Origin of the sequence: Streptomyces sp. NPDC015220, assembly GCF_043079345.1 — a bacterium.
GTDB lineage: Bacteria > Actinomycetota > Actinomycetes > Streptomycetales > Streptomycetaceae > Streptomyces.
Genome location: NZ_JBIBUK010000002.1, coordinates 1 through 115,343 on the forward strand (window position 1 = coordinate 1; position 115,343 = coordinate 115,343).

Sequence of the window (115,343 nt, forward strand, 5' to 3'; positions counted from 1 at the left end):
AACACCCCGCTCAGAGAGGGCGGCGAGGAATACCTGGACTCGGAGAAGTACCAGCTCAAACCCCGCGACTGGGCCGCCGCCGAACGCGAGGGCCGGACCATCGCCCCGCTGATCACCCGCCTCAACGCCATCCGCCGCCGCAGTCCGGCCCTCCGGCAGCTGCGCGACATCCACTTCCACCACGCCGACAAGGACCAGGTGATCGCCTACTCGAAGCGGAGCGGATCGAACACGGTCCTGGTGGTGGCCAACCTCGACCCGCACCACACCCAGGAGGCCACGGTCTCGTTGGACATGCCGCAACTCGGCCTGGACTGGCACGAGTCGGTGCCGGTGCGCGACGAGCTCACCGGTGAGACCTACCACTGGGGCAGGGCCAACTATGTGCGTCTCGAACCGGGTCACCGGCCGGCGCACGTCCTCACCGTCCTGCGACCGTCCACCCCGCAGATCGGAGGGTCACCCACAACATGATCGTCAATGAGCCCGTTCCGGACACCTTCGAGGACACCCCCGCCAAGGACCGCGACCCGGAGTGGTTCAAACGCGCCGTCTTCTACGAGGTCCTCGTCCGCTCCTTCCAGGACAGCAACGGCGACGGCGTCGGCGACCTGAAGGGCCTGACCGCCAAACTCGACTATCTGCAATGGCTCGGCGTGGACTGCCTGTGGCTGCCGCCGTTCTTCAAGTCCCCTCTGCGGGACGGCGGTTACGACGTGTCCGACTACACCGCCGTACTCCCCGAATTCGGCGACCTCGCCGACTTCGTGGAATTCGTCGACGCCGCCCACCAGCGCGGCATGCGGGTCATCATCGACTTCGTCATGAACCACACCAGCGACCAGCACCCGTGGTTCCAGGAATCCCGCAAGGACCCCGACGGCCCCTACGGCGACTACTACGTGTGGGCAGACGACGACAAGCAGTACCAGGACGCGCGGATCATCTTCGTCGACACCGAGGCGTCCAACTGGACGTACGACCCGGTCCGCAAGCAGTACTACTGGCACCGGTTCTTCTCCCACCAGCCGGACCTGAACTACGAGAACCCGGCCGTGCAGGAGGAGATGATCTCCGCGCTGAAGTTCTGGCTGGATCTCGGCATCGACGGCTTCCGGCTGGACGCGGTGCCCTACCTGTACCAGCAGGAGGGCACCAACTGCGAGAACCTGCCCGCCACCCACGCCTTCCTCAAGCGGGTGCGCAAGGAACTCGACGCCCAGTACCCCGACACGGTGCTGCTGGCGGAGGCGAACCAGTGGCCGGAGGACGTCGTCGACTACTTCGGCGACTACGCCGCCGGCGGCGACGAGTGCCACATGGCGTTCCACTTCCCGGTGATGCCGCGGATCTTCATGGCCGTGCGGCGCGAGTCGCGTTACCCGGTCTCCGAGATCCTCGCCAAGACCCCGGCGATCCCCTCGAACTGCCAGTGGGGCATCTTCCTGCGCAACCACGACGAGCTGACCCTGGAGATGGTCACCGACGAGGAGCGCGACTACATGTGGGCCGAGTACGCCAAGGACCCGCGGATGCGCGCCAACATCGGCATCCGCCGCCGCCTGGCGCCCCTGCTGGACAACGACCGCAACCAGATCGAGCTGTTCACCGCGCTGCTGCTGTCGCTGCCCGGAAGCCCGATCCTGTACTACGGCGACGAGATCGGCATGGGCGACAACATCTGGCTCGGCGACCGCGACGCCGTGCGCACCCCCATGCAGTGGACGCCGGACCGCAACGCCGGCTTCTCCTCCAGCGACCCCGGGCGCCTCTACCTGCCCACGATCATGGACCCGGTCTACGGCTACCAGGTCACCAACGTCGAGGCGTCGATGTCCTCGCCCTCCTCGCTGCTGCACTGGACCCGCCGCATGATCGAGATCCGCAAGCAGAACCCCGCCTTCGGACTCGGCTCCTACACCGAACTGCAGTCCTCCAACCCGGCCGTCATCGCCTTCCTCCGCGAGTACGAGGACGACCTCGTGCTGTGCGTGCACAACTTCTCCCGCTTCGCACAGCCCACCGAACTGGATCTGAGCGCCTTCCGCGGCCGGAACCCGGTCGAGCTGTTCGGCGGGGTGCGCTTTCCGGCCATCGGGGAGCTGCCGTACCTGCTGACCCTGGCGGGACACGGTTTCTACTGGTTCCGGCTCCGCGGGGACGCCGTGGTCTAGCCGCTCCGCGGTGGGGCGGTTTCCGCCGCCCCACCTGTGGGCACGCGTGAGTCACACCCGACCAGCGATTGGACGCGACGCCATGTCGGAAGCCATGTCGCAAGCCGTCACCCGCTCCGCCACGCCCAGCGGCCCAGGTCTCCTGGCCTCGCTGGACCCGCTGCTGCGCGAGTGGCTGCCCCGGCAGCGCTGGTTCGCGGGCAAGGGACGCCCGGTCACCGGTTTCTCGCTGGTCGCGGCCACCGAGCTGCTGCCGTCCGACGGGAAGCTCGGCCTGTACCACCTGCTGCTCCGCGCCCACCAGCCGCTGGCGCCGGTGCAGGGGCAGGTCCCGCACCCCGGGGACTGCTACCAGCTGCTCATAGGCGTGCGCGAGGCGCTGCCGCCGAGGCTGGCGCCCGCGCTGATCGGCCATGTGCACGACGGCCCGCTCGCCGGACGCACGGTGTACGAGGCCCTTTACGACCCCCGGCCCGCCGAGGTGCTTCTGGAGGCGCTGCGCACCCAGGCCCGGATCGGCGGGCTGCGTTTCGAACGGCGCGACGAGATACGCACCGACCTGGTGCCGCGGGTGGTGACCGCCGAGCAGTCCAACTCGTCGGTCGTCTACGGCGACACCTTCATCCTGAAACTGCTCCGCCGGGTCCTGCCCGGGGTCAACCCCGATCTGGAGCTGCCGCTCGCGCTGGCCCGCGAGGGCTGCCCGCGGGTGCCCCCGCCGACGGCCTGGATGACCGCCGAGGTGGCCGAGGAGTCGTACGTCCTCGGGGTGCTCCAGCCCTTCGTGCAGGGCGCCGCGGACGGCTGGGAGCTGGCCCTGCGCCAGCTCGCCAAGGGCGAGGACTTCAGCTCGCAGGCACGGGCGCTGGGCCGGGCCACCGCCGAGGTGCACACCGCGCTGGCCCGGGCACTGCCCACGGTCACCCTGGCCCACCTCCAGCTCCAGTCCCTGGTCGACGGCATGACCGAGCGCCTGGCGGCGGCGGCGCAGGCGGTGCCCGCGCTGGGCCCGTACGTGCCCGGCCTGCGCTCCGCCTTCGAGGCCCTGGCCGACCTGTCCGCGGAGGGTCACACCTGGACCGCCCAGCGCATCCACGGCGACCTCCACCTCGGTCAGTGCCTGCGCTCGCCCTCGGGCCGGTGGTCGTTGATCGACTTCGAGGGGGAGCCCGCGAAACCGCTGGCCGAGCGGCGGATGGCGCAGCCGGTGGTGCGGGACGTCGCCGGGATGCTGCGCTCCTTCGACTACGCGGCGCACTCGGCCGGCGGCCCGCCCGCGCCGGGCTGGGCGGCGGCCTGCCGGGCCGCTTACTGCTCCGGATACGCCGAGGTCAGCGGGAGCGATCCACGCACCGACCCGGTCCTGCTGCGGGCCTACGAGACGGACAAGGCGGTCTACGAGGTCCTCTACGAGGCCCGGAACCGCCCCGACTGGCTGCCGGTGCCGCTCTCGGCGGTGCGCCGGCTGGCCGCCGGCGCCGAGGCCGAGGCCCGCTGACCCCCCGCACCACCCCATTCGCCCTGCACCGCCCTGTGCCGAGGAGGCTTTGCCCGTGACTGCCCGCTCTTCGTCCAGCGGTTCGGACCCGAAGCAGACGGCCGAGACGGCCGGCCCGGAACAGCCGGCGGTCGCGAGGAAGGCCCCCGCTAAGAAGGCCCCCGCTAAGAAGGCGGCGGCGAAGAAGACGGCCGCCAAGAAGGCCACCGCGGAGAAGGCGGTGGCCAGGAGGGCGGCCACGAGGACCGCCGACGCGACGAAGGCGGTCGGGGCCCCCGGCACCGCGAAGGCGGCCATGGCCAGGAAGGCGGCCGCCGCGAAGACCGCCGCCGAGCAGGCCCCGGCGGCGAAGAGGACCGCGAAGGCCCCGGCGGCGAAGAAGACCGCCGCGGAAAAGGCGGTCACGGAGAAGTCGGTGGCCAAGAAGGCAGCGGCCGAGAAGACGGCGGCGAAGAAGACGGCCGCGGAGAAGGCGGTCGCCAAGAAGACCTCGGCCGAGAAGGCGGCCGCCAAGAAGACGGCGGCGAAGAAGACGGCGGCGGCGGCGGCGAAGGCTCCCGCCGGGAAGGCGGCCGGGAAGAAGGCTGCGGCGCCCCGGGTCGCGGCCCCGCCCGTCTCCGCGGCGCCCGCCGTCTCCGCGGCCGTCGACGCGCTGGACCGGGAGCGGCTGCTCAGCGGCACGCACCACGACCCGCACTCGGTACTCGGTGCGCATCCCGTGGCCGGCGGGGTGGCCGTGCGGGCCTTCAGGCCGTACGCGCTGGGCGTCGCCGTCGTCGCCGGGGACCTCCAGGTGGAACTGAGGCACGACGGCGACGGGTTCTTCTCCGGGCTGCTGCCGCTGGAGGACGTACCGGAGTACCGGCTCGAGGTGGCGTACGCGGGGACGGTGCAGGACACCGAGGACGCGTACCGGTTCCTGCCCACGCTGGGCGAGCTGGACCTGTACCTGATCGGCGAGGGGCGGCACGAGCAGCTGTGGCAGGCGCTCGGGGCGCACCCGACGACCCACCAGGGGGTGGCCGGGACCCGGTTCGCGGTGTGGGCGCCCAACGCCCGGGGCGTACGGATCGCCGGCACCTTCAACTACTGGGACGGCACCGCGTACCCGATGCGCTCGCTGGGCGCGACGGGCGTGTGGGAGCTGTTCGTGCCCGGGATCGGCGAGGGCGAGCTGTACAAGTTCGAGATCACCCGGCCGGACGGTTCGAAGACGCTGCGCGCCGACCCGATGGCCCGCCGTACCGAGGTGCCCCCGGCCACGTCGTCGGTCGTCACCGCCTCGCACCACGAGTGGCGGGACGAGGAGTGGATCGCCCGCCGCGCCGAACGGCCCGCGCACGAGGCGCCGTTCTCGGTGTACGAGGTCCACCTGCCCTCCTGGCGGCCGGGTCTGACCTACCGCGAGCTCGCCGACCAGCTGCCCGCCTATGTGCGCGACCTCGGCTTCACCCACGTGGAGCTGATGCCGGTCGCCGAGCACCCCTTCGGCGGCTCCTGGGGCTACCAGGTCACCGGCTTCTACGCGCCCACCGCCCGCCTGGGCACCCCGGACGACTTCAAGTACCTGGTGGACGCCCTGCACCGGGCCGGTATCGGCGTGCTGATGGACTGGGTGCCGGCGCACTTCCCGCGCGACGAGTGGGCGCTGGCCGAGTTCGACGGGCGCCCGCTCTACGAACACTCCGACCCGCTGCGCGCCGCGCACCCCGACTGGGGCACCCTGGAGTTCGACTTCGGCCGCCGCGAGGTACGCAACTTCCTGGTCGCCAACGCCCTGTACTGGTGCGAGGAGTTCCACATCGACGGGCTGCGGGTCGACGCGGTCGCCTCCATGCTCTACCTGGACTACTCGCGCGAGCCGGGGCAGTGGCGGCCGAACGAGTACGGCGGCCGGGAGAACCTGGACGCGGTGGCGTTCCTCCAGGAGATGAACGCCACCGTGTACCGCAGGGTGCCGGGCGTGGTGACCGTGGCGGAGGAGTCGACGGCCTGGGACGGGGTCACCCGCGCCACCCACCACCGGGGTCCGAGCGGCTTCGGCGGTCTCGGTTTCGGCCTCAAGTGGAACATGGGCTGGATGCACGACTCGCTCGCCTACATGAGCAACGATCCGGTGCACCGCAGGTACCACCACGGCGAGATGACCTTCTCGATGGTGTACGCCTACAGCGAGAACTACGTGCTGCCGATCTCCCACGACGAGGTGGTGCACGGCAAGGGCTCGCTGGTGTCGAAGATGCCCGGCGACTGGTGGCAGCAGCGTGCCAACCTGCGTGCCTACCTGGCCTTCATGTGGTCGCACCCCGGCAAGCAACTCCTCTTCATGGGGCAGGAGTTCGCCCAGGGCGCCGAGTGGTCCGAGGAGCGCGGACCGGACTGGTGGCTGATCGATCCGGCCTACGGCGCGGCGGCCGACCACCGCGGCGTTCTGGACCTGGTGCGCGACCTCAACTCCGTCTACCGCGCCACCCCCGCCCTGTGGGCGCGCGACGTCCACCCCGACGGCTTCCGGTGGGTCGTCGGCGACGCGGCGGACGACAACGTGTTCGCCTTCCTGCGCTGCGCCGCCGACGGCTCCCCGCTGCTGGCGGTGTCGAACCTCGCCCCGGTCGTCCGCCCCGACTACCGCCTCGGCGTCCCCGACGACGTGCCCGCCTGGCTGGAGGTGCTCAACACGGACGCGGCCCGCTACGGCGGCAGCGACGTCGTCCGGCCGGACCCGGTCAAGCCGGAGCCGCAGGGCTGGCACGGGTTCCCCGCGAGCATCCGGCTGACCCTGCCGCCGCTGGCGACGGTGTGGCTGCGCCCGGCCTGAGGTCCGGGCGCGGGCGCTACCGCGCGAACGCCTCCGCCAGAGCGGGGGGCAGGGCCCCGGTGTGCAGCACGCCGAGCCGCTGGGTGGCCCGGGTCAGGGCCACGTACAGATCGCTGGTGCCGTAGCGGCCGGGTTCGACCACGAGCACGGAGTCGAACTCCAGGCCCTTGGCCTGGCGCGGGTCCAGCAGGACCACCGCGTGCGTCAGGTCGGGCTCGGCGCCGGCCGTCACCCCGTCCAGCTGGGCGGCCAGGCGGCGGTGCAGGTCGCGCGGGGCGATCACGGCGAGCCGGCCCTCCGCCGGGGTGAGTTCGGCGACGGCCTTCTCCACCGCGCCGGGCAGGTCGTCGGTGGCCCGGGCCCAGGGCCGTACACCCGTGGAGCGGACCGAGCTCGGCGGCCGGAAGGCCGGGTTCTCGGCGCGGACCACGGCCGCCGCCACGTCCATGATCTCGGCGGGGGTGCGGTAGTTGACGCCGAGGCGGGTGTGCTCCCAGCGGTCCTCGACGTACGGCTGGAGGATGTCCGCCCAGGCGCCGACGCCGGCCGCCTCCGCGGTCTGGGCGGGGTCGCCGACCAGGGTCATCGAGCGGGTCGGGCTGCGCCGCATCAGCAACCGCCACGCCATCGGCGACAGCTCCTGCGCCTCGTCGACGATGATGTGCCCGAAGGCCCAGGTCCGGTCGGCCGCGGCTCGCTCCGCGGCGCTGCGGTGGTCGTCCTCCTCGTGCCGCTCGGCGAACCGCTCGGCGTCGATGACGTCGTGCGCGGACAGGACCTCCGAGGCGTCCGGGTCGCCGTCCTCCTTGTCCTCGAACTCATACGTCCGCGAGGCGTACGACACGTCGAGGACGCCCTGGGCGTAGGCGATCTGTTCCGCGCGCTCGCGTTCGGCGCGGGCCCGGGCCGTCCGGTCGTCCTCGCCGAGCAGTTCGGCGGCCTCGTCGAGGAGCGGGACGTCCGCCACGGTCCAGGCACGGGTCACCGGGCGGCGGATCGCGGCCGCGTCCTCGTCGCGGACGTACCCCTCCGGCTCCGCCAGGAAGTCCGCGACCAGCCGCCGCGGGGTCAGCCGCGGCCACAGCCGGTCGACGGCCGCCCAGACCTCGGGGTTCTCGGCGAGCTCGTCGCGGATCTGGGTGATGTCGCTGGGATCGAGGAGGTTGGATCCGTCGTAGGGGTCGGTGCCGATGCGCTCGGCGACCATGTCGGTGAGCGTGTTCAGGATGTGGCCCTCGAAGTGTTCGCGGGCCACGTTGTGGGGCAGCCCCGCGGCACGGGTGCGTTCGCGGGCGACGTTCACCAGACCGTCGTCGAGCATCAGGACCTCGCGGTCGTGCTCGATGGCGATCACCGGGTCGGGCAGCGCCTGCCGGTCCCGAACGACGGCGGCGAGCACGTCGGCCATGTCGGCGCGCCCCTTCACGGCGGCCGCCTCCGGGGTGTCGGCGGCCGTCGCCCGCACGCCGGGGAACAGCTCGCCGACGGTCGCGAGGAGCACGCCGGTCTCGCCGAGCGAGGGCAGCACCTCGCCGATGTAGCCGAGGAACGCCGGGTTGGGGCCGACGATCAGCACGGCCCGGCGGGCGAGCAGCTCGCGGTGCTCGTACAGCAGGTAGGCGGCCCGGTGCAGGGCGACGGCGGTCTTGCCGGTGCCCGGACCGCCCTCGACCACCAGCACCCCGCGGTGCGGTGCGCGGATGATGCGGTCCTGGTCGGCCTGGATGGTGCGCACGATGTCGCCCATCCGGCCGGTGCGGGCCGAGTCGAGCGCGGCGAGCAGCACCGCGTCGCCGGTCGGGTCCTCGTGGCCGGTGCGGGTGGCGTCGCCGAGGTCGAGGATCTCGTCGTGCAGGGCGGTGACCCGGCGCCCGTCGGTGGTGATGTGCCGGCGGCGGCGCAGCCCCATCGGGGTGTGGCCGGTGGCCAGGTAGAAGGGGCGGGCGACGGCGGCCCGCCAGTCGATCAGGATCGGGGTGTGCTCGGCGTCGTCGGCGCGCAGGCCGATGCGGCCGATGTGGTGGCGGGCGCCGTCGACGAGGTCGATCCGGCCGAAGCAGAGCGAGCCGTCCACGGCGTTCAGCGCGGCGAGCAGCCCGGAGCGTTCCGCGACGAGGATGTCCCGCTCCAGCCTGGCCTGCATGGGCTTGTCGCCCTGTGCGAGGGCGTCCGCGACGGCGGTCTCGGTGTCACCGCGCAGGGCGTCCACACGCGTGTACAACCCGTCGATGAATTCCTGTTCCTGTCGCAATTCATCGTCTGGAAAATCGGTGTTTGACAATTCCGCTCCCGCCCGGATATACTGTGCTCAGTGAACTTCTTCGCGACCCCGCATCCATAAGTCGCGAACTACCGAATATACGCAAAGAAATCCCCCGGGCGCAATTGCCCGGGGGATTTCTTCGTTCACGGCCCGACCGTCACAGCACGTCGGACAGCTCCTCCAGCAGCCGCCGCTTGGGCCGTGCTCCCACCATGGACTTCACGGGCTCGCCGTCCCGGAACACCATGAGGGTGGGCGTGCCCAGCACGCCGTACGCGATCGTGGTCCGCGGGTTGTGGTCCACGTCCAGCTGGACGATCTTCAACCGGTCGCCCTCCTCGTGGGCGATGGCGCCGAGCACCGGCGCCAGCTGCCGGCACGGCCCGCACCACTCGGCCGTGAACTGCACCAGCACCGGCAGCTCCGCTTCGAGCACCTCCGTCTCGAAGTCCGCGTCCGTCACTTCGCCCACACCGGCCATCTGCCTGATCACCGCTGTCGCCCTCCCAGTTCGCACACGGGTTCCGGGCCCCCCGGAACCAGCGCGTCGGCGGCCAGCTCGTCCCGCGCCTGCTCGGCCCGCTCGAGCTGCGCGCCGACCTTCGCCCGCACCGCCCGCAACTCGCCGATCAGCGCGTCCAGCTCGTCGAGCTTGCGCCGGTAGACCGCGAGCGACGCCGGGCAGGAGTCGCCCTCCGGGTGCCCGGCCCGCAGACACTCCACGAACGGCCGGGTCTCCTCCAGGTCGAACCCGAAGTCCCGCAGCGTCCTGATCTGCCGGAGCAGCCTCAGGTCGCGCTCGTCGTACGTGCGGTGCCCGTGGACGTCCCGCCGCGCGGGCAGCAGCCCACGCGACTCGTAGTACCGCAGCGCCCGCGTCGTGGTCCCGGCCCGTTCGGCCAGCTCGCCGATTCGCATGTCCCCGACCGTACGGCTTGACGTCGGCGTCAAGGCAACAGCGCACGTCCCGGCCGCCGGACCGGCCGGTCCGGCGCGACGCGTTCCGCGAAAGGGTCCGGCCTCGGCCGCTCAGACCATCAGACCGGCCGACTCCTCCACCTCCAGCAGCGAGGCGCTGCGGCGTTCCTCGTCGAACGCGCGGCGGCCGCCGCGGAGGCCGAAGAGGCGTTTGGTGACGGCGATGTAGAGGACGGCGATGATGTTGAGGGTCAGGGTGGCGATCTTCAGGGCGCTGATGTGCTCGGTGAGTTCGTAGATCTCCAGCGGCAGGAAGGCGGCGGTGGCGACCACCGTCAGGTACTCCGCCCAGCGTTCGGCGTACCACAGGCCGACCGCCTCGACGATCTCGACCAGCGCGTACGCCAGCAGCAGCCCGGCCACCAGCAGCAGCGTGGAGTGCTTGTAGCCGAAGGTCTTCTGGATGGTGCCGACGACCGGCGAGTGGTCCAGGTCGTAGTGGAAGTGCCGGAAGACCGGACGGAAGACGTCCAGGTACTCCTCGAACAGCCGGCGCACCGCGTCCTGGCTGTTGCTGAACTTCCAGACGGCCACGGCGACCAGCACGATGAAGACTCCGCGCACGGCCCGTTCGACGGCGAGGAAGCGCAGGACGAACAGGTCCCGCAGCACCTTGCCGCGCGGCACCAGCGGGGCGTTGGCGGCCGGACCGGAGCCGTGCGGCTCGCCGAGCGCGAAGTCGCCGCAGCGCAGGCAGCGCCACACCTCCCCGAGGGCGGTCTCGGCGTGCAGCCGGATCCGCAGCCGCGGGTCGTCCGGCGCGTAGGTCACATGACCCTTGCGCGCGCAGGTGCGCCGGTCCCAGTCGATCGCCATCCCCCGTGCCTCCACATGCGTGCTGTCGCGGCCGTGCCGCGCCGGTCGATCCGGCACGGCACGGTAGTGCATCGCGAGGGGAGACGTCGGCCGGGGTGCTTCAGTTCACCCGGCTGTCCACCAGCTCCTCCGCGCCCCGCGCGGGTTCCGGCTCGGGGGCGGTGCCGCGCGGCAGCAGCAGGGCCACGACGAGGGTGCCCACGCCCAGGATCACGGCGCCGGTCAGGCTGGTGTGGGCCACCGCGTCCGAGAAGGCCGAGCCGACCGCGTCCTTCATCTGCCGGGCGCCCCCGGCGAGCCGGCCGGCCTCTTCCTTGAGCTGGGCGGCCTGCTGGGGATCGGTCGTGCGGGCGGCCTGCGCTGCGAGCTGCCGGGCCTTGTCCCCGATGCCCTGGGCCACGGCGTAGCCGGCGCCGACCGAGTCCTGCGCGGTGGACAGGGCGCCGGCCGGGAGCCCGCGGCCGGCGGTGGCGTCGGACAGGTGGCCGGAGTAGGAGGTCGACAGCAGGGAGCCGAGGAGCGCGATGCCGAGCGAGCCGCCCAGCTCCAGCGAGGTGTCGTTGACGGCGCCGCCGACGCCCAGTTCGGCCTCGGGGAAGGCGCCCATGATCGCGTCGGTGCAGGGCGAGAGGGCGAGGCCGATCGCCAGGCCCAGGACGACCAGCGGGGCGACGAGGTCGGCGTACGTGGACGCGCCGTCGACCCCGGTCAGCAGCGCCAGCGCCGCGGTGCCGCCGACCATGCCCGCGGTGACCGTCCACTTCATGCCGACGCGCGGGGTGAGGTAGCCGGTCAGGGCCGAGCCGACGAAGACCGCGCCGGCCAGCGGCAGCATGCGCAGACCGGTGGCCAGTGCGTCGTAGCCGAGGACGAACTGCAGGTGCTGGGTGAGGTAGTAGAAGGCGCCGAAGACGGCGAGGAAGAACAGGGCGACGGCGAGGTTGGAGCCGGCGAAGCGGCGGTCGCCGAAGCGGCGCACGTCCAGGATGGGACGCGGGTGGCGCAGCTCCCACAGGACGAAGGCCGCCAGGCCGGCGCCCGCGACCACCGCGGCGGTGATCGCCTTGGCGTCCCAGCCGAAGTGCGGGCCCTCGATGATCATGTAGACCAGCGAGCCGGTCCAGACGACCGAGAGCAGGCCGCCGACGTAGTCGATCCGGTCGTGGTGGCCGGCCCTGGACGGCGGGACCAGGACGAAGGCGGCGACCAGCGCCACGGCCGCGATCGGCACGTTGATCAGGAAGGTCGAGGACCAGCCGTGGTCCTTGAGCAGCGCGCCGGCGACGACCGGGCCGGCCGCGATGGCGAGCCCGGCGGTGGCGGTCCACAGGGTGATCGCCTTGGCGCGTTCGGCGCGCGGGAAGGTCGCGGCGAGCAGGGAGAGCGTGGCCGGCATGATCAGCGCGGCGCCCACGCCCATCACCGCGCGGGCCGCGATGACGGTCGCGGCGCTGTCGGCGAGGTAGCCGAAGACGGCGCCGCCGCCGAACACGACCAGACCGAGGACGAGGGCTCCGCGCCGGCTGTACTTGTCGCCGATCGCCCCGAGCAGCAGCATCAGCGCCGCGTAGGGGACGGTGTAGCCGTCGATGACCCATTGCAGGTCGGCGCTGGACAGACCGAGGTCCCGGGTCATGTCGGGGGCGGCGACCGTGAGGGCGGTGTTGGCCATCACGATGATCAGCAGGCTCAGGCAGAGGACCAGGAGCGCCCACCAGCGCCGGGCGTAGGGGCGGTCCGTCCGCTCGACCGGTTCGTTCACGACGAGTCGCATGGCAGGGGTTGCCCTCCTCGGACGCACGACAGGACTTGCACAATGTTGTGCAGTTGCACAACCATGTGCAATGTACGTCCCTGCACACCACTGTGCAACTCGAGGTGAGGGCAGAATGGCAGCCATGACCACGGGTAACACCACTCGCGCCGACGCGAACCGGCGCCGCATCCTCGACGTCGCCCTCGCCGAGCTGCTGCGCGATCCCGACGCGTCCATGGACCAGATCGCGCGCGCCGCGGGGGTCGTACGGCGCACGGTGTACGGCCACTTCCCCAGCCGCGAGGCGCTGATCAGCACGCTCGTCGACGACGCCGTGCGGGTGCTCGCCGACGCGCACGCGGCGGGCCGCGCGGGTGTCGAGGACCCGGCGGAGGCGCTGGCGCGCTCGGTGCTGGCGATCTGGCCGATCGCCGACCGCTACCGGCTGCTGGTGGCGCTCGCCCAGCGGACGGTCACCACCCAGGGCATCCGCGAGCGGCTGGCGCCGGTCCGCGACGCCTGCGCGGAACTGCTCCGGTACGGCCTGGACGAGGGCGTCTTCAGCTCGCCGCTGCCCGCGCCGGCTCTCGCCCATGTGCACGAGCAGATCCTGTTCGCCGTGATGGAGGCGGTGAACGAGGACCTGCTGGCGGCGCACGAGGCGGGCCGTTCGGCGGCCGTGACCGTACTGACGGCGGCCGGCGTGCCGGCCGCTCCGGCGAGCGCGCTGGTGGGCAGCCTCAGCGACCGGCCTCTGTGACCCGCTTCGATGACCGGCCTCCGTGCCCCACCTATATGACCAGCCCCGCTCGATGACCAGCCCCGCTCGATGACCAGTCCCAGTGACCGGCCCCGGTGACCCGCCTCGGTGGGTGACTCCGGGAACCGGTCGTCCGGGCGCGGGAGAGGAGGGGCGGGGCGGGACACGGCGAAGGCCGAGCGGCCGGGCCCACGGGGGAAGGGCTCCGGCCGCTCGGCGGCTTGAGGGGTGTCCGGACGCCCGGCCCGGGTTCAGGCGGGGCTGGGCGTCCGGAGCGAAGGGGCGCGGGTCAGGCCTTGGCCAGCTCCTTCTCGTCGCCGGCGCGCGGCGCGGGCAGGCCGACGGGGACGTCGTCGCCCTCGCCGTCGTCGAGCAGCGTCCGCTCGTCGAAGGGCAGCTCCCCGGCGAGCACCCGGCGCACCCGGTCCTTGTCGACCTCGCCCGTCCAGGTGCCGATCAGCAGGGTGGCGACCGCGTTGCCCGCGAAGTTGGTCAGGGCGCGGGCCTCGCTCATGAAGCGGTCGATGCCGACGATCAGTCCGACGCCGTCCACCAGGGCGGGCTTGTGGGACTGGAGGGCTCCGGCGAGGGTGGCGAGCCCCGCGCCGGTGACGCCGGCGGCGCCCTTGGAGGCGATCATCATGAACAGCAGCAGGGTGATCTGCTGGCCGATGGAGAGCGGCTGGTCCATGGCGTCGGCGATGAAGAGCGAGGCCATGGTCAGGTAGATCATGGTGCCGTCGAGGTTGAAGGAGTAGCCGGTCGGCACGGTGATGCCGACGACCGGACGGCTCACGCCCAGGTGCTCCATCTTGGCGATCAGCCGGGGCAGCGCGGACTCGGACGACGAGGTGGACAGGATCAGCAGGAACTCGCGGCCCAGGTACTTCAGCAGCTGGAAGATGTTGACGCCGGCCACCAGCCGGGTCATGGCCCCGAGCACCACGATCACGAACAGCAGACAGGTGGCGTAGAAGCCGAACATGATCGTGGCGAGCGCCTTCAGGGCGTCCACGCCCGTCTCGCCGACGACGGCGGCCATGGCGCCGAAGGCGCCGATCGGCGCGGCCCACATGATCATGGCGAGGACCCGGAAGACCAGCCGCTGGATGTGCTCCACCCCGCGCAGGACCGGCTCGCCCTTGCGGCCCATGGCCTGCAGCGCGAATCCGACGAGCAGCGCGACGAGCAGGGTCTGCAGCACCTGCCCCTCGGTGAAGGACGACACGAGCGTGGTCGGGATGATCCCCAGCACGAAGTCGACCGGGCCCTCCTTGGCCGCGTCCGCTTGGGCGTGGCCGACACCCTTGACGGCCTCGGTCAGGTGCATCCCGCTGCCCGGGTGCACGAGATTGCCGATCACCAGGCCGATGGCCAGCGCGACGAACGACATGACGATGAAGTAGCCGAGGGCGAGCCCGCCCACCTTGCCGACCTTGGCGGCCTTGCGCACCGAACCGACGCCGAGCACGATCGTGCAGAAGATGATCGGGGAGATCATCATCTTGATCAGGTTCACGAAGCCCGTGCCGAGCGGCTTGAGCTCCTTGGCGAAGTCCGGCGCGGCGAACCCGACGACCACGCCGAGGACCACCGCGGCGATCACCGCCATGTAGAGGAAGTGGGTGCGGTCCCGCTTGGCTGCGGGTCCGGGTCCTGCGGCGGGGGCGGCAGGAGCCGTATCGGCTGCGCTGGTCACGGCGGCCCTCCTTGACGACGTCGTCGGCATCACCGGCGTGCGGCTCACGTCCGGGGGTTAAAGGGGAATGCCGTGACTATCTCCCGCCGTGTGGGAGCGGTCACCCTTCCGTTCATTTAGTTCACGCCGGAACGGGGAGGCAGACTGACGGCATGCGCATACCCGCCCTCCCGAGACCGCGCAGCCTGGCGGGCCAGCTCTTCGCCATGCAGGCCGTGCTGCTGGCGCTCGTGGTGGCCGGATACGCGCTGTTCACCTTCGTCAGCGACCGCGGCCAGGCCGAGGACGCGGCGCGCCGGCAGGCCACGGCGGTGGCCCGCTCGATCGCCGACTCCCCCTCGGTGCGGTCGGCGATCCGCTCCGCGCACCCCACGGCGGAACTCCAGCCGTACGCGCTGAGGGTCCAGCGGGACACCGGGGTCGACTTCGTCACGATCATGACACCCGAGGGCATCCGCTGGACCCATCCCGAACAGCGGCAGATCGGCAGGCGCTTCATCGGCACCATCACGCCCGCCCAGCACGGCGGGACCTTCACCGAGACCTACACCGGCACCCTCGGCCCGTCGGTCCGCGCGGTCACGCCCGTCGAGGAGAACGGCCGCGTCGTCGGGCTGGTCAGCGCCGGCATCAAGGTGGAGGCCATCAGCCGGCGGGTCCGGGAGCAGGTCACGGCGCTGTTCGCAGTGGCGGGCGGCATCCTCGCGCTCGGCGCGCTCGGCACCTATGTCATCAACGCCCGACTGCGCCGGCACACCCATGGGATGAACGCCGAGGAGCTCAGCCGCATGCACGACTACCACGAGGCGGCGCTGCACGCCGTGCGCGAGGGACTGCTGATGCTGGACGCGCGCTACCGGGTGGCGCTGATCAACGACGGCGGCCGGGAGCTGCTGGGCGTGGGGAGCGAGGCCGAGGTGGTGGGGACGTCGGTGGCGGACCTGGGCCTGCCCGCGCCGCTGACCGGAGCGCTGCTGGCCTCCGGGCCCCGGCTGGACGAGGTCCACCTGACGGCGTCGCGGGTGCTGGTGGTGAACACCTCGCCGGTGTCCGGCGGCGAGCACCGGGGCACGGTGGTCACCCTGCGCGATGTGACCGAGCTCCAGTCGCTGATGGGCGAGCTGGACTCCGAGCGCGGCTTCACACAGGCGCTGCGTTCCCAGGCGCACGAGGCCGCGAACCGGCTGCACACGGTGGTGTCGCTGATCGAGCTGGGCCGCGCCGAGGAGGCGGTCGGCTTCGCCACGGCGGAGCTGGAGCTGGCCCAGGCCCTGACCGACCAGGTGGTCTCGGCGGTGAGCGAGCCGGTGCTGGCCGCGCTGCTGCTCGGCAAGACGGCGCAGGCCAACGAGCGGGGCGTGGAGCTGGTGGTGTCCGAGGACGGCGGCCTGGACGACGGCCTGCTGCCCGAGACGCTGCCGTCCCGGGACCTGGTGACGATCCTCGGCAACCTCGTCGACAACGCGGTGGACGCGGCCCAGGGCAGCGCACGCTCCCGGGTGACGGTGACGGTGACCGCGTGCGCGCGGGAGGCCGAGCTGGTGCTGCGGGTGGCGGACACCGGGCCCGGTGTGGACCCGTCCCACTCGGAGCTGCTGTTCCAGCGCGGCTTCACGACCAAGCCGACGGGCCCCGGCGGGCGCGGGCTGGGCCTGGCCCTGGTACGGCAGGCGGTGCAGCGGCACGAGGGGACGCTGACGGTGACCGAGGCCGAGGAGGGCGGCGCGGTGTTCGAGGCGAGGCTGCCGCTGGGGGACCGGCCGGAGGCCGGACCGCCGTCCCGCGCGGCCCAGGCGGAGCCGTCCCCCGGTACGGTGCGGCACCCGTCGCCCGGTGCGGAGGCCGAGGCCGCCGGAACCGCCGGCGGCCGGTCCGGAGGCGCGGCATGACGAACGGCGGGACGAACGGCGGGACCAACGCCGCGCCGGACGGCACGGCGGGCGGCGGGACCCACGGCACGGCGGACCGGACGCCCATCCGGGTCCTGGTGGTGGAGGACGACCCGGTCGCGGCGGACGCCCATGTGATGTACGTGGGCCGGGTGCCGGGCTTCGTCGCGGTCGGGAAGGCGCACACGGGCGCCGAGGCCCGGCGGGTGCTGGAGCGCACCCCGGTGGACCTGCTCCTCCTCGACCTCCACCTGCCGGACGTGCACGGCCTGAAGCTGGCCAGGTCGCTGCGGGCCGCCGGCCACCACGCGGACGTGATCGCGGTGACCTCCGCTCGGGATCTGGCCGTGGTGCGCGAAGGGGTCTCGCTGGGCGTGGTCCAGTACGTGCTGAAGCCGTTCACGTTCGCGACGCTGCGGGACCGTCTGGTCCGGTACGCCGAGTTCCGTGCGACGGTCGGGGAGGCCAGCGGCCAGGACGAGGTCGACCGGGCGCTCGCGACACTGCGCGCCCCTGGTCCGGCCGCGCTGCCGAAGGGCCTGAGCGCGCCGACCCTGGAGCGGGTGACGGGCGCGCTGCGGGAGGCGGCCGAGGGCCTGACGGCGGCCCAGCTCGCCGAGTCGGCCGGGATATCCCGGATCACCGCCCGCCGCTACCTGGAACACCTGGTGGAGGCCGGCCGGGCCGTCCGCAAACCGCTGTACGGCCAGGTGGGCAGGCCGGAACTGGTGTACCGCTGGGTCAGCGGGGCGGGCAGGACGCGGTAGGACACGGGCCCCGGCGACCGCCCGGGCGCGGCGGGTGACACGTCCCCGACCTTCACGCACCGCGGAACCCGGGGAACCGTATGTTCCCACAACCCGTGATCCTGGTGGAACGGACCGTGGTCACCGGCGGCCCGGGCCCCTACCTTGTGCCCGTGCGCCGACCCTCAGCTCCACCGAACCAGCCCAGCCCGTCCGCTGCCTCCACTCCCCCGTTCAACGCCCCCGCCGCCCGCCGGATCCGTGCCGCCCTCGGCATGGGACCCGAGCACGTGGCCCACACCATGCAGGTCTCCTACAGGCTGCCGTACGTCACCCCGGACCTCGTCACCGCGTGGGAGCGCGGGATCGCCGCCCCGTCGAGCCCGGAACTGACCGCGCTCGCCGGTGTGCTGTGGTGCACCCCGGGCGAACTGATCGGCAGGCCGCGCACCCTGCGCGAGCACCGGGTCGCGCGGGGACTGCCGGCGGAGGACGTGGCCCGTGCCGTCGGGCTGGACCCCGAGCGTTATCTCCGGATGGAGGACGGCGAGGACTGGCGGGGCACCGAGCGGCAGTCCGCCGCGCTCGCCGACGTGCTCGACCTGGCCCTGCCCGACTTCGTGGCCGTCACCGGCCGCGAGGGGAAACTCGCCGAGCTGCTGCGCAGCGCCGTCGGCACCCGGTGGCAGGCGTATGTGCGTCCGGTCGGCAAGGTGGTGCCGCTGGAGCGGGGGCAGCTGGAGAACTCCCTGCAACGACTGCACCAGGACTACCAGGGGCAGATGGTCGCCTCGCTGAGCTGGGGCGGCAACAGCGCCGCCAGGCAGGCGGGCGACGCCGGCCGCGACTTCCTCGACCGGATCGTGGAACACTTCTGGACCAGGGTCCAGGGCGCCGGGCGCCCTGGACCCTGAGCGGTCCGGGAGGTCGTCCGGGAGCGTCTAGAAGACGGACTCCGCCTCGTCCATGCGGTCCTTGGGCACCGTCTTCAGCTCGGTCACCGCCTCCGCCAGCGGCACCATCACGATGTCGGTGCCGCGCAGCGCGGTCATGCGGCCGAACTCGCCGCGGTGCGCCGCCTCGACCGCGTGCCAGCCGAAGCGGGTGGCGAGGACGCGGTCGTAGGCGGTGGGCACGCCGCCGCGCTGGACGTGGCCGAGGATGACCGGCTTGGCCTCCTTGCCGAGCCGCTTCTCCAGTTCGTACGCGAGTGCCGTGCCGATGCCCTGGAAGCGCTCGTGGCCGTACTGGTCGATCGCCCCCTTGCCGTAGTCCATGGTGCCCTCGGCGGGGTGGGCGCCCTCGGCGACGCAGATCACGGCGAACTTCTTGCCCCGGTCGAAGCGCTCCTCGACCATCTTGACCAGGTCGGCGGGGTCGAACGGGCGCTCGGGCAGGCAGATGCCGTGGGCTCCGGCCGCCATCCCGGACTCCAGGGCGATCCAGCCCGCGTGCCGGCCCATGACCTCCACGACCATGACCCGCTGGTGCGACTCGGCGGTGGTCTTCAGACGGTCCATGGCCTCGGTGGCCACGCCGACGGCGGTGTCGAAGCCGAAGGTGCGGTCGGTGGAGGAGATGTCGTTGTCGATCGTCTTCGGCACGCCGACCACCGGCAGCCCGGCGTCCGACAGCATGCGGGCCGCGGTCAGCGTGCCCTCGCCGCCGATCGGGATGAGCGCGTCGATGCCGAACCGGTGGATCATGTCGGAGGCGTTCTCGCACGCCTCGCGCAGCCGGTCGCGCTCCAGCCGGGAGGAGCCGAGGATGGTGCCGCCGCGGGCGAGGATGCCGCCGACCGCGTTGAGGTCCAGCTCGCGGTAGCGGCCGTCGAGCAGGCCCGCGTAGCCGTCCTCGAAGCCGATGACCTCGTCGCCGTACGTGCTGACCGCTCGGTGCACGACCGACCGGATCACCGCGTTCAGCCCCGGACAGTCGCCGCCTGCCGTGAGAACTCCGATACGCATCGCGCTGTGTCTCCTGCTCACTGTTGATACCGGTGATCCTGTCCGATTGTTTCATGCTCGCCGGGCGGTTACGTCTTGACGGGCGCCTTATCTATCGGCGGGGGTATTGTCAAGAGGGTTCCGCTCGTCCTGACGGGCGTTTTTTTGCACAGGCGAGTGGCAGACCCGCAGACAGCCGCCGACATCCCCGACGGAACGGAGAGCCCGCGTGACGCGCAGCGTGTACGTGACCGGCATCGAGCGCGGTGACGGCCGCCAGGTCGTCGAGCTGGGAGTCGTGGAGCTGCTGACCCGGCAGATCGACCGGGTGGGAGTCTTCCGTCCGCTCGTGCACGACGGTCCGGACCGGCTCTTCGAACTGCTGCGCGCCCGCTACCGGCTGTCCCAGGACCCGACGACCGTCTACGGCATGGACTACCACGAGGCGTCCGCGCTCCAGGCCGAGCAGGGCACCGACGAACTGGTGTCCGCCCTGGTCGACCGCTTCCACCTGGTGGCCCGGGACTACGACGTGGTCCTCGTCCTCGGCACCGACTTCGCCGACACCCAGCTCCCGGACGAGCTGTCCCTCAACGCCCGGCTCGCCAACGAGTTCGGCGCCTCCGTGCTCCCGGTCGTGGGCGGCCGCGGGCAGGGCGTGGACTCGGTGCTCGCCGAGACGCGCAACGCCTACCGCGCCTACGACGGCCTGGGCTGCGACGTCCTCGCCATGGTCACCAACCGGGTGGCGCGCGAGGACCGGGACGAGATCGCCGGGCTGCTGGCCGGCCGGCTGCCCGTCCCCTGCTACGTGGTGCCCGACGAGCCCGCCCTGTCCGCGCCGACCGTCGCCCAGATCACCCAGGTCCTCGACGGCAAGGTGCTGCTGGGCGACGACTCGGGGCTCGCCCGCGACGCGCTCGACTTCGTCTTCGGCGGCGCCATGCTGCCCAACCTGCTCAAGGCGCTGACCCCGGGCTGCCTGGTCGTCACCCCCGGCGACCGCGCCGACCTGGTCGTCGGCTCGCTCGCCGCGCACAGCGCCGGCACCCCGCCGATCGCCGGCGTGCTGCTCACCCTGGACGAGGAGCCGGGCGAGGAGATCCTGACCCTGGCCGCCCGGCTCGCCCCGGGCACCCCGGTCGTCTCGGTGACCGGCAACAGCTTCCCCACCGCGGAACGGCTGTTCTCCCTGGAGGGCAAGCTGAACGCGGCCACCCCGCGCAAGGCCGAGACCGCGCTCGGCCTGTTCGAGCGGTACGTCGACACCGCCGACCTCAACAAGCGCGTCTCCGCGCCGAGCAGCGACCGCCTCACCCCGATGATGTTCGAGCACAAGCTGCTCGAACAGGCCCGCTCCGACAAGCGCCGGGTCGTCCTGCCGGAGGGCACCGAGGAGCGCGTGCTGCACGCGGCGGAGGTGCTGCTGCGCCGGGGCGTGTGCGACCTGACGCTGCTCGGGCCGACGGACACGATCCGCAAGAAGGCCGCGGACCTCGGCATCGACCTCGGCGACGCGCGGCTGATCGACCCGGCCGTCTCCGAGCTGCGCGACTCCTTCGCCGAGCAGTACGCCCGGCTGCGCGCCCACAAGGGGGTCACGGTCGAGCTGGCGTACGACGTGGTCTCGGACGTGAACTACTTCGGCACGCTGATGGTGCAGGAGGGCCTGGCCGACGGCATGGTGTCCGGCTCCGTGCACTCCACGGCCGCCACCATCCGTCCGGCCTTCGAGATCATCAAGACCGAGCCGGGCTCCTCGATCGTGTCGTCGGTGTTCTTCATGTGCCTGGCCGACAAGGTGCTCGTCTACGGCGACTGCGCGGTCAACCCGGACCCGGGCGCCGAGCAGCTCGCCGACATCGCCGTGCAGTCGGCGGCCACCGCCGCCCAGTTCGGCGTCGAGCCGCGGATCGCGATGCTGTCGTACTCCACCGGCACCTCCGGCACGGGCGCCGACGTGGACAAGGTGCGCCAGGCGACCGAGCTGGTGCGGCTGCGCCGCCCGGACCTGATGATCGAGGGACCGATCCAGTACGACGCGGCCGTGGAGCCCTCGGTCGCGGCCACCAAGCTGCCGGACTCCGAGGTCGCCGGGCAGGCCAGCGTGCTGATCTTCCCCGACTTGAACACCGGCAACAACACCTACAAGGCGGTGCAGCGCTCGGCCGGCGCGATCGCGGTCGGACCGGTGCTCCAGGGGCTGCGCAAGCCGGTCAACGACCTCTCCCGCGGCGCCCTCGTCCAGGACATCGTCAACACCGTCGCCATCACGGCGATCCAGGCCCAGGGCCAGTCGCCCGCCGGCTGACCTCTCGGAAGAAGGCTTCGTACACAGTGACCGCGACCCGCGTCCTCGTCCTCAACTCCGGCTCGTCGTCGGTGAAGTACCAGCTGCTCGACATGCGCGACGCGACCCGGCTCGCCGTCGGCCTGGTCGAACGGATCGGCGAACAGACCTCACGGCTCAAGCACACCTGCGTCTCCACCGGCGGCACCCGGGAGCAGAACGGCCCGATCGCCGACCACGACGCGGCCCTGAAGGCCGTCGCCGGGGAGCTCGCCAGGGACGGGGTCGGCCTGGACTCCCCGGAGCTGGCCGCGATCGGCCACCGGGTGGTGCACGGCGGCATGTTCTTCACCGAGCCGACCGTGATCGACGACGCGGTGCTCACCGAGATCGAGCGGCTGATCCCCGTCGCGCCGCTGCACAACCCGGCCAACCTCACCGGCATCCGCACCGCCATGGCGCTCCGCCCCGACCTGCCGCAGGTCGCCGTGTTCGACACGGCGTTCCACACCACCATGCCGGAGTCGGCGGCCCGGTACGCGATCGACACCAAGCTCGCCGACCGGTACCGGGTGCGGCGCTACGGCTTCCACGGCACCTCGCACGCCTACGTCTCACGGGCGACCGCCGAGCTGCTGGGCAGGGCCCCGGAGGACGTCAACGTGATCGTGCTGCACCTGGGCAACGGGGCGTCCGCCAGCGCGGTGCGGGGCGGGAGGTGCGTGGACACCTCCATGGGACTCACCCCGCTGGAGGGTCTCGTGATGGGGACGCGTTCCGGCGATGTCGACCCGGCCGTCATCTTCCATTTGCAGCGGGTCGGCGGAATGTCCATGGACGAGACCGACACTCTTCTCAACAAGAGGAGCGGTCTCTTCGGTCTGTGCGGCGACAACGACATGCGGGAGATCCGGCGCCGGATGGACGACGGAGACGAGCAGGCGCGGCTCGCCTTCGAGATCTACATACACCGGTTGAAGAAGTACATCGGCGCCTATTACGCGGTACTCGGCACGGTGGACGCGGTCGCCTTCACGGCCGGGGTCGGCGAGAACGCGGACTTCGTGCGCGAGGCCGCCCTCGCCGGCCTGGACGGGCTGGGCCTCGCGGTGGACGGCGCGCGGAACGCCGTCCGCGGCCAGGAGGCGCGGCTGATCTCGCCCGAGGGCGCGCGGGTGGCCGTGGCCGTGGTTCCGACGGACGAGGAAATGGAGATCGCCAGCCAGACCTACGCACTGGTCGGAAAGGACGACTGAGGGCGCGCGGGATCGATGCCGGGAAGCCCGGGAGAACCGGCGGAGAAAACCGCCGAGTAACTTCCGTGGAATTCGCCCGGCACTCGCCTGAGCGGGAACGCGCCCATTTGTATCTTCCGCCAGACGGAATATTCCGCAGCGAAACAAACCGATAGGATCGCCCCATGCGCCGTTCGAAAATCGTCTGTACTCTCGGCCCCGCGGTCGACTCCCACGAGCAGCTCGTAGCGTTGATCGAGGCCGGCATGAACGTGGCCCGCTTCAACTTCAGCCACGGCACGCACGCCGAGCACCAGGGGCGGTACGACCGCGTCCGCGCCGCGTCCAAGGAGACCGGCCGGGCCATCGCCGTCCTCGCCGACCTCCAGGGCCCGAAGATCCGCCTGGAGACCTTCGCCGAGGGCCCGGTCGAGCTGGAGCGGGGTGACGAGTTCGTCATCACCACCGAGGACGTTCCCGGCGACAAGCAGATCTGCGGCACGACGTACAAGGGTCTGCCCGGCGACGTCTCGCGCGGCGACCAGATCCTGATCAACGACGGCAACGTCGAGCTGAAGGTCCTGGACGTCGAGGGCCCGCGGGTGAAGACGATCGTCATCGAGGGCGGTGTGGTCTCCGACCACAAGGGCATCAACCTGCCCGGCGCGGCGGTGAACGTGCCCGCGCTGTCCGAGAAGGACATCGAGGACCTTCGCTTCGCGCTGCGGATGGGCTGCGACATCGTCGCGCTGTCCTTCGTCCGGGACGCCAAGGACGTCTCCGACGTCCACCGCGTCATGGACGAGGAGGGCCGTCGCGTCCCGGTCGTCGCCAAGGTGGAGAAGCCGCAGGCGGTCGAGAACATGCAGGACGTCGTGATGGCGTTCGACGGCGTGATGGTGGCCCGCGGCGACCTGGCGGTCGAGTACCCGCTCGAGAAGGTCCCGATGGTGCAGAAGCGCCTGATCGAGCTGTGCCGGCGCAACGCCAAGCCGGTGATCGTGGCGACCCAGATGATGGAGTCGATGATCACCAACTCGCGGCCTACCCGCGCCGAGGCCTCCGACGTGGCCAACGCGATCCTGGACGGCGCCGACGCGGTGATGCTCTCGGCGGAGTCCAGCGTGGGCGCGTACCCGATCGAGACGGTCAAGACGATGTCGAAGATCGTCACCGCGGCCGAGGAGGAGCTGCTCGCCAAGGGCCTCCAGCCGCTGGTGCAGGGCAAGAAGCCCCGCACGCAGGGTGGTTCGGTGGCCCGTGCGGCCGCCGAGATCGCCGACTTCCTGGGCGGCAAGGGCCTGGTGGCCTTCACCCAGTCCGGTGACACGGCCCGCCGGCTGTCCCGCTACCGCGCGGCCCAGCCGATCCTGGCGTTCACCACCGACGAGTCCACCCGCAACCAGCTCGCGCTGAGCTGGGGCGTGGAGTCGCACGTCGTGCCGTTCGTCAACAGCACCGACGAGATGGTCGAGCTGGTCGACCAGGAGCTCGTCAAGCTCAAGCGGTTCAACGAGGGCGACGTCGTCGTGATCACCGCCGGCTCCCCGCCCGGCGTCCCCGGCACCACCAACATGGTCCGCGTCCACCACCTGGGCGGCGGCGGCCGCGACTGACGGCCCCGCCCGGGGTCCGTCCCGTACGGCGCTGAGGGCGCCCCCGCCTCGTGAGGCGGGGGCGCCCTCAGCTGTCGCGGCTCCCGGTGGGGCTCAGGCCGACCGCTCACACCCCGTCGGTCGTGTACAGGTGCATGCCGGGGATGTTCAGGTTGCCGCCGAACTGGCCGGCCTGGACCACCTTGACCTTCGTGAAGATGATCAGGGGGATGTCCAGCGGGGGCGGGTTGTCCGGGCTGAAGGTGATCGGGATCAGTCCGAGCAGGTTGCCGGAGATGGACTCGGTGTACATCACCGTGTCGCCACCGGTGATCTTGGACGTCGAGCCCTTGGCCGCCTGCACGTGGTACGTCCTGCCGGCCTGCTTGTCCTGCACCGTCTGGTGCAGGTCGACGATGTCGGTGCCGCCCGAGATGACGTACTTCAGCACCTTCTTGACGGTGCCGTTGGCGGTCTTGACCTCGACGATGCCCTTGTAGCTGGCGCCCTTGAGCGTCAGCGAGCTGGCGTTCAGGTACCAGGGGTCGTCCGCCAGGGGCATCGTGTTGTCGACGCCGCCCTCGGCGTCGGTGGCGGCGGGGCAGTCCTCGGCGTCGGTGGACGCGCTCGCGGACGGGCTGGGACTGGGCGAGGCGGTGGCCGTGCCGGTGGCGTCCCCGGCCTTGTCGGTGGCGTCCCCGGACGCCTTGTCGGTCGCGTCCTGGGCCTTGTCGGTCGCGTCCTGGGCCTTGTCGGTCGCGTCCTTCACGGTGTCCTCGACCGTGTCGGCGACCTTCCCGGTGGAGTCCCCGGCCGTGTCGACGACCTTCCCGGTGGTGTCCTTGACGGTGTCGGACGCGGTCTTGCCGACGGAGTCCAGGGAGCCGCCGGAGCCGTTCCCGGCGGCGCTCGCCGAGGGCGAGGCGGAGGCGGACGGCGTGGGAGCCGCGCCGGCCGGCGCATCGGCGCCCAGACCGGACTTGCCGCCGGTCAAGATGTTCCCGATGTCCCCGATCGTGTCGCCGATCGTGTCCAGCAGGCCGCCGCTCTTCGTCTCGCTCGCCGACGGGGCCGGTGACGCGCCGCCGTCGCCGTCGCCCGGCCCGGACTTCGAACCGGTGGCGGACGCCGAGGGCTGGGCCTTGTCGTCGGAACCTGAATCCGACGAAGAGGAGGCGCCCGGGGCGGCCTTGACCGGGGAGTCCGTGCCGGTGTCCGCGGAGGACCCGTCCGTCTTCCCCGTGGAGGAGGTGGCCGACGGGGACGGAGTGCCGTCCTCTGCGGTGTCGGTGGCGCTCGCGGAGGCGGACGGCGTGGGCGAGGACGTGTCCTTGTCGCCCTTGAGCGCCTCCACACAGGCCTTGTAGTCGTCGGCGTTCATGGTCTCGGAGGACGACGCCGAGATCTTGTTGTTGTCGGCCACCGCGAGCGAGGCCGTGAAGCCCATGCCCATGAGGACCGCCGTCGGCATCGCGGCCATGGCCATCGCCTTGCCGGCCGGCATGTGGAACCTGGTGAACAGCGGCTTCTTCGGCGCCGCGTGGCGCGGCCCGGTTCTCGCACGGGACTCGTCCACATCAATCCCGTGGGTCACCTCGTCAGCCGGCACTGTGCCTCCCGTTCGCCCCGTTGGCCGGGTTCGTTCCTGACAGGTCGTTCTCCCCCGGCGCCTCGACGGCCCCGGAGGTGCCCCCGCCGAACATCCCGTCCACCGCCGGCGCGGTCGCGGCCCCGGGAGCGCCGCCCGCCACCGGGACGGTTTCCTCGGCCTCCTCCTGGGCGGGCGGTACGCCCGGCGCCCACGACACGGCCATCGCCCCGCCGACGAGGGCGAGCAGGAAGCCCATGAGGAAGCCGCCGAAGTTGGAGACAGGGAGGGACACCAGCCCCAGCAGGATCGACGCGACGCCCGCGAAGACCCGGATGTGCTTCTGGAACCAGAGGCTGATGCCCAGGACGACCAGCAGCACGCCGATGATCAGGGAACCCGCGCCCGCGGTGGTGGACATGGCCAACGTCAGGTGACCGAGCTGAAGATGCGCGTACGGGAAATACATGATCGGAAAGCCGCTGATCAAGACGAACAGGCCGGCCCAGAACGGCCGGGTGCCCCGCCAGGCGCGGAACTGCAGCCTCCGGCGGGTGAACTGGCCGGTTACGGCAGGAGTCTCGGCGCTCATGGAAACAGCTCCCTGGTGCAGCGTTGCTGTGGGTTGTGGTGCGGTGGTGATGTGGAGGGTGGGAAGGCGCGGCTAGGGAGTGGACGGGCGGGGGGTCTTCGACCTCCCCCCGCCCGTCACCGTGTGCTCAGTAGCACTCGACGCCCTTGCCGCTGCCCCTCTCCAGCGACATGTGCAGCTTGGGGAGCGTGAAGGTGCCGGCGGTGGTCGCCCACGCCGTCTGCTGCACTCCGACGAGCTTGGCCGTGTCGGCCTGCTGGGCGAAGCCGTACGGGTTGGCCTGCTTCTTCTGGACCTCGCCACTGTTCATGCCGATGCCCTTGCCGCCCTTGTCGGCGTTGCCGGTGTCACCGGCGGCCACACCGATGTCGATGTTGCCGAACTGGGCGTAGCCCGTCGTGTTCAGGTCGGAGACATCGATGAAGAGCGTCTTGGCCGAGACCTGCTGCTTCTCGTCCGAGCTGTTACCCGCCTTCAGCTTCAGGGTGATGGTCCCGACGAACGGGATGTCGGGCGTGACGACCGACTGGCACAGGTTCTTGATCGTCGCGGTGTCGAACGAGGACACCGCCACGGCGTGAGCGGTCTTCTCACCCGAGAGCGTGTAGCCGGGGTCGACCGCTCCGTACTGCGTGAACTTGGTGCCGTTCAGTTCGTCGGCCGTGACCTTGAACTCCTGCCCCGACACGCTGAACGAAGCAGCGAGCGCGCCCTGGGCCAGGGCCACGCCTATGGCTGCCGTCGCGGCGACGCTGGGCACCATGACCACAGCGAACCGCTTCCATCTGGTCCCGCCACGCACCTGGGACTCCATATATTTCCTCCTTCTCGGACGTACATCTCCTGGCCCCGGCTCGCCCCCGGTTCGGCGGCTCGGCCGGGCAGGGATGGGAGAAGTGCTACGTCCTCGGGAAGGAGAGCGCCCGCGCTCGGTGGCGCGAACAAGCGCCCGAATCACCGGCGATCACCCCCGAGCGACAACCACTGGTCGCGCCTGACACGCATCACGCACAACCTGCTGGACAGGCTTCGCCGGACGGCGAAGACCCCCCTGCCCAAGAGCCGGCGCCACTGCCGCCGGCTCTGCTCGGTGGGGACCCAGACACCCCGTGACCCGGCCGGCTGCCGGGTGATGCGGGAATGGACCGAGCGTCGCCGATCGTGGTGCATTCTCGCCGCCCGCACAAGGGGGTTCGTTACTCGCTAGTAACGGCCGCATAACCGCCACGCGACTCGCCGATCTCGAACGGCGACACTGGGTGGCAACCAAGGGCAGAACAAAACTGTTGATCCCTGGACGGAAGCGGGCAGATCCACGCCCCCGACTTACTCGCAGTAACAGCGGCCGCGATTACCAAGTTTTGGTAAAGCGCGGCCGCTGTGACGGAGCGTCAGCGAATCTTTCACCCGGGCATCACATGCCCGGGTGTTTAGCGACTGGTCGTCGCGGGGCCCCTCGCCGGGGTCAGAACAGCGCCCTCGCCAGCGCCCGGCGGGCCGCCGCCACCCGGGGGTCCTCGGCCCCGACGACCTCGAAGAGCTCCAGCAGCCTGAGCCGGGCCGCGTCCCGGTCCTCACCGGCGGTGCGCTGCACGGTCTCGATGAGCCGCCCGAAGGCGTCCTCCACATGACCGCCCACCAGGTCCAGGTCGGCGGCGGCGATCTGGGCCGGGACGTCGGCCGGCTTCTCGGCCGCCTCCTGACGGACCTTCTGCGGGTCCAGGTCCTGCACCCGCAGGAGCAGTTCGGCCTGGGCGAGACCCAGTTTGGCCTCGGGGTGGGCCGGGTCGTCGGCCAGCACGTTCTTGTACGCCTGGACGGCGCCGGCCATGTCGCCGGCGTCCAGCGCCTGCGCGGCCGCGTTCAGCAGCGCGTCGTACGGGCCCACCTGGGGCTGCGCGGGGGTCTGGCCGCCCGGCTGGGCGTCCGGGTCGACGGTCAGGCCGGTCAGCCCGAACCGCTCCTCGGCGACCTGTACCAGCTGGTCCAGCGTCTGCCGGATCTGCGCCTCGCCCGCGGCCCCCTGGAACAGGGGCAGGGCCTGGCCGGCGACCACCGCGAAGACCGCGGGGATCCCCTGGACCCCGAACTGCTGCATCAGCAGCTGGTTGGCGTCCACGTCGATCTTGGCGAGGAGGAAGCGTCCGGCGTACTCGACGGCCAGCCGCTCCAGGACGGGGCTGAGCTGCTTGCAGGGCTGGCACCACTCGGCCCAGAAGTCGATGACGACCGGCACCTCGGCGGAGCGCTGCAGGACATCGCGTTCGAAGCCGGCCTCGTCGACGTCGATGACGAGATCGGCCGGGGAGACCGCGCCGGTCCCGCCCTCCCGGGCCGCTTGGGCGCGCGCCTGCTCCGCCTTCGCCTTGGCCTCCTGGGCCGCCTTCACCGCGGCGAGGTCGACGACTCCGCTCATGGACATGTTCCGTGGCTGCATGCGTCTATCCTCCCCGTTTCACGTGTCGAAGTGAAAACCGTCCGAAAGCCGGTGCCGTGCCGGGCGTCCGGTCCCCACCGGACGCCCGCCGCCGGCGGTGCGTGGCGCCGGCGTCACGGTGGCGCCGTGTCGTGCTGCCACGTGGTCGCCGCGGGCTGTCGTGCGTGTCGTGTGCGGTCGTCACTCGGGTGCGGCCGTGCTTTCGATACGCCTCGTAGCGTAATGGCACCCAGTGCCTCCGCGTAACCACGCCTCGGTGATCTCTCTCACGATCGGGCGGAAAAACGGCCGGTTATGGTCGTGGAATGCAGAGTCCCGCCCCGCCGCCCGCCCGCGCCGGCCGCCCGCGCAGCGCCGCCGCGGACGCGGCGATCCTGGCCGCCACCCGTGCGGCCCTGGTGGAACTGGGCTGGTCCAAGCTCACCCTGGGGGACGTGGCCACCCGGGCCGGGGTCGCGAAGACCACGCTGTACCGCCGCTGGGCGGGCAAGAACGAACTCGTCGTCGACGCGGTGGCCGAGCTCTTCGACGAGCTGCGGGTGCCCGACCGCGGCAGCCTGGCCGCCGACATCGAGGGCGTGGTCCTGCAGTTCGCGGCGATCCTGGCCCGCCCGGAGGCCAGGAGCGGCCTGATGGCGGTGGTCGCCGAGTCGACCCGTGACGACCCGCTGCGGGAACGTATCCGCGCCTCGATCGTGGAACGCCAGAAGCGGCTGGTCCTGGAGGGCCGGGCGCGGGCCCAGGCCCGCGGCGAGCTCCCGCTGGAGCCGGACCCGCGCGAGGCGGCCCGCACGGCCGACCTCATCTTCGACGTGGTGGCGGGCGCGGTGGTCCACCGCACCCTGGTCAGCGCCGAACCGGCGGACGAGGAGTGGGTGCGCGGCTTCACCCGGGTCCTGGTGACGGGGCTCGCTCCGGCGGCCCGCCAAGGTCCGCCCGGCGTGTGACGGACGCCTCCGGCGCCGGCGGCCCCGCCCGGTGTTCGGGAGCCGGGCCGTCGAGGCCGTACCGGAGCCCGGCACGGCCCCCGGGGACGGCGGGGGCGAGGGGATCACCCGGCCGGGATCCCCCGGCCGCCGCCCGTTCCGGTCAGAACCCCGCCGGCTCGGTGTACACCCCCCACTCGTCCCGCAGCACCCCGCAGATCTCGCCCAGCGTCGCCTCGGCCCGGACGGCGTCGAGCATCGGCTCGATCATGTTCGCCCCGGACCGGGCGGCCGCCAGCATGCCGTCCAGCGCGGAGCGCACGGCGCCCTCGTCCCGCGCCGCCTTCCGCTCGGCGAGGATCCGCACCTGCTCCCGCTCCACCTCGTGGCTCACCCGCAGGATCTCCAGGTCGCCGGTGACGGAACCGGTGTGGGCGTTGACGCCGACGACCCGCTTGTCGCCCTTCTCCAGCGACTGCTGGTACCGGAACGCGGACTCGGCGATCTCGCCCGTGAACCAGCCGTCCTCGATGCCCCGCAGGATGCCGGAGGTGATCGGCCCGACCGGGTGCCGCCCGTCCGGGTGGGCGCGCAGCCCGCGCTCCCGTATCCGCTCGAAGATCTTCTCCGCGTCCGCCTCGATCCGGTCGGTCAGCTGCTCGACGTACCAGGCACCGCCCAGCGGGTCGGCGACGTTGGCGACGCCGGTCTCCTCCATCAGCACCTGCTGCGTGCGCAGCGCGATCTCCGCGGCCTGCTCGCTGGGCAGCGCCAGGGTCTCGTCGAGGGCGTTGGTGTGCAGCGAGTTCGTGCCGCCGAGCACCGCCGCGAGCGCCTCCACGGCCGTGCGCACGACGTTGTTGTACGGCTGCTGGGCGGTGAGCGAGACGCCGGCGGTCTGGGTGTGGAAGCGCAGCCACTGCGCCTTCTCCGACTCGGCGCCGTAGACGTCCCGCATCCAGCGGGCCCAGATGCGCCGTGCCGCGCGGAACTTGGCGATCTCCTCGAAGAAGTCGACGTGCGCGTCGAAGAAGAAGGACAGGCCGGGCGCGAAGACGTCCACGTCCAGACCCCGGCTGAGGCCCAGCTCGACGTAGCCGAAGCCGTCCGCGAGGGTGTACGCCAGCTCCTGCGCGGCCGTGGCCCCGGCCTCACGGATGTGGTAGCCGGAGACGGACAGCGGCTTGTAGGCGGGGATGCGGGAGGCGCAGTGCTCCATCAGGTCGCCGATCAGGCGCAGGTGCGGCTCGGGCTGGAAGAGCCACTCCTTCTGGGCGATGTACTCCTTGAAGATGTCCGTCTGGAGCGTGCCGTTGAGCACGCCGGGGTCCACGCCCTGCCGCTCGGCGGCGACCAGGTACATGCAGAAGACGGGGACGGCCGGCCCGCTGATGGTCATGGAGGTGGTGACGTCCCCGAGCGGAATGTCCTTGAACAGCACCTCCATGTCGGCCGCGGAGTCGATGGCCACTCCGCAGTGGCCGACCTCGCCCAGTGAGCGCGGGTCGTCCGAGTCGCGGCCCATGAGCGTGGGCATGTCGAAGGCGACGGACAGACCGCCTCCGCCGTTGCCGAGGATCATCTTGTAGCGCTCGTTGGTCTGCTCGGCGTTGCCGAATCCGGCGAACTGCCGGATGGTCCAGGTCCGCCCCCGGTAGCCGGTCGGATACAGGCCGCGCGTGAAGGGGTACTCCCCGGGCCAGCCGATCCGCTCGAAGCCCTCGTAGGTGTCCCCGGGCCGGGGGCCGTACACCGGCTCCACGGGGTCGCCGGAGAGCGTGGTGAAGTCTGCGTCGCGCTTGCGCGCGGCGTCGTACCGGGCCTGCCAGCGGCGGCGGCCGTCTTCGATGCCGTGAGCGTCCATACCCCGAATTTACTAGGACGTCCTAGTAACTGTCGACGGCTGACCGCCGTACGCGTCGGCGTACGGCGGTGCGAGCGATGTGCCGGCGGCCCGGTCTACGCCTCGGCGACCGCGGGCGTGCCGCCCGCGACCCTGCCCTCCAGCTCGCGGCTGATCCTGCGCTCCACGAAGAAGGCGGCGGTGGGGATGGTGCCGGCGAGCAGGACCCACAGCTGCTTGGCGACCGGCCACTTGGCCTTGGAGCCCAGGTCGAAGGCGAAGACCAGGTAGATCACGTACAGCCAGCCGTGCGCGATGCCGATGACGGTGGTGAACTTCGCCGCCCCGTCGATCTGGAGGCCGTACTTGGCGATCACGCCGAGGGTCAGCAGGACCAGCAGCACGCCGGTGACGTAGGCCATGACGCGGTAGCGGGTCAGCACGCTCTTCTTCATGCGGTCGAGCGTAACCGCCCGATCCGGGAGATCTTGTCCCGGGTCGCCCTCGCCACGCCCCTCTCCCGGTCCTCCGGATCAGGCGTCCGCGCCGGGCGACGGGGCGGACTCCCGGCCCCGGCTCCCGGGCCGGCATCAGGGGACCGCCTCCGGCCTGCGCCTTCGTCCCGGCGCCCGGGGTCACTGCCGGGGTCACGGGCCGGGCTTCCGGCCCCGGTGTCCGGCTCAGTCCTCGTCGAAGTCGTGCGCCGCGACCCGCAGCGGGCGCAGCATCGCGAAGATCTCCGCGCACTCCTCCGCGTCGTAGGCCCCGAGGCCGAAGTCCATCGCCATCAGGTCGCGGGTGGCCGACTCCACGACGTCCCGGCCCTTGTCGGTGATGACGGCCAGGGTGCCGCGCCCGTCGTTGGGGTTGGGGCGCTTGGCCACCAGGCCCGAGGTGACCAGCCGGTCCACCGTGTTGGTCACGGAGGTGGGGTGCACCATCAGCCGCTCGCCGATCTTGGACATCGGCAGCTCGCCGGCCTTGGAGAAGGTCAGCAGGACCAGGGCCTCGTAGCGCGCGAAGGTCAGCCCGTACGGCTTGACCACCGCGTCGACCTCGGCCAGCAGGATCTGGTGGGCGCGCATGATGGAGGTGATCGCCGCCATGGACGGCACGCTTCCCCATCGCTGCTTCCAGAGCTCGTCGGCACGGGCGATGGGGTCGAACGGGAGACTGAGGGGCTTCGGCACGGCATCAGACCCTACCCGCCGGTCATATCGCGGTCAGCTCCGTCTCGCTCTTCGGTACTCCGGCGGACCGCCGGGCGGCCAGGGCGAGCAGCGCGCAGGACGCCGTTCCCAGTGCCCCGGCGCCCGCGACCGTCGCCCGCACCCCGGCGAACTCGGCCGCGACCCCCGCCAGTGCCATGCCCACGCCCTGGATCGTCATGAGGCCGGCCGTGAGCAGCGTCATGGCCCGTCCGCGCAGTTCCTCCGGCACCGCCCCGACGAACCACTGGTCCAGGCCCAGCGTGTACGCGGACCCCGCGCCGGAGAGCAGCAGCAGGAGCAGCGAGGCGGTGAGGCCCGGACGGAAGGCGTAGCCGAGGTACGGCAGCAGCGTGAGGCAGACCAGCGGGAGGGCGATCCGTTCCCGGGTGGCGGGCCGCAGCCGGGCGCCGGCGTACAGCTCGCCCGCGATGGTGCCGACCGGCAGCGCGCACATCAGCAGGCCCAGGCCGGTGGATCCGGTACCGAGCTCGTCGGCGTACGGGGCCGCCAGCGCCTCCGGCGCCACCGTGAACATCGGCGGCAGCCAGAACAGCAGGAGCAGCACCCGGACGCGGCGGTCGGCGAGCACCTGCCGGGCGCCCCGCAGCGAGTCGCCCACCAGGGCGCCCGACGCGGTGGGCGCGGCGGTTCCGCCGGTCCGTGCGGGGCGGTGCCGGGTGCCGAAGCGGAGCAGGGCGGCGGAGGCGAGGAAGGTGGCCACGGTGATCAGCAGCGCGTGCCGGGGGCTGACCACCGTGAGCAGGATGCCGCCGAGGCCGTAGCCGACCAGCAGGGCGCTCTGCGAGACGATGCGCAGCAGGGAGCGGCCGAGGACGAACAGGTCGCCGTCGCCGAGGATGTCGGCGAGGGTGGCCATCCGGGTTCCCTGGAAGACCGGCGACACCACGGCGAGGGCGCAGCGCAGGGCGAGCACGACGCCGATGTGGGCGCCCGACGTCGCCATCGGCGCCACGCAGGCCGCGCACACCAGGTCGCAGACGACCAGTACCCGGCGGGCGGGGAAGCGGTCGGCCACTCCGGCCAGGAGGGTGCCGCCGACGACGTACGGCAGGAAGCCCAGCGCGAAGGTGAGCGCGCTCATCAGGGGCGAGCCGGTCAGGTCGTAGACGAGCACCGACAGGGCGATCTCGCTGACGATCACGCCGAGCAGGGAGAGGGCGTGGGCGGCGAAGACGGCCCGGAACTCGGGGACGGCCAGGGCCTGGGCGTAGCCGGGGCTGGAGGAGCACGGGGAGGCGGGCGCGGGCGATGCGGATGGGGGTGATGGCGCCGGCGAGGGTGGTGGGGACACGGGCGGTGGGGACACGGGTGGTGGGGGTGACGGTGGTGGCGCGGTGAGGGCTGGTGCTTGTGGTGCGTCGTGCTCTCGCATGTGCGGCAGCGTGCCCGTCGGCCGCAGAGCCGCCTAAAGTTTCGGTGTCAGCCGAATCTTCCCGGAGGCCGCCGGTCATGCCCTTCCGTCTGCACTTCGGGGACGACGATCTCCTGCGGTGCCGGTTCGCCGTGTCACCGCTGTGGGAGACGCAGGAGGCCGTGCGGACGCTGGGACGGCCGGACCGGCACGGGTACCACCCGCAGTGGCTGCGGCGCACCCGGGAGGCCGCGCGCGGGCTGGACCTGACGGCGCTGTGGCTGCTGATGCCGGTGCGCGGGCACAGCCCGGACTTCCTGGGGCCGCCGCCGGTCGGGCCGGCCGCCACGTTCGAGGAGGAGATCGCCGGTGTGCGGGCCGCCGATCCGGTGGCGGCCCGGGCGGACATCGCCCGGTCGCTCGCCGACACGCCGGGTGCGCTCGGGTCGCCGGGCGGGCGGGCGCTGCTCGCCGACCCGGAGCGTGCGGTGCGGGAGCTGGCCGATCTGCTGGAGGCCGCGTGGCACGCGCTGGTCGAGCCGGAGTGGCCGCGGTTGCGGGCGCTGCTGGAGGCCGATGTGGCGTTCCACTCGCGGCGGCTGGCCGAGGTGGGGCTGGGGGCGCTGCTGCCCGAGCTGGACCGGCGGCTGTCCTGGGACGGGCGGACGCTGACCGTCGACTGGCACGGCGAGCACGGGCGGGAGCTGGGCGGGCAGGGGCTGGTGCTGATGCCCAGCGTGTTCTCCTGGCCCGAGGTGGTCAGCGGCTACGAGGAGCCGTGGCAGCCGACGGTGGTCTATCCGGCGCGGGGGCTGGCGGGGTTGTGGACGGAGCCGGACGCGGAGCAGAGCGAGGCGCTCGTGCGGCTGCTGGGGCGGGGGCGGGCGGCGGTGCTGGCCGCGTTGGGCGATCCGGCGACGACCACCGCCCTGGCCCACCGGCTGGGGCTCGCTCCGTCCTCGGTCTCCGGGCACCTGTCGGCACTGCGGGGGGCGGGTCTGCTCACTTCCCGGCGGTACGGGCACCAGGTGCTGTACGAGCGGACGCCGTTGGGGATGGCGCTGGTGGGGTCCGGGGAGTGAGCCGCCGGCCGCCCCGCCGGTGCGGCCCGGTCGTGGACGTCGCCGCGGCCACGGGTGACGCCACGCCCGCGGGTGAGTGGTGGGACCGGGGCCGCGGTGGTGCGTCCGGCCCGTGGCACACGGACGGCTCCGCGCCCCCTCGGCCGGACCGGTCCGGTACCGCGGCGCGGTACGCGGCGGTCTTCGGACGCACCCCAGCGGCCCGCTCCCGCCGTCGGGTGGGTGCGGGCCACGGGAGCCGGTCCGCCGCCGGGCGGGGGGCCGTGGGAGCCGGTCCGCCGCCGGGCGGCCGGGGTCCGCGCCCCGGCTCGCCCCGAGGGCACGAGCCGGAGCGTGGGCCGCGGGGCTGCGGGGCTGCGGGCCGATGGCGCCGGCCCTGGCGGCTCGCGCCTCCGCAGGGGCGGGGCGGGCGTCAGGCAGTTCTATTCGGCGTGCTGGGAGAGGTGTCTCTCCACCGTTTCCACCTTGGCGGTGAGGCCGTCCGTCACGCCGGGGCGGATGTCGGCCTTGAGGACCAGGGAGACGCGGGGGGCACGGGCCTCCACCGCGGCCACGGCGCGCTTGACCACGTCCATGACCTCGTCCCACTCCCCCTCCACGGAGGTGAACATCGCGTCGGTACGGTTGGGCAGGCCGGACTCGCGGACCACGCGGACGGCGTCGGCGACGTACTCGCCGACGTCCTCGCCCACGCCCAGCGGGGTGACCGAGAAGGCGACGATCATGCGTTCACGACTCCCTCGCGGCGGGCGCGGGAGGCGATCACCGCGTCCTCGGCCTCGCGCTTGAGCTTGCGCTCGGCGAAGAAGCCGCCGGTGGGCAGGACCGAGAGGACGAAGTACAGGGCGGCGGTCTTGGCGGACCACTTCGCGCGGTTCCAGGCGTCGAGCCAGAAGATCACGTAGAGGACGAAGAGCACGCCGTGGACCGAGCCCATGACGGGCACGCCGTTGAAGTCCGTGGTGCGCTTCAGGACCGAGCAGACCAGCAGGAGGATGAAGCTGACGGCCTCGGGGGCGGAGACCAGGCGGAGGCGGCGGAGGGCGGAGGCTGTCTTGATGTCCACGGGTCACCTTCGGTGGGAGAGACGCTGGGGCCCGAGTTTGTGAACACAGGCACAAAGTTCTGTCCATTGTGGCAAACCGTCGGGAGTGGGTCGGGACGGGGTCCGGCCGCCCCCGGGTCCTTCGTTCGGACCTGGTCCGAACAGGTCCGATCGGGTCCGCGGGCCCGGCGCGGGACGAACCTGCGGCCCCCAGGCGGATCCGGTCGTCGAACTCGCGTCGTCCGCGCGCGGGGCGGCTCCCGCGGCGTCGGGTGCGTGCTCTCGGCGCGCCGCGGCCCTGAGCCTCGAACGGATGCACCCGGGTCGGGGCCCGGTGCGGCGAGTGGGCCCTCTGCTCGAAGGGCTCGGGGAAGCGTGGGTGGCGTCGCTGGGCGGACGGGAGTTCGACGACGGGCCCTGAGGGACGGATCAGGGGGCGTCTCCACCCGTGGGCCCTGTCGGCACCACCCCGTTCGCCGCTACCTTCGCACTCGTGGCGATGTTCCGACTTCAAGGCAGCAAGGTGCTCGCCGTCGACATGACCGGGGACGCCGTGAAGGCGAAGAACGGCTCGATGGTCGCGTACGACGGGCAGATGGCCTTCAAGAAGCTCACCGGTGGGGGTGAGGGGCTGCGCGGCATGGTGACGCGGCGGCTCACCGGTGAACAGATGACCGTGATGGAGGTGCGGGGACAGGGGACGTGCTGGTTCGCCGACCGGGCGTCCGAGATCAATCTGGTGCGGCTCTCCGGCGACAAGCTGTACGTCGAGTCGAGCAATCTGCTGGCGACCGACGGGGGGCTGCGGACGGGGACGACCTTCACCGGGCTGCGGGGCGCCTCGCAGGGCAACGGGCTGTTCACGACCACCGTCGAGGGGCACGGGCAGGCGGCGATCATGTCGGACGGGCCCGCGGTGGTGCTCCGGGTCGGTCCGCAGTACCCGCTGATCGTCGACCCCGGCGCGTACATCGCGCACCAGGGGAACCTACGGCAGTCCTTCCAGTCCGGGGTGACCTTCCGCACCTTCCTCGGCGAGGGCGGCGGCGAGGCCTTCCAGATCCGGTTCGAGGGGGACGGCCTCGTGTACGTGCAGCCGAGCGAGCGGAACACGATCGCGGGGGACGTGTGACATGGCCTTCCGGGAGATCAACTCCAAGATGGTCGAGGCCACGGTGGTGCCGGGGCAGCGGCTGTTCAGCCAGCGGGGCGCCATGCTGGCGTACCGGGGGGAGGTGTCGTTCACGCCCAGCATCCAGGGCGGTCAGGGCGGGATCATGTCGATGATCGGACGGCGGGTCGCGGGCGAGGCGACGCCCCTGATGACCGTGGAGGGCAGCGGCACCGTCTTCTTCGGGCACGGTGGCCACCACGTCCAGATCATCACCCTGACGGGCGACACCCTGTACGTGGAGGCGGACCGGCTGCTCGCCTTCGAGGGCACCCTCCGGCAGGGCACGATGTTCATGGGCTCGCAGGGCGGGGTGATGGGCATGGTGCGCGGGCAGGTGACGGGCCAGGGCCTCTTCACGACCACGCTCAAGGGACACGGGGCGGTGGCCGTGATGGCCCACGGAGGCGTCCTGGAGCTTCCGATCACTCCGCAGCGGCCGGTCCACGTGGACCCACAGGCCTACGTCGCCCACCACGGCGATGTGCGCAACAAGCTGTCCACCGCCCTGGGGTGGCGCGACATGGTGGGGCGCGGATCCGGCGAGGCCTTCCAGCTGGAGCTGAGCGGCAGCGGCGTGGTCTACGTCCAGGCCTCGGAGGAGAAACTGTGAGCGCGTACGCGACGCCGGGCGCCGAACCCGTGGTGTACGACCCGACGACCCTGCCGGTGGACGACAACGTCAACCACTACACCTTCTGCGTGGAGCTCAAGGGGAGCCAGTGGTTCCTCCAGAAGGGGAAGATGATCGCCTACTACGGGGCGATCGAGTTCAACGGCGTCGGACACGGCCGGCTGGACCGGCTCGTGCGCACGTCGTTCCATTCGCCTCTGCACGCCAGCGACTGGGTGGTGGCCGAGGGCTCGGGCAAGATGCTGCTCGCCGACCGGGCCTTCGATGTCAACTCCTACGACTTGGACGACGGCAATCTGACCATTCGCTCGGGCAACCTGCTTGCTTTTCAGCCAAGTCTCGCCCTCAAGCAATCGATCGTGCCGGGTTTCCTGACGCTCATCGGAACCGGGAAGTTCGTGGCCGCGTCCAACGGACCGGTGGTGTTCATGGAGCCCCCGATCCGGGTGGACCCCCAGGCGCTCGTCGGATGGGCCGACTGCCCCTCCCCGTGCCACCACTACGACCATGGCTACCTGACCGGGGTGATGGGCGGTCTACGTGCGATGACGGGCCTCGGCGGGGCCTCCGGGGAGGAGCACCAGTTCGAGTTCGTGGGGGCCGGCACGGTACTGCTCCAGTCCACCGAGGCCCTCATGGCCGAGCAGGCCACCGGGGCGGTCCCGAACGAACCGGGTGTACCCGGCGGCACGGGGGCGTCCGGGGGGCACGGACAGCAGGCGGGCGCACCGCGTCTTCCCGGACAGCTGGGAGACCTCCAGCGTCGCTTCGGGCTGTGAGCGGTAGTCTGCGGAGTGTGACGGCTCGAACGCGTGCGCACCGCCACACCACCCTCACTAGTTCGCCTTTCAACTTTTTAGGTAGACTTCATACATGGAGACCGAGACGGCCACGCGCTGGCTGACGGACGCGGAGCAGTGCGCCTGGCGCACCCACCTGGAGGTCAACAGGCTGTTGACCTACCAGCTCGAGAAGGATCTGCAGCCGTTCGGCCTGACTATGAACGACTACGAGATCCTGGTGAACCTGTCGGAGTCGGAGGACGTGCGGATGCGGATGAGCGACCTCGCGTCCGCCACCCTCCAGTCCAAGAGCCGCCTCTCGCACCAGATCACCCGCATGGAGAACGCGAACCTGGTGCGCCGTGAGAACTGCGAGTCCGACCGCAGAGGGTTGTACGCGGTCCTCACCGAGCACGGCATGGAGACCATGCAGAAGGTCGCACCGCACCATGTGGCGTCCGTGCGGAGGCACTTCATCGATCTGCTGGACCCCGAGGCGCTGAGGGAGCTGGACAAGGCCCTGAAGCCGATCGCCGACCACCTGCGGGCCCAGCGGGGACGTCCCTGAGCCCGGCGGAACCCGCCGGCGCGACACCGGCCGGCACGGCGGCGGGCGCGGACCGTACCGAGGTCCGGGCCCGCCGGCCGCGCCGCCCTACGCCTGTGTCAGGCCCGCCACCAGTTCGTCCGCCGCGCGGTACGGATCCAGCTCGCCGGCCACGATGCGCTCCGCGAGCGCGCTGAGCCGGCGGTCCCCGTGCAGGTCGCCGATGCGTTCGCGCAGGGCCGTGACGGCGATCGTCTCCACCTCGTGGGCCGCTCGGGCGCGGCGACGCTCGGTGAGCACACCCCGCTCCTCCATCCACGCCCGGTGCTTCTCCAGGGCCTCGACGACCTCGTCGACGCCCTCGGCGCGGGCCGCCACCGTCTTCACGATCGGCGGCCGCCAGTCGCCCGGGCCACGGGCCTCGCCGAGGCCCAGCATGTGGTTCAGCTCGCGTGCGGTCGCGTCCGCGCCGTCCCGGTCGGCCTTGTTGACGACGTAGACGTCGCCGATCTCCAGGATCCCGGCCTTCGCCGCCTGGATGCCGTCGCCCATCCCGGGGGCCAGGAGGACCACGCTCGTGTCCGCCTGGGAGGCGATCTCCACCTCGGACTGGCCGACGCCGACCGTCTCGACCAGGATCACGTCGCAGCCCGCCGCGTCCAGCACCCGGATCGCCTGCGGGGCGGCCCAGGCGAGGCCGCCCAGGTGCCCGCGCGTCGCCATCGAGCGGATGTAGACGCCCGGGTCGGAGGCGTGCTCCGACATCCGGACGCGGTCGCCCAGCAGCGCTCCCCCGGAGAACGGGGACGACGGGTCGACCGCCAGCACGCCGACCCGCTTGCCCTGCTTGCGGTAGGCCGTCACGAGCGCCGAGGTGGAGGTCGACTTGCCGACGCCCGGGGCGCCGGTGAGGCCGACGACATAGGCGTTGCCGGTCAGCGGGGCGAGCGTCCGCATGACTTCCCTGAGCTGTGGGGACGCCCCCTCCACCAAGGAGATCAGCCGGGCCACGGCCCGCGGCCGGCCTTCCCTGGCCTGGGCCACCAGAGAGGAGACGTCCTGCATCACAGCTCCGTTCACGTGATCGGCGTAAAGAGATGGGGCGGAAAAACGGGGGGTTACGCCTTCGGCACCCGGACGATCAGCGCGTCGCCCTGACCGCCGCCGCCGCACAGCGCGGCCGCGCCGACGCCGCCGCCCCGGCGCTTCAGCTCCAGCGCCAGGTGCAGTACGAGACGGGCGCCGGACATCCCGATCGGGTGACCCAGGGCGATGGCGCCGCCGTTCACGTTCACCTTTTCCGTGGACACGCCGAGGTCCTTCATTGACTGCGCGGCGACGGCGGCGAACGCCTCGTTGATCTCGATGAGATCCAGGTCCGAGACCTCCAGGCCCTCCTTCTTCAGGGCGTGCGCGATCGCGTTGGAGGGCTGCGACTGCAGCGAGTTGTCCGGGCCGGCCACGTTGCCGTGGGCGCCGATCTCGGCGATCCAGTCCAGGCCCAGCTCCTGCGCCTTGGCCTTGCTCATCACGACCACGGCCGCGGCGCCGTCGGAGATCTGCGAGGCGGAGCCGGCGGTGATCGTGCCGTCCTTGGCGAACGCCGGGCGGAGCTTGGCCAGCGACTCCACCGTGGTGTCGCCGCGGATGCCCTCGTCCTTGCTGAACAGGACCGGGTCGCCCTTGCGCTGCGGGATCTCGACCGGGGTGATCTCGGCTTCGAACAGACCGTTCTTCTGCGCGGCGGCGGCGCGCTGGTGGGACAGGGCGGCGATCTCGTCCTGCTCGGCGCGGCCGATGCCCAGGCGGGTGTTGTGCTTCTCCGTGGACGCGCCCATGGCGATGCCCTCGAAGGAGTCGGTCAGGCCGTCGTGGGCCATCGCGTCGAGCATCTCGACGGCGCCGTACTTGAAGCCCTCGCGGGACTTGGGCAGCAGGTGCGGGGCGTTGGTCATGGACTCCTGGCCGCCGGCGACGATCACGTCGAACTCACCCGCCCGGATGAGCTGGTCGGCCAGCGCGATGGCGTCCAGCCCCGAGAGGCACACCTTGTTGATGGTGAGCGCCGGGACGTTCATCGGGATGCCGGCCTTGACCGCCGCCTGACGTGCCGGGATCTGCCCCGCACCGGCCTGGAGCACCTGGCCCATGATCACGTACTGCACCTGGTCGCCGCCGATCCCCGCACGGTCGAGGGCGGCCTTGATCGCGAAGCCGCCGAGGTCGGCTCCGGAGAAGGATTTCAGCGAGCCGAGCAACCGTCCCATGGGCGTACGGGCGCCCGCGACGATCACCGAGCCGGTCGTACCGGGAGTTCCAGAAGACATGAGCTGCGATCCCCTTACCGGCCTGCACAGCCGAGGAGTGAACGAGGGTTTACTTCGAATGTACTGAGACGCGGTCCACCCCGTCACCGGGCCGTCGGTGTGATCGCGCGCACGTTGCGTAACCATCCCCGGGGCGCTGCACTGAAACCATGCTGACGCGAATCGACCACATCGGGATCGCCTGCCACGACCTCGACACCACCGTCGAGTTCTACCGGGCCACGTACGGCTTCGAGGTGTTCCACACCGAGGTCAACGAGGAGCAGGGCGTGCGCGAGGCCATGCTCAGGATCAACGGGACCTCCGACGGCGGTGCTTCCTATCTGCAACTTCTGGAACCCACCCGGGAGGACTCCGCCGTCGGGAAGTGGCTGGCGAAGAACGGGGAGGGCGTCCACCACATCGCCTTCGGCACCGCCGACGTGGACGCGGACGCCGCCGACATCCGCGGCAAGGGCGTGCGCGTCCTGTACGACGAGCCGCGACGCGGCTCCATGGGGTCGCGGATCACCTTCCTGCACCCCAAGGACTGCCACGGTGTGCTGACAGAACTGGTGACTTCGGCGCCCGTTGAGTCGGCCGAGCACTGACCCTCGTGGATGAGGGCCGGTAGGGTTGGGGTCGGTCGTACCCGGAACGGGTGCGGCCCGGTCCTGCCGTCGAGGCCGACGCCCGTCTCCCACCGCGTTGACGCCGTCGGCCTCGACGCCAGGAACCGCCGGGGTCCGCGTTTCGGGGGACGGGCGACGGGGCGGCAGCCCATGCTCCGCCGTTGATCTGACACCATTCCCCGGGGGCCCCGTCCGGCGGATGGACGGAGCTCGTTTGGACAGGCTTGCGACCAGGGGACGGATGGGACCGCGCAGTGCGGGGCTACGAACGCCAGGAGCGAGAGCCGGCGGCTGACGTCGACCACCTCTCTCGGTTCGAGGCCGAGATGGAGCGGCTGAAGACCGAGCGGGAAAAGGCGATCCAGCACGCCGAGGATCTCGGCTACCAGGTAGAGGTGCTGCGCGCCAAGCTGCACGAGGCGCGCCGGACCATCATGTCCCGGCCCGCCTACGACAGCGCGGACATCGGCTACCAGGCCGAGCAGTTGCTGCGCAACGCGCAGGTGCAGGCCGACCAGATCCGGGCGGACGCCGAGCGGGAGCTGAGCCAGGCCCGGGCGCAGACCCAGCGCATCCTCCAGGAGCACGCCGAGCAGGCGGCGCGGCTGCAGGCCGAGCTGCACCAGGAGGCGGTGACCCGCCGCCAGCAGCTCGACCAGGAGCTGGCCGAGCGCCGGCAGACCGTCGAGTCGCACGTCAACGAGAACGTGGCCTGGGCGGAGCAGCTGCGCGCCCGCACCGAGCAGCAGGCCCGCCGGCTGCTCGACGAGTCCCGCACCGAGGCCGAGCAGGCCATGGCCGCCGCCCGCGCGGAGGCCGAGCGGCTGACCGCCGAGGCCCGGCAGCGGCTGCGCAGCGAGGCCGAGTCGGCCCGCACGGAGGCCGAGCAGATCCTGCGCCGCGCCCGCGCGGACGCCGAGCGGCTCCTCGGCGCCGCCTCCACCCAGGCCCAGGAGGCCACCGACCACGCCGAGCGGCTGCGCAGCACCACGGCCACCGAGTCGGACGCCGCCCGCCGGCAGGCCGCCGAGCTGAGCCGGGCCGCCGAGCAGCGGATGACCGAGGCCGAGGAGGCTCTGCGCAAGGCGCAGAGCGAGTCGGAGAAGCTGGTCGCCGAGGCCAAGGAGGCCGCCGCCAAGACGCTGGCGAGCGCCGAGTCGGCCAACGAGCAGCGCACGCGCACCGCCAAGGAGCAGGTCGCCCGGCTGGTCGCGGAGGCCACCAAGGACGCCGAGAACACGCGTTCGGAGGCCGAGCAGCTCGTCGCCGACGCCCGCGCCGAGGCGGAGAAGGTCGTCGCGGAGGCCACCGAGAAGGCCCGCACCGCCACCGCCGAGGAGGCGGCCACCCAGCTGGCGAAGGCGGCGAAGACCGCCGAGGACGTGCTGAACAAGGCGTCCCAGGACGCCGCGAAGACCACGAAGGCCGCCGCCGAGGAGGCCGAGCGGATCCGCACCGAGGCCGAGGCCGAGGCGGACCGGCTGCGTGCCGAGGCGCACGACATCGCCGAACAGCTCAAGGGCGCGGCCAAGGACGACACCAAGGAGTACCGCGCCAAGACGGTCGAGCTCCAGGAGGAGGCGCGCCGGCTGCGCGGCGAGGCCGAACAGCTGCGCTCCGAGGCGGTCGCCGAGGGCGAGCGGATCCGCGCCGAGGCCCGGCGCGAGGCGGTGTCGCAGATCGAGGAGGCGGCGAAGTCCGCCGAGGAGCTGCTGACCAAGGCCAAGGCGGACGCCGACGAGCTGCGCAAGACCGCGTCGGTGGACAGCGAGAAGGTCCGCGCCGAGGCGATCGAGCGGGCCACCGTGCTGCGTCGGCAGGCCGAGGAGACGCTGGAGCGCACCCGTCAGGAGGCCGAGCGGCACCGCGCGGAGGCGGACGAGCGGGCGGCGACGGTCCGGGCGGACGCCGAGCGGGCCGCGCGCGAGCTGCGCGAGGAGACCGAGCAGGCGGTCGCGGCCCGGCAGAGCGAGGCCACCGAGGAGCTGACCCGGCTGCACGCCGACGCCGAGCAGCGTCTGGCCGCCGCCGAGCAGGCGCTGACCGACGCCCGGGCGGAGGCCGAGCGGATCCGGCGCGAGGCGGCCGAGGAGAGCGAGCGGCTGCGCACCGACGCCGCGGAGCGGATCCGCGCCCTGCGGCAGCAGGCGGAGACGGAGGCGGAGCGGCTGCGCGACGAGGCCGCCGCGGACGCGTCCGCCTCCCGCGCGGAGGGCGAGGCCCTGGCCGTGCGGCTGCGTTCGGAGGCCGCGGCCGAGGCGGAGCGGCTGAAGGCGGAGGCCCAGGACACCGCCGACCGGGTCCGCGCGGAGGCGCAGGCCGCCGCGGAGCGGCTGGGCGCCGAGGCGTCCGAGACGCTGGCCGCCGCCCAGGAGGAGGCCGCCCGGCGTCGCCGCGAGGCCGAGGAGCTGATCGGCGCGGCACGTGCCGAGGCCGGCCAGGAGCGCGAGCGGGCCCGCGAGCAGAGCGAGGAGCTGCTGGCCTCGGCGCGCAAGCGCGTGGAGGAGGCGCAGGCCGAGGCGGTCCGGCTGGTGGAGGAGGCCGACCGGCGCGCCACCGAGCTGGTGGCGGCCGCGGAGCAGCACGCCCAGCAGGTGCGGGACTCCGTCGCCGGACTGCACGAGCAGGCGCAGGAGGAGATCTCCGGGCTGCGCTCGGCCGCCGAGCACGCGGCGGACCGCACCCGCCGCGAGGCCGAGGAGGAGGCGGACCGGGTCCGCTCCGACGCCTACGCCGAGCGGGAGCGGGCGAGCGAGGACGCGACCCGGCTGCGCCGGGAGGCGCAGGAGGAGACCGAGGCCGCCAAGGCGCTCGCGGAGCGCACGGTGGCCGAGGCCATCACGGAGGCCGAGCGGATCCGCACGGACGTCGCCGAGCACGCCCAGCGGGTGCGCACCGAGGCCTCCGACACGATCGCGCAGGCCGACCAGGACGCGACGCGCACCCGCGCCGACGCCCGTGACGACGCCAACCGCATCCGCTCGGACGCGGCGACGCAGGCCGACGCCCTGATCTCCGAGGCCCGGTCCGAGGCGGAGCGGCTCCAGACGGAGACGATCGCGGAGGCCGACCGGCTGCGCACCGAGACGGTCGCCGAGACCGACCAGTTGCGGGCCGAGACGGTCGCCGAGACCGACCGGCTGCGCACCGAGACGGCCGAGGAGGCCGAGCGGGTGCGCACCGAGGCGCTCGCCGAGGCCGACCGGGTGCGCGCCGAGTCCGTCGCCAAGGCGGAGAAGCTGATCTCGGACGCCACCGGGGACGCGGAGCGGCTGCGGGCCGAGGCGGCCGAGACGGTCGGCTCCGCGCAGAGCCGCGCCGAGCGGATCCGCGTCGAGTCCGAGCGGGTCAGGTCCGAGGCTCAGGCGGAGGCGGAGCGTACGCTGGCCGCCGCCCGCGAGGAGGCCGAGCGGACCCTGGACGAGGCCCGCCAGGACGCCAACAAGCGGCGTTCGGAGGCGGCCGAGCAGGTCGACAAGCTCATCACGGAGACCACCGCCGAGGCCGACAAGCTGCTGACCGAGGCGCAGGCGAGCGCGGTCAAGGCCAAGGCGGACGCGGAGTCCCAGGCCGACACGATGGTGGGCGCGGCCCGTCAGGAGGCCGAGCGGATCCTGGCCGAGGCGACCGTGCAGGGCAACACGACGGTGGAGAAGGCCCGTACGGACGCGGACGAACTGCTGGTCGGCGCCCGCCAGGACGCCACCCGGATCCGGGAGCGCGCCGAGGAGCTGCGCGAGCGCCTGACCACGGAGATCGAGGAGCTGCACGAGCGGGCCCGCCGCGAGGCCGCCGAGACGATGAAGTCGACGGGCGACCGGTGCGACGCGTTGATCAAGGCGGCCGAGGAGCAGCTCGCCAAGGCGCAGGCGAAGGCCAAGGAGATCGTGTCGGACGCCAACTCCGAGGCCGGCAAGGTGCGCATCGCCGCGGTCCGGAAGGCCGAGGGCCTGCTGAAGGAGGCCGAGCAGAAGAAGGCGAAGCTCGTCAAGGAGGCCGAGGAGCTCAAGGCCGAGGCGATCCACGAGGCCCGGCGCACGGTCGAGGAGGGCAAGCGCGAACTGGACGTCCTGGTGCGCCGGCGCGAGGACATCAACGCCGAGATCTCCCGGGTCCAGGACGTGCTGGAGGCGCTGGAGTCCTTCGAGGCGCCGTCGTCGGGCAAGGACGGCGGTGTCCGGGCGGGCGCGACGGTGGGCGCACCCCGATCGGGTGGCAAATCGTCAGAAGGGTAACCTTCAAGGTGAATTCGGAGGTCTCACGGGGGAGCTTCCGGAGGCTTCGCGGGGTCACGGGCAAGGATCGCGGCGGTCAGCCACTCAAAAGAGGTGTCATTCTCCAGATCAAACACGTATCCGCTCGATGACACACCGCTTCGGCCCCTAGGATTCGACCTATCACCTCACCGGTCTCATTCGACAGGAACCCCATGAGCGACACTTCCCCCTACGGCTTCGAGCTTGTGCGGCGTGGGTACGACCGCGCTCAGGTGGACGAACGCATCTCCAAGCTCGTCTCCGACCGTGACAGTGCTCTGTCCCGCATCACCGCTCTGGAGAAGCGCATCGAGGAGCTGCACCTCGAGACGCAGAACGCCCAGGCCCAGATCTCCGACGCCGAGCCGTCGTACGCGGGTCTCGGCGCGCGGGTCGAGAAGATCCTCCGCCTCGCCGAGGAGGAGGCCAAGGATCTGCGTGAGGAGGCCCGGCGCGCGGCCGAACAGCACCGCGAACTCGCCGAGTCGGCGGCCCAGCAGGTCCGCAACGACGCCGAGTCCTTCGCCTCGGAGCGCAAGGCCAAGGCCGAGGACGAGGGCGTCCGGATCGTCGAGAAGGCCAAGAGCGACGCCTCCCAGCTGCGCGCGGAGGCGCAGAAGGACGCGCAGTCCAAGCGGGAGGAGGCCGACGCCCTCTTCGAGGAGACCCGCGCCAAGGCCGCGCAGGCCGCCGCCGACTTCGAGACCAACCTCGCCAAGCGTCGCGAGCAGTCCGAGCGCGACCTGGCGTCCCGTCAGCAGAAGGCGGAGAAGCGGCTCGCGGAGATCGAGCACCGCGCCGAGCAGCTGCGCCTGGAGGCGGAGAAGCTGCGCACCGACGCCGAGCGCCGCGCCCGCCAGACGGTGGAGACGGCCCAGCGCCAGGCCGAGGACATCGTGGCCGACGCCAACGCCAAGGCGGACCGCATCCGTTCGGAGTCCGAGCGCGAGCTGGCGGCGCTGACCAACCGCCGCGACTCGATCAACGCGCAGCTCACCAACGTGCGCGAGATGCTGGCCACCCTCACCGGTGCCGCGGTGGCCGCCGCGGGCTCGCCGTCCGAGGACGAGCCGGTCTCCCGCGGGGTTCCGGCCCAGCAGACCCGGTAACGGCTCCGTCGCGGGCAGCGAACATCGCGAAGCCCTCCGCCGCCTCCGGTGGCGGGGGGCTTTGTCCGCATCTAGCGTGGCCGCATGATCGAGCTCGTGGGGCTGACCAAGCGGTACGGCGAGAGGCTGGCGGTCGACGACCTCACCTTCACCGTCAGGCCGGGCGCAGTGACGGGCTTCCTCGGACCCAACGGGGCGGGGAAGTCCACGACCATGCGGATGATCCTCGGCCTCGACCACCCCACCGGCGGGGACGTGCGCATCGACGGCCGGCACTACCACGAGCTCACGGACCCGCTGACGTACATCGGGGCGCTGCTGGACGCGGGGGCGGTGCACGGCGGCCGGTCCGCCCGCAACCACCTGCTGTTCCTCGCCCAGAGCAACGGCATCCCCGCCCGCCGGGTGCGCGAGGTGCTGGAGACCGTGGGGCTGACGGCGGTCGCCCGGAAGAAGGCGAAGGGGTTCTCGCTCGGCATGAGCCAGCGGCTCGGCATCGCGGGCGCGCTGCTCGGCGATCCGCGGATCCTGATGTTCGACGAGCCGGTCAACGGCCTCGACCCCGAGGGCATCCACTGGATCCGCGGCCTGATGAAATCTCTGGCCGCCCAGGGCCGTACCGTCTTCGTCTCCTCGCATCTGATGAGCGAGATGGCGCTGACCGCCGACCACCTGGTCGTCATCGGTCAGGGCCGGCTCCTCGCCGACACCTCCATGGCGGACTTCATCGAACGCAATTCCCGCTCCTGCGTCCGCGTCCGCACCCCGGACCGGGAGCGGCTGCTCGACGCGCTGCACGGGGCGGGGGTCCCGGTCGTCGAGGCGGGCGACGGGGCGCTGGAGGTGGCCGGCGGCAAGCCGGAGCGGATCGGGGAGCTGGCCGCGCGGCACCATGTCGTGCTGCACGAGCTGAGCATCCGGCAGTCGTCGCTGGAGGACGCGTTCATGCGGCTGACGGCCCAGTCGGTGGAGTACCACGCGCAGGCGGAGCCGGCCGGGCGGCCGTGGGGCGCGGGGTGGGATGCGAGGAGTGCGACGGGGACCTCGAAGACGGCGTCGACGACTCCGGCGGAGGGCTGAGGCATGGCGGCGACCCAGGTCATCCGGTCCGAGTGGACCAAGATCCGCTCGGTTGCGTCCACGGTGTGGACCCTGTCCCTCGCCGTGGTCGTCACCCTCGCCCTCGGCATGCTGATCTCGGCCCTGTCGAGGAACGAGTATGGCGGCATGGACCCCCGCGAGCGGCTCTCCTTCGACCCGACCTTCGCCAGCTTCGCGGGGATGGCGCTGGGGCAGCTGGCGATGATCGTGTTCGGGGTGCTGGTGGTGTCGAACGAGTACAGCACCGGCGTGATCCGCACCTCGCTGGCCGCGGTCCCGCGGCGCGGCGCGTTCCTGGCGAGCAAGGTGGCCGTCGCGACCGCGCTGGCCCTGCTCGTCTCGATGGCCACCAGCTTCACCGCGTTCTTCCTCGGCCAGGCGATGCTCGGTCCGCTGCTGCGGACCACCCTCGGTTCGCCCGGGGTGCTGCGCGCGGTGATCGGCGGCGGCCTCTACATGACCCTGATCGCCGTGTTCTCCATGGGCGTCGCCGCGATGCTGCGTTCGCCGATGCTGTCGCTGGGCGTGCTGATGCCGTTCTTCTTCCTGGTCTCCAACATCCTGGCCAACGTCTCGGCGACCCGGAAGATCGGCCAGTACCTGCCCGACCAGGCCGGCAGCCGGATCATCCGGGTGCTCCCCCGGATCGGCGACGACACCCCGTACGGGCCCTGGGGCGGCCTCGGGATCATGGTGCTGTGGGTGATCGCGGCACTGGCCGGCGGCTACCTGCTGCTGCGGAAACGTGACGCCTGAGGGACCCAGCGGTTTTTACTTTCTTTTGGCCGGAACCGTCAGCGCCCGGATATCCTCCTAAGCCTTACGGGGGCGTGCGCCCCGCTGTCCTGAACCTGGGACGGGTACCTTCCGATGGGACCGGAGCATGATCGAGGCAGTCGGCCTGACCAAACGCTATGGCGACAAGACCGCCGTGTACAACCTCTCCTTCCAGGTGCGGCCCGGTGCTGTCACCGGCTTCCTCGGGCCGAACGGCTCGGGCAAGTCGACGACCATGCGGATGATCCTCGGACTGGACAACCCCACCGCGGGCTCCGTGACGATCGGCGGCTACCCGTACCGCAAGCTGCCCAACGCCCCTCGCCAGGTCGGCGCCCTGCTGGACGCCAAGGCCGTGCACGGCGGCCGGTCCGCCCGCAACCACCTGCTGAGCCTGGCCCAGCTCTCGGGCATCCCGGCCCGCCGCGTCGACGAGGTGCTGGGCGTGGTGGGTCTGCACGAGGTGGCGCGCAAGCGCTCCAAGGGCTTCTCGCTCGGCATGGGCCAGCGGCTCGGCATCGCCGCCGCGCTGCTGGGCGACCCGCAGGTGCTGCTGTTCGACGAGCCGGTGAACGGTCTCGACCCCGAGGGCATCCTCTGGGTGCGGAACCTGATGAAGTCGCTGGCCGCCGAGGGCCGGACCGTGTTCGTCTCCAGTCACCTCATGAGCGAGATGGCGCTGACCGCCGACCACCTGATCGTCATCGGGCGCGGGCAGTTGCTCTCCGACATGAGCGTGACGGACTTCATCTCCGCGAACTCCGCCGACTTCGCCCGGGTCCGCACGTCCGACACCGAGCCGCAGCAGCGGGAGAAGCTGACCTCCGCGCTGACCGAGGCCGGCGGGCACGTGCTGCCCGAGCAGGACGGCGCGCTGCGTGTGACGGGACTGCCGCTGCCGCGCATCAGCGACCTCGCGCACGAGGCCGGCGTACGGCTGTGGGAGCTGTCGCCGCACCAGGCCTCCCTGGAGGAGGCGTACATGCGGATGACGCAGGGCGCGGTCGACTACCGCTCGACGACCGACCAGAAGGCCGGGCTGATGCAGCCGCTGCCGCCCGGCGCCCAGCCGCCCCTGCCGGTTCCCGGCCAGGGCCAGCCCGGCTGGTACGCGCCGCCGCCGCTCCAGCAGGGCGGGCAGCCGTTCGCGCCGCCGCAGGGGCAGCCGGCACAGCCGGTCGCGCCCCAGGGGCCCTACGGCGTCGCGCCGCAGGCCCGGCCGCACGACGCTCCGGGGCCCACGCCGAACCCGTACGCGCAGAGCGCGCCGCAGGCTCCGCGCGTGCCCGCGCAGCCGGGCCCCCCGGCGGAGGCCCCCGCCGCCTCCGCCCCCGCAGTCGACACGACCAAGTCCGAGGACGCCCGATGAGCACGCCGCAGACTCCGATGCCGCAGGCCGCGCCGCCCGCCTGGGAGGCGGGGGCCCCCTCCCCGTACGCCGGCTACACCTCGCCGATCCCCGTCGTCCGTACGCACCTGGGCCACGCCCTCGCCTCGGAGTGGACGAAGATCAAGTCGGTGCGCTCCACCATGTGGACGCTCGGCGTGTTCGTCCTGCTCGTTGTCGGGATCGGGCTGCTGGCCGGCGCGTTGGCCGCCAACTCCTCCTCCGACCTCTCCGGCAGCGAGAGCCCGCTGGCGCTCGGCTTCTTCGGCTTGCTCCTGGGCAGCATCTGCGTCATGACCCTCGGGGTGCTGACCACGGCCTCGGAGTACGGCACCGGAATGATCCGCACCACCATGACGGCGTGCCCCACCCGCGGGCGCGTGCTCGCGGCGAAGGCGCTGGTGTTCTTCCTCCTCGCCTTCACGATCACCCTGGTGTCCACCGCGCTCGTCGCCGTCGCGCAGACGGCGATGCTCGACGGCACCGGCGCCCGGCAGCCCACCGGTGCGGAGTGGTTCAAGGCCACGGTCGGGGTCAGTCTCTACCTGGCCCTGCTCGGGCTGGTCTCGCTGCTGATCGGTTCGATCCTGCGGCACTCGGCGGGCGGCATCACCATCATGATCGGTGTGGTTCTCGCCCCGCTGGTCATCGCGCTGTTCATGTTCACCAACTCGCTGGAGAAGGTGCGCAACGCGCTGTTCGAGTACTCGATCCCGAACCAGCTGAGCATCTTCTACTCCAACTCCCTCAGCGACTCCGGCCCGTCCGGCTGGGACCCGCTGTGGATCATCGTGGGCGTCACGGCGGTCGCCTTCGCCGGCGCGTGGGCGCTGCTGGAGAAGCGGGACGTGTGACCGGCCGGACAGTGCCGGACCAGAGCCGCGACGGGCGCTAGAACCGAGGGGCGTTCCGGGACCGCTGCACCCGCGTGGTGCGGCGGTCCTTCGCGTTCCAGCAGGCCTTGTGCCAGTGCCGGCGGTCGTCCACCCCGGCGTGCTCGGGCCAGGCCACCACGTGCGGGACGCCCGAGCCGATCAGCTGGTCGCAGCCCGGACAGCGGTACGTCTTGCCCGCCGCGCTCGCGCCCGCGACATGGCGCACGCTCCAGTCCTCGCCCTGCCAGCTCTCGGAGGACTGCCAGCCGCCGTAGCGGCTCGCTTCCTCGTCCTCGGCGCTCCGGCCGGACGAGCCGGAGCCCTTGGGGCGGTTGTGGCGCGGGGACACGGGACACCTCACTGAACTCGCGGGAGACGGGCCCTGTCCAGGGTACGCGGCGGCGACAGGGGTACGTGTGCGGAACCGGATTCCCGACCAACCCCCACAAGTCCCCCTCCATGGGGCCGTATTCGACCGACAATCCGGAAATCCCTTCGCCAGGCCGTGTCCTCGGCACGTGTCACGCGGTTATGCCGGGCGGGGAGCTCCGGGTCGGAGCCGAGGAAGCAGGAAACAGCGATGCGCGTAGGCAGTTTCGTGGTGGCCGCCCAGTTCCCGGGACAGGGACAAGGAGAGGCGCTGCACCGCGCGGTCCGCACGGCCGAGGTCGCCGAGGAGTCGGGGCTGGACGCGGTCTGGCTGGCCGAGCACCACTTCGTACCGTACGGGACGTGCCCGTCGGCCATCACCCTGGCCGCACTGCTGCTCGGCCGCACCCGCCGGCTGAGGGTCGGCACGGCGGTCAGCGTGCTGCCCACCGCCCACCCCGTCGCGCTCGGCGAGCAGGCCGCGCTGCTGCACGTGACGAGCGGCGGCCGGTTCTCGCTGGGCCTGGGCCGCGGCGGGCCCTGGGTGGACCTGGAAGTGTTCGGCGTCGGTCTGGAGGCGTACGAACAAGGATTTCCGGAGTCCCTCGATCTGGTGGTGCGGTGGCTGCGCGAACCGTCGGTGTCCGCGTCGGGGGAACGATTCGCCTTCCGGGAGGTTCCGGTGGTGCCGCGCCCGTCGGAGGCGCTGACCGAGACCCCGGGCCCCGAGGTCGTCGTCGCCTGCACCTCTCCGGGCAGCGTACGGACGGCCGCCGAACGCGGGCTGCCGATGCTGCTCGGGATGCACGTCGGGGACGAGGAGAAGGCCGAGATGGTCGCCCTGTGGCGGCGCTGCGCACGGGCGGCCGGCCGGCCGGGCGAGGAGATCCGGGACGCCGCCCATGTCTCGGCGGGCGTCTGCCAGATCGCGGACCGGCGCACGGACGCGGCGGAGGCCCTGCTCAAGGCGATGCCGGGCTGGCTCAAACAAGGACTTGAGGCCCATGTCACGGTGGACGGCCGCGCCCGCCGGATGCGCGATCCGCTGGAGTACACGGAACTGCTCTGCGGGCTGCACCCGGTGGGCACCCCGCGGCTGTGCGCCGACCGGCTCGCCGCGACCTCGGAACGCACCGGCATCAACCGTTTCGCCCTGCTCGTCGAGGGCTCGGGCGATCTGGCGGCGACGGAGCAGAACGTGCGACGGCTCGGCGCCGAGGTACTCCCCCACCTCGGCTGACCGGGCCGTCGCCGTCAGGGCCAGGCTTGCCGCCCCGTCCTCCGTGCACCTCCCGCGGACGGTGCGGCAAGCGGACGACCGTGGTTCAGCAGTCCCTGAGCTCCGGCGACTGGTTGAGCAGCTGAGCACGCACCGACGTGAACCGGGCGAGCCGCTCGTCGACCGAGGAGTCCAGCGGGAAGACCGCCACCCGGTGGCAGTTCTGGAAGGCCAGCCGCACACCGAAGTGCCGCTGCAGCGCGCCGCGAATGGCATCGCTCGCGAGCGCGCGCAGCAGCTGACCGCGCGCCTGCTCGTCCGGCGGGGGCGTCTGGTTGTCGGCGAACTCTCCGCCGTCCACCTTCAGCTGGGCCACCAGGGAGCTGATCATCTCCCACGCGTAGGGCAGGGAGGTCCGGACGCAGTCGACGAAGTCGGCTTCGTCGACCTCGCCTCGCTCGGCCTGTTCGAGTAGGGCCGGTGAGACGTCGAGCGACATGGGTTCTCCTCTCGCACCCCCGAACGACAGGGGTTGCCGGACAGATGGGGGAGTTCGTGATACCGAACACGGTGCGTACACACATCGCGACCTCCCGTTCTCTACGTTAGGCAACTAAACGGGCACTCACTAGGCGAATGCACTTACCGGCGGGACGGGTTGGGCACACAATCGGCCACAAGTGAACACGGGTGATCCAGGGATCAATGGGGCGGTGCGCGGGCGGCGGCCGGGGGCCGGGGCACGGGCGCCGGTGGGCGAATCGCGCCCGGCAGGGTGGTTCGAGTAGCGTTGCCGACCATGCGTCTCGTCATCGCCCGGTGCTCCGTCGACTACGCCGGCCGGCTCACCGCCCACCTCCCGTCAGCCCCCCGTCTGATCCTGGTCAAGGCGGACGGCAGCGTCTCGATCCACGCGGACGACCGTGCCTACAAGCCTCTGAACTGGATGTCCCCGCCGTGCACGCTCAAGGAGGAGACGGGGGACGGGACAGGTGCGGCGGGTGTGTGGACCGTCGTCAACAAGGCGGGCGAGAAGCTCATCATCACGATGGAGGAGATCCTGCACGACTCCTCGCACGAGCTCGGCGTGGACCCGGGACTGATCAAGGACGGTGTCGAAGCGCACCTCCAGGAGCTCCTGGCCGACCGCATCGAGACGCTCGGCGAGGGCTACACGCTGATCCGGCGCGAGTACATGACGGCCATCGGCCCGGTGGACATCCTGTGCCGGGACGGCGAGGGACAGACCGTGGCCGTCGAGATCAAGCGGCGCGGTGAGATCGACGGGGTGGAGCAGCTCACCCGCTATCTGGAACTGCTGAACCGCGATCCGCACCTCGCCCCGGTGCGCGGCGTCTTCGCGGCGCAGGAGATCAAGCCGCAGGCCCGGGTCCTCGCGACCGACCGCGGCATCGGCTGCCAGGTCCTGGACTACGACGCGCTGCGCGGCATCGAGGACGACAAGCTGCGGCTCTTCTGATCGCGGAGGACGACGGGCCGCTCCTCCGATCGCGGAGGACGACAGGCCGCGGCCCCTCCGATCACGCGGCGGTACCGCGTCAAGGGCCGGGACCCCGTCTTCGACGGGGTCCCGGCCCTTGACGTCCCGCCGGTGCGGGTTCTCAGATCACCGGGGCGCCCGACGGGTCCGGGGAGCTCGCGCCCCCGCTCTCCGGCGCGCTCGCCGAGCCGCTGGAGGCGGCGGGACCGCCGGCCGAGTTCGAGGTACCGGGCGACGCGGTGCCCTCGGGAGGCGTCTGCGGGGACGAGCTGCTGGGCGACGGGGACGGATCGTCCGGCGTGGGATCGGTCGGCGTGGGGGCGCTCGACGAGGTGGAGGGGCGGGGAGAACTCGGCCGGGTCACGGACCCGGACGGCTCGGGGGACCCGCCGCCGTCGTCCGTTCCGCCGCCCTTGCCGCCGCCCTCGCCGCCGCCCGGAGCCGTCGTCCCGCTCGGGCCGGTCGACGGTCCGGCCGTGCCGGCCGGCCGGGCCGGGTCCTGAGACGTGCCGTGGGCGCCGTCGGAGCCCGGGGCCGTGGGGCGGCTGGTGGCGGTGCCGACGCCGCCGGCACCGCCGCCACCGCCGCTGCCGTCGTTCTGCGGGGTGTCCGCGTCCGAGCCGCCGTCGTCGGTGCCCTGGCCGGTGGACGGATTGACGTTGACCTGGTCCGACGGGTCGTTGGCGTCGTTGTGGGAGGTGGCGCCGAGCGTCACCACCGTACCGAGGACGGCCGCGAGCAGCGCGCCCGCGCCCGCCGCCACCAGGTTGCGCCGGGCGAAGCCCTTCAGGCCCAGCCGGTGCTTGGCCGGGCCGGTCGAGGACGGACCGTACGACGGGAAGGGCGCGGACGGCGTGGGCGCGCCCGAGGGCTGGTAGGCGACCGGCCCCGAGGTGTCGCCGCCGGGGGGCTGGAGCGCCGGGAAGGGGTCGGGGACGCCGCCGGGCCGCGGCGCCGGTTCCTCGGCGCGGGCGTCCGGCTCCTCCTCGCCCGCGGTCGCGCCCGGCCCGGCCGGCAGCGCGAGGAGGCCCGCCGCCGTGCCGGAGCGGTCGGCGACCAGCGCGAGGGCGCGGCGGCCCGCGACGGTGCCGCGCTTGTCCGCGAGCGCGCCGCGCAGGCCGATGGAGGCCTCCAGCTCGGCGCGGGCCCGGTCCAGCGAACCGCCGCAGAGCGCGAGGATGCCCAACTCGTGGTGGAAGTAGGCCTGCTCGGCGACCTCGCCGGCGAGCCGGGAGGCCTCGACGCCGAAGCGCAGCGTCCGCTCCCAGGCGCTCCAGTTCAGCCCGGCGGCGAACGCGGGCGCGGCCGTGCGGGCGAGTTGCACGGCGGCGCTCTCCCCGTCCTCGCCCGGCGGCGTGGCGGCGGGCACCAGCACGGCCAGCGCGGCGAGCAAGGCGTCCGCCTCGGCGCCCACCCGTTCCGGCGTGACCGAGGGGTGTCCGGCCCACCAGGCGTAGTGCCGAGCGACGGTGCGCGCCTGCTCTTCGGCGTCGTCGCCGTACCCGGCGGCCTCCAGCTGGGTGAGCACCCCGGCCGCGAGCCGGTAGCGGGAGCCGGCCGGGGAGACCAGGCCGCAGCTCGCCAGCTCGCCGAGCGCGGCGTCGGCGTGGGTGTCCCCGACCAGCGCCGGCAGGTGGGACTGGTGGGGCACCTCGCCGCCGAGCGCGACGGCGAACCGCAGGGTGGCGCGCGCGGAGGCGCTCAGCCGGGAGGCGAGCAGCGGCGCGGGCGCGGCGGCGTCGCCCAGCGAGGGCAGGGGGACGTCGTCGGCGGTGTCGTCGCCGAGGACGGCGTCCACCGGCGGCGCGTCCGCGAAGACGCCGAACTCCTCGACCGCGCTGGTGCCGGCCCGCAGCCGGTCGCGCTGGCGCAGCAGGGCGCCGGCCTGGACGAAGCGCAGGGGCAGGCCCTCGGACTCGAACCAGAGGTCGCCGGCCCAGTTGGCCTCCTCCTCGGTGAGCACCCGGCCGACGCCGCGCTCGATGAGTTCGACGCCGCCGGCCCGGTCGAGGCCGCCGAGGAAGACCTCCTCGACGCCGGAGTCGGCGGACGGCGCGGGCACGTCCGGGGTGGCGGCGATCAGGAAGGCGCACTCGGGGGTGGCGTCGAGCAGCTCGTCGAGCGCGCTGCCGCCGAACTCGATGTCGTCCACGACCACGACCGCGCCGATCTCCCGGACGTGCTCGAGGAGTTCGTCCCGGTCCGGGCGGTGCAGGGGTGCGCTGTGGACGGCGTGGAAGAGGTCGAACAGCAGCTCGCTCGCCGTGCGGCGGTGGCCGCAGAGGCGGACGACGCCGTCGGGGGCGAGGTCGGCGCAGTCCCCGGCGACGAGGTCGAGGAGGCTGGTGCGGCCGGAGCCGCCGGGGCCGGTCAGCCGTACCGAGCGGCCGCGGGCGAGCAGCCGTACCAGGTGTTCGCGTTCGCCCTGGCGTTCCAGGAGCGGTTCGGCGGACGGGGCCGGGCCGGGCGGGACGGGCGGCCGGGCCGCGCGGTCGGCCTCGGCGCGGTCGGCCTCGGTGCGCCGGCGGGCGGGGCCGGGGCGCTCTCCGGGCGGGCAGGCCTCGATCTCGCTGCCGTCGACGGGGTTGACGGTGAGCAGGAAGTCACCCGCGACGAGCCGCACCGTGCGGGCCAGTGCGGGCGCGTGCGGCGCGAAGTCGGATGCGACGGAGTCCCGGGGCGGGCGCCGGCCCGGCGCGTGGCCGTCGCCGTCATGGCCCATGTCCTCGGGCTCCGGGATGTTCGGGTCCATGGGTTCCACAGGTTCCAAGCCCCCCAAAAGCGTCGTGTGCTCTTCGACCCCTCCCGGCCTTGCTGCACACCGCGCTGTCGCTTCTGGTCCGGGCCCGCGCGAGGGTTGCTGGGCAGCGGGCGACCGAACCCTAAACCTTCGCACAGTATCCATGACAGCCCGGGGTACCGCGCTGCCCGAGACGTCACGGTCTCGTGAGGATTGCGTGCGACGTACGGTTGGGGTCCTTCGTTCGGCCGGCCGAGCCGCCCGGGTCCCCCGCGCCGCCCGGTTCACACCCGTGGGGTGCCCCGGCGGGGCGTCGGACGCGGGACCCGTGGGCGCCGCCGGTCCGCGGGCCCGTCGGACACGCGCCCGTCAGACGCGGGGCAGGGACTCCACGCCGATGCCGCCCTCGATGGCCAGGATGCGGTGCAGCCGGGTGGCCACCAGCAGGCGTTGCATCTGCGGCGGCACCCGGCGCAGCACCAGCCGCCGGCCGCAGCGGCCGGCCCGCCGGTGGACACCCATGATCACACCGAGTCCGGTGGCGTCCCAGGAGTCGAGTTCGGAGAGGTCGAGGATCAGGTCGCCCGCCCCGTCGTCCACGGCCGAGTGCAGGACCGTACGGGCGTCCGCCGCGCTGCGGACGTCGAGGCGGCCCCCGACGACCACCTCGGCGTGGTCGCCCCTGATGTACATATGCGCTCCCCGGGAATGCGGTGGCGTACTCCGTTGTGACGGTTGACTGTGCAACGTCTGACTGCGTGAGTGGCGCTGCGGTTGCTGTCTGTTGGCGAACCGAGACCGAATTCACCCCAACGGGTGATCTCGGACGCCGGCGCGGTCTCAGTGCTTGTAGAAGCCCTGCCCGCTCTTGCGTCCGATGTCACCGGCGTCAACCATCCGGCGCATCAGCTCCGGCGGGGCGAACTTCTCGTCCTGGGTCTCGGTGTAGATGTTGCCGGTGGCGTGCAGCAGGATGTCGACGCCGGTCAGGTCCGCGGTGGCGAGCGGGCCCATGGCGTGGCCGAAGCCGAGCCGGCAGGCCAGGTCGATGTCCTCGGCGGTGGCGACGCCGGACTCGTAGAGCTTGGTCGCCTCCACGACGAGGGCGGAGATGAGCCGGGTGGTGACGAAGCCGGCCACGTCGCGGTTGACGACGATGCAGGTCTTGCCGACGGACTCGGCGAACTCCCGTGCGGTGGCGAGGGCTTCGTCGCTCGTCTTGTAGCCGCGGACGAGCTCGACGAGCTGCATCATCGGCACCGGCGAGAAGAAGTGCACGCCGACGACGCGCTCCGGGCGCTCCGTGACGGCCGCGATCTTGGTGATCGGGATCGCGGAGGTGTTGGAGGCGAGCACCGCGTCCTCGCGCACCAGCTTGTCGAGGGTGCGGAAGATCTCGTGCTTGACCTCGAGCTTCTCGAAGACCGCCTCCACGACGACATCGGCGTCGGCGGCCGCGTCCAGGTCGGTGGTGGGGGTGATGCGGGCGAGGGCCGCCTCGGCGTCCTCGGCCGCCAGCTTGCCCTTGGAGACGAACTTGTCGTACGAGGCCCTGATGCCGTCGGTGCCACGCCTCAGTGCCTCGTCGGTGACGTCCCGCAGGACGACGTCCCAGCCCGCCTGCGCGGAGACCTGGGCGATGCCGGATCCCATGAGACCGGCCCCGATGACGGCGAGCTTCCGTGCCACTCCGACTCCCCTTTGAACGACTGCTGGACGACTGCGCGGGCGACGACCGCCGGGCGACTGCGCGGGCGGTGCCGCGCGAGCTCTGGAACGCTGTTCACGTATGGCTCCTGGGCGGACACTAGCGCCCGCGCGGCGCTGTGTGACCGGTAAGTAACGCGCGTCACGTCTCAATTGACGGACATCACACCGGCAGGGGTCACAGCGCGCCTCGGACGGCGTAGTTGAGTACCTTTTCGCTCAACAGGTCCTCGATGTCCTCCAGGAGATCCAGCACCTCTCGGGACACTTCGCTCGGATTGCGCCCCTTGAGCATCTCGCGGCCGATGACGGACATGACGGTGCCGTGGACCCAGCCCATCTGACCGGCCATCAGGCCCGGCAGCGGGTCGTCCTCCGCGGCGCCGGTCTCCTCCCGCAGGGCCTGTTCCAGGTTGGCCTGCACCTCCTGGCCGATGGCCCACAGCCGGGAGCGCAGCGCGGGCGCCGCCTCGATCACCCTCATGAAGGGGGCGTACCCGGGGAAGAGCCCGATCCGGGGCGAGACCGCCTCGACCTCCCCGCGCAGCTCGCGCAGCACGGCGCACGCGGCCGACTCCCCCGCGTCCCGGCCGCGCACCCAGCGGACCAGGCGGTCGGTCACACCGCTGGAGCGGTCGAGGAACAGGTCCTCCTTGGCGGGGAAGTAGTTGTAGACGGTGTTGACGGAGACGTTCGCCGCCTCGGCGATCTCCGCGACCGTGACGGCGTCGAAGCCGCGCTCGACGAACAGGCCCGTGGCGACGTCGGAGATGTACTGCCTGGTCTGCCGCTTCTTCCGCTCCCTGAGCCCCTCTGCCATGCCCGGAATCGTAGCCTCTCGGCACCCCTCGATGGTGAGAGTGAAAAATTGGGGTCGTTGCAAATTTTCAGTGCCTCTGTTTTTCTGGCGGCATGACAGCAGCAGTCATCAGCGCGGCCGGACTGGCCCGCACCTTCCGCACCAGGCGCGGCCCGGTGGAGGCCGTCCGCGGCGTCGACCTCACCGTCCGCGAGGGCGAGATCCTCGGCTTCCTCGGCCCCAACGGCGCCGGGAAGACGACCACCCTCCGCATGCTCACCACCCTGCTGGCGCCGACCGGCGGCACGGCCACGGTCGCCGGCTGCGACCTGGCCACGGACCCGGTCGGGGTCCGGCGCGCGTCCGGCTACGTCGCGCAGTCCGGCGGCGTCGACGGGCAGATCACCGTCCGGGAGGAACTGGTCACCCAGGGCCGGATGTACCACCTGCCGAAGAAGCGGGCGGCCGAGCGCGCCGAGGAACTGGCCGCCGACCTGGACCTCACCGCACTGCTCGGCCGCCGCACCGCCGCCCTCTCCGGCGGCCAACGCCGCCGGCTGGACATCGCGATGGCGCTCGCCCACCGCCCTCGCGTGCTCTTCCTGGACGAGCCGACGACCGGCCTGGACCCCGGCAGCCGCGCCGACCTGTGGGACCTGGTCCGCCGACTCCGCGACGAGCAGGGCACCACGGTCTTCCTGACCACCCACTACCTCGACGAGGCCGACGCCCTCTCCGACCGCCTGGTCGTCGTCGACCGGGGCGTGGTCGTGGCGGAGGGCACGCCGAGCGCGCTCAAGCTGGAGTACGGCGGTTCGCTCGACGCCACCCTCCAGGACACCTTCCTCGCCCTCACCGGCCGCGGCCCCGCCCCGGCCGGCCCCGCCCCCGTAGCGGTGTGAACCGCGGACCGAACAGGACAGCCGGAATGCTCCTCCACGACACCGCCCTCATCTACGGCCGCTATCTGCGCCAGTCCCTGCGCTCCCGCTTCGCGCTGCTCTTCGGCGTGCTGACACCACTGCTGTACCTCGTCTTCTTCGGCCCGCTGCTCACCGGGCTGCCGCTGGGCGGGACGGGCAGCTCCTGGCAGATCCTCGTCCCCGGACTGCTGCTCCAACTCGGCCTCTTCGGAGCCCTGTTCGCGGGCTTCACGATCATCATCGAGAAGGGGCAGGGGGTGGTGGAGCGGATGCGGGTGACCCCCGTCAGCCGGCTCGCCCTCCTGCTCGGCCGGGTGCTGCGCGACGCCACCGTCTTCGTCCTCCAGGCGGTGCTGCTGGTGCTGGCGGCGCTCGTGATGGGCCTGCGCGCACCGCTGGCGGGCATCCTCATCGGCTTCGTGTTCGTCGCCCTGCTCGCCGTCTCGCTGGCCTCGCTGTCGTACGCGACGGCGATGAAGGTCACCACCCCGCAGACGTTCGGCCCGCTGATCAACGCCGTGTCGATGCCGTCGATGCTGCTGTCCGGCCTGATGCTGCCGATGACCCTGGCGCCGGCCTGGCTGGACGTGCTCTCCCGCCTCACCCCGTTCCGCCATCTGGTGGACGCGGTGCGGGACGCCTACGTCGGCTCGTACACGAGCGCGCACATGCTGTACGGCACCCTGGTGGCCGTGGGCTTCGCCGCACTGTCCGTGACGGTGGGCACCCGCGTCTTCCGCACCGCCGGGGCCTGACCGGCGCGTGGCGGGAGGGGCGCGGCGGCCCCCGGCGGCCCCTCCCGGCGGCGGCACTAGGCTGGCCGCATGGTCAATCTGACGCGCATCTACACCAGGACCGGGGACAAGGGCACCACCGCCCTCGGCGACATGAGCCGGGTCGCCAAGACCGATCTGCGGATCTCGGCCTACGCCGACGCCAACGAGGCGAACGCGGTGATCGGCACGGCCATCGCGCTCGGCAGCCTCGACGCGGAGATCGTCAAGGTCCTCACCCGCGTGCAGAACGACCTGTTCGACGTGGGCGCGGACCTGTGCACGCCGGTCGTGGAGAACCCCGAGTTCCCGCCCCTGCGGGTCGAGCAGGACTACATCGACCGGCTGGAGGCGGACTGCGACCGCTTCAACGCCGAACTGGACAAGCTGCGCTCCTTCATCCTGCCGGGGGGCACCGCGGGAGCTGCCCTGCTGCACCAGGCGTGCACGGTGGTCCGCCGGGCCGAGCGCTCGACCTGGACCGCGCTGGAGACGCACGGCGAGACGATGAACCCGCTCACCGCCACCTACCTCAACCGCCTGTCGGACCTGCTGTTCATTCTGGCCCGGACGGCGAACAAGGAGACCGGGGACGTGCTGTGGGTGCCGGGCGGGGAGCGCTGAGCACGGCTACCCGGGCCCGTACCGGCGGCCGGTGCCGCTCCCCGCTCCGTCTTCGGTGACCGGCACGTCGCAGCCGGACGGAGGACGCCGGTCCTCGGGCCGGCGCACCGCCCGGCCGTCCTTCGCGGCCGGGGCCGGGGCCTTCTTGGGGAAGAGGAGGTACGTCAGGGCGATCAGCCCGTGGACGGCGGCGATGCGCAGCGTCGTCCACTGCCAGGACCTGAGCGGACCGGTGCCTGCCGGGTCGCCGACGTACCGGACCGCCGCCTCCAGCAGGGCCAGGGCGACGGCCGAGGCGAGCAGGGTGCGCAGCCAGAGACGGCCCTTGTGGCGGGCGCGGGCCAGGCCGTACCGGGGCGGCTTCGGCGGGCGCGGGGCGCCGGCCAGGCGGTGGGCGGCGTGGCCGTCGAGCCACCGGATGGTCGGGCGGCCGTAGCCGACGGTGAAGCCGAGGTAGAGAGCGGCCAGGCCGTGCTCCCAGCCGGGCCGTGCGCCGTTCCTCAGGTCGACGGCGGTGGCGACGAACAGCACCGCCTCCAGCAGCGGTTCGCCCAGCAGCAGCGCCGCACCGGTGCGCCGCCACTTCAGCAGGTAGCGGACGGCCAGGCCCAGTGCCAGCAGCACCCAGAAACCGACCTCACAGGCGATGATCAGTCCGACGACCACGGTCGCTCCTCTCGTTCCCGCCTCCAGGTTCGCGGGCGATCGGAGCGGTTTCGTCGTCGCCGGTGAGGAAGTGCGACTGCATCCTTCGGCGTACTCGCGGACCGTCCCACGGCATCAGGCGGCGGGCCGGACCGCCGTGTTGGATGAACCCATGGCCGTACGACTGCCCCGCCCGCACCGCGACGACGCGCGGATCGCCCTGGCCGGGCTGCTCGGCGGGCTGCTGCTGTGGGGCCTCGGGCTGGGCACCCGTACGGCCGCCGATCCGATCGTCCTGTGGGACGGCCACCGGCCGCTCCTGCTGCCGCTCGCCGTGACGGCCGGGTGCGAGCTCCTGCGCCGGACACGGCCCGGGGCGGCGCTGCTCGTCGGCACGGCCGCGGTGGTCGCCGACACCCTCACCCAGGGAAATCTGGCCACCGTCATGATGTTCACCGACCTGGTGTACGCCGCCGTTCTCCACGGTTCACCGGCCTCGGCGCGCCGGGTCCTGTGGATCACCGGACTCCTCACGGTGGCCGGGACGCTGGTGCCACTCGCCGTGTGGCGGGTGCCGGAAGCCGTGCTGATCGGTGTCGTCACCGGGATCGTGGCGTTCGCGCCCGCCACCACCGGCTGGATCGTCCGCGACCACCGCGAGGCGGCCGAGTCCGCGCGGCTGCGCGCCGAACAGACCGCGCTGCTGGCCGAGATGGACCGCACCCAGGCGGTGGTGGCGGAACGCGCGCGGGTGGCCCGGGAGTTGCACGACATGGTCGCCAACCACCTGTCCGCGATCGCCATTCACTCCACCGCAGCCCTCTCGATCGACGAACCGGGGACCTCCCGGGAAGCCCTCGCCGTCATCCGGGAGAACAGCGTGGCGGGACTGGCCGAAATGCGTCGTATGGTCGGGCTCCTGCGCGACGGCTCCGGCGACCGCGGCCCGGCCGCGACCCCCACCCTGGACGGCCTCGGTTCCCTGGTGGACGGCGCCCGCGCCAACGGTCTCGACGTCACCCTCGACAGCGGCCACGGCGAGGTCCCCGCCCCGGTGGAGCTCGCCGCGTACCGGATCGTGCAGGAGTCGCCGACCAACGCCCTGAAGCACGCCTCGCCCGGCCGCGTCCGGGTCCGGATCGACGAGCGCGGCACGGCCCTGCGCATCCGGGTGAGCAGCCCGTACGCGGTTCGAAGCGCCCCGCGCGCACCCGGTTCCGGCGCCGGCCTGGCGGGGATGCGGGAGCGGGCCGCGCTGCTGGGCGGGACGTTCGACGCCGGCCCCGGGGACGGTCTGTGGACCGTGCGCGCCACCCTGCCCCTGGCCGGGCCCCGAGCCGGAACCGGAACCGGCGCCGCCGACGGCGCCGACGCCTCCACCGGCATCGACAGCGGTACACACACCGGCACCGGAACCGGTGCGCGACCCGAGGGAGACTCCGCGTGATCCGTGTCCTCGTCGCCGAGGACCAGTTGGCCGTCCGTGCCGGACTCGTCCTGATCCTGCGCAGCGCGCCCGGCATCGAGGTGGTCGGAGAGGCGGCGGACGGCGAGCGGGCGGTGGCGCTGGCCCGGGAGCTCCGGCCGGACCTGGTGCTGATGGACGTGCAGATGCCGCGCCTGGACGGGGTGTCGGCCACCCGGCGGGTCGTCGAGGAGGCCCTGGCCGATGTGCTGGTGCTGACCACCTTCGACCTCGACGAGTACGTGTTCGGGGCGCTCAGGGCGGGGGCCGCCGGGTTCCTGCTGAAGAACACGGAGGCGCAAGATCTCATCGAGGCCGTGCGGACGGTGGCCCGCGGCGAGGGCCTGATCGCTCCGGCGGTGACCCGACGGCTGATCGCCGAGTTCGCGGCGCGGCCCGCGTCGGCACCGAGGCCGGCCCCGGCGGCCCTGGAGACGCTCACCCGCCGCGAGCGCGAGGTTCTTTCCTGCCTCGGCGAGGGCCTGTCCAACGCCGCCGTCGCCGCCCGCCTGGAGATGGCGGAGGCCACGGTGAAGACGCACGTCAGCCGCCTGCTGGGCAAGCTGGAGCTGCGCAGCCGGGTGCAAGCGGCGGTGCTGGCGCAAGAGTTGGGGATCTAGCCGAACCTCGGTGAGAGTGGTCCAGACCTATTGACCTGTGGTCCAGACCTTTCTATTCTCGCGGCACTGTGGGCATGGAGGCTCAGTCATGCCCCTGCCAATCATCCCCCCGAAAAGGGAGGCGCAGCATGCGCTTCAGACACAGAGCCGCGGCAGGATTCGCGACCCTGTTGCTCCCCATGGCCGGACTGGTCGCGCTCACGGGTCCCGCCCACGCGGCGGCCGACGCGGCTTCCACGGCCACCGCCACGTTCACCAAGACCAGTGACTGGGGCGGGGGCTTCGGCGGTTCCTGGACCGTCAAGAACACCGGCACCTCGGCCATCAGCTCCTGGACCGTGGAGTGGGACTACCCCTCCGACACCAAGGTCACCTCCGCCTGGGACGCCACGGTCACCAACTCCGGCAACCACTGGACCGCCAAGAACGTCGGCTGGAACGGCAGCATCGCCCCCGGTGCGTCGGTCTCCTTCGGCTTCAACGGCACCGGCAGCGGCTCCCCCTCCGGCTGCAAGCTCAACGGCGGCAGCTGTGACGGCGGCCCGACCGTCCCCGGCGACAACCCCCCGTCCGCGCCGGGCACCCCGACCGCCTCCGGCGTCACCGACACCTCGGTGAAGCTCTCCTGGGGCGCGGCCACCGACGACAAGGGCGTCAAGAACTACGACGTCCTGCGCGACGGCAAGAAGATCGCGACCGTGACGACGACCTCGTACACGGACAGCGGCCTGACCGCCGGCACCGACTACTCCTACTCCGTGCAGGCCCGGGACACCGCCGACCAGACCGGTCCGGTCAGCGCCGCCGTCGCCGTGCACACCACCGGCGGCGGCACCACTCCCCCGCCCCCCGGCAACAAGGTCAAGCTCGGCTACTTCACCGAGTGGGGCATCTACGGCCGCAACTACAACGTCAAGAACCTGGTGACGTCCGGCTCCGCGGCCAAGATCACGCACATCAACTACGCCTTCGGCAACGTCACCGGCGGCAAGTGCGCGATCGGTGACTCCTACGCCGACTACGACAAGGCGTTCACCGCCGACCAGTCCGTCAGCGGCGTCGCCGACAACTGGGACCAGCCGCTGCGCGGCAACTTCAACCAGCTGCGCCAGCTGAAGGCCAAGTACCCGAACATCAAGGTCCTCTGGTCCTTCGGCGGCTGGACCTGGTCCGGCGGCTTCGGTGACGCGGCCAAGAACCCGGCGGCCTTCGCCCAGTCCTGCTACGACCTGGTGCACGACCCGCGCTGGGCCGATGTCTTCGACGGCATCGACATCGACTGGGAGTACCCGAACGCCTGCGGTCTCACCTGTGACACCAGCGGCCCGGCGGCCCTGAAGAACCTGACGGCCGCGCTCCGCGCCAAGTTCGGTTCCTCCGCGCTGATCACCGCCGCCACCACGGCGGACGGCTCGGCCGGCGGCAAGATCGACCTCACCGACTACGCCGGCGCCGCGCAGTACCTCGACTGGTACAACGTGATGACGTACGACTTCTTCGGCGCCTGGGACGCGAAGGGCCCGACCGCCCCGCACTCCCCGCTCACGTCGTACAGCGGCATCCCGAAGGACGGCTTCACCACCGCCGACGCGATGGCGAAGTTCAAGGCCCAGGGCGTGCCCGCCAAGAAGCTGCTGATCGGCATCGGCTTCTACGGCCGCGGCTGGACCGGCGTCACCCAGGACGCCCCCGGCGGCACCGCGACCGGCGCCGCGCCGGGCACCTACGAGGCCGGCATCGAGGACTACAAGGTCCTCAAGAACAGCTGCCCGGTCACCGGCACCATCGCCGGTACCGCGTACGCCCACTGCGGCAGCAACTGGTGGTCCTACGACACCCCGTCCACCATCAAGTCGAAGATGGCCTGGGCCAACAGCCAGGGCCTCGGCGGCGCCTTCTTCTGGGAGTTCAGCGGTGACACCAGCGACGGTGAACTGGTGAGCGCCCTCAGCAGCGGCCTGGCGTAAGCACGGCCCGCGCCGAGGAACACCGAAGCTCCCCCCGGACCTCGTCCGGGGGGAGCTTCTTCATGATCGCGACGGCCACCGGCGGTCGTTCACGACCACCGCCCCGCCGCAGTCGGCGGCCACGGGCCGCGCCGGTCGCCCCGGCTGCCGGGGGCCGCTTGCCGCCGCGCCGCGTCCGACCGCGTCCGGCGGCTCCGCGGCCTTGTCCAGCCGTGTCCGGCGGCCCCGCGGCCGAGGACGTTCCCGCCCGGCCGGCCGCCGAGGGACGCCGCGGGCGACGACGACCGGCCTCCCGGCCCCGGTCCAGGGCCCCTCACCCGGCGTGTGCGGCGGCTACGCCACGTTCACCCCGCACCGGTGGGTCGTGCCGCGGGAAGCGCCGTCGAGCGGAACCGCGCACGTCGCTCCGGGCGACCTGCGCCGTCCCCGAGCAGCCCCGCTGTCGGGTGGGGCACCCCCACTCGGCGAGTCGGGGCCCGCTCCCTGCGACGCCCGCCCCCAGCGGCCCCGCTGCCAGGGGAACCCCCGACCCAGCGAGTCCGGACGCCGCTCTACGCGACGTTCACCCGCTGGCCGGGGGGCGCAGCCTCCAGCCAGGCGAGGAAACCGGTCAGTGCGTCGTCGCTCATGGCCAGCTCCAGGCGCGTGCCCCGGTGCAGACAGGTGAGGATCACCGCGTCGGACAGCAGGGCGAGTTCCTCCTCGCCCTGGGGCAGCCGGCGGCCGGCCACCTCGATCGACGCCCGTTCCAGCGTGCGGCGGGGGCGCGGGGCGTAGGAGAAGACCCGGAACCACTCGACGCGGTCGCCGTTGTAGCGGGCTACGCCGTAGCTCCAGCCCTTGCCGCTGGTGTCGACGTCCTCCGGGGCGTCCCAGCGCAGGCTGCAGTCGAAGGTGCCGCCGGACCGCTGGATCAGCCTGCGTCGCAGACCGAAGACGAACAGTCCCACCACCACGAGCGCGACCACGACTCCGCACACAGTCAGAGCGAGGACCATCGGCACCGACCTCCTCGTCTCCTAGGTAATGGAACGGAAAAAACATCCACATCCACCGCAGCCGCGGCCGGTTCCGGATTCCTCCGGTACCGACCGCGGCTGAGTGACGTCATCGCATCCGCGCTGGGATCAGCGCGCCGCCGTCGCCGCCCTCAGGCGGACGTCCGCGCGACGCTCGGCGGAGGCGTCGCCCTCCGCCTTGGCGCGCTCGAGCTCCCGCTCCACGCGCTGGACGTCGATCTCGTCCGAGAGTTCGGCGATCTCCGCCAGCAGCGACAGCTTGTCGTCCGCGAACGAGACGAAACCGCCGTGCACCGCGGCGACGACCGTCCCGCCATCACTCGTACGGATGGTCACCGGGCCCGACTCCAGCACACCGAGCAGCGGCTGGTGACCGGGCATGACGCCGATGTCGCCGGACGTGGTACGCGCGACGACCAGAGTGGCCTCGCCGGACCAGACCTGGCGGTCGGCGGCGACCAGCTCGACGTGCAGCTCAGCAGCCAAGAGTGGCTCCTCGGGTCACCACCCGGTGGGATCACCGGGTGTTGGATACAAGTCTAGTAGGCCATGGAGCACCGAAGTGCCCGGGCCCGCCCCGGCTCGGCCGGGAGTCCCGGAGGTCACCCCTCCGGGAGATGCAGCAGTGGCGTGGCTGAGGGGGCGGGACGCGCCCGCCCCCTCAGGTGTGAGCCGTACGGCTCACTTCGAGCTCGAAGCTCAGGAGACGCCCAGCTCCTTGGCGTTGTTCTTCAGGTCCTCGAGACCACCGCACATGAAGAAGGCCTGCTCGGGGAAGTGGTCGTACTCGCCGTCGCAGATCGCGTTGAACGCGGCGATCGACTCCTCCAGCGGCACGTCCGAACCGTCCACGCCGGTGAACTGCTTGGCGACGTGGGTGTTCTGGGACAGGAAGCGCTCCACGCGACGGGCACGGTGGACGACGAGCTTGTCCTCCTCGCCGAGCTCGTCGATACCGAGGATCGCGATGATGTCCTGAAGGTCCTTGTACTTCTGCAGGATGTTCTTCACGCGCATGGCCGCGTTGTAGTGGTCCTGCGCGATGTAGCGCGGGTCCAGGATCCGGGACGTCGAGTCCAGCGGGTCCACGGCCGGGTAGATGCCCTTCTCGGAGATCGGACGGGACAGAACCGTCGTCGCGTCGAGGTGGGCGAAGGTGGTCGCCGGGGCCGGGTCGGTCAGGTCGTCGGCGGGGACGTAGATCGCCTGCATCGAGGTGATCGAGTGACCGCGGGTCGAGGTGATGCGCTCCTGGAGGAGGCCCATCTCGTCGGCCAGGTTCGGCTGGTAACCCACCGCGGACGGCATGCGGCCGAGCAGCGTGGAGACCTCGGAACCGGCCTGCGTGAAGCGGAAGATGTTGTCGATGAAGAACAGCACGTCCTGCTTCTGGACGTCGCGGAAGTACTCGGCCATGGTGAGGCCGGCCAGCGCGACGCGCAGACGGGTGCCCGGGGGCTCGTCCATCTGGCCGAAGACCAGCGCGGTCTTGTCGATGACGCCCGAGTCGGACATCTCCTCGATGAGGTCGTTGCCCTCACGGGTGCGCTCGCCGACACCGGCGAACACCGACACACCGTCGTGGTTGTTGGCGACGCGGTAGATCATCTCCTGGATGAGCACCGTCTTGCCGACGCCGGCGCCGCCGAACAGACCGATCTTGCCGCCCTTGACGTACGGGGTCAGCAGGTCGATGACCTTGACGCCGGTCTCGAACATCTCGGTCTTCGACTCGAGCTCGTCGAAGCGCGGGGCCTTGCGGTGGATGGACCAGCGCTCGCCCTCGTACTGCTCGTCGACGTTCAGCACCTCACCGAGGGTGTTGAACACCTTGCCCTTGGTGAAGTCGCCGACCGGGACGGTGATGCCGTCGCCGGTGTCGGTGACCGGGGCCTGGCGGACCAGACCGTCGGTGGGCTGCATGGAGATCGTGCGGACCAGGCCGTCACCCAGGTGCTGGGCGACCTCCAGGGTCAGGATCTTCTTCTCGCCCGCGTTCGCCGGGTCGGCGACCTCGACGTGCAGGGCGTTGTAGATGTCCGGCATCGCGTCGACGGGGAACTCCACGTCGACGACCGGGCCGATGACCCGCGCGACGCGGCCCGTCGCCGTGGCCGTCTCAACAGTGGTGGTCATTAGTTGTCACTCCCCGCGGTCGCGTCGGCCAGGGCACTCGCGCCACCGACGATCTCGCTGATTTCCTGGGTGATTTCGGCCTGGCGGGCCGCGTTGGCAAGACGGGAGAGCGTGTTGATCAGCTCGCCCGCGTTGTCGGTGGCCGACTTCATCGCGCGCCGCGTGGCGGCGTGCTTCGAAGCGGCCGACTGAAGCAGCGCGTTGTAGATCCGGCTCTCCACGTAGCGCGGCAGCAGGGCGTCGAGGACGTCCTCCGCCGAGGGCTCGAAGTCGTACAGCGGAAGGATCTCGTCCTTCTTCGACGACTCGGCCGCGACCTCGTCGAGGCGCAGCGGAAGCAGCCTGGGGTCGACCGCCGTCTGCGTCATCATCGAGACGAACTCGGTGTAGACGATGTGGAGTTCGTCCACGCCGCCGTCCGCCGTCTCCTTCTCGATGGCCTCGATCAGGGGCGCCGCGACCTTCTTGGCGTCCGCGTACGTCGGCTCGTCGGTGAAGCCCGTGAACGACTCCGCGACCTTGCGCTCACGGAAGTTGTAGTGGGCGACACCGCGCCGGCCGACGATGTACGTGTCGACCTGCTTGCCCTCGCGCTCCAGGCGCTCGGTCAGCTGCTCCGCGGCCTTGATGGCGTTGGAGTTGAAGGCGCCGGCCAGACCGCGGTCGCTCGTGAGGAGCAGGACCGCGGCACGGGTCGGGTTCTCGGCCTCCGTGGTCAGCGGGTGCTTGGTGTTCGAACCGGTGCCGACCGCCGTGACCGCGCGGGTCAGTTCCTGCGCGTACGGCGTGGAGGCCGCCACCTTGCGCTGCGCCTTGACGACGCGCGAGGCGGCGATCATCTCCATCGCCTTGGTGATCTTCTTGGTCGCGGTGACGGATCGGATGCGACGCTTGTAGACCCGGAGCTGGGCTCCCATGAGTCAGGTCCCTTCCTTACGTCACTTGGCGGCAGCGGCCGGAGTGTCCTCGCCGAGCAGCTTGCCGTCCGAGGTCTCGAACTGCTTCTTGAACTCGGCGACGGCGTCGTCGATCGCCTGGATCGTGTCGTTCGACATCTTGGCGCCCTCCTTGATGGAGGTCATGAGGCCCTGCTCCTTGCGGTGCAGGTGCTCCAGCAGCTCCTTCTCGAAGCGGCGGATGTCGGCGACCGGGACGTCGTCCATACGGCCGTTGGTGCCGGCCCACACGGAGACGACCTGGTCCTCGGTGGCCATCGGCTGGTACTGGTTCTGCTTCAGCAGCTCGACCATGCGCTGACCGCGCTCCAGCTGGGACTTGGAGGCCGCGTCCAGGTCGGAACCGAAGGCGGCGAACGCCTCGAGCTCACGGAACTGGGCGAGGTCCACGCGGAGGCGGCCGGAGACCTGGCGCATCGCCTTGTGCTGCGCGGAACCACCGACTCGGGAGACGGAGATACCGACGTTCAGCGCGGGGCGCTGACCGGCGTTGAACAGGTCCGACTCCAGGAAGCACTGGCCGTCGGTGATGGAGATGACGTTGGTCGGGATGAACGCCGAGACGTCGTTGGCCTTGGTCTCGACGATCGGCAGACCGGTCATCGAGCCGGCGCCCATGTCGTCGGAGAGCTTGGCGCAGCGCTCCAGCAGGCGGGAGTGCAGGTAGAAGACGTCACCCGGGTAGGCCTCGCGGCCCGGCGGGCGGCGCAGCAGCAGGGAGACGGCACGGTAGGCGTCGGCCTGCTTCGACAGGTCGTCGAAGATGATCAGGACGTGCTTGCCCTGGTACATCCAGTGCTGGCCGATGGCGGAACCGGTGTAGGGCGCCAGGTACTTGAAGCCGGCCGGGTCGGACGCCGGGGCGGCCACGATGGTCGTGTACTCCAGCGCGCCGTTCTCCTCCAGCGCGCGGCGGACCGACGCGATGGTGGAGCCCTTCTGGCCGATGGCGACGTAGATGCAGCGGACCTGCTTGTTCGGGTCGCCGGTGCGCCAGTTGTCGCGCTGGTTGATGATCGTGTCGACGGCCAGGGCGGTCTTGCCGGTCTGGCGGTCGCCGATGATCAGCTGACGCTGGCCGCGGCCGATCGGGGTCATGGCGTCGACGGCCTTGTAGCCCGTCTCCATCGGCTCATGCACCGACTTGCGCTGCATGACCGTGGGGGCCTGCAGTTCGAGGGCGCGGCGGCCCTCGGTGTCGATCTCGCCGAGGCCGTCGATCGGGTTGCCGAGCGGGTCCACCACGCGGCCGAGGTAGCCCTCGCCGACGGCGACGGACAGGACCTCGCCGGTGCGGGTGACCGGCTGGCCCTCCTCGATGCCGCTGAACTCACCGAGGACGATGGCACCGATCTCGCGCTCCTCGAGGTTGAGGGCGAGGCCGAGGGTGCCGTCCTCGAACTTCAGCAGCTCGTTGGCCATGGCCGAGGGCAGGCCCTCGACCTTCGCGATGCCGTCGCCGGCAAGGGTGACCGTACCGACCTCCTCGCGCGAGGCCGCGTCCGGCTTGTACGACTGGACGAAGTTCTCCAGCGCGTCCCGGATCTCCTCCGGCCGGATCGTGAGCTCCGCCATCTGGGTTCCCTGCTCTCCTTGTTGGGCCCGAAGTTTCACTTGGGGGGTATTCCACGAGTCGGGACTCCCCCCAATAAGAGGTGAATCCTCTGCACGGCCCAACCAGGGCCGTCGTGTACGTCTTGCGTGTTGAGTTGCTGCTAGCTCGCCATGCGGCGGGCGGCGTCGTCGAGCCGGTCCGCGAGGGAGCCGTTGATGATCTCGTCGCCGACCTGCACCCGGATCCCGCCGACGAGCTCGGGGTCCACGTCGAGGTTGAGGTGCATCTGGCGGCCGTAGAGCTTGCCGAGGGCGGCGCCGAGGCGTCGCTTCTGCGTGTCGCTCAGCGGGACCGCCGAGGTGACGACGGCGACCATGCGGTTGCGGCGGTCGGCGGCGAGCTTGGACAGGGACTCCAGTCCCGCTTCCAGGCTACGTCCCCGCGGCGCGGTCACAAGGCGCGTCACCAGTCGCTCGGTGATCCGGTTCGCCCGGCCGCCGAGCAGCCGCTGCAGCAGCTCGACCTTGGCCGAGGTGCTCGCGGCCCGGTCGGTCAGCGCGGCGCGCAGCTCGGTGCTGGAGGAGACGATCCGGCCGAAGCGGAACAGCTCGTCCTCGACGTCGTCGAGCGCGCTGCGCCGCTGGGCGGTGGTGAGGTCGGCGAGGTTCGCCAGCTCTTCCAGCGCGTCCACCAGGTCACGGGGCTGCGACCAGCGCGAGCGCACGGTCCCGGACACCAGGTCGACGGTCGCGCTGCCGACCTGGTCGCCGAGCAGGCGCTGGACCAGAGTGGCCTTGGCCTCGCCGGACTGCGCCGGGTCGGTGAGGACCCGACGCAGGCCTACCTCGCGGTGGAGCAGCGCGGTGACGGCCGCCAGCTCGTCGGCGAGCCGCGCGGCGTCGGCGGACGAGGTGTCCGTCAGCGCGTCGAGACGCTCACGTGCGGCGGTCAGGGCCTCGCGGCTCGCTCCGTTCATCGCGCGGCCTCGGCCTTCTCCTCGAGCTCGTCGAGGAAGCGGTCGATCACGCGGCTCTGCCGGGCGTGGTCCTCGAGGGACTCGCCGACGAGCTTGCCGGCCAGCTCGGTGGCGAGCTTGCCGACGTCCTGGCGGAGCACGGACGAGGCGGCCTTGCGGTCGGCGTCGATCTGGGCGTGACCGGCGGCGACGATCTCCTCGCGCTGACGCTGGCCCTCGGCCCGCATCTCGGCGATGAGCGTGGCGCCCTGCTCCTGGGCCTCCTGGCGCAGGCGCGCGGCCTCGTGCCGGGCTTCGGCCAGCTGGGCCTTGTACTGCTCGAGGACGCTCTGGGCCTCGACCTTCATGGCCTCGGCCTCTTCGATGCCGCCTTCGATCGCCGAGCGGCGCTCCTCCAGAACCTTGTTGATGTTCGGCAGGAGCTTCTTCCCGAGGAAGAAGAAGACGATGGCGAAGGTGACGAGGCCGATGACCAGCTCGGGGCCCGGCGGGATGAGGGGGTTCTGCGAACCCTCCTCCGCCAGCTGCACCATCTGCTGTGTCAGCTGCATGTCATCAGTGCCTTTCCCTAAGGGTGGGGTCGTCCGCCGTCGGTTTACTTGTAGGTGTAAACGAACGGCATGACGATGCCGATGAGGGCGAGCGCCTCACAGAAGGCGAAGCCCAGGATCTGGTTGGCACGGATCAGACCGGCGGCCTCGGGCTGGCGGGCGAGCGCCTGGGTGCCGTTGCCGAAGATGATGCCGATGCCGATGCCGGGACCGATGGCGGCGAGGCCGTAGCCGACGGAGGCGATGGAGCCGGTGACGGCGGCAAGGGTCTCAGTGGCAGCCATGCTGATTCTTCCTTCTCTTTCAAGGACCGGTGGGGGTTGGCCACCGGACGTCTGTGTCGGGGCGGGGGCGGAACGGTGGCTCAGTGGTGCTCGGCCAGAGCGCCCTGAACGTAGGAGCAGGCCAGGAGGACGAACACGTACGCCTGGACGGCCTGGACGAAGAGCTCGAACAGGATCATGACCATGGCCATGATGAACGAGACGGCGCCGGCCGCGACCAGCCAGCTGTTCATCAGGTACCAGCTCGCGACGGTGAACATCACGAGCAGCAGGTGACCGGCGAACATGTTGGCGAACAGTCGCACCGCGTGGGTGAACGGGCGGACCAGGACGTTCGAGAAGAACTCGATGACCACGACGAGCGGCAGCACCGGGCCGAGCGACTTGTCGTAGCCGGTCAGGTTCTTCATGCCGCCGGCGAAGCCGTGCTTCTTGAACGTCAGGACCATCCAGGTCACGTAGACGCACAGGGCCAGGGCGGCCGGGTAGGCGATGATCGACGTCACCGGGAACTGGGCGACCGGGATGATCGACCACAGGTTCATGATCCAGATGAAGAAGAACAGCGAGACCATGAACGGGACGAACTTCTCGCCCTCGCGCTTGCCGAGCGTCTCGTAGACGATGCCGCGGCGCACGAAGTCGTAGCCCGCCTCGCCGACCATCTGCAGCTTGCCCGGGACCACCTTGGCCTTGCTGAAGGCGGCCCAGAAGAAGCCGACGACGACCAGCGAGGTGATGATGGCGAGCAGCATCGGCTTGTCGAAGTCGTAGCCGCCGACCGAGAACATCGGCTTGAAGAGGAAGGAGTGGAGGCCCGGCGAAGGGAAGCCGCAGCCGTTGTCGGCGAAGACGCGGCAGCTCCAGTCGAAGGCGAGCGTGGTCTGTTCAGCACTCACCGCGGGCTCCTTCAGCGTGGCGCATGGGTACGGCAACCTCGTTGTGTCGGCGCGGCGAGCAGCCGCGGGTCGGCACCGGACTGGTGTTACGGATGTGGGGACGGCGGGCGGGCATCGTGCCTCGCGATCGGACAGGCGTCAGCTCAGATGCCCGCGCCCGCGATGCCGCAGTTGGCACCGGACGATAGCAGGAGATCTCGTGCGTCTTTATCCCGGCCCTACCCCTCACGACGAGGGCCCTGTCTTCTCGGGCTTGTCGCTCTTCTCGGATTCCGGTTCGACGTAGAAGATCTTGGCCTTCATGTGCGCCCGCGCCTGGGCCGCCATCCATACGACGGTCGCGGCGATGAGCGAGAAGGCGAACGCCTTCGCGTTGAACAGGGAAGTCCCCTTGAAGACCGCCAAGAAGATCATGAGCAGCAGCAGTTGGGCGACATAGAGCATGAGGCCCATGGCCTGGAAGAGCTGCGGAAGCGTTTTCGCCGTCCACTGCAGGACATAGAGACCGATGCCCATGTAGAGGATGGCGAGAACCACGCCGACCACGGCCCCGGTCGCGCCCTTGCCGCCGGCGACCGCACCACTGACCGCCACCGCGACCACACCGGCAGCTGCGGTGGGCACGGCGGTGTGCAGTAGGTTCCGGACGTCATTGGACGGCATGGCGGCAACTCCGCTTTCGCAGGGGGGCAGGGGTGTCGTCATGGACGAGCGTAGTCCCCGGTTCGAGAGAGGAACCTCATCACCAAGAGACCCGTGCATTCGGGTCCTTCGGCTCTGTCCGGGGTTCTCGTGAACCGTATCACAAACTATTTGATGAGGTCTTTACCTGATGGGTGTGCTGGCTGTCACACATGAGAGTGAGGCCGCCCGTCTGTGCAAAAACCGAGCCAACTTGTCTGGTATTTAGGCGCTTTGTTCCCCCACGAGATGGCAACGCTTTAGTCAGATTCTTACCTTGGGCGTCAGCGCGACGTCCCCGCCCCGCGTCCGTCGAGGAGACGCGAACGGGGGCCCACGGCGGTAGCGCCGTTGACTCCGGACACCCCGGCCACGATCGGCGCGGGATGCTCGTGGGGCGCGAGGGGGCCGTCCGCCGCACCCGTCCCGTCGGCCTTGGCACGGGCCTCGGCGGCGCCGGACAGGGCCGCCGGCGTGGAGGCGCCGGGCGCCGTGGCCACGCTCCGCCCGCGGCGGTAGCGCGGCGGCACGAACCGCTCGGCCCAGCGCGGGGCGCGCGGCGTGAACCGCGGCAGCAGGAGCAGCACCAGACCCACGAAGCTCAGGAAGACGATGCCCAGCACGATCCACATGGACGCGGAGTTGACCGAGTAGCCGAGCGCGCCGAACCCGATCACCGCGGCCCAGAAGTACATGATCAGCACGGCCCGGCTGTGCGAGTGGCCGATCTGCAGGAGCCGGTGGTGCAGGTGGCCGCGGTCCGCGGCGAACGGCGACTGTCCGCGCCAGGTGCGCCGCACCACCGCGAAGACGAAGTCGGCGGTCGGGATCGCGATGATCGTCAGCGGCATCAGCAGCGGGATGTAGACCGGCACCATCTGGTGCACCGCGTTGCGCTCGGAGCCGGAGAAGAGCTTCATCACGTCCGGGTCGACCTGCCCGGTCACCGAGATCGCGCCGGCCGCCAGCACCAGGCCGATGAGCATGGAGCCGGAGTCGCCCATGAAGATCCGCGCGGGGTGCATGTTGTGCGGCAGGAAGCCCAGGCACATGCCCATCAGCACGGCCGCGAAGAGGGTGGCCGGGGCGGCGGCCTCGATGCCGTACGAGTACCAGATCCGGTAGGCGTACATGAAGAACGCGGCGGCCGCGATGCACACCATGCCGGCGGCCAGGCCGTCCAGGCCGTCGACGAAGTTGACCGCGTTGATCGTGATGACGACCAGCGCCACCGTCAGCAGCGTGCCCTGCCACTGGGTCAGCGCGACCGTGCCGACGCCCGGGACCGGCAGCCACAGGATCGTCAGACCCTGCATGACCATCACACCGGCCGCGATCATCTGGCCGCCCAGCTTGATCAGGGCGTCGATCTCGAACTTGTCGTCCAGGACGCCGATCAGCCAGATCAGCGCGGCGCCGGAGAGCAGCGCGCGCGGCTCGTTGGACTTCTCGAAGACCTCGTTCAGATTGGTGAGGTGGTCGGCGGCCAGCAGGCCCGCGCACATGCCGAAGAACATCGCGATACCGCCGAGCCGCGGAGTGGGTTCCCGGTGCACGTCCCGTGCCCGGATCTCCGGCATCGCCCCCGCCACGATCGCGAACTTGCGCACCGGCCCTGTCAGCAGGTACGTCACCGCGGCCGTGATGCAGAGCGTCAGCAGGTATTCACGCACGGGCATTCCCCACAGGTCTCGCTGGCCATCTCAGCCCCACACACTATCGACGCGGGCATATGTATGGGGACTTCCGGGTAGCGACGATGGTTGCACGTGTGGCTGTGTGCGGTTTCGTCCGCCCCCCGGCCCGGCCCCTCTCAGCCGGGGTAGGGCGGGAACGCTCCGGTGAGCTCGCGCACGTCCTCACGGGCCCGCGCGCCGTCGAGCTCGCCGCGCAGCACCTTGCCGAGCAGCACGGCGATCCGCGCCATCTCCTCCTGTCCCATGCCCTGGGTGGTCACCGCGGCGGTGCCCAGCCGCAGCCCCCGGGCGTCGGTGTGCGGCAGCGCACAGCAGTCGAGGACCATCCCGGCCGCGGCCAGCCGCCCCCGCGCGGTGCGCCCGTCCACGCCGAGCGGCGCCGGGTCCGCGGTGATCAGATGGGTGTCGGTGCCGCCGGTGGTGACCGCCAGCCCCTCGGCGGCCAGGTAGGCGGCCAGCACGCGCGCGTTGGCGACCACCTGGTGGGCGTAGGCGCCGAACGCCGGGGTGGACGCCTCGCCGAACGCGACGGCCTTCGCGGCGATGGTGTGCATCTGGGCGCCGCCCTGGGTGAACGGGAAAACCGCCCGGTCGACCCGCTCGGCCAGCTCGGCCCCGCACAGGAGCATCCCGCCGCGCGGCCCGCGCAGCACCTTGTGGGTGGTGGCGCACACCACGTCGGCGTAGGGCACGGGACTGGGCGCCGCTCCCCCGGCGACGAGCCCGATGGGGTGCGCGGCGTCCGCGATCAGATACGCGCCCACCTCGTCGGCGACCGAGCGGAAGAAGGCGTAGTCCAGGTGGCGCGGATAGGCGATCGACCCGCAGACGATCGCCTTGGGGCGGTGCGTACGGGCCAGGGTGCGCACCTGGAGGTGGTCGATGAGCCCGCTCTCGGCGTCGACGCCGTACCCGACGAAGTCGAACCAGCGTCCGGAGAAGTTCGCGGGCGAGCCGTGCGTGAGGTGACCGCCGTACGGCAGCCCGAGGGCCAGCACGGTGTCCCCGGGGCGCAGCAGGGCGGCGTAGGCGGCCAGCACGGCGGAGGAGCCGGAGTGCGACTGCACATTGGCGTGCTCGGCGCCGAACAGCGCCTTCGCCCGCTCCACGGCCAGCCGTTCGGCCGCGTCGACGAGCTCGCAGCCCCCGTGGTGACGGGCGCCCGGATATCCCTCGGCGTACTTGTTCGCCAGCGCCGAGCCGAGCGCGGCCAGCACCGCCGGCGAGGTGAAGTTCTCCGCCGCGATCAGTTGCAGCGTCGTCGACTGCCGGTCCAGCTCAGCCAGCAGCAGATCGGCCACTTCTCGGTCCTGCCGCCGCAGGACATCGCCCTCAAGCGCGGGGATGACCGACATGGTGCTTCTCCGGACGGTCGACGGTGACGTACGTCCAATGTAGGCCCGTCCCGGGGCCTGCGCGCGGTTGTTAGGCCTTCACGGGCACGTCGGGCCCGGTGGGGCGGGCCGGGGCGCGCTGGCGCCCGTGACGGCCGGACACGCCCCCGGGGGGCCGTGCGCCCTCAGGCCCGCGCCGCGACCCCCGTCAGCGCCGTCACCACAGGGTCCAGCGCCTGGTGTATCTCGTCGCCGATCGACCGGAAGAAGGGCAGCGGGGCGCCGTAGGGGTCGTGGACCTCGTCCGCGTCCGCCGTGGGCGCCAGCAGCCATCCGCGCAGCGCGGCGGCGGCGCGGACCAGCGCGCGGGCGCGCTCGACCACACCGTCCTCCAGCGGCGGCAGCGTGGCCGGGTCTATCGCCCTGACCAGACGGGTGAACTCCTTGAGCGTGAAGGTGCGCAGACCGGCCGAATGGCCCATGGAGACCACCTGGGCACGGTGGTCGCGGGTCGCGGTGAGGACCAGGTCGGCCATGATCACGTGCTCGTCGAGGAGTTCGCGGCCGGTGAACCCGGAGGCGTCCGCGCCGAAGTCCGCGAGGACCGTCTCCGCGTTGGTCTCCATCGGCGCGCCCTCGTGTCCCCAGGTGCCGGCGCTCTCCACGATCAGCCCGCCGCCGGCCGGGTCGCCGAGCCGGTCCGCCAGGAAGTGCCGGGTCAGCCGCTCGGTGATGGGCGAGCGGCACACGTTGCCGGTGCTGACGTGGAGGATGCGAAAGGTGTCGTGGGGTGGGCCCGGCCGCGCCGGGATCCCCGTCCCGTCCGCTCCGCCTATGCCACGCCCCGCGTCAGGGGCCGTCAATTCGCCACCTCGAGGTCGGGTACGACCTTCCGCAGCTCCTCCGGCGACAGCGCGCCCTCACGGAGCAGTACGGGCACCTCGCGGGTGACGTCGACGATGGAGGACGGCACGTTGCCGGGGGTGGGGCCGCCGTCGAGGTAGACGGAGACGGAGTCGCCGAGCATCTCCTGGGCCGCGTCGCAGGTCTCCGGCGACGGGTGGCCGCTGAGGTTCGCCGAGGACACGGCCATCGGTCCGACCTCGGTGAGCAGCTCGATGGCGACCGGGTGCAGCGGCATGCGCACGGCGACGGTGCCCCGGGTCTCCCCCAGGTCCCACTGGAGGGACGGCTGGTGCCGGGCGACCAGCGTCAGCGCGCCCGGCCAGAACGCGTCGACCAGCTCCCAGGCCATCTCGGAGAAGTCCGTGACCAGGCCGTGCAGCGTGTTCGGGGATCCGATCAGGACCGGCGAGGGCATGTTGCGGCCCCGGCCCTTGGCGGCGAGCAGGTCGCCCACGGCCTCCGAGGAGAACGCGTCGGCGCCGATGCCGTACACCGTGTCGGTCGGCAGCACCACGAGTTCGCCCCGGCGGACGGCGGACGCGGCCTCGCGCAGACCCGTCACGCGGTCGGTCGCGTCATTGGTGTCGTATCGCCGTGCCATTGTCAGCGGGCCTCCTCGTACACGTACTGCTGGTCTGAAGTCCTGGTGGGCGGCTGCGCGGGGGTCACGGCAGCGCCTTGCGGGCGGTCGCGAACCGCGGCCGGTTGTTGAGGTCCGGGTGGTCGGCCGCGTCGGCCCAGCCCCGTTCCTCGGTGAAGATCCACGGCACCTGTCCGCCCTGGGTGTCGGCGTGCTCGATCACGACGACGCCGCCCGGGCGCAGCAGCCGGTGCGCGGTGCGCTCGATGCCGCGGATCAGGTCGAGGCCGTCCTCCCCCGAGAACAACGCCATCTCGGGGTCGTAGTCGCGGGCCTCGGGGGCGACGTACTCCCATTCGGTGAGCGGGATGTACGGCGGGTTGGAGATGACGAGGTCGACCTGGCCGTCGAGGTCCGGGAAGGCGGTCAGGGCGTCGCCCTGGCGCAGGTCGACCCTGGACCCCTCGACGTTCTTGCGGGTCCACCGCAGCGCGTCCTCGCTGAGCTCCACGGCGTGCACGCGGGAGCGCGGCACCTCCTGGGCGAGGGCGAGCGCGATGGCGCCCGAGCCGGTGCACAGGTCGACGATGCTCGGCTCGACCACGTCCATGGCGCGTACGGCGTCTATGGCCCAGCCGACCACCGACTCGGTCTCCGGACGCGGCACGAACACGCCGGGTCCGACCTGGAGCTCCAGGTAGCGGAAGTAGGCCCGCCCGGTGATGTGCTGAAGGGGCTCGCGCTGCTCGCGGCGGGCGATGACCTCCCAGTACCGGGCGTCGAAGTCGGCGTCGCGCACGGAGTGCAGCTGGCCGCGCTTGACGCCGTGCACGAAGGCGGCGAGCTCTTCGGCGTCGGTGCGCGGCGAGGGCACGCCGGCGTCGGCCAGCCGCTGGGTGGCCTGCGCCACCTCCGCGAGCAGCACGCTGCGGGGGCTTGGGGGTCGCCCCCCAAATTCTTGCTGCACGCTGGTCCTCCGGTGCTCGTGCTTCGTCCTGTGTGCCTTCGCGCGGCCCGTCGCGGCCGTGCGCGGCCTGCCCGACCCGTCCTCAGGCGGCCGCGAGCTTGGCGGCCGAGTCCGCGTCGACGCAGGCCTGGATCACCGCGGCGAGTTCGCCGTCCAGGACCTGGTCCAGGTTGTACGCCTTGAAGCCCACGCGGTGGTCCGAGATGCGGTTCTCCGGGAAGTTGTAGGTGCGGATCTTCTCGGAGCGGTCGACGGTGCGGACCTGGCTGCGGCGGGCGTCCGCGGCCTCCTTCTCCGCCTCCTCCTGCGCCATGGCGAGCAGCCTGGAGCGCAGGATACGCATCGCCTGCTCCTTGTTCTGCAACTGGCTCTTCTCGTTCTGGCAGGAGGCCACGACTCCGGTGGGCAGGTGCGTGATGCGCACCGCGGAGTCGGTGGTGTTGACGGACTGGCCGCCGGGGCCGGAGGACCGGTAGACGTCGATGCGCAGGTCGTTGGGGTTGATCTCCACGTCGACCTCCTCGGCCTCGGGGGTCACCAGGACGCCCGCCGCGGAGGTGTGGATACGGCCCTGGGACTCGGTGGCCGGCACGCGCTGCACACGGTGCACGCCGCCCTCGTACTTCAGCCGGGCCCACACGCCCTGGCCGGGCTCGATCTGCCCGCGGGCCTTCACCGCGACCTGCACGTCCTTGTAGCCGCCCAGCTCGGACTCGGTGGCGTCGATGATCTCGGTCTTCCAGCCGACGCGCTCGGCGTAGCGCAGGTACATGCGCAGCAGGTCACCGGCGAACAGCGCCGACTCGTCGCCGCCCGCGCCCGCCTTGATCTCCAGGATGACGTCCTTGTCGTCGCTGGGGTCGCGCGGGACGAGCAGCAGGCGCAGCTTCTCGGTGAGTGCCTCGCGCTGCTTGTCCAGCTCCTTGACCTCGGCGGCGAAGTCCGGGTCGTCGGCGGCCAGTTCGCGCGCGGTCTCGATGTCGTCGCCCGTCTGCTTCCAGGAGCGGTACGTGGCGACGATCGGGGTGAGCTCGGCGTAACGCTTGTTCAGCTTGCGCGCGTTGGCCTGGTCGGCGTGGACCGACGGATCGGCGAGCTTCTTCTCCAGGTCGGCGTGCTCGGCGACGAGTTCCTCGACGGCCTCGAACATCTTTCGGCTCCTGTACTGCCTGTACTGCTGGTAGGGGGAAGGCGGGCGACCAAAAACGCCGGTCCCGGCCCGCCCTGCGAAGGGGCACGGCCGTGGACCGGCGAAAAGGGGCTCGCTACTTCTTGGAGCCGGCGGCAGCCTTGCCGAAGCGGGCCTCGAAGCGGGCCACACGGCCACCGGTGTCGAGGATCTTCTGCTTGCCCGTGTAGAACGGGTGGCACTCGGAGCAGACCTCGGCCCGGATGGTGCCGGACTCGATGGTGCTGCGGGTGGTGAACGACGCGCCGCAGGTGCAGCTGACCTGCGTCTCGACGTACTCGGGGTGGATGTCGCGCTTCAAGGTGTCTCCTATGTTCCGGGAGGGCGCCGGGTCGCGGCCGCGGGATGCGGAAGCGTGAACCGGAGCCGACGTACCAGTCTGCCAGGACTGGCGCCATCCCCCAAAACCGGGGGGCGGTCCGGGGTATTCCCGGGCCCCTCCCGGCCCCCGCTCCCGGGCCGGCGCCCGCCCGAGGGGCGGTCCGCGCCCGGACGGCGGCCCGCCCGGACAGGGGGCGAGGTCCGCGCCCGGACGGCGGCCCGCCCGGGGACGGTGCGCGTCCGGACGGGCGGCGTGCCGGGGGACGGTCCGCGCTCGGTCCGGCGGTGTGTCCGGGCGTGGCTCAGGACGAGTTCACGACGTCCTTGGCCTCGCCGGTGGCGGTGCCCTCGGTGGCGCTCGCCGGGATCGGCAGGTCGGCCTTGAGCGCGTTCCACACCTGCTTCGCCTTGGACTCGTCGACGACGACCCGGTTGGCGTCGGCGGTGTCGTACTGCACCGGCATCGTCACCATGCGCATCTGGGAGGCGCCGATGCCCTTCAGGCCCCCGGCGAAGGAGACCAGCGAGTTGACCGAGCCGAGGTCGGAGTCGGTGGTGACGGCCTTGGTGGCGGTGTCGGCGAGGTCGTAGAGCTTCTTGGGGCTGGTGAACAGGCCGACCTGCCTGACCTGGTTCACCAGTGCCTTGACGAAGGCCTGCTGGAGCTGGATGCGGCCGAGGTCGGAGCCGTCGCCGACGCCGTGCCGGGTGCGGACCAGGCCGAGGGCCTGCTGCCCGTCCAGGGTGTGGGTGCCCGCGCCGAGGTTCAGGTGGCTGTTCGGGTCGTGGATGGCCCGGGTGGTGGTGACCTGGACGCCGCCGAGGTCGTCGATGAGCTTCTGGAAGCCGCTGAAGTCGACCTCCAGGTAGTGGTCCATGCGCAGGCCGGTGATCGACTCGACGGTCTTCACCGCGCAGGCCGCGCCGCCGGTGCCGTAGGACTCGTTGAACATCACATTGTGCGCGGCCCGGTGCGCGCCACCCTGGGCGTCGGTGCACTCGGGGCGGTCGACGAGGGTGTCGCGGGGTATGGAGACCACGCTGGCCTTCTTGTGGCCCTCGTACACGTGCACGATCATCGCGGTGTCGGAGCGGGCGCTTCCGTCGTCGGCGCCGCCGCCCAGCTTCTTGTTGCCGCCGGAGCGGCTGTCGGAGCCCAGGACCAGGATGTTCTCGGAGCCGTTGTCCACCTTGACGGGCCGGTCGGTGCCGAGGGCCTGGTTGATGTCGACCGTCTTGAGGTTGTCGTTGAGCTTGAAGTACACGTAGCCGGCGCCGGTGCCGCCGAGCACCACGATCCCCGCCGCCGTCCACACCGTGGCCGTCAGCGCCCTGCGCCGCCCCGTGGGGGGCTTGCGGCGGTGGCCCTTGGCGGTGGTCCCTCGTCTGCTGCTCGTGGTGCCGGTCTCCCCCGGTATGCCCGGGTCCGGCGTGCTCTGGGCGGACATGCGCTCCTCAGCTCTCGTAACCGGTCGGTTACCCCCTGTTTTCGGGGACAGGCCCGGTCTGTCCGTGCTCCTGGAGGACGAGTACCGCGCCATCGTCGTTCGTACGGTCAGACGGGGGATCCGCGGAAAAAGTTGCACGGCGACCCGTGGGGAAGTTCTCGCCGGGCCCCGGCCGCGCCGCGTACGGCCCCGCCGAGCGGCGCGCGGGGGCGGCGGTACACGGCCGTCCCGTTCGGTCGGCGTACCGCCGCGCACCGCGCCGACGGGCGGCCCTGGGCGGGGGAAGCGCGTCGGCCGTCACGGCCGACGCGCCCGGCACGCTCGGTGGCCTCGCCCTGACGGACATACACCACCGTCACGGCCGGCGCACGCGGGCCCGCATGGGGGCCGGGCGCGGGGCGGCCGGGTGCACGCGGTCCCTCGGGCCCGTACACCGGGTGCGGGGCCGGGGCACGCCGTCGCTCGGGCCCGCACACGGCGAAGGGCCGCCCCCTGGCGGGAGCGGCCCTTCGTCTGCGAACGGTGCGGATCAGTCGCCGTTGCCCGGTGCCGGGGTCGTCTTCTGGATCTGCATCAGGAACTCGATGTTCGACTTGGTCTGCTTCATCTTGTCGAGGAGCAGTTCGATCGCCTGCTGCTGGTCGAGCGCGTGCAGCACCCGGCGCAGCTTCCAGACGACGGCCAGCTCCTCGGCGCCGAGCAGGATCTCCTCCTTGCGGGTGCCGGACGCGTCGACGTCCACCGCCGGGAAGATGCGCTTGTCGGCGAGCTTCCGGTCGAGCTTGAGCTCCATGTTGCCGGTGCCCTTGAACTCCTCGAAGATCACCTCGTCCATGCGGGACCCGGTGTCCACCAGGGCGGTGGCGAGGATGGTCAGCGAACCGCCGTCCTCGATGTTGCGGGCCGCACCGAAGAAGCGCTTCGGCGGGTACAGGGCCGTGGAGTCGACACCACCGGACAGGATGCGGCCGGAGGCCGGGGCGGCGAGGTTGTACGCGCGGCCCAGACGGGTGATCGAGTCCAGCAGGACGACCACGTCGTGACCCAGCTCGACGAGGCGCTTGGCGCGCTCGATGGCCAGCTCGGCGACGGTGGTGTGGTCCTCGGCCGGGCGGTCGAAGGTCGAGGAGATGACCTCGCCCTTGACCGACCGCTGCATGTCGGTGACCTCTTCCGGACGCTCGTCGACGAGGACGACCATCAGGTGGCACTCGGGGTTGTTGCGGGTGATCGCGTTGGCGATCGCCTGCATGATCATGGTCTTGCCGGTCTTCGGCGGGGCCACGATCAGACCGCGCTGGCCCTTACCGATCGGCGACACCAGGTCGATGATGCGGGTGGTGAGGACACCGGGGTCGGTCTCCAGACGGAGCCGGTCCTGCGGGTACAGCGGCGTGAGCTTGTTGAACTCCGGCCGTCCGCGGCCGTGTTCGGGCGCCATGCCGTTCACGGAGTCCAGGCGGACCAGCGCGTTGAACTTCTCGCGGCGCTCGCCCTCCTTGGGCTGGCGCACGGCGCCGGTGACGTGGTCGCCCTTGCGCAGGCCGTTCTTGCGGACCTGGGCGAGGGAGACGTACACGTCGTTCGGGCCGGGCAGGTAGCCGGAGGTGCGGATGAACGCGTAGTTGTCGAGGATGTCCAGGATGCCCGCGACCGGGATCAGGACGTCGTCCTCGGCGATCTGCGGCTCCTGCACGTCGTCACGGCCACGACGGCCACGACGGTCGCGGTAGCGGCCGCGACGGCCACGGCGGCCGCCGTCGAAGTCGTCGTCGTCCTGCGGGCCGGCGTTGCGGTCCTGACGGCCGCCGCCCTGCTGCTGGCTCTGCTGCTGACGCCGGCCGTCCTGGCCCTGCTGGTCGTCGCCCTTGCCACGGCGGTCGCGATCGCGGTCACGGTCGCGGTCGCGATCCCGGTCGCGGCCGCGCTCACGGCGATCGCGGCGGCGGCCCTCGCCGCCGTCGGCGTCGGCCTTGGCCTCGCCCTGGGCGGCCTGCTGCGGCTGCTGCGCGGGGGTCTCGGCCTTCGGCTCGCTCTTCGCCTCGGCGGCGACGGTCTCGGCGCCGCCCGCCGGGCTGCCCGCCTCGGCGGTGGCCCGGCGCCGGCGGCGCTCCACGGGAGCGTCCTCGCTGGCCGGCTGGCCGGGAATCTCGATCTGCTGCTGGGCCACGGCCTTCTCGGCGGGGGCGGCGGCCTTCTTGGTGGCCGCGGCGTCGTCGCCCGTGCGGGCGCGGGAGGTGGCGCGGCGCTTCGGCTTGGTCTCGGCGTCGCCCGCGGCGGGAGCCGCGGCGGCCTTCGCGGGGGCGGCGCCCCCGCCCGCCTGCGCCTCCTTGATGACCTCGATCAGCTGGCTCTTGCGCATCCGCGCGGTGCCCCTGATACCGAGGCCGGATGCGACCTGCTGCAGCTCGGCCAGCACCATGCCCTCGAGGCCGGTACCGCGGCGCCGCCGGGAGCCGGCACCGGTGGCAGGCGCGGAGGCGTCCGTGGCGGGCGCGGCAGCGGTCTCCTCGACACGTGCGCCCATCAGATCGGTGGTGTCGCTCACGAAGGGTCCTTCCCTGGAGCGGACGTCGGCCTGTCTGGCTCGGCGACCGGTTGTGCTGTCCGGCTTCGATCCTTGCTGTGTGGACCGTGCCGGGGCGGTGGTCCGCCTAAACGGCGGAAGAGATATCTGGTGACTGGCGCTTCCCCGGCATTTCGTGGCACCGAGTGTCACGTGGCCTGGTCGCGCCGATTCCGGAGCGTGCCCAGTGGACCGCTCAGCATCCGCGTACGACGTACTGCCCGGATACGGCGTACGGAACACAGAATGGCTTGGGGAGCTCCCGGAAGAATGTTGGTCCCGGACGGGGACACGAAGCACCTCGCCATGGTGGGGTCGGGTGCAGACTTGAGGTTAACACTACCGGATCCAACAAACATTCCCCCTCTCGAAATCCGGCAATCGCGTGTCAGCCCGACAGCGGCAGCACGCTCGCGCCCTGGAGGTCCAGGGCCAGCCGGTTCGCGGCCCATTCGGGTCCCGCGAGACGCTCCACCTTGTCGGCGCCGTCGGCGTCGGCCAGTGCCATGACCGTGGGTCCGGCGCCGGAGATGACCGCGGGGATCCCGTCCGCCCGCAGCCGCTCCACCAGCGCGGCGCTCTCCGGCATGGCCGGGGCGCGGTACTCCTGGTGGAGGCGGTCCTCGGTGGCGGGCAGCAGCAGCTCGGGGCGCCTGGTCAGGGCCTCGACGAGCAGGGCGGCACGGCCCGCGTTGACGGCGGCGTCGACGTGCGGCACGGTGCGCGGCAGCAGTCCGCGCGCGGTCTCGGTCAGGACCGGCTTCCCGGGCACGAAAACCACCGGAACGATGGAATCGGAGGGCTCCATCCTGATCGCCCGGGCAGCTCCGGACTCCATCCAGGACAGGGTGAAACCGCCCAGCAGACAGGCCGCCACATTGTCCGGGTGGCCCTCGATCTCGGTGGCCAGCTCCAGCAGCGCGGTGTCGTCGAGCCGGGCCTCGCCGCCTATGGTCACGGCGCGGGCGGCGACGATGCCGGCACAGATGGCGGCGGAGGAGGACCCGAGGCCGCGGCCGTGCGGGATGCGGTTCGCGCAGACGATCTCCAGGCCGCGCGGCTGGCCGCCGAGGACGTCGAAGGCGGTGCGCAGCGACCGTACGAGCAGGTGCTTCTCGTCACGCGGCAGCGTCTCGCTGCCCTCGCCCGCGATGTCGATGTGCAGCCCGGAGTCGGCCACCCGGACGACCACGTCGTCGTAGAGCCCCAGCGCGAGGCCGAGGGCGTCGAAGCCCGGGCCGAGGTTGGCGCTGGTGGCGGGGACGCGCACCCGGACGGCGGCGGCGCGGAACGCTGGACCGGCCATCGCTCGTTGACTCTCCTTGAGGCTGCGGGGTGGTCGAATGAAGTTCGCCGGACTTCCAGTGGATTTCCGGATCTCCTACGGACATTCGACCGACGTTCGACTTGCTTTCGACGGGGACGAAAGGACCCTGGGCCGCGACCGCGGGGACGACGCGGTGCCGCACGACATGCGCGGGCATATGCGGCGGGCGGGTTCGGTACAGCCTATCGAAGGAAGGTTCTGTGGCGACATAGGGCGCACAGGAGGCGCACGATGCGTGTCGTAAGCCCCCCGTGCACCTTCGCACAGGTCCCCCGCGCAGTGCGCCATCGGACGTCGCGGGGTCGCGCGACGCGGTGCGCCGAAGTGCGGGTGCGGTGGCGCGATGTGGTGCGTGGCGCGGTGCCCGATGCATGCGGTGGCGCGCGGTGATGCGGTGGCGCCATGTGATGCGGCGGCGCGGTGCGCGATCTGGTGCGGTGGCGCGATGTGATGCGGTGCGCGTCGAGCGCGTGGGCCCGTGCGGGGCCGTACGGGGCGCGGTCCGGGAGTGCGCGCTGGACGCGATCCGGGGAGTAAGCGCCGGCTGCGGGACGTGGGCCGGGTACGTGCGGGACGCGAGTTCCGGTCACCGTCGCGGCGCGACCCGCACTCCGGTCGCCGTGGTCCGCGGCGGTGGCACGGAGTGCACCGTTCCGCCGCCGACCGACGCCGGGCGAGCCCGTTCCCGTTGAGTACCGGGTCGGGCGACGCCCGGCTCGCGGACCTGGACGAACCCCGGCTCGCGGCCGCACACGGCCCGCGAGCCCGGCCCGAATCAGACCGGGCCCGGCCGCGTCAGGACGGGCCCGGCCGCATCGGGCCGGGCCCTCCGGATCAGGCCAGGCCCAGCCGCTCCGCCGCGGTGGCCGCGTCGACCGGGACGGTGACCGGCTGCGGGGCGCCGGCGACGGCCCAGTCGGGGTCCTTGAGGCCGTTGCCGGTGACGGTGCAGACGATCCGCTGCCCCGGGTCGACCTTGCCCTGCTCGGCGGCCTTCAGCAGACCGGCTACGGACGCGGCCGACGCCGGCTCGACGAAGACGCCCTCCTGTGCGGCCAACAGCCGGTAGGCGCGCAGGATCTCACGGTCCGTCACCTCGTCGATGGCGCCGCCGGACTCGTCGCGCGCGGCGAGGGCGTACGTCCAGGAGGCGGGGTTGCCGATGCGGATCGCGGTGGCGATGGTCGACGGGTCCTTGACGACCTCGCCGCGCACGATCGGAGCGCTGCCGGACGCCTGGAAGCCCCACATGCGCGGGGTCCTGGTGGCGACACCGTCGGCCGCGTACTCCCGGTACCCCTTCCAATAGGCGGTGATGTTGCCCGCGTTGCCCACCGGGAGGACATGTATGTCGGGTGCGTCGCCGAGCATGTCGACGATCTCGAAGGCGGCCGTCTTCTGCCCCTCGATGCGCACCGGGTTGACCGAATTGACCAGCGCCACCGGGTAGTTGTCGCTGAGCGAGCGGGCGAGGGTGAGGCAGTCGTCGAAGTTGCCGTCGACCTGGAGGATCTTGGCGCCGTGCACCAGGGCCTGGCCCATCTTGCCGAGCGCGATCTTGCCCTGCGGCACGAGCACGGCGGAGACCATCCCGGCCCGTACCGCGTAGGCGGCGGCGGAGGCGGAGGTGTTGCCGGTGGAGGCGCAGATGACCGCCTTGGCGCCCTCCTCCTTGGCCTTGCTGATCGCCATGGTCATGCCGCGGTCCTTGAAGGACCCGGTCGGGTTCGCGCCCTCGACCTTGAGGTGGACCTCGCAGCCGGTGCGCTCGGAGAGCACCTGCGCGGGCACGAGGGGCGTGCCGCCCTCGCGGAGCGTGACGACCGGCGTGCTGCCGGACACCGGCAGCCGGTCCCGGTACTCCTCGATGATTCCGCGCCACTGGTGGGTCATTGCTGGTTACTCTCCTTCAACCCGCATGATGCTGGCGACGCCCCGCACGGTGTCGAGGCTGCGCAGCGCCTCGACGGTGCCGGTGAGGGCGGCGTCGGACGCTCGGTGGGTGACGACGACGAGGGAGGCCTCGCCGTCCTTGCCCTGCTGGCGAACAGTGTCGATGGACACGCCGTGCTCGGCGAACACGGTGGCGACCTGGGCGAGGACGCCCGGCTTGTCGGCGACGTCCAGGCTGATGTGGTAGCGCGTGACGACGTCGCCCATGGGCGAGACGGGCAGGGCGGCGTACGCCGACTCGCCGGGTCCGGTGGTGCCGTGGAGCCGGTTGCGGCAGACGGCGACGAGGTCGCCGAGGACGGCGGAGGCGGTGGGCGAACCGCCGGCGCCGGGCCCGTAGAACATGAGCTGCCCGGCGGCCTCGGACTCGACGAAGACGGCGTTGTAGGCGCCGCGCACCGAGGCCAGCGGGTGGCCGAGCGGGATCATCGCGGGGTGCACGCGCGCGGTGACGGAGGCGCCGTCGGCGGCCCGCTCGCAGATGGCGAGCAGCTTGATGGTGCAGCCCATCTCCTTGGCGGAGGCGAAGTCCGCCGCGGTGACCTCGGTCATGCCCTCGCGGTAGACGTCGTCCAGGCGCACCCGCGTGTGGAAGGCGATCCCGGCGAGGATGGCCGCCTTGGCGGCGGCGTCGAACCCCTCGACGTCGGCGGTCGGGTCGGCCTCGGCGTACCCGAGCGCGGTGGCCTCGTCCAGGGCCTCCTGGTAGCCGGCCCCGGTGGAGTCCATCTTGTCGAGGATGAAGTTGGTGGTGCCGTTGACGATGCCGAGCACCCGGTTGACCTTGTCGCCGGCCAGGGACTCGCGCAGCGGCCGGATCAGCGGGATGGCGCCGGCGACGGCGGCCTCGTAGTACAGGTCCTTGTCGTTCTCGTCCGCCGCGGCGTGCAGCGCGGCGCCGTCCTGGGCGAGGAGGGCCTTGTTGGCGGAGACGACGGAGGCGCCGTGCTCGAAGGCGGTGGTGATGAGCGTCCGGGCGGGCTCGATCCCGCCGATCACCTCGACGACGACGTCGATGTCGCCGCGTTTGACCAGGGCGGTGGCGTCGGTGGTGACGAGGGCGGGGTCGATGCCCTCGCGGACCTTGGAGGGCCGGCGGACGGCGACCCCGGCGAGCTCCACCGGGGCCCCGATCCGGGCGGCGAGGTCGTCGGCGTGCGTCGTCATGATGCGCGCCACCTCTGAGCCGACGACCCCACAGCCCAGCAGCGCCACCTTCAGCGGACGCGTACGCATCATCCGACCTCGTTTCCTCATACCGTCTACGGTTCGACCAGTCTCACTCACCGGACCGCAGTTTCTGTCATTTGTCCGGATCGTGAGACGTTTATTTCATTTTCGCGGGGCCTGAAGACGGAGATCTTCCGGCCTCGCGACGTCCTCTCCGCCGTTCACCCGACATCGAGGCGGAGGAGGTCGTCCTCCGTCTCCCGCCGGACGATGACCCGGGCCTCGCCGTCGGCGACGGCGACGACCGGCGGGCGCAGCACGTGGTTGTAGTTGCTGGCCATGGAGCGGCAGTACGCGCCGGTCGCGGGCACGGCGATGAGATCGCCCGGCGCGAGGTCGGCGGGCAGGAAGGCGTCCTTCACCACGATGTCACCGCTCTCGCAGTGCTTGCCGACGACCCGGACCAGCATCGGCTCGGCGTCGGAGGTGCGGGAGACCAGCGCGACGCTGTACTCCGCGTCGTAGAGCGCGGTGCGGATGTTGTCGGACATGCCGCCGTCGACCGAGACGTAGGTGCGCAGCCCCTCCAGCGGCTTGATGGTGCCGACCTCGTAGAGCGTGAAGGCGGTGGGGCCGACGATGGCGCGCCCCGGCTCGACCGAGATGCGGGGCGTGCGCAGCCGGGCGGCCTCGCACTCCCGGGTGACGATCTCGGTGAGCGCCTTGGCGATCTCGTGCGGCTCGCGGGGGTCGTCGTCGCTGGTGTAGGCGATGCCGAGGCCGCCGCCGAGGTCGATCTCGGGCAGCTCGACACCGTGCTCGTCCCGGATGTCCCTGAGCAGCCCGACGACCCGGTGCGCCGCGACCTCGAACCCCGACATGTCGAAGATCTGCGACCCGATGTGGGAGTGGATCCCGATGAGCTCCAGTCCGTCGAGCTTCAGCGCCCGCCGCACGGCCTCGGCGGCCTGCCCGCCGGCGAGCGGGATGCCGAACTTCTGGTCCTCGTGCGCGGTGGCGATGAACTCGTGCGTGTGAGCCTCGACACCGACGGTGATACGGATCTGTACCCGCTGCACCTTCCCGAGCGACTGCGCGATGTGCGCGACCCGGACGATCTCCTGGAACGAGTCCAGCACGATCCGCCCGACCCCGGCCTCGACGGCACGCTCGATCTCGGCGGTGGACTTGTTGTTGCCGTGGAAGGCGATGCGGTCCGCGGGCATCCCGGCGGACAGGGCGGTGACGAGCTCGGTGCCCGAGCAGACGTCGAGGTTGAGCCCTTCCTCGTGCAGCCACCGGACGACGGCCCGGGACAGGAAGGCCTTCCCGGCGTAGAAGACGTCGGCGTCGTGCCCGAAGGCGCCGCGCCAGGCCCGGGCACGCGAACGGAAGTCGGCCTCGTCCATGACGTACGCCGGGGTGCCGAACTCCTCCGCGAGCCGGGTGACGGGAATCCCGCCGACGGTCGCGACGCCGTCCTCGTCCCGCCGGACGGTCTGCGCCCAGACCTTGGGGTCGAGGGTGTTGAGGTCGGCGGGCGGGGCGGCGTAGTGCCCCTCCGGCAGGACATCGGCGTGACGGGGCCCGGCGGGGTGTGCGGAACGGCTCATGTCGGTGTGTCTCTCTGACTCTCAGAGGTGGTCGGGTGCGTCTATGCCGAGCAGGGACAGGCCACCGGCCAGCACCGTCCCGGCGGCTTCGGCGAGGGCGAGCCGGGCACGGTGGGCGGCCGAGGGTTTCTCCTCCCCGACCGGAAGCACGGCGGGGAGGTACGCGAGCACGGCATCGGCGACGGTGACGAGATGCCGGGCCAGCCGGTCGGGCGCCCGGTCCACGGCGGCCCGGGCGAGGACGCGGGGATGATCGCCGAGGGCGGTGAGCAGCTCGCGGGCGCCGGCGTCGGTGTCGGAATCGGCGTCGACGGGCCCTGGCTGAGGGGTGAAGCCGAGGTCGGCGGCGTTGCGAAGAACGGCCCGGGTACGGGCGTGGGCGTACCGGATGCGGAAGAGAGGATTGCTCTCACGCTGCACCAGGTGCTCGGGACCGATCCGGGGCCGGTCATGCCCGGCGGGGTGAAGCAGGGCCCAGCGGCCCGCGTCGCGCCCCAGTGCGAGGAGCTCGTCCAGGGCGGACTGAGGGGCGGGGGTGGGGCGGATGTCGATGTGGCGGGGGCTGGGGCTGGGGCTGGTGGTGCTGGTGACACCGCTGGTGCGGTCGGCGTGGCTGGTGTGCTCGACCTGGTCGACGTACTCGCCGTCGCGGGCGTCGGCGACAACGAGCGGCAGATCGAGGTCGGACTCGAACTCGGAGCCGATCAGGTTTTGCCAGGCGCCCGGGGGCGGCGGACCGACGCAGCTCCTGCGAACGTCGACGCCCTGAGCCGCCCGAAGAAGCCGGCCGACGACCTCGGCGACGACGAGAGCACGCGGTTCGCACGCAGAGTGCAGCCGAACGACCCGAAGGTCCCCGTCGCGGTCGCGATCCCCATCACCGTCACCATCGCCGTCGCCGTCGCCGTCGACATGTCCGTACCGGAGGCCCCGGCGCAGGACCTCCTCGACGAGACGACGGGAGCCGGCGCCCGCGTCGGCCGCGCGGAGGCTGATGTTGAGGAAGCCGGGCCCGGTGACGGAGACGTCACGGATGCCGTCGAGGTCGAGAAGGTGGGCCCGCAGCACGTCGGCGACGCGCAGCGCGGGCTGTCCGGCGGGCCGGGCGAGCTTGAGGGCGATACCGGTGGCGTAGTCACCGCAACCGCCGGGGCCGGGCGGAGTGACGACGACCCGCTCGGGCACGGCCACGCTCAGCTCCCCCACGTCGACAGCGCGACGCACCGCGCGCAGCACGGTGCGGGAGAGCTCGACGGGGGTCACGGGGACAAGCGTAGGGGAGGAGGGGGGTGGGTAGGCGAGTCGGTTTGGGCGGGGTATCGGGATGTGGACTCTCGAATACCGATGCGCGACGAACGCGGCCACCCGAGGCCCCGCCGGATCGAACGCGTCGGAACAGATCCGCACCAGACGGAACCACTTCAGCACAGGCAGGACCAGCGGATACAGGCAGAACCAGCGGAAATACGCTGCGCCCACCGGCACCACCACGCGGAGACCACTGCCACAACTAAGACCACCGCACTGTGACCAGTGGAACACTCAACCGCCAGGACGCCGTCCAGCAGGCTGCTCAGCCCCTCCTGACCCGCCGGCCCCACCACTTCCCCCACTCCCACCAGGTCCGCCGGCCCCGCCGGGTCCGGCCCCCCGGTCCCCCGCCGCCCCGGCCTGCCTCCCCCGTCCCCGCCCCTCGACCAACCGCATGACGAGCCGCACGAGTTCGGCCGGCTCGAAGGGCTTGGCAAGAAAGGCGTCGACCCCGACGCCGACCCCCGCCTCGACCTCGCGCTCCGTGCAGGCGCTGACGATGGCGAGCGGAAGATCTTTGGTGCGTGGATCGGCACGGAGCTGGGCCGCGGTGGAGAGCCCATCCAGTCGGGGCATCACGATGTCGAGGGTGATGACATCCGGCCGCACCTGATGCACCACATCCAGACACTCGGCACCATCGGCCGCGGTCACGACCTCAAGCCCCTCAAGCTCGAGATTGACCCTGATCAGCTGCCGGATGACCTTGTTGTCGTCCACAACAAGCACCCGTCCCGAAGCGCCCGACACAACTCGAGCGTAGGTCCAGACCGGCCATCGCGTCCGGGTTTTCCCCACTTCCACCCCGTCCGAGGGACGGCGCACGCAAGGGTGGACGCCACCCGCCGACGCGGGCGCCCCCGGTAAACGTTCATGACCACCCTGCCGGAGCTGGTAGTGTTCTACTCGTCGCCGGGAGCACAGAACGCACCCGACACGCCCCCGTAGCTCAGGGGATAGAGCAACGGCCTCCGGAGCCGTGTGCGCAGGTTCGAATCCTGCCGGGGGCACCCTTGATGAGGTGCCTAAAGACCCCGTGACCAGCGGAAACGCTGAGTGCGGGGTCTTTGTGTTTGTGCAGGCGTGTGCCGCCCGGAGCGGCCGTATGTCGGGGTCTGTGGACGAGGCGTGGACGGGATCTTGGGGCGTCTGCCCAGGTCAGCCCGACAAATGAGAGGGCCGGCGACATCGAACCTCCACGGGCCAGGCCCTCGCTAGTCGGCGGCGCTCAGCCCTCCACACCCTTGCCAGAGACGAAGTCCAGGCGATCAACCTCCGTGGCAGAGAGGTACCTCTCCCGCTCGGAGAGGAAGGCACGTACGCAGTCCTTCGACTCGTGCTCATCGAAGGCCGCCTCGTCCCGATACAGCTCGTAGAACGCGCGCTGCAACGGACGACCATCAACACGGTGTACCGCGTAAATCACTGTTCCAGGCTCGTTCGCCCGGATCTGTTCACCAGTCCGCGCCACCAACTCATCGAACGCGGTGGCGGCCGCTTCGTCCTTGCATGTGAATCGCACAAACAGCCCGAGCATTCCCCAAGTCCCCTCTCCACCGGCATCCTGTCGGCGTCCATCCATCATGACGCCCGGACAGGACGCCCCTCCGTTCAACGCGACCGGGAGTTCGCGGAGAGATCAGGCCTGGTGCGTGGGAGCGTCTGCATCGTCCTGGAGAGCCCCGAGCAAAGCGAGGGCGTGGCAGTGGGTCAGGCGAGGCGGGACGCAGAACTTCGCGGAACCTGGCGCACTCAGAGGCCGTTGAGAATCAGCCCGGGCAGTGGGCATCATGAGGACCACTTCTCATCGGCCGATTCCCCGTGAGGGCGCCATGCACAGTACGGACCCGGCGGCAGCGCCCTCCTCCGGCACGAGCAACACGCACTCCGCATCACCCACCGGGGCCGCATCACCTTCAGGACCCGTATCAGCCGCGCACAACACGGGCACCGCCCCGGCCCCGGCGGCCACTCCATCCCCGTCGGCCCGGAGCGCGACGACTTCCGCCTCCGCGGCCGCAGTGCCCAACCCGAGTCCGTCTGCGCCACGCCGGCGCGAGCTGATCGCCGAGGCTCTCGTACCGGGCATCCTGGAGAGCCCGCCGGGACAGAGACGACGGAGAGCCCTGTGGACTGTGGCATGCGGCGCCGCCGTTGGCCTCCTCGCTTGGCTCGTCCCGGCCACTCTCGACTACTTCGCGACCGAGCCGACGACACGCCACTCGAAGCAGGTTGAGGAAAACCTCGACCGTGAGGGTCCGGCTTTCACGGCGTCCACGCGTATGGACGCGGACCCGCTCTACATGGCTTATGTGCTGGATCGCCCACTGACTCGTACGGAGGCCGCCACCTTCCTGGAATCCGGCGCCGACGACGGCCTCAACTTCGAGGACGTGGAAGAACTGGCCGCGACCCACGGTGGCCACGGTCTTGAGGACCTCGCGCAGATCGCCGCCGGCTTCGGCATATCCGTCGGCACCGCCCACGCTCAGCACGGTGCGTCGTCGTCACATCGGTCACGCCCGGCCAGGACACCTCAACAAGATCGTGTTACGAGCTCGTAGCACCAGGAGCGGAGTAGTGGGGTGGCCTTTTTGTGGAAGGGACCTCACTGGCGACGCGACTCAAGCTTCCGACCAGCAGATGCGCGCAAACGGGGCCTCCGGTACCGTATTGCTTATTTGATGCTCAAGTCACACCGGTGGACATAGGGGCCTAGCGCAGTATCCATAGACATGCACCCGTTGGACTGCGCTTCAGCACCGTTATGCGGATTTGACCTGGTAGCGGCGGAAACATTCCACTATAAGCGGGAGCACCGCACGCCTCGTGTACCGAGATGTGTGAGTGTAGGACGCGACTGGAGCTACGGTTCAGCGCGGCCACGTACGCACAGCCAGGGCAGCCAGGCGGCGCTGCCGCGCCTCAATCTCGGCAGGCGACCACTGCGGCCGTTTCCCGACTTCCCGAGTGAGTTCCAGTTCAGAATTCTGGAATATCTTCACCTTTTCCTCGAAAGCTTTATTACCAAGGCTTGAGTTCTTACCGGCAGGGAGGAGAACCATATTACCCAATCGATATATCCACCGATCAGATTCCTCTGCGCTACTGAAGTCAGGCCACGCCGCAGAATCGGCGTTTTGCGGATACACGTGCTCGAGATTTACCGCATTGGCGTTTTCGTTTGGAACGAGTTCCGGCTGAGGCTTGTTCACTTTAGTGCGTTCCAATGCCGCTAGGTAATAGCGGGCGATCTTCCCGCGCGAGCGCGGAACCGTCGCGAGAGTGAACTTGTCACGGAAGTCACCATCCGACGCAATCGCGTCACCGAGATGCTGGCGCACCTGCTCGACCTTGGTGATTTCACCCGCGCGAATCTTGGAAGCGATAAGGGAGTATTTTTCCTCGGTACGCCCTGAGTTAATGGTCTCCAAGATCATTCCGCGCACAGACCAGCTCACGAGAGCGCGCAGTAGCTGCTCAAGTTGCTTGGCCTCAAGGTGCTCCACAGCCGCCAGCAGCAGAATCTTGTTGGGTGCCAAGTTGAATTGAGCGAGAGTGTCAACCTCAGGAATCTTCTGCGAGCACTTCTCTTTCCAGACCGCATGGTCTGCGTCGGAAAGAGCGGAATAGATTCGGGCCGCTTGCAACAGGTTCTGCGAGAAGTGCAGTGCGTCCCAACTCTGCTTGACATCGGACTTCATTCGGGAATAGAGGTCACGCTCAGTGACCTTTCCGACGCGCGAGCTCCAATAGTGGCGCAAGAATGCCGTGAACTTAGAATCGGCGGCAGTGAGGGAGAGTGCACCGACAGCCTTGACCCAGTTGTTACGGACAGCGTCCAGGTGCTGCTTTGCCGCACCGAACAGATGGTTCTTGAGCAGGTCTGCAGTCGTTAGGTCCGCGCCGCGGTTATTGAGTGTCTCAAAGATGACATACGCGTCGGCTTCGCTCGGCGTCTCGACAACTGCCAGTTGAGCCTTGTGCTGGACGTACTTGACCCAGCCTCTCAGCACATCCGTAGCTTTATCTCCATAGCTGTCCGACAGCTCCGCAACCTTATCTCGAAAGAAGAGATAGGCCCTGTCGACATCCGAGGCGCCCTTCTTTACGGGGCCAACTGGAAGTTCCTTCTGAGCCACAATCGCGTGGAAGGGCGGATCGTCGTCCTCGTTAAGCTTCAAGCGAGCTTCTGTCCCGTCAGAGTCCCACGATTCACTAGCGAGGAAGTCATCACCGATGAGATATGCCTTCTCGTATTGCAAGTCGCTGAGGTGGTCACGGATCGCGGCGATGAAGAGGGAGGAAGTGACCAAGCGTTGCTGCCCATCGATGATCGTCTTGCGCTCCTCGGGGCCTTCCAGCGTCAGCACAATGGTCCCGAAGAAGTACTCCTCACCAGATCCTACTGCCCGCGATATGTCATCCCAGAAGGCTTTTACTTCCAACTCGACCGACCAGCAATACGAGCGCTGAAACTGAGGAACCGCGAGGCGGCTTCCCCGAAGGAGTTCACCGATGCCACTCAGCGTGAGTTGCAGCGAGGTGCTGCCGTGACTATGGGCCATGAAGAGGATTCTAGCCCCGCTTGCCCGTCCACCGGTTGAACCTGTCACAACTTGAGGGACTGCAACTTGGTGAGAGAGGCGAGGACTTGAGGTTCAAGCCATCGTTGCCATCAAACGGCGCGTCCGATCGACCCGTTATGCGGTGATGGCACTCGGACTTGTCATCGGACGATGCTCTTGGTCTGCACCGTAGGCGTCTGCCGTCTCAACCCATGGTCCTCACCGTCGGAGTTACGTAGCGGCGCAACTGAAACGGCTTATGACGTAGGCGGTGGCCCATTGCGCTAGATGCCGAACAGCAGTCCACTACGTCTTACGGGAGAAGGGGCCGACGGCAGGCCGGGTAGCCATCAGAGGGCCCAAGCTGATGCCCAGCACCGGCCCCCCCAACTCGATCAGTATCGACTACATCACGGCCTCGATCCCGCTGTACGGACTAGCAGGAAGAGACTATTGCGCCTGACTTTGCTGCAGGTCAGCCATGGTGCTGGCCAGGAACGGACTCGGATCGCCGTGCCAGGTGATGGTGAGGGCGTCGCGGGCCCGTGTGGCGGCGACGAAGAGCATCGAGCGGGCCTTGCGCAGCTCTCGCCGGTACCGTGCGGGATCTTCGGTGCGATAGCGCCCGATGGCCTCCATCCTGGGCACTAGACGGTCATTGGCGCCGACGATGGCCAGGCGCTGGTACTCAAGTCCCTTGAAGCGGGACATGGTGCCAACGTGGATGGCGCCGTCACCGCGGGGGCCGTCGGAGGTCAGCTGGGCGTAGCCAAGGCCGGCTTTGGTGGCGAGGTGGTAGATGACCTGGCTGACCTTGTCGCGGTCGGGAACTGCCACCCCAATGAGGCCGCGCATGTCGCGCTCTGTGCCATCGTCGTGGGCGGCAAGTTCGTCGCGCCAGGCGCGCAGTGTGGAGGCGAGGCCGTCGAGTTCGTCCTCCCAGGTGGTGTAGCCATGCAGTTCGGGGACGGGGCCGTGCAGGACGGAGCGGTAGCCGGCGAGGGTGTCGGTTCCCTCGTCGAGGTCGTCGTAGGTCTCGCCGGACATCACCGACAGGGCCTGGGCGAGGATTTCCCTGGTGGTGCGGTAGCTCAGAGAGAGACGTGCGGAGCGGCCGCGGACGTTGATGCCGAGGGAGCCGAGCGATACGTGATTGTCGTAGACGCGCTGGTGGGTGTCGCCGGCGATGAACATGTCGTTGTCGCCGGCGGCGACCATCGCCCTGAGCATTTTCCAGTGCGCGGCGCGTAGGTCTTGTGCCTCGTCCACGATGACGTGTCGGTAGCGGTGTTTAAGGTCGTGCGGTGATGCCTCAGCATCACGGTGAATGAGCTCGCGGCCGTCCACCTGGTCCTTATACGCCTGGCGGGCGTGAATGCGAGCAGCGCGTTCCGTCTCGTAGCGAGCGGCGCGTTCGGCGGCTTGGCCCCAGGTTTCGACGCCTTTGTTGTCGAGGCTAGCGGTGAAACGGTCGAGGATGTTCCAGATGGCGGCGCGTTCGGGGCGGGTGAGCGGGTGCCCGCGACCGGCGCGGCGGGTTTGGAAGTAGGCGGCGCGTGTGGTCACGGACTGACCGAGGATGACCTGTTCCCACTCCTCGAGGAGGAACTCCGGTTCCCAGGATCCCTGCTGGCCGAATTCGTTTAGGACGGCGCGCAGCTCGTTCAGGGACGTGCGGTCGTCGATGCGGCGCTTGCTGCGGCCGCTGAGCGCGTTCTCTGTGATGACTTTGTAGGCGAGTTCGTCGATGTGGGTGATATCTACGCGGGCCAACAGAGCTGGATCGCCGACGAGGTCGCTGAGACGGGCGTGCAGGTCGGCGGCGAGGTTCTTGGTGAAGGTGGTGAGCAGGATGGGCTTGTCATGGCCGGGCTTGAGCTGCTTCAGGAGGTGGTGGATGCGGTGCAGGGCGACGATCGTTTTGCCCGTGCCGGGACCACCCGAGACCCGGGCGGGGCCGTTGTAGTCGCGGTTGACCAGGCGCGCCTGGGCGGGGTGCAGGAAGACCTTCCATGCCTGGAAGTCTCCTTCTTCTAGAACCTTTTGCAGGGCGTCGTCGACGGTAGTGACGGTGGTGCGGGCGAAGGCGGCGCCGAAGTCGGTAAGGTCGATGTGTTCAGATGAGGCGACCGCGTCAGTGATCTCAGCCCGTACCTCGTCTGGGCTCATTCCTGCGGCCAGGCCGTAGAGGATGTCCTGGGACAGCAGGGGTGCTCCGGCGACCAGGCGGTCGAGGTCGGCGGTGTCGGTGAGGGTCAGCGCGACATCGATGAGGGATTCGGCGACGCCGAGTTCCCTCAGCAGCCCGGGGGAGTAAGCGGCCAGGAGCGCAGGGGCCGCGGCAGCCGGCGCTTCGTCGCTCGGGGAAGCCGCGGGTTGTGCGAGGTGTGAGGTTGCTTCTGCCGTAGTCGTGTCCGGTTCGGCGGGGACTAGCTGAATGCCTGCGCGGAGCAGGGCGCTTTCACCGACGACCGACAGGTCGACGAACTCGATCTCTCCGGAGACCCGGTTGATGGCAACGGAGAGCTGCTCGTAAACGTCGCGGCGGTGCCGGACAGCAATGATCAGCCAGTTCTCGTCGCCTTGCCCGTCGGTTCCGGTGCGGGTGAGCAGAGCGCGGTAGGAGTCGTCGATTCGTGCGGAGAAGACGTGCGAGTCGCCCTTGAGGGCCTTGAGCTGGAGGCCGTTGCTGTGCGGGTTTTCCCGGAAGCGGTGGGAGAAGTCGTAGAACTTAGCCTTCACCGAGCGGTCGAGCTTGTAGAGCTCGTGTTCGGCCTTCTGGTACAGGCTGAGGCGGACGGTCATCAGAGGGCGTCTTCCGGTTGGTAGGAGGGGTCGGTCCGGGTGGTGGGGTGGTTTCAGCTACCGGCGCGAGCTTCGGGAAGCAGGGCGAGCAGTTCGTCGAGGTGGGTGAGCCAGTCGGCGGCGCTGCGAATCGTCCAGCCAGCTGCTTGGTAGGCGCTGTCCCGGCGTTCGGCTTCCGGGCCTGGGGCGGCGTGAGGCGCGCGGGAGACGATGGCGACCTTGCTCGGGTCCTGCTCCCAGGCGAAGTCTGCTTGCCACCCGCCGTCGCCGAGCTCGTAGCCGAAAACGGGAGCTATCTTGCCGCGGTCGGCGACGGCTTTGGCGATGACGATCAGGTCGGCTTCGGTGTCTGGGTCAAGCAGGGGGATGATCTCTTCATCCCAGGCGGGGTCGCGCGGCATCGGAAGCTGGTGAGTTTTCCCGGCCGGTTCACCGGTGGGCACCGCCTCGGAGCCTCGAGCAGGCTCCGGTGCGGGGGCCAGTTCGGGTGCAGGAGTGCGGACGCGTTCCGGAGCGGGTGTGCCAGCGGATTCGGACGCTACCGGGGCGTCGTTGAGTGCGGCGGGGTACTGGGGGCCGAACAGTTCGAGGATGTCCCTATCACCGCGTGTGCGCAGGTGGGCGAGAACCTCGTCCATCGTTGTGGCGTCGCTGAGACCGATGCGCTGGCCCAGCACGGCCGGCATGTCCTTTTCGAGGATCTGGCCCGACAGAGCCATAAGCCGCAGGGCGCGCTGCGTATCGGTGAGATCACGTTCGTCCGTCTCGGCCAGACGCAGCGCTTTGAGGTGGCCGTCCTTAGCCGCCAGGAACACGTGGTCCCCCTCTCCTGCTTTGATGTGTTCGAGCAAGGTTCGCAGGGAGCCGCATGTGGGCTGGTTGCGCCAGACGAGGTAGGTGTTTCCGACGGCGTGAGACAGTTCCAGCCGGCCGCCAGGCGCAAGGCCCAAGTGCGCGGCGAATCCGGTGGGGATAGTGAAGCCGGAGCCGCGAAGGTGTTCGCCATTGATGTCGAGCCGGTACCACCACGTGCCCTGGCCGGTTTGGAAGCATCGCCGGGTCTGTGCGACGTCACGGCGCGGCTGATAGTCGGCGAGTGCCGGGCCGTCGGGGACGGTCAGGCGGACCCAGCCTCGTCGGAAGCGGTCGTACTCCGGGGCGGCAAGGTAGGCGCGGACTGACTTTTCCGACACGTCGAACTGCGAGCAGAGCGCGGTGACGATGTCTTCAATCTGAGCCTGGCCGCCGGTGTTCTCAAGCTCCCTGTTGATCATTTCACGAATGCCGAGGTATGGGGTGCCACCCCATCGGCGCAGGCCATACAGGTCGCGGTCCCGTCGCAGGAAGCGGTCGTCGCTTTGGATCTGGTTGCGCAGGCTGGCCAGGGCAGTGGTGTCGTCCAGGCGGGTGTGGAGCTCTTCCATCGACAGGGGGTGACCCACCAGTGCCAGAACGGCTTCCGCGCGGTCGCTGATCGAGCGGCCCCAGGGCAGCAGATGCCCGTCGATGACGCGGAAGCCCTTGACCGTCTGCAGCCAGGCATCGGCGTCGGTGTCGCGGACGCCGTGTCGGGCCAGCAGCTCCACGACCTCGGACCATGCGGGCACCGACGTCGTGCAGCGTTCTGCGAGCTCGGTACGCGTTTGTTCCAGGCGCTGGTCGAGATCGCCGTGCACCAGCCAGCTGCTCGTCCAGGTGCGGTCGGGCAGCAAGGCGGCGATGACCTGCCAAAGAGGCAAACTGAGGGCGTCAACGGTCTGCTCATGCGCCGGGTGCAGGGTGCGAAGGCTCGCTTCGGTGGCCACGAGTCCCAGGTGTTCCTGGACGGCCAGGAGATGGCCGAGGAAGGGCTGGCCCTCGTCGCTGTGGAGCCACTGCTGGAGATGCTTTTCGAGCTCGACCTGGATCTGTCGAACCCTTTCGCGGCTGACCTCGAATTGCTCGCCGAGGCTCTCCAGGGAGGTTCGGCTCTGGGCGAAGATGCGTCCTGCCGCGATGGCCAGCTGCCGTTCGTTCCACGTGTCGACGAGCAGGTGGAGTGCGTTGAGCGGATGTGCAACCAGGGCGGGCACTGCGGTCGCGGCGGGGGCGGGTATCGCGGAAGTAGCAACAACCGGCGAGCGTGCTGACCCGACGGCGGGGATGTGGCTGTCATGTCCGGGATGCTGGGCCCATGCGGACAGCGTGTCTGCGGCAGCACGGACAGTGGGGGGCGTGTCGGCGGGAAGCAGGCGGGTCAGCATCGTGATGAGCGCGGCGACATCTGTGTCGTGTTCGCTGATGGCTGCGGTGCTCGGTGCGGCAGTGGCGGGGTGCATCAGGTCGCGTCCGCCGGTGAGGAAGGGGCGCAGCAGGGCAAGGACGAGTGCGGTGAGGTTCTCCTGGCCGGCGTCGGCGGCGTGACCGATGGTGGTGTTCAGGTCCGTGTGCTGGCCCTCCGAGCAGAAGCACAGCTGAGGCAGCGCCGTGGCGAGCATGAGGTGCGGCCAGTGAGCAGCGAGTGCGTGTGCGGCGCGCTGGGCGATCCGATCCGCGCCGGTGGTGGCGATGGCATCGCGCAGCGGGGTGTCGTTCCACCAGGTATCCGGCAGGTGGGCGTCGTTCAGGACGAGCCCCAGCTGGTGCGGGTCACCGAAGCGGAGAGCCGGCAGCAGGTCGGCGAGAACGTGGTGCCATGGCGGCGTTGGTTCAATCAGGCCAGTCACGTGAGAGTCCGCTTCTCGTACGTTCGTTAATGTCGGCAACGCTCGGGCGCCGCCCACTGGGGCGCGCTGCCTCGCACCGTGCCGGCACGGTGCGAGGCGCTGCAGCGAAAGGGTCGTCAGGGGCCGAGGGCGCGGTGGCCGGCCGCGTGGCCAGCGGCGCGCAGCGCTACCACTCCAGGACGTCCAGCATGTCCTTGATGGGGTCGTCGGCGGTGTCCGCAGTGGTGGTGAGCGCATCCAGCACCAGCGAGCTGACAATGGCCACGAGGTCCCTGCTGCCCCGCGTATTGATCTCCGCCTGGAGGCAGTGCAGGCCACCGTTGGCGTACTCTTCGAAGATCCTCAGTCGTTCGGCGAGCCGCTCGTCGGCGAGAATCTTCGCGTCCTTAGGGAGCTCGGCCGCAGCAATCAGGTCGATGAGCACGTCACCGTACTCGCGGTTTTCGACCAGCGCGTATCGGATCATCTCACCGGACTTCTCGAACTCGACGCGGCGTTCCTTCCTGCAGCCCAGGGATGCGGCGAACAGCAGCGCCTCGTAGTTGGTGCGGAAAGGGCCGTCCTTGCCGGTGAGGAGGGCCAGTAGCTGTTCGTGTTCGGCCGGACGGCGAAAGCGGGTCTCGACGGCCATCAGAGGGTCACCTCTTCGAGGACGGTGTGGTTGAAGTCGCCATGGGAGACGTAGGGGTAGGCACGCCCGTGGATCGTGATGGTGTCCTCGTCAGCGTTGCCGTTGGTGACGTAGGAGCGCAGCACGTACATACGGGAAGCAGCTTGGCCGAGGTGGTCCAGCACCATGCCGCGGGACTGCGACTTCGATAGCAGGGTGACGATCTGCGAGGTGAGTTTGGGCAGGGACTCGGCGATGTCGTTTTGATAGGCAACATCAAGGTTGCCGAACGGGGCGTCCATAACCACCGGATACACTCCCCCGCCGCCCAGGACGGCGTCGGGCGTCTTCTGTTTGCGGTCGTGAGTCTCCTTGGCCAGCTCGGAAACGGCTCCCACGAACGACAGGCCCAGGATTTGGTTCTCACCCGTGCTGCGAGCGGCGGCGACGCCGGCGGAGTGGTTGAGCAGTTCCAGCGTGAACGCAGGGGTGAGGTGGGGGGTGAACGGCTTGATGCAAATCCGCCCGAAGACGCTTTTGACCTTCTGGTCGAGTTGCTGGCGCACCTCTTCGGTCTTCACTGCGCGGATCCGCTGGAAGGCGGTAAGGACCTCATCGACCAGGACGACCTGCCGCTGGATGCGCTTGGATTCCTCGTCCTGTACCCGCGCGGAGTGGAACTGGCGGTTGACCTTCTCGATTCGTTCCTTCAGTTCGGTCAGCTTGGACCGCCCCTCTCGGTTTTGCTGCAGGACGTCGAGGAGCTTGCCGTCGAACTCCTTGCGTCGCTCCTCCAGGCGCTGGACATCGACCGTATCGACGCCCTTAAGCTCCCGGGCAATGTCGCTGAGTTCAGCGTCGATCTGTCGGATCTCCGACTCAATCTCCTCGATCTCGGAGACGCACTCCCGCAGATTTGCCAGAAGATCTGCCCGTGCCAGGCTCAGGTCTGCGGCCTTGCCGCGCAGATACATCCAGCCGGTCTCGACGTCGGCGAGTCCGGCGTTGTAGCGGCGCTCTTCCAGCGCTAGCCGCGCTTGGGACCCTTCAGGCAGGTCGCGTCCGCACATGCACAGGCCGTCTTCGAGGAGGCCGTCGATGTAGTCGCGCTGGATGCCGGCGGGCAGCTCCCGGCGCTTGCGCATCCCTTCGGCGAGATCCAGCACCTGGGTGTCGATGCCCCCGGTGAAGGCGAGGAATCCCTTGCGGGCAAGCAAGTCACGTTTCTTCTCGTGGCGTTCGGCGCGCTTACCCATGAGCTCTTTGAGGCGGGACTGCAGCTTGGTGCGCTGGCGCTGAAGCGGCGCGGCCTTGCCGTTGGCCAGGAGGGCTTGGTTGGCCGCCTCAACCTCCCGTTTGTATCCGCCCTCGATCTTTGACAGCTCCAGCAGCTGCGTGTGGACGTCGAGGCTCTGCTTCTCCAGCTGTTCCTGCTCCGCCATGAGCTCCTGCAGTCGGCTGTTGCCGTTGCCGGCGATCTGCTTGCGCAGTTTGCGGGAGGCGCCCGGCAGGTGGATGGCGATGGCCCGCTCGATCTCCTCCAGCCCCATTAGGGTCTTGATTGCCTGCTTGACCTCGTCGGTGCGGTCGCCGGTGAACATACGCTCCATACGTTCACCGTTGAAGAAGAAGAACTGGCGCAAGCCTTCGGGGAGGATTTTTTGTATGCGATCCTGGCCGTTGGTGACGGTGGTGCTCACCCCGTGTTCGGATTCGGTAACAATGAGCTTGGGCGTTAGCTCGACCTGCTCCTCAGTGCTTTTGGTCGTGCTAACCGTGCGCAGCACGGTGAACAGCAGCCCCTCGTGTTCGAACTCGACCTTTACCGAAGCGCCCACCACGCTGCCGAACGCCGTCTGCGTCCAGGCGTGGTCGTTGATGATGCGTTCCTGGTGCTCCACGTCGTCGGAGAAGGTGCCGTACAGCGCCCATGCGAAGGCGTTCAGCAGGGTGGTCTTGCCGGCGCCGTTCATGCCGAAGATGAGGATGGCCGGCTTGTCCTCAGTGACCTCGAGGTCGAGCTGCTGGGTTCCGTAGAAGACGCGGAAGTTGTCCAGCGTGAGCTTGAGGAGTCTCATTTGGCCAGCTCCTTGGCGGCGCGGACGATCTCGTCGGTGAGCAGAGTCGGGCTCTTCACGTGGAGGTGCTCACGCTCGAGTTGCCACACCTTCGCCACAAGCTTCCTGGCTTCCGGTGACAGCTCGTCCATGATGTCTTTCAGGCTTTCCGTCGTCCCCATGGGTCTTTCTCCAACGTCGGGCTGCAGGTCTGTACAAGTTGTCAGGTGTCCATGAGCCCGTAGCGCAGGCGCAGTGGGCGCAGGATGTCGAGGCTGTGTGCCTCGTTGTCGGCGAGCCGGGCGAACTCCGTCACCCGTGCCAGCTCACGGGCCACCATGCGTCGCTCGGTCTCGCGCTGCAGGTCGCTAGCGGCGCTGGGAGGGACGACGACGAAGTCGACGATGTCCGCGCGTTCCTTCCCCGGTGCTTTGCGCAGCACACGACCGCGGCGCTGAATGAATTGGCGCGGGTTTGAGGAACTGGCCAGGAGGTAAGCGGTACGCGCGGCTGGCACATCCACGCCCTCGTCGAGGCACTTCATCGACAGCAGTACCTGCAGCTGGGTACCGGTGGCGAACTGGCGCAGCAAATCCTGGCGTTCCTGGCGCTTTGTCTCCGCGGTGTACGGGGCTGCAGGCATGCGGAGCTCGGTGCCGACCAAGGCCAGTGCCTGCTGCAGCTGGGTCAGCTCGTGAGGGTCACCGTCCTCGTAGGACAAGGGGTGGCGGCCTTCGGCGCAGTACAGCAACTGGTACCAGTCGTTGCGCCGTGCGTTGATCTCGCGGCGCAGGGCGGGCAGTTTGGCGCGGGCGTGTCCGAGGATGTTGGAGCGCCGCCGCAGTAGCTGGCCCAGGGGGCTGTCGTCGTCCGTATCGGGAGAGAGGCCCTCGGCCGCAATGATCTTGGCGATCTTTTCGGTCACCTCGGCATAGAGGTAACCCTCTTCGTCGTCCAGTTCCACCAGGACGGGTGTATAGGTGTAGTGACACAGGGCGCCCGCACGAATGGCATCGCCAATGCCCATCTCGAAGACGACCTCGCCGAAGTAGTCCGTCAGTGCCGCGGTGCCCTGGTCATCGAACCAGCGTTCTGGCGTGGCCGACAGACCCAGCCGGTAGGCGGCGGATGTAGGGAGCTTTTGGCGCAAACGTTTGGCGCCGAGGTTGTGGCACTCGTCTGCGATGACTAGGACGCGGCCACGGTGCCGGGCCAAGATCGACTGCATCGGGTCGGCAGCAAAAGTGGCATTGGTAGTGACCAGGACTCCGCCCTGGGCGCTACCCAAGGCCAGGGCGTCCAGGAGCGAGGAGGCTTTGCCGTACCAACTCCTGGTGGACTCGTAGGCGCGCAGGGGCTGCACGCCGAACCAGGCGATGTCCTTGCGCCATTGGTCGACCAGGTGCTGGTAGGGAGCGATGACGATGGTCAGCAGTGATTGGTCGCGTTTGTGTAGCAGGCGCGTGAGCTGAGCTGCGGCCGACAGGGCAGTCAGGGTTTTGCCCGTACCGGTGGCCATACGCAGAATGCCGCGGCCGCCCGCCGCGAACCAGCGTTCGACGGCTTGTTTCTGGTAGTCACGGACGGTCAGTTCGCCAGGGATCGTTAGCCGTCCGGTGTTCTCCGGGCGTGGCAGGGTGATCAGGGCACCGTCCAACGGCGGCAGTTCGGTGTCGCGCGTGGTGGGCTGGGCGCAGCGCTGGATGACCGTGTGGGCCGCGGCAGTGAAGTCGATCACCCGCAGCAGGTCGGTGCGGTCTTCCCAGAGGTCTTCGAAGTCCTGGCTGATGCGTGCGGCGCGGCTGCGGTCACCCGGCTCCCAGGTGCGAAAAACCTCGATGGATTCGAAGTTGCCGACCAGTCCCGGCATCGTCTCGTTCGCACTGCCTTTGAAGGCGACCATGTCGTGGCCGTCGCGGAAGATGCCGATCTTCTCGTGGTAGATCCCGATGCGGTCGTGGGAGCTGATGTAGGCGAGTTTGATGTCGAGGCGGCCGTCGGCGATGAGCAGCCCCAGCTGGTCCAGCCCGCTTGCTGCGCGCGGGTCCTGCGCCGCCTGCTCCATGTCGCGCATGGCCGCCTGCTCTAGCACAGCACGCAGCTCGTATCCGGCGCGGATCTGCTCCACGTCGGCGGCGGTGAGCTGGGGCGAGGCGATGATACGCATCGTGCCGCCACTGGCGGCGAAATCGTTCAGCCCCTGGCCGAGGACGGCCAGCACTGAGGCACTGAAGTATCCGACGGCGCGATCGTAGGAGACGGCAGCGTCCAGGGCGGGGAGATAGAAGTCGCCGACGATGTCGCAGCGGTCGCTGCGGTAGTCGGCGTGCAGATCGGCGGCGCGCAGCCCGTCATGGTGCCGGGTCATCACAGCCCCATAAGATTGATCAGGTCCTCGGTGGACGGCCCGTCGTCGTCGGGACGGGTGACATCGGTCGGAGGCTGCTCGCTATCCTGTTCGCTGTCGACGTCGCTGAGCCGGCGGACCACCCCGTTGCGTGCGGTGAACGGCGGCGACGAGGCGGACACACGGACGCTGGCGGCGGCGATGGTGAACTCGCGGGTCAACAGAGCGACCAGCTCGTCGGTGGGGATTGAACCGCCGGCCCGGTCCACTTCCTGGGCGATCAGCTCCTTGATGCTGGTATAGGGACGTAGTCCCCACTGGGCGAGCGCCCAGGAGTTGACGTCAGTGCGCACGAACCGGTCATCCTTGGACAGCTGGGCTTTCAAGGAGCGGGCGTTCACGTCCGGCCCTATGCGGTCGACCAGCAACGGCCAGGTCAGGGGGTGCCCGAGCTCCTCGAGCACGGCCAGGGCGCGGTCGGCGAGCCGTGCGCGCCGCGCAGTGCCGGATGCGGCGCTCTCCTCGCCGGACAGGGCTGCGTCGTCGTGGGTGTCGGACCCAGGGGCGTCGTCGGGCACCTGCCAGCCATCAGGGGTGGCGATCGCACCGAGGGCGCGTGTCACCAGCGTCCGCAGTGGTTCGGGCAGTTCTTCGCTGTTGCGCAGCAGGTCGACCAGCTGCTCGCCTGGGTGCTGCGCGCAGGCGTACACGCGAAGTCGTTCGAATACCTCGTCCAACCGCGGCGCCGACTCTGGTACCCATCCCGGATCGAGGTCTGCGCGCGTCAAGGAAGTGGAAGAGGGCGCAGCTGTAGCTGCACCTGAGTCGTCGGGGTGAGCGACGGGACGCGGTGGCGCCAGTTCGTAGTCGCCATCCATCGTTGCATCACCGCGAGGCCGCTGTTCGACGGCGAGTTCAACCTGCCGACCCCCGACGATATGCAAGCCACAATACTGAAGCCACTGCTCGGTGGCTTTGAGGGGGCGGCCGGTGTCTTTCAGTAGCCGCATGGCACTGGCCAGCGACACTGCCTCCCCCGGGGTCAGGTCGAGCGCGCTGCGGGTCAGTTTGCGGGCGTGGGCCAGCGAACCGCTGAACAACCAGTCCCCGTCGGTGCTTCCCGACCAGTGGAAGGCGAGCAGGAGCTCCAGCACTCGCAGCTCGCTGCCCGGCAGGCTTTCGGCGAGCCAGGGATGGTAATCCATCAGGTCGAGGCGAGTGACGGGAGTCTGAGTTGCGGACTCAAATAGCTGCAATGCGCAAGCGAGGTTGGGGGATGTGATTGCCGCGCTTTGCAGTTGCCGGGGCAGCTCCTCCAGCAGCCGTGTCATCCATGAGCGCATGGTGCGGTAGCGGGCGGCCAGTTCGTCGAGCGGCACCGGATCCGGTGCACACACGTGCTGGGTGATCAGGTCCTGCTGACGGGCATCGAGAGAAATGAACCATCCTTGGACCGCATGGTCGGGGCTATCCGGCTCGGTGCGCACGGGCGACGACGAGGGCGCGTTCGCGGACTCGTCCGACGAAGGCGCCGGCTGCGGAGACAGGGATGCAGCACGCACGAGAGCCGCGAGGATGTCGCGCTTCGTTTCGGTACGAACCTTGGCAAGGCAGGCAAAGTTCGACGGCGTCAGACGAGCGACGTCAGCCAGGGTTCTGCCGCCCACGGCTTGCAGGACGTCCAGTGCAGTCGATTCCAGCTCAAGCTCAGCTGTCGACATCTGCTGAGGCAGCGACGGAAGCAGCACGTGCAAAGGCCGTGTGTCCAGCTCGGGCTCACTGGCCCAGCCCAGGAAGGAGGCGAGCAGGTCGAAGACATCGTCCATGAACGGTCGGCGGGCACTTGTCTCCTCCGGTGTCTCTTGCAGCCACCATTGCGCTGGCCCTCCCACCCGCTGAAGTGCTAGCAACTGCTCAGGCCCCAGCTGATCCAGCCACGGCAGCACGACGTGCCACGTTGGCTTGACCAACGAGAGCGAAGCTGACATCTTCCCCACCCTGTTCCTGCCGCTGAACCCGCTGCGGTGCCGGCGACAGAGACTTCCCTCTCGTCCCAGCCGCCGGGCACGACTCAATCACTCAGAAGATCGTTCACGCTGGTCACCGGCCCGTCTTCGGCCGCCTCGGCGTCGGCTGCACCGTCTCCGCCTTCCGCGACCGCGTCCTGCGGCTCCTGCGCGGGGACCCCCTGCCGGTCGATCTGCGCCAGCCAGTTCTGGTACGGCTCGTCAGAGCCGTAGAACCACTCCTTCAGGGCGCGGCCGAGCGCGGCACGGGCCGCCTTTGCAGCCTCTCCTCGCAGTTTCGTCTCAGCGACGCCGGGCCGACTGGTCTTGAGTGCCTTCAGCTGCTGGTCCTGGCACAGACTCAGGTACAGGCCCCGCGCGGTGCCGAGCTTGTCGTCGAATTCGGTCCGGTCAGTGAACCAGTCGGAGATGTACGTCCACGCCTGAGGGGTGTCCAGTATCTGCAACCAGAAGTAACGGAAGTAGACCGCCTGAGGGGTGTCCATGTTGGCGATCTGGTTCAAGGGGTGGGTTATCTCGATCTTGTTGAAGGCGAGCCTGCGGTCCTTGGCCTTACCCGCCTCCAGAGCGAAGTAAGCGTTCCACGCCTTCACCAGCGCCTCCGCGAACTGCGGCAGGTCCTTGATGTCAGCGCCGCCGGGCTGGGCCTTACGCAGCTCCCACAGCGACCCCAGGGTCATCATCATGCCTAGCTGGCAGGCATGTGTGTTGAACACGGCGTATGCAGCCTTCGACTGCTTGAGCGCGGCGTTGCGACCAGAGTCCAAATATGCCTGGGCTCGGTAGGTTTCGAAGATTTCTTCGCGTCCCTTCAGGGCTTCCCAGGCCCTAATCACATCGGACTTGGTCGTCTTCCTGCCAGCGGTCTTCTCGTCCAGGTAGTGCTCATAGCTGTCGCGCAACGTCCAGAACACACCCACACCGCTGAAAAGGGCGTCGTGAGCAAGGGTCAGACCGGTGTCGTCTATGTGCCAGTCCTCTTTCAGCTGCGTCAGCGCCGTGGCATGGGCGGCGTAGGGCGCGGTGCGCGAGAGGAGGGTGAGGATCGCCCGGCCCCACGTGGCGGCAAACTGGTCGCTGATAGCGTCCATCCAGCCCAGAGGGAAAGCCGTGTTGCCGATCTTGTCGCGCTGGTAGGTGACACCGCCTTCCTCGACCTGGTCGGGCAGGAGGTGGTCGAGGTCGAGCTGTTCCTGCATGAAGGCGTCCAGCTCCGTCTGACTGAGCCGACCGCCGATCTTCTGGGCAACGTTCCGCAGGTATTTGGGGGGACCGAAGACGCAGCGATCGACGGCGAACTTCAGCAGGTGGATGTTGGTCAGCACGGACCACCGGGCCGGCCTGGTGGAGTTGACCTCGGGGTTGTCGTACTCCACCGCGTAGATGGGCAGCAGCGAGTCGCTTTTGTCGTTGCGCATCTCGCTGAGCACTCGGCGGGTGAGCACATTGCTCAATTCGGCGTCCGACAGCAGGATGATCCGGGATTCGGACGGCGGACGCGCTTCCTTGTTGACGTCCACGAACAGCTTGCGGGCAGCCTCATGGGGCCGGGCGTCCTCGCCGGTCTGGTCGGGGAACCAGCAGACGGTCACCGGAACTTCGATGCGACTGAGGTCGACATCGCCGAAGTCATCGAGTGCCTGGAGTACCTGGTTCTCGTAGAAGGAGCGAAAACGGGCACCACCGGAGTTCTGCCAACTCTTGGTCATCGTACGTTCAATGGCCAAAAGAGCCATGGCGCGGTGCTGGCCATCGAGGACGACCATCTGCGCCTCAGTTTTGTTCCACCACAGCTTGCCCACGCTGGCCGGGTGCAGACGGTCATTGGCTCCGACCAGGCGCTGGACCTGGAACGCGGTGCCAGCCTGCTCCTGCTGCCACTGGGCGCCGTCGTCGGTGACCACGTTGGGCTGGCCCAGCGGTTCGAAGTAGGAGGGGCGCTTGCTTCGGAAGGGCAGCAGCACGGCAACGATGGGCGGTAGAAACGCGGGTCCGGTTGGCTTGAGATCCAGCAGGTAGGGAATCAGCTTGACCGCCACGCGGTGATCGTCCAGGTCACGCTGCAGCAGCTGGTTGAAGTCCAGATCGCCGGCTTCCATGACCTCACGGACGGGGGCGAGGCTCTTGGTGAGCTGGCGCTCGGGATCGTCGGTCTCCTCGCCGAGCCGTGCCTTGGTCATGATGTAGTCCACCCGGCCAGCCGGGGTGGTGAAGGTGCCCCACGTCCCCTGCACGTAGTCGCGGAACGTGAGCTTGGTTCCAGAGCCGAACATCGTTTCCCTATTGCCTTCCGAGAATCGGCGCGTACAGCCGGTGCAGCAGCCACTCTGCTGACTGTGCAGTGTGGCGCAGATGCTTGAGCGTCACAGCGGCGTCTTCCTGATCGCCCAGATCGATCACCCAGGCTTCGAGCTGACGCATGGTCATGTTGCGAGCAGCCGCTCGCGCGCCGAACGTCTTTCCCTTCGCGCGGACCTCCGCGGCGTCCTCAGGGTGCTCACGCAGCCAGTCGTACGCCTTGATGAAGTCACGGCGGTGGGTGCGTAGACGCTCGCGCAGGTTCTCCGCCACGCCGATGTACAGCGGTGAGGAGAACACCGGGGAGGCCATCTCCAAAATGGTGGCCATCACCCGCCGCCGCTCCTGGCTGTCCAGCGAGTCCATGAGTATCGCTAGTCGCTTGTCCTCTTCCGCGGAGGAGGCATCCGCGTCCTCATCGGGTTGACGTAGCGGCGTATCCAGCTCGAGGTCGCCCTCCCAGGCGGCGCCGTAGGAACCGCGTCCGCGCAAGGAGATGGGCAGCGGCTCGTAGTAGCCCGCATACCTTCGGAGCAGTCGCAGGAAGCCGTCAATGGCTTGATCGCCCTGCGGGCTCGGTTGCATCTTCCAGTCATGCGGACTGGCCCGAAAGCTCACATACCAGGCATACAGACCAGGAGTCTCAGGTGCTTCATCGACGTCCAGCATGGAGTAGCGGCTATGCGAGAGAGTATTCAAGGCTCATGTCCCTCATTCACCCATGCGTGGGGACCTATTCAGCCCGACCGCGCTTCCCAGAGCAAGACCGCTCGCGCGGTGCGATCGAGTCAGGGAAAGGCCCACCCGACTCGTCAGCGTATAGATGCCGTATCGCAGCGGAGCACCACCAGGGACCTTGGCGTGTACCTGCACTGATCCTCGACCCTCTCCCCCGGACGCGACAGCGCCCCCGCAGCTTGCACCATCAGCCGTTTGTGAAAAATTAGCGTAGGCGATCACACTGACACACGGGGCTCCTGCAAGGTTGCCCGTGGATAC

Annotated in this window: 95 protein-coding genes and 1 tRNA gene; 34 read left to right on the forward strand and 62 right to left on the reverse strand. The window is 70.5% G+C overall.

Going from position 1 to position 115,343, the window contains the following annotated elements; all coding sequences use genetic code 11:
- From ACF061_RS04930 to glgB, 4 genes are all read left to right on the forward strand, one after another.
- On the forward strand, positions 1-474 hold a 474-nt coding region (locus ACF061_RS04930; RefSeq protein ID WP_392265403.1), incomplete at its 5' end, for an alpha-glucosidase C-terminal domain-containing protein.
- Complete coding sequence (gene treS / locus ACF061_RS04935) at positions 471-2,174, forward strand: maltose alpha-D-glucosyltransferase (protein ID WP_392265404.1); 1,704 nt, start codon at positions 471-473, stop codon at positions 2,172-2,174. The genes ACF061_RS04930 and treS, both read left to right, overlap by 4 nt.
- 94 nt (positions 2,175-2,268) lie before the next feature.
- Positions 2,269-3,672: a maltokinase gene (locus tag ACF061_RS04940; protein WP_392266145.1), complete on the forward strand. Its 1,404-nt coding sequence runs from the start codon at positions 2,269-2,271 to the stop codon at positions 3,670-3,672.
- Between the two features lie 55 nt (positions 3,673-3,727).
- A complete protein-coding gene (gene glgB / locus ACF061_RS04945; protein WP_392265405.1) occupies positions 3,728-6,490 on the forward strand; it encodes a 1,4-alpha-glucan branching enzyme in 2,763 nt (920 codons plus the stop codon).
- A 16-nt stretch (positions 6,491-6,506) separates the two neighbouring features.
- On the opposite strand, the gene ACF061_RS04950 is transcribed toward glgB, so the two are convergent.
- The 5 genes from ACF061_RS04950 to ACF061_RS04970 all read right to left on the reverse strand — a co-directional run bounded on the left by ACF061_RS04950 (position 6,507) and on the right by ACF061_RS04970 (position 12,321).
- Positions 6,507-8,741: a HelD family protein gene (locus tag ACF061_RS04950; protein WP_392265406.1), complete on the reverse strand. Its 2,235-nt coding sequence runs from the start codon at positions 8,739-8,741 to the stop codon at positions 6,507-6,509.
- Positions 8,742-8,910: 169 nt separating this feature from the next.
- Positions 8,911-9,234: a thioredoxin gene (trxA, locus tag ACF061_RS04955; protein WP_392266146.1), complete on the reverse strand. Its 324-nt coding sequence runs from the start codon at positions 9,232-9,234 to the stop codon at positions 8,911-8,913.
- 8 nt (positions 9,235-9,242) lie between these two features.
- Positions 9,243-9,671, reverse strand: coding sequence for a MerR family transcriptional regulator (locus tag ACF061_RS04960; RefSeq protein WP_392265407.1), 429 nt, complete (start codon positions 9,669-9,671; stop codon positions 9,243-9,245).
- 111 nt (positions 9,672-9,782) lie between these two features.
- Positions 9,783-10,547, reverse strand: a complete 765-nt coding sequence (locus ACF061_RS04965) for a DUF2127 domain-containing protein (protein ID WP_392265408.1) — start codon at positions 10,545-10,547, stop codon at positions 9,783-9,785.
- A gap of 100 nt (positions 10,548-10,647) precedes the next feature.
- Positions 10,648-12,321 (reverse strand): MFS transporter, encoded by a 1,674-nt coding sequence (locus ACF061_RS04970; RefSeq protein ID WP_392265409.1) that lies wholly within the window; start codon positions 12,319-12,321, stop codon positions 10,648-10,650.
- A gap of 115 nt (positions 12,322-12,436) precedes the next feature.
- Between ACF061_RS04970 and ACF061_RS04975 the strand changes: the two genes are divergently transcribed.
- A complete protein-coding gene (locus ACF061_RS04975; RefSeq protein WP_392265410.1) occupies positions 12,437-13,063 on the forward strand; it encodes a TetR/AcrR family transcriptional regulator in 627 nt (208 codons plus the stop codon).
- 289 nt (positions 13,064-13,352) lie between these two features.
- On the opposite strand, the gene ACF061_RS04980 is transcribed toward ACF061_RS04975, so the two are convergent.
- Positions 13,353-14,762, reverse strand: coding sequence for a cation:dicarboxylate symporter family transporter (locus ACF061_RS04980; protein WP_392265411.1), 1,410 nt, complete (start codon positions 14,760-14,762; stop codon positions 13,353-13,355).
- Positions 14,763-14,914: 152 nt separating this feature from the next.
- Here ACF061_RS04980 and ACF061_RS04985 point away from each other — a divergent pair, with 152 nt between their 5' ends.
- From ACF061_RS04985 to ACF061_RS04995, 3 genes are all read left to right on the forward strand, one after another.
- Positions 14,915-16,651: an ATP-binding protein gene (locus ACF061_RS04985; protein WP_392265412.1), complete on the forward strand. Its 1,737-nt coding sequence runs from the start codon at positions 14,915-14,917 to the stop codon at positions 16,649-16,651.
- The gene (locus ACF061_RS04990) at positions 16,648-17,418 is read left to right on the forward strand and encodes a response regulator (protein ID WP_392265413.1); all 771 of its coding nucleotides are present in this window, start codon (positions 16,648-16,650) and stop codon (positions 17,416-17,418) included. Before ACF061_RS04985 ends, ACF061_RS04990 begins: the two co-directional genes overlap by 4 nt.
- Positions 17,419-17,570: 152 nt before the next feature.
- Positions 17,571-18,311, forward strand: a complete 741-nt coding sequence (locus tag ACF061_RS04995) for a helix-turn-helix transcriptional regulator (protein WP_392265414.1) — start codon at positions 17,571-17,573, stop codon at positions 18,309-18,311.
- A gap of 27 nt (positions 18,312-18,338) precedes the next feature.
- Here the strand turns inward: ACF061_RS04995 and ACF061_RS05000 are convergent, their stop codons facing one another.
- Entirely contained in the window at positions 18,339-19,364 is a 1,026-nt protein-coding gene (locus tag ACF061_RS05000; RefSeq protein WP_392265415.1) for an ATP-dependent 6-phosphofructokinase, read from the reverse strand.
- A 208-nt stretch (positions 19,365-19,572) separates the two neighbouring features.
- On the opposite strand from ACF061_RS05000, the gene pta reads away from it, so the two are divergent.
- The 3 genes from pta (at position 19,573) to pyk (ending at position 24,484) form a co-directional block, all read left to right on the forward strand.
- Complete coding sequence (pta, locus tag ACF061_RS05005) at positions 19,573-21,654, forward strand: phosphate acetyltransferase (protein WP_392265416.1); 2,082 nt, start codon at positions 19,573-19,575, stop codon at positions 21,652-21,654.
- Positions 21,655-21,680: 26 nt separating this feature from the next.
- A complete protein-coding gene (locus ACF061_RS05010) occupies positions 21,681-22,889 on the forward strand; it encodes an acetate kinase (protein WP_392265417.1) in 1,209 nt (402 codons plus the stop codon).
- A gap of 164 nt (positions 22,890-23,053) precedes the next feature.
- Positions 23,054-24,484, forward strand: coding sequence for a pyruvate kinase (pyk, locus tag ACF061_RS05015; protein ID WP_392265418.1), 1,431 nt, complete (start codon positions 23,054-23,056; stop codon positions 24,482-24,484).
- A 106-nt stretch (positions 24,485-24,590) separates the two neighbouring features.
- Here pyk and ACF061_RS05020 read toward each other — a convergent pair whose 3' ends face one another.
- The 4 genes from ACF061_RS05020 to ACF061_RS05035 form a co-directional block, all read right to left on the reverse strand.
- Positions 24,591-26,072 carry a hypothetical protein gene (locus tag ACF061_RS05020; RefSeq protein ID WP_392265419.1) on the reverse strand — a complete coding sequence of 494 codons (1,482 nt, stop codon included), beginning with the start codon at positions 26,070-26,072 and terminating at the stop codon, positions 24,591-24,593.
- A complete protein-coding gene (locus ACF061_RS05025) occupies positions 26,062-26,643 on the reverse strand; it encodes a DUF6114 domain-containing protein (RefSeq protein ID WP_392265420.1) in 582 nt (193 codons plus the stop codon). Before ACF061_RS05025 ends, ACF061_RS05020 begins: the two co-directional genes overlap by 11 nt.
- Positions 26,644-26,770: 127 nt before the next feature.
- Complete coding sequence (locus tag ACF061_RS05030; RefSeq protein WP_392265421.1) at positions 26,771-27,457, reverse strand: DUF6230 family protein; 687 nt, start codon at positions 27,455-27,457, stop codon at positions 26,771-26,773.
- A gap of 651 nt (positions 27,458-28,108) precedes the next feature.
- Positions 28,109-29,080 carry a tetratricopeptide repeat protein gene (locus tag ACF061_RS05035; RefSeq protein ID WP_392265422.1) on the reverse strand — a complete coding sequence of 324 codons (972 nt, stop codon included), beginning with the start codon at positions 29,078-29,080 and terminating at the stop codon, positions 28,109-28,111.
- Between the two features lie 305 nt (positions 29,081-29,385).
- On the opposite strand from ACF061_RS05035, the gene ACF061_RS05040 reads away from it, so the two are divergent.
- Positions 29,386-30,027: a TetR/AcrR family transcriptional regulator gene (locus ACF061_RS05040; protein ID WP_392265423.1), complete on the forward strand. Its 642-nt coding sequence runs from the start codon at positions 29,386-29,388 to the stop codon at positions 30,025-30,027.
- A 142-nt stretch (positions 30,028-30,169) separates the two neighbouring features.
- On the opposite strand, the gene ACF061_RS05045 is transcribed toward ACF061_RS05040, so the two are convergent.
- From ACF061_RS05045 to ACF061_RS05060, 4 genes are all read right to left on the reverse strand, one after another.
- Positions 30,170-31,870 (reverse strand): methylmalonyl-CoA mutase, encoded by a 1,701-nt coding sequence (locus tag ACF061_RS05045; protein WP_392265424.1) that lies wholly within the window; start codon positions 31,868-31,870, stop codon positions 30,170-30,172.
- A 95-nt stretch (positions 31,871-31,965) separates the two neighbouring features.
- Positions 31,966-32,304 carry a DUF3817 domain-containing protein gene (locus tag ACF061_RS05050; protein WP_392265425.1) on the reverse strand — a complete coding sequence of 113 codons (339 nt, stop codon included), beginning with the start codon at positions 32,302-32,304 and terminating at the stop codon, positions 31,966-31,968.
- A 225-nt stretch (positions 32,305-32,529) separates the two neighbouring features.
- Positions 32,530-33,039, reverse strand: a complete 510-nt coding sequence (locus ACF061_RS05055; RefSeq protein WP_392265426.1) for a MarR family winged helix-turn-helix transcriptional regulator — start codon at positions 33,037-33,039, stop codon at positions 32,530-32,532.
- A gap of 22 nt (positions 33,040-33,061) precedes the next feature.
- Positions 33,062-34,372: an MFS transporter gene (locus ACF061_RS05060; protein ID WP_392265427.1), complete on the reverse strand. Its 1,311-nt coding sequence runs from the start codon at positions 34,370-34,372 to the stop codon at positions 33,062-33,064.
- Between the two features lie 158 nt (positions 34,373-34,530).
- Here ACF061_RS05060 and ACF061_RS05065 point away from each other — a divergent pair, with 158 nt between their 5' ends.
- The gene (locus ACF061_RS05065; protein ID WP_392265428.1) at positions 34,531-35,514 is read left to right on the forward strand and encodes a DUF5937 family protein; all 984 of its coding nucleotides are present in this window, start codon (positions 34,531-34,533) and stop codon (positions 35,512-35,514) included.
- Positions 35,515-35,936: 422 nt separating this feature from the next.
- On the opposite strand, the gene ACF061_RS05070 is transcribed toward ACF061_RS05065, so the two are convergent.
- Together ACF061_RS05070 and ACF061_RS05075 are read right to left on the reverse strand one after the other, a co-directional pair.
- Positions 35,937-36,239, reverse strand: a complete 303-nt coding sequence (locus ACF061_RS05070) for an MTH1187 family thiamine-binding protein (protein ID WP_392265429.1) — start codon at positions 36,237-36,239, stop codon at positions 35,937-35,939.
- On the reverse strand, positions 36,236-36,580 hold the full coding sequence (locus ACF061_RS05075) for a DUF3817 domain-containing protein (RefSeq protein WP_392265430.1): 345 nt from the start codon (positions 36,578-36,580) through the stop codon (positions 36,236-36,238). The genes ACF061_RS05070 and ACF061_RS05075 overlap by 4 nt, the downstream gene beginning before the upstream one ends.
- 478 nt (positions 36,581-37,058) lie before the next feature.
- Between ACF061_RS05075 and ACF061_RS05080 the strand changes: the two genes are divergently transcribed.
- The 4 genes from ACF061_RS05080 to ACF061_RS05095 all read left to right on the forward strand — a co-directional run bounded on the left by ACF061_RS05080 (position 37,059) and on the right by ACF061_RS05095 (position 39,714).
- Positions 37,059-37,691: an AIM24 family protein gene (locus ACF061_RS05080; protein WP_392265431.1), complete on the forward strand. Its 633-nt coding sequence runs from the start codon at positions 37,059-37,061 to the stop codon at positions 37,689-37,691.
- Position 37,692: 1 nt separating this feature from the next.
- Positions 37,693-38,343, forward strand: a complete 651-nt coding sequence (locus ACF061_RS05085) for an AIM24 family protein (RefSeq protein ID WP_392265432.1) — start codon at positions 37,693-37,695, stop codon at positions 38,341-38,343.
- Positions 38,340-39,143 carry an AIM24 family protein gene (locus tag ACF061_RS05090; RefSeq protein WP_392265433.1) on the forward strand — a complete coding sequence of 268 codons (804 nt, stop codon included), beginning with the start codon at positions 38,340-38,342 and terminating at the stop codon, positions 39,141-39,143. Before ACF061_RS05085 ends, ACF061_RS05090 begins: the two co-directional genes overlap by 4 nt.
- Positions 39,144-39,237: 94 nt before the next feature.
- Positions 39,238-39,714 carry a MarR family winged helix-turn-helix transcriptional regulator gene (locus tag ACF061_RS05095; RefSeq protein ID WP_392265434.1) on the forward strand — a complete coding sequence of 159 codons (477 nt, stop codon included), beginning with the start codon at positions 39,238-39,240 and terminating at the stop codon, positions 39,712-39,714.
- Positions 39,715-39,801: 87 nt separating this feature from the next.
- Here the strand turns inward: ACF061_RS05095 and meaB are convergent, their stop codons facing one another.
- Positions 39,802-40,758 carry a methylmalonyl Co-A mutase-associated GTPase MeaB gene (gene meaB, locus ACF061_RS05100; RefSeq protein ID WP_392266147.1) on the reverse strand — a complete coding sequence of 319 codons (957 nt, stop codon included), beginning with the start codon at positions 40,756-40,758 and terminating at the stop codon, positions 39,802-39,804.
- Positions 40,759-40,811: 53 nt separating this feature from the next.
- Positions 40,812-42,020 (reverse strand): acetyl-CoA C-acetyltransferase, encoded by a 1,209-nt coding sequence (locus ACF061_RS05105; RefSeq protein ID WP_392265435.1) that lies wholly within the window; start codon positions 42,018-42,020, stop codon positions 40,812-40,814.
- 149 nt (positions 42,021-42,169) lie between these two features.
- Here ACF061_RS05105 and mce point away from each other — a divergent pair, with 149 nt between their 5' ends.
- From mce to ACF061_RS05140, 7 genes are all read left to right on the forward strand, one after another.
- The gene (mce, locus tag ACF061_RS05110; RefSeq protein ID WP_392265436.1) at positions 42,170-42,610 is read left to right on the forward strand and encodes a methylmalonyl-CoA epimerase; all 441 of its coding nucleotides are present in this window, start codon (positions 42,170-42,172) and stop codon (positions 42,608-42,610) included.
- Positions 42,611-42,885: 275 nt separating this feature from the next.
- The gene (gene scy, locus ACF061_RS05115; RefSeq protein WP_392265437.1) at positions 42,886-46,866 is read left to right on the forward strand and encodes a polarized growth protein Scy; all 3,981 of its coding nucleotides are present in this window, start codon (positions 42,886-42,888) and stop codon (positions 46,864-46,866) included.
- Between the two features lie 194 nt (positions 46,867-47,060).
- On the forward strand, positions 47,061-47,996 hold the full coding sequence (locus ACF061_RS05120; RefSeq protein WP_392265438.1) for a cellulose-binding protein: 936 nt from the start codon (positions 47,061-47,063) through the stop codon (positions 47,994-47,996).
- 84 nt (positions 47,997-48,080) lie between these two features.
- Positions 48,081-49,076, forward strand: a complete 996-nt coding sequence (locus tag ACF061_RS05125) for an ABC transporter ATP-binding protein (RefSeq protein WP_392265439.1) — start codon at positions 48,081-48,083, stop codon at positions 49,074-49,076.
- Positions 49,077-49,079: 3 nt separating this feature from the next.
- Positions 49,080-49,853, forward strand: a complete 774-nt coding sequence (locus ACF061_RS05130) for an ABC transporter permease (protein ID WP_392265440.1) — start codon at positions 49,080-49,082, stop codon at positions 49,851-49,853.
- Between the two features lie 127 nt (positions 49,854-49,980).
- Entirely contained in the window at positions 49,981-51,243 is a 1,263-nt protein-coding gene (locus ACF061_RS05135) for an ATP-binding cassette domain-containing protein (RefSeq protein ID WP_392265441.1), read from the forward strand.
- Positions 51,240-52,115 (forward strand): ABC transporter permease, encoded by an 876-nt coding sequence (locus ACF061_RS05140; RefSeq protein WP_392265442.1) that lies wholly within the window; start codon positions 51,240-51,242, stop codon positions 52,113-52,115. The genes ACF061_RS05135 and ACF061_RS05140 overlap by 4 nt, the downstream gene beginning before the upstream one ends.
- 37 nt (positions 52,116-52,152) lie before the next feature.
- Here ACF061_RS05140 and ACF061_RS05145 read toward each other — a convergent pair whose 3' ends face one another.
- A complete protein-coding gene (locus ACF061_RS05145; protein ID WP_392265443.1) occupies positions 52,153-52,485 on the reverse strand; it encodes an ATP/GTP-binding protein in 333 nt (110 codons plus the stop codon).
- 231 nt (positions 52,486-52,716) lie between these two features.
- On the opposite strand from ACF061_RS05145, the gene ACF061_RS05150 reads away from it, so the two are divergent.
- Positions 52,717-53,745, forward strand: coding sequence for an LLM class flavin-dependent oxidoreductase (locus ACF061_RS05150; protein ID WP_392265444.1), 1,029 nt, complete (start codon positions 52,717-52,719; stop codon positions 53,743-53,745).
- Positions 53,746-53,830: 85 nt separating this feature from the next.
- Here the strand turns inward: ACF061_RS05150 and ACF061_RS05155 are convergent, their stop codons facing one another.
- Positions 53,831-54,223, reverse strand: coding sequence for an SCO5389 family protein (locus ACF061_RS05155; protein ID WP_392265445.1), 393 nt, complete (start codon positions 54,221-54,223; stop codon positions 53,831-53,833).
- Between the two features lie 300 nt (positions 54,224-54,523).
- On the opposite strand from ACF061_RS05155, the gene nucS reads away from it, so the two are divergent.
- Positions 54,524-55,204, forward strand: coding sequence for an endonuclease NucS (nucS, locus tag ACF061_RS05160; RefSeq protein ID WP_392265446.1), 681 nt, complete (start codon positions 54,524-54,526; stop codon positions 55,202-55,204).
- Positions 55,205-55,346: 142 nt separating this feature from the next.
- Here the strand turns inward: nucS and ACF061_RS05165 are convergent, their stop codons facing one another.
- The 4 genes from ACF061_RS05165 to ACF061_RS05180 all read right to left on the reverse strand — a co-directional run bounded on the left by ACF061_RS05165 (position 55,347) and on the right by ACF061_RS05180 (position 60,492).
- Positions 55,347-57,977, reverse strand: coding sequence for an ATP-binding protein (locus tag ACF061_RS05165; protein ID WP_392265447.1), 2,631 nt, complete (start codon positions 57,975-57,977; stop codon positions 55,347-55,349).
- Positions 57,978-58,334: 357 nt separating this feature from the next.
- The gene (locus tag ACF061_RS05170; RefSeq protein ID WP_392265448.1) at positions 58,335-58,658 is read right to left on the reverse strand and encodes an STAS domain-containing protein; all 324 of its coding nucleotides are present in this window, start codon (positions 58,656-58,658) and stop codon (positions 58,335-58,337) included.
- 147 nt (positions 58,659-58,805) lie between these two features.
- Positions 58,806-59,654, reverse strand: a complete 849-nt coding sequence (locus ACF061_RS05175; protein WP_392265449.1) for a 3-hydroxyacyl-CoA dehydrogenase family protein — start codon at positions 59,652-59,654, stop codon at positions 58,806-58,808.
- A 196-nt stretch (positions 59,655-59,850) separates the two neighbouring features.
- Positions 59,851-60,492, reverse strand: coding sequence for a TetR/AcrR family transcriptional regulator (locus ACF061_RS05180; protein WP_392265450.1), 642 nt, complete (start codon positions 60,490-60,492; stop codon positions 59,851-59,853).
- Positions 60,493-60,584: 92 nt separating this feature from the next.
- Here ACF061_RS05180 and ACF061_RS05185 point away from each other — a divergent pair, with 92 nt between their 5' ends.
- The 3 genes from ACF061_RS05185 (at position 60,585) to ACF061_RS05195 (ending at position 62,791) form a co-directional block, all read left to right on the forward strand.
- A complete protein-coding gene (locus ACF061_RS05185) occupies positions 60,585-61,373 on the forward strand; it encodes an ABC transporter ATP-binding protein (RefSeq protein ID WP_392265451.1) in 789 nt (262 codons plus the stop codon).
- A gap of 26 nt (positions 61,374-61,399) precedes the next feature.
- Entirely contained in the window at positions 61,400-62,149 is a 750-nt protein-coding gene (locus ACF061_RS05190; RefSeq protein ID WP_392265452.1) for an ABC transporter permease, read from the forward strand.
- 69 nt (positions 62,150-62,218) lie between these two features.
- Positions 62,219-62,791 (forward strand): cob(I)yrinic acid a,c-diamide adenosyltransferase, encoded by a 573-nt coding sequence (locus ACF061_RS05195; protein ID WP_392265453.1) that lies wholly within the window; start codon positions 62,219-62,221, stop codon positions 62,789-62,791.
- Between the two features lie 6 nt (positions 62,792-62,797).
- Here the strand turns inward: ACF061_RS05195 and ACF061_RS05200 are convergent, their stop codons facing one another.
- The gene (locus ACF061_RS05200) at positions 62,798-63,457 is read right to left on the reverse strand and encodes a hypothetical protein (protein ID WP_392265454.1); all 660 of its coding nucleotides are present in this window, start codon (positions 63,455-63,457) and stop codon (positions 62,798-62,800) included.
- Between the two features lie 151 nt (positions 63,458-63,608).
- On the opposite strand from ACF061_RS05200, the gene ACF061_RS05205 reads away from it, so the two are divergent.
- The 3 genes from ACF061_RS05205 (at position 63,609) to ACF061_RS05215 (ending at position 67,488) form a co-directional block, all read left to right on the forward strand.
- Positions 63,609-64,883, forward strand: coding sequence for a sensor histidine kinase (locus ACF061_RS05205; RefSeq protein ID WP_392265455.1), 1,275 nt, complete (start codon positions 63,609-63,611; stop codon positions 64,881-64,883).
- Positions 64,880-65,521: a response regulator gene (locus tag ACF061_RS05210; protein WP_392265456.1), complete on the forward strand. Its 642-nt coding sequence runs from the start codon at positions 64,880-64,882 to the stop codon at positions 65,519-65,521. The genes ACF061_RS05205 and ACF061_RS05210 overlap by 4 nt, the downstream gene beginning before the upstream one ends.
- 128 nt (positions 65,522-65,649) lie before the next feature.
- Positions 65,650-67,488 (forward strand): glycosyl hydrolase family 18 protein, encoded by a 1,839-nt coding sequence (locus ACF061_RS05215; protein ID WP_392265457.1) that lies wholly within the window; start codon positions 65,650-65,652, stop codon positions 67,486-67,488.
- A 551-nt stretch (positions 67,489-68,039) separates the two neighbouring features.
- On the opposite strand, the gene ACF061_RS05220 is transcribed toward ACF061_RS05215, so the two are convergent.
- The 25 genes from ACF061_RS05220 to ACF061_RS05340 all read right to left on the reverse strand — a co-directional run bounded on the left by ACF061_RS05220 (position 68,040) and on the right by ACF061_RS05340 (position 95,731).
- Complete coding sequence (locus tag ACF061_RS05220) at positions 68,040-68,486, reverse strand: DUF2550 domain-containing protein (protein ID WP_392265458.1); 447 nt, start codon at positions 68,484-68,486, stop codon at positions 68,040-68,042.
- 129 nt (positions 68,487-68,615) lie between these two features.
- A complete protein-coding gene (locus tag ACF061_RS05225; protein WP_392265459.1) occupies positions 68,616-68,993 on the reverse strand; it encodes a F0F1 ATP synthase subunit epsilon in 378 nt (125 codons plus the stop codon).
- A 213-nt stretch (positions 68,994-69,206) separates the two neighbouring features.
- Entirely contained in the window at positions 69,207-70,643 is a 1,437-nt protein-coding gene (gene atpD / locus ACF061_RS05230) for a F0F1 ATP synthase subunit beta (protein ID WP_392265460.1), read from the reverse strand.
- Positions 70,643-71,560 carry a F0F1 ATP synthase subunit gamma gene (locus ACF061_RS05235; protein WP_392265461.1) on the reverse strand — a complete coding sequence of 306 codons (918 nt, stop codon included), beginning with the start codon at positions 71,558-71,560 and terminating at the stop codon, positions 70,643-70,645. The genes atpD and ACF061_RS05235 overlap by 1 nt, the downstream gene beginning before the upstream one ends.
- A 21-nt stretch (positions 71,561-71,581) precedes the next feature.
- Positions 71,582-73,174: a F0F1 ATP synthase subunit alpha gene (gene atpA / locus ACF061_RS05240; RefSeq protein ID WP_392265462.1), complete on the reverse strand. Its 1,593-nt coding sequence runs from the start codon at positions 73,172-73,174 to the stop codon at positions 71,582-71,584.
- A gap of 140 nt (positions 73,175-73,314) precedes the next feature.
- Positions 73,315-74,130 carry a F0F1 ATP synthase subunit delta gene (locus tag ACF061_RS05245; protein ID WP_392265463.1) on the reverse strand — a complete coding sequence of 272 codons (816 nt, stop codon included), beginning with the start codon at positions 74,128-74,130 and terminating at the stop codon, positions 73,315-73,317.
- The gene (locus ACF061_RS05250) at positions 74,127-74,681 is read right to left on the reverse strand and encodes a F0F1 ATP synthase subunit B (RefSeq protein WP_392265464.1); all 555 of its coding nucleotides are present in this window, start codon (positions 74,679-74,681) and stop codon (positions 74,127-74,129) included. Before ACF061_RS05250 ends, ACF061_RS05245 begins: the two co-directional genes overlap by 4 nt.
- A 44-nt stretch (positions 74,682-74,725) precedes the next feature.
- Positions 74,726-74,965, reverse strand: coding sequence for an ATP synthase F0 subunit C (gene atpE, locus ACF061_RS05255; protein ID WP_018571456.1), 240 nt, complete (start codon positions 74,963-74,965; stop codon positions 74,726-74,728).
- A gap of 80 nt (positions 74,966-75,045) precedes the next feature.
- Positions 75,046-75,864 carry a F0F1 ATP synthase subunit A gene (gene atpB / locus ACF061_RS05260; RefSeq protein ID WP_392265465.1) on the reverse strand — a complete coding sequence of 273 codons (819 nt, stop codon included), beginning with the start codon at positions 75,862-75,864 and terminating at the stop codon, positions 75,046-75,048.
- Between the two features lie 225 nt (positions 75,865-76,089).
- On the reverse strand, positions 76,090-76,527 hold the full coding sequence (locus ACF061_RS05265) for a hypothetical protein (RefSeq protein ID WP_392265466.1): 438 nt from the start codon (positions 76,525-76,527) through the stop codon (positions 76,090-76,092).
- 302 nt (positions 76,528-76,829) lie between these two features.
- On the reverse strand, positions 76,830-78,218 hold the full coding sequence (locus tag ACF061_RS05270) for an undecaprenyl/decaprenyl-phosphate alpha-N-acetylglucosaminyl 1-phosphate transferase (RefSeq protein ID WP_392265467.1): 1,389 nt from the start codon (positions 78,216-78,218) through the stop codon (positions 76,830-76,832).
- Between the two features lie 140 nt (positions 78,219-78,358).
- Positions 78,359-79,597, reverse strand: a complete 1,239-nt coding sequence (gene glyA / locus ACF061_RS05275) for a serine hydroxymethyltransferase (RefSeq protein WP_392265468.1) — start codon at positions 79,595-79,597, stop codon at positions 78,359-78,361.
- A 164-nt stretch (positions 79,598-79,761) separates the two neighbouring features.
- Positions 79,762-80,439 carry a protein-tyrosine-phosphatase gene (locus ACF061_RS05280; RefSeq protein WP_392265469.1) on the reverse strand — a complete coding sequence of 226 codons (678 nt, stop codon included), beginning with the start codon at positions 80,437-80,439 and terminating at the stop codon, positions 79,762-79,764.
- The gene (locus tag ACF061_RS05285; protein WP_392265470.1) at positions 80,436-81,083 is read right to left on the reverse strand and encodes an L-threonylcarbamoyladenylate synthase; all 648 of its coding nucleotides are present in this window, start codon (positions 81,081-81,083) and stop codon (positions 80,436-80,438) included. Before ACF061_RS05285 ends, ACF061_RS05280 begins: the two co-directional genes overlap by 4 nt.
- A 64-nt stretch (positions 81,084-81,147) precedes the next feature.
- Positions 81,148-81,987 carry a peptide chain release factor N(5)-glutamine methyltransferase gene (gene prmC / locus ACF061_RS05290; RefSeq protein WP_392265471.1) on the reverse strand — a complete coding sequence of 280 codons (840 nt, stop codon included), beginning with the start codon at positions 81,985-81,987 and terminating at the stop codon, positions 81,148-81,150.
- Positions 81,988-82,111: 124 nt separating this feature from the next.
- A complete protein-coding gene (prfA, locus tag ACF061_RS05295) occupies positions 82,112-83,179 on the reverse strand; it encodes a peptide chain release factor 1 (protein WP_392265472.1) in 1,068 nt (355 codons plus the stop codon).
- A 115-nt stretch (positions 83,180-83,294) separates the two neighbouring features.
- On the reverse strand, positions 83,295-83,519 hold the full coding sequence (gene rpmE / locus ACF061_RS05300; protein WP_019326867.1) for a 50S ribosomal protein L31: 225 nt from the start codon (positions 83,517-83,519) through the stop codon (positions 83,295-83,297).
- 322 nt (positions 83,520-83,841) lie between these two features.
- Entirely contained in the window at positions 83,842-84,987 is a 1,146-nt protein-coding gene (locus ACF061_RS05305; RefSeq protein WP_392265473.1) for an LCP family protein, read from the reverse strand.
- A gap of 529 nt (positions 84,988-85,516) precedes the next feature.
- On the reverse strand, positions 85,517-87,535 hold the full coding sequence (gene rho / locus ACF061_RS05310; protein ID WP_392265474.1) for a transcription termination factor Rho: 2,019 nt from the start codon (positions 87,533-87,535) through the stop codon (positions 85,517-85,519).
- 406 nt (positions 87,536-87,941) lie between these two features.
- Positions 87,942-88,859 (reverse strand): homoserine kinase, encoded by a 918-nt coding sequence (gene thrB, locus ACF061_RS05315; protein ID WP_392265475.1) that lies wholly within the window; start codon positions 88,857-88,859, stop codon positions 87,942-87,944.
- A gap of 855 nt (positions 88,860-89,714) precedes the next feature.
- Entirely contained in the window at positions 89,715-90,773 is a 1,059-nt protein-coding gene (gene thrC / locus ACF061_RS05320) for a threonine synthase (protein WP_392265476.1), read from the reverse strand.
- 6 nt (positions 90,774-90,779) lie between these two features.
- Positions 90,780-92,072, reverse strand: a complete 1,293-nt coding sequence (locus ACF061_RS05325) for a homoserine dehydrogenase (RefSeq protein ID WP_392265477.1) — start codon at positions 92,070-92,072, stop codon at positions 90,780-90,782.
- A 152-nt stretch (positions 92,073-92,224) separates the two neighbouring features.
- A complete protein-coding gene (gene lysA / locus ACF061_RS05330) occupies positions 92,225-93,616 on the reverse strand; it encodes a diaminopimelate decarboxylase (protein ID WP_392265478.1) in 1,392 nt (463 codons plus the stop codon).
- 21 nt (positions 93,617-93,637) lie between these two features.
- Positions 93,638-94,879 carry an ArgS-related anticodon-binding protein NrtL gene (nrtL, locus tag ACF061_RS05335; protein WP_392265479.1) on the reverse strand — a complete coding sequence of 414 codons (1,242 nt, stop codon included), beginning with the start codon at positions 94,877-94,879 and terminating at the stop codon, positions 93,638-93,640.
- Between the two features lie 279 nt (positions 94,880-95,158).
- Complete coding sequence (locus ACF061_RS05340; RefSeq protein ID WP_392265480.1) at positions 95,159-95,731, reverse strand: response regulator; 573 nt, start codon at positions 95,729-95,731, stop codon at positions 95,159-95,161.
- A 134-nt stretch (positions 95,732-95,865) separates the two neighbouring features.
- Between ACF061_RS05340 and ACF061_RS05345 the strand changes: the two genes are divergently transcribed.
- Positions 95,866-95,937 (forward strand) — tRNA-Arg (locus ACF061_RS05345).
- Positions 95,938-96,155: 218 nt separating this feature from the next.
- On the opposite strand, the gene ACF061_RS05350 is transcribed toward ACF061_RS05345, so the two are convergent.
- Positions 96,156-96,464 (reverse strand): putative quinol monooxygenase, encoded by a 309-nt coding sequence (locus tag ACF061_RS05350; RefSeq protein ID WP_392265481.1) that lies wholly within the window; start codon positions 96,462-96,464, stop codon positions 96,156-96,158.
- Between the two features lie 766 nt (positions 96,465-97,230).
- On the opposite strand from ACF061_RS05350, the gene ACF061_RS05355 reads away from it, so the two are divergent.
- Positions 97,231-97,491, forward strand: coding sequence for a hypothetical protein (locus ACF061_RS05355; protein WP_392265482.1), 261 nt, complete (start codon positions 97,231-97,233; stop codon positions 97,489-97,491).
- A 309-nt stretch (positions 97,492-97,800) separates the two neighbouring features.
- On the opposite strand, the gene ACF061_RS05360 is transcribed toward ACF061_RS05355, so the two are convergent.
- The 10 genes from ACF061_RS05360 to ACF061_RS05405 all read right to left on the reverse strand — a co-directional run bounded on the left by ACF061_RS05360 (position 97,801) and on the right by ACF061_RS05405 (position 115,013).
- The gene (locus ACF061_RS05360; protein WP_392265483.1) at positions 97,801-99,495 is read right to left on the reverse strand and encodes a DUF262 domain-containing protein; all 1,695 of its coding nucleotides are present in this window, start codon (positions 99,493-99,495) and stop codon (positions 97,801-97,803) included.
- A gap of 450 nt (positions 99,496-99,945) precedes the next feature.
- The gene (locus tag ACF061_RS05365) at positions 99,946-102,300 is read right to left on the reverse strand and encodes a UvrD-helicase domain-containing protein (protein WP_392265484.1); all 2,355 of its coding nucleotides are present in this window, start codon (positions 102,298-102,300) and stop codon (positions 99,946-99,948) included.
- A gap of 53 nt (positions 102,301-102,353) precedes the next feature.
- Positions 102,354-105,005 carry a hypothetical protein gene (locus ACF061_RS05370; protein ID WP_392265485.1) on the reverse strand — a complete coding sequence of 884 codons (2,652 nt, stop codon included), beginning with the start codon at positions 105,003-105,005 and terminating at the stop codon, positions 102,354-102,356.
- Between the two features lie 166 nt (positions 105,006-105,171).
- Positions 105,172-105,636 carry a DNA phosphorothioation-associated protein 4 gene (locus ACF061_RS05375; protein ID WP_392265486.1) on the reverse strand — a complete coding sequence of 155 codons (465 nt, stop codon included), beginning with the start codon at positions 105,634-105,636 and terminating at the stop codon, positions 105,172-105,174.
- Positions 105,636-107,693 (reverse strand): AAA family ATPase, encoded by a 2,058-nt coding sequence (locus ACF061_RS05380; protein WP_392265487.1) that lies wholly within the window; start codon positions 107,691-107,693, stop codon positions 105,636-105,638. Before ACF061_RS05380 ends, ACF061_RS05375 begins: the two co-directional genes overlap by 1 nt.
- Positions 107,690-107,854, reverse strand: a complete 165-nt coding sequence (locus ACF061_RS05385) for a hypothetical protein (RefSeq protein WP_392265488.1) — start codon at positions 107,852-107,854, stop codon at positions 107,690-107,692. Before ACF061_RS05385 ends, ACF061_RS05380 begins: the two co-directional genes overlap by 4 nt.
- Positions 107,855-107,895: 41 nt before the next feature.
- Complete coding sequence (locus ACF061_RS05390; protein WP_392265489.1) at positions 107,896-110,040, reverse strand: DEAD/DEAH box helicase family protein; 2,145 nt, start codon at positions 110,038-110,040, stop codon at positions 107,896-107,898.
- The gene (locus ACF061_RS05395) at positions 110,040-112,007 is read right to left on the reverse strand and encodes a hypothetical protein (RefSeq protein ID WP_392265490.1); all 1,968 of its coding nucleotides are present in this window, start codon (positions 112,005-112,007) and stop codon (positions 110,040-110,042) included. The genes ACF061_RS05390 and ACF061_RS05395 overlap by 1 nt, the downstream gene beginning before the upstream one ends.
- 83 nt (positions 112,008-112,090) lie before the next feature.
- Positions 112,091-114,319, reverse strand: a complete 2,229-nt coding sequence (locus ACF061_RS05400) for a hypothetical protein (RefSeq protein ID WP_392265491.1) — start codon at positions 114,317-114,319, stop codon at positions 112,091-112,093.
- Between the two features lie 7 nt (positions 114,320-114,326).
- A complete protein-coding gene (locus tag ACF061_RS05405) occupies positions 114,327-115,013 on the reverse strand; it encodes a GIY-YIG nuclease family protein (RefSeq protein WP_392265492.1) in 687 nt (228 codons plus the stop codon).
- Positions 115,014-115,343: the final 330 nt, after the last annotated feature.

Bases quoted from the DNA above. Each gene is read 5' to 3' on its own strand.
- treS (WP_392265404.1), top strand. From the start codon at position 471: ATGATCGTCAATGAGCCCGTTCCGGACACCTTCGAGGACACCCCCGCC.
- ACF061_RS04940 (WP_392266145.1), top strand. From the start codon at position 2,269: ATGTCGCAAGCCGTCACCCGCTCCGCCACGCCCAGCGGCCCAGGTCTC.
- trxA (WP_392266146.1), bottom strand. From the start codon at position 9,234: ATGGCCGGTGTGGGCGAAGTGACGGACGCGGACTTCGAGACGGAGGTG.
- ACF061_RS04960 (WP_392265407.1), bottom strand. From the start codon at position 9,671: ATGCGAATCGGCGAGCTGGCCGAACGGGCCGGGACCACGACGCGGGCG.
- ACF061_RS04965 (WP_392265408.1), bottom strand. From the start codon at position 10,547: ATGGCGATCGACTGGGACCGGCGCACCTGCGCGCGCAAGGGTCATGTG.
- ACF061_RS04970 (WP_392265409.1), bottom strand. From the start codon at position 12,321: ATGCGACTCGTCGTGAACGAACCGGTCGAGCGGACGGACCGCCCCTAC.
- ACF061_RS04975 (WP_392265410.1), top strand. From the start codon at position 12,437: ATGGCAGCCATGACCACGGGTAACACCACTCGCGCCGACGCGAACCGG.
- ACF061_RS04985 (WP_392265412.1), top strand. From the start codon at position 14,915: ATGCGCATACCCGCCCTCCCGAGACCGCGCAGCCTGGCGGGCCAGCTC.
- ACF061_RS04990 (WP_392265413.1), top strand. From the start codon at position 16,648: ATGACGAACGGCGGGACGAACGGCGGGACCAACGCCGCGCCGGACGGC.
- ACF061_RS05000 (WP_392265415.1), bottom strand. From the start codon at position 19,364: ATGCGTATCGGAGTTCTCACGGCAGGCGGCGACTGTCCGGGGCTGAAC.
- pyk (WP_392265418.1), top strand. From the start codon at position 23,054: ATGCGCCGTTCGAAAATCGTCTGTACTCTCGGCCCCGCGGTCGACTCC.
- ACF061_RS05025 (WP_392265420.1), bottom strand. From the start codon at position 26,643: ATGAGCGCCGAGACTCCTGCCGTAACCGGCCAGTTCACCCGCCGGAGG.
- ACF061_RS05030 (WP_392265421.1), bottom strand. From the start codon at position 27,457: ATGGAGTCCCAGGTGCGTGGCGGGACCAGATGGAAGCGGTTCGCTGTG.
- ACF061_RS05035 (WP_392265422.1), bottom strand. From the start codon at position 29,080: ATGCAGCCACGGAACATGTCCATGAGCGGAGTCGTCGACCTCGCCGCG.
- ACF061_RS05040 (WP_392265423.1), top strand. From the start codon at position 29,386: ATGCAGAGTCCCGCCCCGCCGCCCGCCCGCGCCGGCCGCCCGCGCAGC.
- ACF061_RS05045 (WP_392265424.1), bottom strand. From the start codon at position 31,870: ATGGACGCTCACGGCATCGAAGACGGCCGCCGCCGCTGGCAGGCCCGG.
- ACF061_RS05050 (WP_392265425.1), bottom strand. From the start codon at position 32,304: ATGAAGAAGAGCGTGCTGACCCGCTACCGCGTCATGGCCTACGTCACC.
- ACF061_RS05065 (WP_392265428.1), top strand. From the start codon at position 34,531: ATGCCCTTCCGTCTGCACTTCGGGGACGACGATCTCCTGCGGTGCCGG.
- ACF061_RS05070 (WP_392265429.1), bottom strand. From the start codon at position 36,239: ATGATCGTCGCCTTCTCGGTCACCCCGCTGGGCGTGGGCGAGGACGTC.
- ACF061_RS05080 (WP_392265431.1), top strand. From the start codon at position 37,059: ATGTTCCGACTTCAAGGCAGCAAGGTGCTCGCCGTCGACATGACCGGG.
- ACF061_RS05085 (WP_392265432.1), top strand. From the start codon at position 37,693: ATGGCCTTCCGGGAGATCAACTCCAAGATGGTCGAGGCCACGGTGGTG.
- ACF061_RS05095 (WP_392265434.1), top strand. From the start codon at position 39,238: ATGGAGACCGAGACGGCCACGCGCTGGCTGACGGACGCGGAGCAGTGC.
- meaB (WP_392266147.1), bottom strand. From the start codon at position 40,758: ATGCAGGACGTCTCCTCTCTGGTGGCCCAGGCCAGGGAAGGCCGGCCG.
- ACF061_RS05105 (WP_392265435.1), bottom strand. From the start codon at position 42,020: ATGTCTTCTGGAACTCCCGGTACGACCGGCTCGGTGATCGTCGCGGGC.
- mce (WP_392265436.1), top strand. From the start codon at position 42,170: ATGCTGACGCGAATCGACCACATCGGGATCGCCTGCCACGACCTCGAC.
- ACF061_RS05120 (WP_392265438.1), top strand. From the start codon at position 47,061: ATGAGCGACACTTCCCCCTACGGCTTCGAGCTTGTGCGGCGTGGGTAC.
- ACF061_RS05125 (WP_392265439.1), top strand. From the start codon at position 48,081: ATGATCGAGCTCGTGGGGCTGACCAAGCGGTACGGCGAGAGGCTGGCG.
- ACF061_RS05130 (WP_392265440.1), top strand. From the start codon at position 49,080: ATGGCGGCGACCCAGGTCATCCGGTCCGAGTGGACCAAGATCCGCTCG.
- ACF061_RS05135 (WP_392265441.1), top strand. From the start codon at position 49,981: ATGATCGAGGCAGTCGGCCTGACCAAACGCTATGGCGACAAGACCGCC.
- ACF061_RS05140 (WP_392265442.1), top strand. From the start codon at position 51,240: ATGAGCACGCCGCAGACTCCGATGCCGCAGGCCGCGCCGCCCGCCTGG.
- ACF061_RS05150 (WP_392265444.1), top strand. From the start codon at position 52,717: ATGCGCGTAGGCAGTTTCGTGGTGGCCGCCCAGTTCCCGGGACAGGGA.
- ACF061_RS05155 (WP_392265445.1), bottom strand. From the start codon at position 54,223: ATGTCGCTCGACGTCTCACCGGCCCTACTCGAACAGGCCGAGCGAGGC.
- nucS (WP_392265446.1), top strand. From the start codon at position 54,524: ATGCGTCTCGTCATCGCCCGGTGCTCCGTCGACTACGCCGGCCGGCTC.
- ACF061_RS05165 (WP_392265447.1), bottom strand. From the start codon at position 57,977: ATGGACCCGAACATCCCGGAGCCCGAGGACATGGGCCATGACGGCGAC.
- ACF061_RS05170 (WP_392265448.1), bottom strand. From the start codon at position 58,658: ATGTACATCAGGGGCGACCACGCCGAGGTGGTCGTCGGGGGCCGCCTC.
- ACF061_RS05180 (WP_392265450.1), bottom strand. From the start codon at position 60,492: ATGGCAGAGGGGCTCAGGGAGCGGAAGAAGCGGCAGACCAGGCAGTAC.
- ACF061_RS05185 (WP_392265451.1), top strand. From the start codon at position 60,585: ATGACAGCAGCAGTCATCAGCGCGGCCGGACTGGCCCGCACCTTCCGC.
- ACF061_RS05190 (WP_392265452.1), top strand. From the start codon at position 61,400: ATGCTCCTCCACGACACCGCCCTCATCTACGGCCGCTATCTGCGCCAG.
- ACF061_RS05195 (WP_392265453.1), top strand. From the start codon at position 62,219: ATGGTCAATCTGACGCGCATCTACACCAGGACCGGGGACAAGGGCACC.
- ACF061_RS05205 (WP_392265455.1), top strand. From the start codon at position 63,609: ATGGCCGTACGACTGCCCCGCCCGCACCGCGACGACGCGCGGATCGCC.
- ACF061_RS05215 (WP_392265457.1), top strand. From the start codon at position 65,650: ATGCGCTTCAGACACAGAGCCGCGGCAGGATTCGCGACCCTGTTGCTC.
- ACF061_RS05220 (WP_392265458.1), bottom strand. From the start codon at position 68,486: ATGGTCCTCGCTCTGACTGTGTGCGGAGTCGTGGTCGCGCTCGTGGTG.
- atpD (WP_392265460.1), bottom strand. From the start codon at position 70,643: ATGACCACCACTGTTGAGACGGCCACGGCGACGGGCCGCGTCGCGCGG.
- ACF061_RS05235 (WP_392265461.1), bottom strand. From the start codon at position 71,560: ATGGGAGCCCAGCTCCGGGTCTACAAGCGTCGCATCCGATCCGTCACC.
- atpA (WP_392265462.1), bottom strand. From the start codon at position 73,174: ATGGCGGAGCTCACGATCCGGCCGGAGGAGATCCGGGACGCGCTGGAG.
- ACF061_RS05245 (WP_392265463.1), bottom strand. From the start codon at position 74,130: ATGAACGGAGCGAGCCGCGAGGCCCTGACCGCCGCACGTGAGCGTCTC.
- ACF061_RS05250 (WP_392265464.1), bottom strand. From the start codon at position 74,681: ATGCAGCTGACACAGCAGATGGTGCAGCTGGCGGAGGAGGGTTCGCAG.
- atpE (WP_018571456.1), bottom strand. From the start codon at position 74,965: ATGGCTGCCACTGAGACCCTTGCCGCCGTCACCGGCTCCATCGCCTCC.
- ACF061_RS05265 (WP_392265466.1), bottom strand. From the start codon at position 76,527: ATGCCGTCCAATGACGTCCGGAACCTACTGCACACCGCCGTGCCCACC.
- glyA (WP_392265468.1), bottom strand. From the start codon at position 79,597: ATGTCGGTCATCCCCGCGCTTGAGGGCGATGTCCTGCGGCGGCAGGAC.
- ACF061_RS05285 (WP_392265470.1), bottom strand. From the start codon at position 81,083: ATGGCACGGCGATACGACACCAATGACGCGACCGACCGCGTGACGGGT.
- prfA (WP_392265472.1), bottom strand. From the start codon at position 83,179: ATGTTCGAGGCCGTCGAGGAACTCGTCGCCGAGCACGCCGACCTGGAG.
- ACF061_RS05305 (WP_392265473.1), bottom strand. From the start codon at position 84,987: ATGTCCGCCCAGAGCACGCCGGACCCGGGCATACCGGGGGAGACCGGC.
- thrB (WP_392265475.1), bottom strand. From the start codon at position 88,859: ATGGCCGGTCCAGCGTTCCGCGCCGCCGCCGTCCGGGTGCGCGTCCCC.
- thrC (WP_392265476.1), bottom strand. From the start codon at position 90,773: ATGACCCACCAGTGGCGCGGAATCATCGAGGAGTACCGGGACCGGCTG.
- ACF061_RS05325 (WP_392265477.1), bottom strand. From the start codon at position 92,072: ATGATGCGTACGCGTCCGCTGAAGGTGGCGCTGCTGGGCTGTGGGGTC.
- lysA (WP_392265478.1), bottom strand. From the start codon at position 93,616: ATGAGCCGTTCCGCACACCCCGCCGGGCCCCGTCACGCCGATGTCCTG.
- ACF061_RS05350 (WP_392265481.1), bottom strand. From the start codon at position 96,464: ATGCTCGGGCTGTTTGTGCGATTCACATGCAAGGACGAAGCGGCCGCC.
- ACF061_RS05355 (WP_392265482.1), top strand. From the start codon at position 97,231: ATGGCTTATGTGCTGGATCGCCCACTGACTCGTACGGAGGCCGCCACC.
- ACF061_RS05360 (WP_392265483.1), bottom strand. From the start codon at position 99,495: ATGGCCCATAGTCACGGCAGCACCTCGCTGCAACTCACGCTGAGTGGC.
- ACF061_RS05365 (WP_392265484.1), bottom strand. From the start codon at position 102,300: ATGACCGTCCGCCTCAGCCTGTACCAGAAGGCCGAACACGAGCTCTAC.
- ACF061_RS05375 (WP_392265486.1), bottom strand. From the start codon at position 105,636: ATGGCCGTCGAGACCCGCTTTCGCCGTCCGGCCGAACACGAACAGCTA.
- ACF061_RS05380 (WP_392265487.1), bottom strand. From the start codon at position 107,693: ATGAGACTCCTCAAGCTCACGCTGGACAACTTCCGCGTCTTCTACGGA.
- ACF061_RS05385 (WP_392265488.1), bottom strand. From the start codon at position 107,854: ATGGGGACGACGGAAAGCCTGAAAGACATCATGGACGAGCTGTCACCG.
- ACF061_RS05390 (WP_392265489.1), bottom strand. From the start codon at position 110,040: ATGACCCGGCACCATGACGGGCTGCGCGCCGCCGATCTGCACGCCGAC.
- ACF061_RS05395 (WP_392265490.1), bottom strand. From the start codon at position 112,007: ATGTCAGCTTCGCTCTCGTTGGTCAAGCCAACGTGGCACGTCGTGCTG.
- ACF061_RS05400 (WP_392265491.1), bottom strand. From the start codon at position 114,319: ATGTTCGGCTCTGGAACCAAGCTCACGTTCCGCGACTACGTGCAGGGG.
- ACF061_RS05405 (WP_392265492.1), bottom strand. From the start codon at position 115,013: ATGCTGGACGTCGATGAAGCACCTGAGACTCCTGGTCTGTATGCCTGG.